Below are 115,343 nucleotides of genomic sequence, written 5' to 3'. Positions count from 1 at the left end.
GCTTTTGGCAAGCCCTAGCGCAAACTTTTTGAAGTCTTTGTTTTAAAACTGTTTATTCGTCGAATGGAACAAGGAGTTCATGGCCGATGACTTCGTCTATTAAGCCATATGGCACTTTGTATTTTTTGTCTTTAAAGCGAACAAGGGCGTAGTCGTAGCACATTTCGATCACGGTGCAGTTGACGATGACGCCCTTGTCGATGACTCGGACGATATTATAGTTTCTTAGCGTAATGGCCATGTTTGTTTCCCGCCGTTAGGACTCACCAACGTCTTTGAGTTTTTTCTGCAATTGACGTATCTGATCTCGATAACCCGCTGCCAATTCGAATTTAAGCTCTTCCGAGGCTTGCATCATTTCCTTTTGCAGTTGGATCATAGCTTTACGCACTTGCGCCACGTCTTCCATGCTTTCCACTTGATAATCTTTTGCCGTCTCGGCTACTTTCTTGGTTTTGCTACCACGCTTGCCTGCACCTGGGTTGTAAGCCCCTTCCATAATGTCTTCAACCGATTTGGTGATGCCTTTTGGTGTAATACCATGCTCTTCGTTATGGGCTTTTTGCTTTTCACGACGACGATCGGTTTCACTGATTGCGCGCTCCATAGAGCCTGTAATACGATCGGCGTACAAAATAGCTTTACCATTGACGTTACGGGCTGCACGACCGATCGTTTGGATGAGCGACTTGTCTGAGCGCAAAAAGCCTTCTTTATCAGCATCAAGAATCGCCACCAGGCTCACTTCCGGAATGTCCAAGCCCTCTCGCAACAAGTTAATACCCACTAGGACATCAAATTCCCCCAGACGTAAATCACGAATGATCTCAACACGTTCAACGGTGTCGATGTCAGAATGCAAATAACGCACACGAATTCCATGATCACTCAAGTAATCGCTTAAATCTTCTGCCATACGCTTTGTCAGAGTGGTTACCAAAACACGCTCGCCAAGAGGGAGTCGTAAGTTTATTTCTGACAATAAGTCGTCCACCTGAGTTGCCACAGGGCGCACTTCTAAAATAGGGTCGATCAAGCCAGTCGGACGAACAATTTGCTCAACCACCCAGTCTTGATGCTCTGCTTCGTATTTCCCCGGTGTGGCTGAAACAAAGATAGTTTGCGGTTTAATCTGCTCCCATTCTTCAAATCGCATAGGACGATTATCCAGCGCCGAAGGTAAACGGAAGCCATACTCAACAAGGTTCTCTTTACGAGATCGGTCGCCTTTGTACATGGCACCAATCTGTGACACGGTAACGTGGGACTCATCGATCACCAACAAGGCATTAGCGGGTAAATAATCAAATAACGTCGGCGGCGGTGAACCTTCTTCTCGACCAGACAAATACCGCGAGTAGTTTTCTATGCCATTGCAATAACCCAACTCTTGCATCATTTCTAGATCGTATCGTGTACGTTGATCAAGGCGTTGCATTTCCACGAGTTTGTTCATTGACTTCAACTGCTCTAGGCGTTGATCCAGCTCGACCTTAATACGCTCAATCGCGGCTTGCACAGTTTCTTTGGGCGTCACGTAGTGCGTTTTCGGATAAATGGTGACACGAGGCACTTTACGAAGTGTTTTATTGGTTAACGGGTCGATCATTGATAAGGTTTCGACTTCATCGTCAAACAATTCAATACGAATCGCGGTGTCTTCCGAGTCTGCTGGAAAAACTTCGATTACATCGCCACGCACTCGAAAGTTACCCCGCTCTAATACCAAATCATTACGGCTGTATTGCAGCTCAGCCAAGCGTCGCAATACGTCACGCTGATCAATACGATCACCGCGGTCAAGGTGCAACATCATTTTCAAATAAGACTGCGGGTCACCCAAGCCATAAATCGCCGATACTGTTGCAACAATAATAACGTCTTCACGCTCCAACAAAGCTTTGGTTGCCGAGAGACGCATTTGCTCTATGTGTTCATTGACGGAGGCATCTTTTTCGATAAAGGTATCCGATGCAGCCACATAAGCTTCGGGTTGGTAATAATCGTAGTAGGAAACAAAATATTCTACGGCGTTATTGGGAAAGAATTCTTTGAATTCGCCGTAAAGCTGCGCCGCCAAGGTTTTGTTGTGTGCCATGACGATCGTCGGGCGTTTTACCTGTGAGATAACATTCGCAATGGTATACGTTTTACCTGAACCCGTTACCCCAAGTAAGGTTTGATGGGCCAAGCCCGCTTCGACACCACGCACGAGTTTTTCTATGGCTTTTGGCTGATCGCCCGCAGGTGAATAAGGTGAGACAACTTGAAACTCTTGTGACACGGATTTTTCCCTAAGCTATACAATCGACACAATAGGTTAGCAAATTTTGCAGAAAACGTCCGATATAATTTCTAACCTAAAACAACAGCTTTTAAGCACCATAATTATAAAAAACACCGCGTTAGACTTTATTAATGGTTGCGTCATATATAACATAAAGAAATATACTTATGAATAAAAACACCATCCCCGTGATCTAAGTGAGCAACATGACTAAATTGGGAAAACTCTTTCCAGCACTGGCTTGGCTAAAAGGCTATTCGCGAGAAGATATGAAAACGGATGCCATGGCCAGTTTTATTGCCACCATCCTGCTGATTCCACAAAGTATGGGATACGCTTTGCTTGCTGGTCTACCCGCCGTAGTGGGCCTCTATGCGGGCATCATTCCTGCGATTTTATACGCTCTGTTTGGTACAAGCCGAACACTGGCCGTTGGCCCTGTCGCTATTACCTCCATGATGACAGCAACCATTGTCGCTCCCTTCGCGTTACCAGGAAGTGAACAGTATGCTGCGATGGCCATGATGCTGGCGTTTTTATCTAGTGTGTTCTTGATATTGATGAGCCTTTTACGAATGGGTTTCTTATCTAACTTGCTGAGCCACCCTGTCATTTCTGGCTTTATTAGTGCGTCTGCCATATTAATCGCAGTGGGACAATTCAAGCATTTAATTGGCGTTCAAGCTCATGGTGATAATCTTATCGAGCTAACACGAAGCATGATGCTTCATATCCATGACATCAATTTACCAACAGTGATTTTGAGCACGATTTCTATTCTTCTTTTAATACTTTTGAAGCGCTATTTAACCCCGATTCTTAGCAAACTTGGGTTAGCTGAACAAACTGCTCAAATGCTCGGAAAAGCGGGACCTGTCGTGGTCGTTGTTGTCACCACAGGTTGCGTGGCTTTATTTTCTCTAGACACTGTTGGCATAAAAATCGTTGGTGACATAAGCACTCGCTTACCCACTATTCCTTTCCAACAATTTACTCTAGATGCCATGATAGACCTGCTGCCCGGTGCTTTTTTAATCAGCATTGTGGGTTTTGTTGGTTCTGTCTCTGTGGCCCAATCTTTTGCGGCAAAACGCAAACAAGATATCAACCCAAATCAGGAATTGGTTGGCTTAGGGTTAGCAAACTTAGGGGCCGCCTTGAGCGCGTCTTTTCCGGTAACAGGCGGTTTCTCTCGTTCTGTCGTCAACGCCAGTGCAGGGGCGAAAACACCAATGACAGGCATCTTAACCGGTTTATTGATGTTAGTAACCTTACTGTTTTTCACCCCACTTTTTTACTACCTTCCAACCGCAGTATTAGCAAGCAGCATCATCATCTCGATTTTACAGCTTATTGAAGTGAAGAATTTTTTAAGGCTGTATCGTTTTTCTAAACAAGAAGCGCTTGGCTTATTAGCCACCTTTTTTGTTGTACTGTTTGTCAGCATGGAAAGCGGAATCATAGTGGGGGTCTCGTTGTCTCTGTTGTTCTTTCTTTGGCACACCAGTCATCCACACATTGCCGTGGTTGGCAGACTGCCTGGAACAGAGCATTTTCGTAACGTGAAGCGTTTTGACGTGGAAACAGACCCAGAAATCATCACGATTCGCATTGATGAGAATCTTTTCTTTGCCAACGCTAGAGTCCTAGAAGATTACGTCTTAACACTGGTTTCTCTGCATAAAGACATGAAGCATCTGATCCTTATGTGTAACGCAGTCAACATGATAGACGCAAGCGCATTAGACAGCTTAGAAACCATTGATGACCGATTAAAATCCGCGGGGGTTCTGTTGCATTTTTCTGAGATTAAAGGACCTGTGATGGACAAATTAAAAGATTCAAGCTTGGTCCGCAACCTGAGCGGTGACATCTTTTTAACCCAGCATCAGGCCATGAAGATATTAACTCAGCAGCAAGCAGCAATATAACCAGCTTGCTGCTGAGGCGTTACCACACTCGGCTAATTAACGGAAGAATCGTCACCAGCCGACACCCGCAACAAGTCTTTATTGCGGGACAATAACGCATCTCCAATGCCCTTAACTTGGGATAACTGCTCGATAGACTTGAAGCCGCCATTGGCCTCTCGGTAAGCAATGATTGCTTCCGCTTTTTTCGTGCCAACACCAGACATCACAGCGGCAAGCTCTGCGGCCGTGGCAGTATTAATATCCAAAGGCGTCACCGCAAAAAGCGAGAAAGGCATCAGTGCCAGAGAGACAATAAGCAGTGAACGGGAAATACCAGTACGGAAAACACGAGAGAGGTTTGTCATAAAAAGTCCTTTTAGCATATTAAAAAACAGTGGCATCTTGCCAATAAAAAACCACTTAATACATTGATGTGAAGATCAACGCTGATTAAGTGGTTTTAGAGTAAAAGCTTTTTAAGCAGACTTCAAGAGCCTTTTTTATACAATCTCAAAATGTCACAGACGATAAATTACGCCATCACACCCAAATCACGATTTGCTTGAGTCAACACAGCAATAGGGTCATTGGCCTGTGTTATTGGACGTCCCATAACGAGATAATGACTTCCAGCCGCCATTGCTTCTGTTGGTGTCATGATACGCTTCTGGTCACCCTGATCAGAGCCGACGGGACGAATCCCTGGCGTGACTAACACGAAGTCTTTGCCAAGCGTCGTCGACAACATACTGGATTCTTGCGCAGAGCACACCACACCGTCCATGCCTGATGATTTTGCTAAAGCAGCAAGGCGCTTCACGTGTTGTTCTGGCGTCGCATCGATTCCGATTTCCAACAGGTCCGCTTGATCCATGCTGGTCAGAACCGTAACGGCGATCAACAAGGTCTTGTTATCTGGCAATTGCTGCAATGCATTCGCAGACGCTTCCATCATACGACGGCCACCAGTGGCGTGAACGTTTACCATCCAAACACCCGCTTTGGCCGCCACGCTCACCGCGTTCGCCACAGTATTTGGAATATCATGAAATTTAAGGTCGAGAAAAATTTCAAAACCCAATTTGTGTAATTCATCTAAAATAACAGGACCCGCCGTTGTAAACAGCTCTTTGCCGACTTTGACTCGACACTGTTTAGGGTCTAGTCGTTTCGCCATCTCAACGGATTGCGCCATGGTTGGATAATCTAGGGCAACCACTATAGGGGATTGGCAGCTCATTCAGTGTCCTCTTTTCTTTCGGTTTCTATCGTTTAATAAATGTCATTAGGTGCGCGTTGTTTTATTCACCTTCCAAACCATGAATTGGTTTTACAACGCCCCAGTTTTTACAACTAGGGCATTGCCAATGCAATTGATGACCCGGAAAGCCACATTGGCGACACTGATACTTGTGTTTTGCCTGCACGAGTTGATCAATAAGCTCATATAACACCACCAAGTGTTGCTGATTGTAGCCCTGAGAATCAGCGAGCTGCAGACTAATCAACTCTTTAAAGCCTTTAATAGTTGGATGCAATCTCAATTGCTCCACCAAAAACATCTCTGCGTAATCTTTATCGGTTTCCATGTAATGCTGAACCAGACCCATAATCAACGCGGCGGAAGGCTTTTTCTGATTCTGTTCTTGCAAAAATTTAATATAGCCACCACTGCCCCACACCTTTTGATAACACTCTTTCAGTTTGGGAAGAATGATAGAAATAAATTCTGGGTCCTGTTCTGCCGCATGCTTCAACTCTTTGATCGCATCGCGATAACGCCCTTGACTGTTTAATACATCGGCCGCACCAATGCTCGCCCGTACACAGCTGGAGTCAACGTCGAGGGCTTCTTTGTAATATTGAAAGGCGTGTTTCCATTGCTCTTTTTTCTGTGATTCCTGCGCCATTTCACAATGAAAATGCGCCAAACGCTTAATCTCTTTTTTGGTTGGGGCTTCTTTGATCAACTCAGAGCCAATTTGTATGGCTTTGTCCCAGCTCTGCTCAAATTCATAAAGATCAACCAGCAGAGTGAGTATTTTAGGCTGAAATTCGGTTTTTCGTGAGGTCGAAGCCATGTTCAATAAGAGTCGTCCCGCCCTATCCAACAAACCTGCCGACATAAAATCACTGGCAAGCTCGAGTTGCACCATGCGCATTTCACGCTGGGATATCTCAGGACGAGCAAGCAAATTTTGATGAATATTAATGGCTTTTTGTATTTCGCCTTTTTTACGAAATAAATTGCCCAACGTCAGGTGGATATCGAAAGTATCAGAGTTGACTTCGAGAGAATCAACAAAAGCGTCAATGGCTTCAGAGTGCTGATCGTTCAGTAGGTGATTAAGACCGCGAAAGTAATCGGTCGGAATGCTTTTTTTGGTTTGCTTATTTTTCTTGGTCGGATTTTTACGCCCCATTGCCCAGCCAACAAAGAGCGCGACAAACAGAACCAAAAACAACCCAATTTCGGTCAACTCAATCACTCCTTCCCAACAGAAAGCTCTTTCGCAATAGAGGCCTTACGCAAAGCATCCACTTCATCACGTGCTTTTTCGTATTTACGAGTTAACACCTTAATCTGGCGTTCACTTCGCAAATAGGCAACTGAGCTAACCAACAAAGCCACACAGGCACCAACGGTAAAAGACAAAATCACATAGAGAGCGACACTTAACTCTGGGCCTTGCCAAAAAACGAGATCAAGCGGGATCAACTGAGGGTTGCGGATGGCAAAGAACACACCCACGGCAAGAAAAAAAACAATGAGTACTGTGTAAGTAACTCTTTTCAGCCATTTAAGCATAAAACAACCTACCAAAAATAGAATGGCGTTATTATGCCGTGGTAGCTCATAAATTTCGAGGCATAAGACGTAAATTAGTTAAGTTCGTTAATCTCACTGTCTTCAGGCAAATTGACTAACTCTCTCAATTCTTTACCCGGTTTAAAGTGAGGCACATATTTTGCGCCCAACTCAACCGACTCTCCTGTTTTAGGATTACGGCCAACTCTGGGGGCTCGATAATGCAGAGAAAAACTACCGAAGCCTCTGATCTCTATGCGCTCACCATTCGCTAAGGAATCAGACATATGATCGAGCATTGCTTTGATTGCTTGCTCTACATCTTTAACCGGCAAATGGGATTGCTGATCGATTAGCAGCTCTATCAGCTCAGATTTTGTCATTACTGTCCTCGCGACTATAATTTGATCACTGTCTAAGACTAGCTAAATTTAGAAAGAAAGCAATAAGTTAACGCTATTTAGGATGCTTTTTACATGTTTTATTCTAGTGAAATAGAGAATATTACGAATGGATGCATTACACAACTAGCATAGATGCTGTCTAGCTTTTATAATATTGCCCATATTTAACACATTGGAAGAGATTATAATGAGCTATAGCAAAATCCCAGCTGGCAAAGATGCACCGAATGATATCAACGTGATCATCGAGATCCCAGCACAAGCCAACCCAGTAAAATACGAAGTCGATAAAGACATGGATGCGCTTGTCGTTGACCGCTTCATGACAGCACCTATGTTTTATCCAGCAAACTACGGTTATGTTAATAACACTTTAGCTGACGATGGCGACCCAGTTGACGTATTAGTGATCACACCTTACCCAGTCGTTCCAGGCTCCGTTATTCGCTGCCGTCCAGTTGGCGTACTAAACATGTCTGATGAAGCAGGTATGGACGCTAAATTGGTTGCGGTTCCTCATGAGAAACTCAGCAAAGAATACGGTCATATCCAAGACGTGAATGACATTCCACAATTGCTACGCGATCAAATCGAACATTTCTTCGAAAACTACAAAACCCTTGAAAAAGGCAAGTGGGTAAAAGTAGAAGGTTGGGCGAACGCAGAAGAAGCGAAAAAAGCCATCGTTGAAGGCATCGAAGCTTACAACGCTCAGTAATTCGTTTCACTCGAATGACTTTCAGACATAAAAAAACCGATCCTAGGATCGGTTTTTTTGTTTAACACTTTAACTCAGTAAAGCTTGATACCTATGGGCATCTTTTACTCTAAAGAATCCAAGTAACGCTCTGCGTCTAACGCCGCCATGCAGCCTGTGCCCGCTGATGTGATCGCTTGACGATAAATATGATCAGATACATCACCCGCAGCAAAAACCCCTTCAATGCTGGTCTGAGTCGCATTACCATGCGTACCAGATTGAACTTTTAGGTAACCATCATGCATTTCAAGCTGACCTTGGAAAATATCTGTGTTTGGCTTGTGACCGATGGCCACGAACAGACCAGCAACCGCGATGTCTTTTTTCTCGCCAGTCTCATTGTTTTTAATGCGAATCCCAGTTACACCAGCATCATCACCCAACACTTCTTCTAGCTCGGAATGCCATTCAATTTTTACGTTGCCGTTTTTCGCTTTTTCCATCAATTTATCCGCTAGGATTTTTTCAGAACGGAATTTATCGCGACGGTGAATAACGGTAACCGTTTTGGCAATATTAGAAAGATAAAGGGCCTCTTCAACCGCCGTATTGCCCCCACCGATCACCGCAACATCTTGATTACGGTAAAAGAAACCATCACAAGTGGCACAAGCAGACACGCCTTGCCCCATGAATTTCGTTTCACTTTCTAGGCCCAAGTACTGAGCGCTGGCACCAGTGGAAATAATCAACGCATCGCAAGTATAAACGCCACTGTCACCTTCCAAACGGAATGGACGATTTTTTAAATCCACTTTGTTAACATGATCAAAAATGATTTCCGTTTCAAAACGCTCAGCGTGTTTACGCATACGCTCCATTAGCTCTGGACCTTGCACGCCTTGATCATCACCTGGCCAGTTATCAACCTCGGTCGTCGTGGTCAACTGACCACCCATTTGCATACCGGTAATCATCACAGGATTCAGGTTCGCGCGGGCAGCATAAACCGCTGCGGTATAACCAGCCGGACCAGAACCTAAAATCATTAGTTTAGCGTGTCTCACATCGCTCATGTCATTGCTCCTGTAAATGAATGTTTGCCAGACCCCAAAATACGACTGGCTTAAAACTGTGGTGAATTCTAACGAAAATCGACTGAAATTCTTAGAGAAAAATATTAATAACTAAAATAGGGACTTTCTATGGGTTTTCAAGTGAACAAGCCGAGCATTGCGGATCTGGCGTTAAACGCATTTCACGCCAGCATCCATCGAAACCATCAAACAACCGCAATACACCGTGCTTAACGACCCCGCAACCGCTTGCTAACTTCACGGCCTCAAGCGCCTGATAAACCCCTAACAAACCAACAACGGGGGCAATAATACCACTTTCATTGCAGCTTAATTGCTGATCCGACAGTGCGGGATACAAACATTCGTAACAAGGCAGGGCTTGTTGATGGTATAGAAAACTCACCAACTGCCCTTCCCAGCGAATCGCAGCAGCACTGACCAATGGTTTTTTAAGCAACAAACAAGCTCGGTTAATGTCTTGTCTGGCGGTGAAATTATCCGTACAGTCCAGCACCACATCCGCTTGTTCTACGGCATGCAATAAAGCATCGCCTGCCAGTTTTTTGGCTATGACTTCAACCTGAACGGCTGAGTTTTTCAACGCGATTTGCTCGGCAGCAGCGGCAACTTTACTCAAGCCTAGCTGATGTTCATCGTAGAGTACTTGGCGAGGTAGATTACTGTTTTCTAGTTGATCACCATCCGCTAACACCAATGTTCCCACTCCTGACGTCGCTAAATAAGTGGCCGCAATATTGCCAAGTCCGCCTAACCCAATGACTAAGACTTTTGCTTGGGCAAGATTGAGTTGCCCCTGTATATCAAAATTGGGCAATAATAACTGTCGACTGTAGCGATCTAACTCTGATTCGTTCATTTTCACCTTACTTTCTTGCTGCTCATCCTGCCCGACTGGTCAATTCTTTGCTAAACTCGCTTAATTACCTTATCAACGAGCACCAATATGAAGTTTCCAGGCAGACGCAAACTTAAACACTACTTTCCCGTTTCTCAACCCAAACCCGTTTTGCCTACCTCGGAAGTTCGGCCCGATAAAGACACTTACATTGTTGGTTTGGACGAAACCATTGTCGATGTGGTCGCTAACGTTTCTGATCAATTCCTAGAAACATTCCATATCCAAAAAGGGTTATCTAATCTTGTCGACGCCGACACAGCTACCGCTATTTTTCGCGAATTAACCGTACAAAATAGCATTTCGGATCATTTTGCTGGCGGCACTATCGGCAACACTATACACAACTATTCCGTGCTAGCCGATGACAAATCTGTGTTGCTTGGCGTTATGTCAGCCAACATCGCTCTGGGCTCACCAGCTTACCATTATATCTGCCATACCAGCAGTAAAGTCGACATGAATCACTTGCAAGGGGTTCCTGGAGACATTGGTCGAGGCATTACCTTGATCACACCTGATGGTGAGCGCACTTTCGCCATCGCTCCTGGTGACATGGATGAACTGGATGCCGATCATATACCAGAACACATTATTGCTGGCGCAGCCGCATTGGTCACCTGCGCGTATCCATTGCGTCACCAAGGCAAGCCCATTAAGCACGCCATGCTGACCGCCCTAAAATACGCACATCAACATCAAGTGCCAACGGCGCTCACATTGGGCACTAAACATCTTGTGGAAGACAATCGTGAAGAACTGCTCGACCTGATCAAAAACTACGTCAACATACTCGCCATGAATGAGTTAGAGGCCGAGGCGTTAACAGGATTCTCTGATCCACTGCAGGCTGCAAGCGCTATTTTAGATCATGTTGATATTGTGCTGCTTACTGCCGGTCCTGATGGTATGTATTTGTGCGGTCACACAGACGATGAATTAAAACGCGAGACGACTAATCCCATCAAGTCAGGCAGTTTGGCCGACTTCAACCGTTGGGAATTCAGCCGCCCTATGCTACGTAAGGCTTGCAAGCAGCCTGTAAAAGTCTTTTCTCACATTGACCCCTACATGGGCGGCCCTGAAAAGATTCGCAATACCAATGGTGCAGGTGATGGTGCGCTTTCGGCTTTACTGCATGACATTTCGGCAAACCACTTCCACAAAGAGGCCATTCCAAACTCCAGTAAACACTTAGCGCCTTTTTTAGCCTATTCATCATTTGCCCAGATCTGCAAATATTCGAATCGCGTGAGTTATGAAATACTCGCTCAAAACGCCTCACGTTTATCGAAAGGGCTACCAGAACGAGAAGACAGCTTAGAAGAAGCTTACTGGGAAAGATAACCAAGGTATCGTTATTGAAGACATAAAAAAACCATGCACTGGCATGGTTTTTTATTCATTCTGTTAAGAAGCAATTCGATTAATTCATCGCCTCAATGCCCAGAGCCGTATTACGCTCAAACATGCGATTGAGTTCCAACAAAATAACCAACTCATCTTCTTTTTGGTAAACGCCTTGAATGAAACGTAAGGCTTCGTCATTTCCGACGCTTGGACTTTGCTCAATTTCACCTTGATACAAATAGAATACTTCTTGTACCGCATCCACCAACAGGCCAACTTGTTCACCATCATGCTCGATAATGATAATGCGCGTGTCATCGGTAATAGTGCACTCAGGCAAACTAAAACGCACCCGTGTATCAACCACAGTCACGACGTTACCACGTAAGTTCACAATACCGAGAACATAAGAAGGCGCACCTGGAACGGGAGCTATTTCGCTATAGCGCAGCACTTCTTTAATCTGCATGACGTTAATACCATAGGTTTCGTCAATCAGCTTAAACGTTAGATACTGCAACAACTCGCCTTTCTTATTTTCAGATAAGGCTTTCCCTTTTTCTTTAATAGGTGCTAATTCAGACATGGCTCACATCCATATTCAATTTGATTAAAGTACTGTAGAACTCGTTACTGCTTTTGTCTAGTGTAAACAAAGAGTAACGAGTCTACGAGCAAAGTTAAGTAACAATTAGTTGTCTTGTTGTATCCCAACTATTGTCCAATTTCCATTTGCATCTGCCATGTTCTTTTCCAAGTGCCAAATTTCAGATGTTTCAGACGTTTCGTCGCCTTCTTTGATCCAGCCTGAGAACTGCAAAGAAATAGACGCAGTTGAACCAATAAACTCACCACGAACCAAATCCACCATCAAAGAGATCACTTCAGTACGAGGCTTGTTGTCACCATGCTTAGCACGCTCTTCAACCAACAAGTTGTAAAGCTCAGGGCTAACATAATCCAGAATTTCATTGAAATTATTGTCATCCCACGCTTTTTGCAAAGTGATGTAGTGATTTTTTGCTTCCGCTACAAAAGCCTGCTCATTGAAACCCGGTGGCAATTGAATCTCTGGTTTAGCACCAAAGCCGCTCATACCCGCCATAGGCGAAGGCTGAACGCTGTCACGAGTTGATTCAGGCATTTCACGGAACATACCATTTGTACCAGCTTGTTGAGCAGCGGCTGCAGCACGACGTTTTGGCGCGATGAAGAACTTGTAAATCAAGAAGCCAATCACGGCAAATAACAGGATATCGCCAAATGAGATACCGTCAAACGCACCACTGCCTAGCAAAGCTGCAAAAATACCGCCCGCTAACAAACCACCCAGCAGACCACCACCTAAACCACCCAAGAAACCAGGTTTTTTAGCGCCAGCCGCCGCAGCCGTAGAATTGGTCGCACTTGCTGGCGCCGCCTTAGGCTTAGACACAGAAAAGCTTTTACCAAAACTCTTACCACCACCTAGCTTCTTGGCATGGACATCGGCACTATAGCCACCCGCCCCAATTGCCAACACAAACGCCAACAGCATGGCATATACAGATGTTTTCACTGATTTTCTCCTATTATTTAAAATTCACTAGACCAACGGCATTTCGTAGATCTGAAATCATTTGCCTTGCTCGCGCTCGCGCTTTTTCTGCACCTGATTGTAGTATTTCCTCAACATGAACAGGATTTGCCATCAATTCTAGATACTTTTCACGCGGCTCACTCAGTTGACCATTGATCAGGGTAAAAAGTTCCTTCTTCGCTTCACCCCATGCAATGCCCTCTGCAAAATTCTGACGCATTTGCGCCGTCTGCTCAGGCGTTGCAAACGCTTTATAAATATCAAACACCGTAGAATCATCAGGATCTTTCGCTTCTCCCGGTTCTAGCAGGTTGGTTTTGATTTTATTAATGCCTTTTTGTAGCTTTTTCTCAGTATCAAATAATGGAATCGTATTGTTGTAACTCTTACTCATCTTGCGGCCATCTAAGCCTTTAAGAATAGAGCCTTCTTCGCCAACAACGGCTTCAGGCAAGACGAAATGCTCACCAAATAAATGGTTGAAACGGCCGGCAATGTCTCGCGCCATTTCGATATGCTGAATTTGATCACGACCCACCGGCACTTTATGCGCGTTAAACGCCAAAATATCGGCTGCCATTAAGACAGGGTAACAGAACAAGCCCATGGTGATACCAAAGTCTGGATCTTGACCATTCGCAAGATTGTCATCCACAGCACCTTTATAAGCATGAGCGCGGTTCATCAGACCTTTTGCAGTGACACAAGTCAGTAGCCAATTCAATTCCGCAATTTCAGGAATATCAGATTGACGGTAGAAAGTTGCTTTATCAGTATCTAAGCCACACGCTAGCCAAGTCGCTGCAATTTCTAAACGAGACTGTTTCACACGTTCTGGATCCTGACACTTGATCAACGCATGATAGTCCGCAAGAAAGAAGTAAGATTCCGTATTTTCTTGACGGCTCGCTTCGATCGCAGGACGAATAGCTCCCACATAGTTACCTAAGTGTGGAGTGCCCGTGGTGGTCACACCGGTTAAAACAATTTCTTTTGCCATTGTTGTACTCTTTCCTACTTTACACAGAGTTGAATTTTCATTGTTTTGAAACTATAAATACCGCTTACCCTATCACAAAAAAACGACCGCAAGAATCACACGTGACGATTATTTAGTTCGATGTTTTTTAAGCCTTTTACATCGTCTTTTGATAATGGAGCCGAATACACCAATATCAATGCCAAAGCTCAGCGATAAGACCAGAGTAACGCTGAATGCGTGTGCTGGCAGCCGCTCGAATCAATCCACTCGCCCCCCACAAACAAAAAGACCGCTTCGCCCGAGTAATACCAGTATAAAGTAGCTCCTTGGTTAACACTGGCGAGGGCGTCATAGGCAATAACAAAGCCACCTGATCAAACTCTGATCCTTGAGATTTATGCACTGTCATTGCAAATACCACTTCAAACTCGCTTAAACGGCTCGGCAATAACCCCGTAAAAGTCCCATCTGGCTGCATAAACCAGACTCGAAGGCGCTGAAACACATCCGGCATGCAAAGACCGATATCCCCGTTAAACAAACCCAGTGCTGCGTCATTACGAGTGAGCATTACCGCTTTGCCGGGATACCAAACATGAGGGTCTTTCACTCTTCCCCGTTGATAGAAATACTGTTCGAGTTGAGCGTTCACTTTCTCGACACCAAATTCGCCTTGGCGAACCGCGGTCAAAATCTGGTAGCGCGAAAACACCTCATACAGTTTAGCGATGTCAAGGTTCTGACGTACTGCGTCCCAATAGTCATCATAGCCTTTTGCCAAGGTCGCAATATCCGCTTTACTCTGTCCCTCTTCCGGTACTCGCCACTCGATGTCGGCGTAATTTGATTGCAAACAACGCAACACAGCTTGACTGTCGCCAGCGTTCATCGCTTTTGCCAAGTGCCCAATGCCGCTATTGGCATCAAAGCGGTAACTGGTGCGCAACAAAGTTAGCGCGCGACTGATTGGCGGAGCCGATGGATTACCAAACGGGGCTAGATTTTCACCAGTAAGGTGAGTAAGACGAGCCGCCCAATCTGGTTGAAAGTAAACCGCTTCAATACCGTAGGATAAATCCCCCAGCACACTGCCCGCTTCTACCGACGCCAACTGATCCTTATCGCCTAACAAAATAAGTCGAGCATGGGGTGGCATGGCATCAATCAACTTGGCCATCATAGGCAAGTCCACCATGGACACTTCATCCACCAGCAACACATCCAGATGCAAAGGATTGTCTTTATTGTGCTTAAAGCGACTCCGCCCAAAATCACTGCCCAGTAAACGATGCAAGGTACTGGCTTGTTCTGGAATGGCGAGTTTAACGTCATCACTCAATGGCAAATCCGCTTTGGCTTTTGAAATAGACTCTGTTAATCGAGCCGCCGCTTTGCCCGTTGGGGCAGCCAGTTCAATACGCAGCACCTTACCTTCCGCCATTGACTGAGCCACCAGCAAAGCTAGCAAGCGAGTCACAGTGGTTGTCTTACCCGTACCTGGGCCGCCACTGATCACCGAAAAAGGTAAGCTCGCCGCATTGGCGACCGCGACTTTTTGCCAATCCACCACATCGGCTTTCTTAGGAAACAGCGTCGCCAATAAACCTGCGTCTACACCAAAAGGCGCAACAGAGAATTGACCTTTGAGATATTTCAGCACCTGCTGCTCATATTGAAAATAGCGATACAAATACAAACGCGTGCCCGCCAACACCATAGGACGTTCAACGACGTTTTCGACCTGAGACACCAAACAGCTCCTTCGCAAAGCGTCACACCAAGCCGACACACTGTTTACGCCACTGCCTTCTAGCACCGCTCGCCATTCGGCGAGATCAATACCTTCCGGTGGCTTTTGCCAAAAGTTCGCCAGATCGATACAAATATGCCCCGCGCCAAGATACGCACTGCACAAAGCGCCAGCGATATGAACCGCGCTATTCTCTCCATCAGACGTGCTTTCTTTTGCGTGTTGCGCCAGCTGTTCAATCCATTGGCAATCAATCGCTCTTAACACGCCTTTGGCTTGCCAAGCAGACAAACTGAACGGCGTTGCGACAGGAGAATTCTCCTCAAGCGTTTTTTCATCAAGAGAGTCGAGCAAACCTAGCTGATTAGAAAAGTCCATATTGCACCGCCTCGTTATTTTCTGGCTGATCGCTTTCACCACTAAACAGCTTGTCTAAAGCGTTAACATGCTTAAGGGTTAAACGGCTTTGAAAAATGCCAGTTTGCTGCTGGGGCTGCATGCCTCGCAGGAATAAATACACAACGCCACCCACCTGTTTTTCATAATCATAATTCGGCAAACGCTGCTTCAACAAACGATGCAAAGCCAAAGTATAAAGCTGATATTGCAAATCGTATCTGTGCTCAGCAATCGCATGAACCAGCTTCTCAGGCTCGTAATCGGCAAAATCGTCACCCAAGTAATTAGACTTATAATCCAACACGTAATAACGACCTTGATATTCGAACAACAAATCGATAAAGCCTTTTAACATGCCTTTTAGCGGACGATCCTGAATCATAGGCGCGACCCGAGACACCGCATCGTGCTCACGGGAAATACGGTCTAACTGCAAGGCATTCATGCCAGTCACCGGAATAAAAAACTCCATCTCCTTACGACAAGCCGAGGGCGTCAAACTCCCCAAACTCATTCCCGTCATTAGCTCAGTGTTCACTATGTCTGGCAGCCATTCGCTCAATACATCCTGCCATTCATCGAAACCTTGTCTTTTATAAAAATCGGCCATTAACTTATGGTGACTGGTTTTTAATAAGTCCTTAAAGCTAGGATTGCTCGACACGTCATGCAGCGCTTTGCCTTCCAAAGTGTCATGCAAAAAAGTGCCCGGTTTTGCGCCTTTGGGAAAAGTGAAACGACTCTTTTTTGGCTCAAGCGAAAGCTCAGACACCTCTATTTCATCTAATAGAGGATCAACTAAACGCGTCATTTCATCCAAGCCCGGCATACTTTCATCATGGTGTTCTTTGTCTTCCACCACCAGCGAGGAATAACTTCCCACCCACCAATCTCGCTCCACTCGTCCGGTAAAATCTCGGACATGAGGCTCGATCAAGTCAGCTTGTGCCATTTTGAAACGCGGTAGTTGCGGCGGGTCATCGGGCAACGCCAATAGCTGCATTTGCCCAGCTTGATAACGTCCACAGAGGCGCTCAATACTAGGATATAAATCTCCGGCTTCTAGCGGCTCGCCTTCGCCAATCAAAGCACCCACACCGCTAAGATGCACCTCTGATACAGCACCACGAGACTTATTGGCGCCTTTGCCAACGTCCATGGTGCCAATAAAACACGCTTCTTTGGAGCGGGTTAACGCCACATAAGCCAAACGAATTTCCGCCGCGTACAACTCTTCTTTATGCTGTTCGGTTTGTACTTCATCAGGATCAATAGCGATCCACAATTGCTGTTGTGCATCGTGATACAAAGCCGAACTGTCTTGGTCTCGATAGGGTGTAAAAGCAAAAGGCAAATAGACGATTGGGTATTCCAAGCCCTTACTTTTGTGAATGGTGACAATTCGAACCAATTCTGCATCGGTTTCAAGGCGAATCTTTTGCTCGTCACTGTTGCCATTCGGGTTTTGTATCGCCAACCTGAGGTAACGCAAAACCCCTTCTTTAGAGTCCAATTCAAGAGACTTCTGCTGTAACTTTTCGGTTAAATGCAAGAAATCGGTTAGACGCCGTTCGCCACCAATATGGCTCAACATATTGGCTGCCAAAGCGACATCCTGCATAAATTCACGCAGCATGGGCAACAGACCTTGCTTATCCCAAAGCGCCAGATAATCGCGGAAGGCTTGCGCCCATTTTTCATAGACCACATCGTCGTGATTGAGCGTATCCAAGTCTTCTAATGACCAATCGACCAAGCTGGTCGCCAAGGCTGAGCGCAGCTTGCTTTCTTGTCCATTGGATAAGATCGCCGTCAGCACGATCAACAATTCTCGCGCTTCGACGGTTTCAAACACAGAGCCTTTGTCACTGAGATACACACTGGCGATGCCACGCTGACGCAGGGCATCTTTCAAGGCATTGGCTTGGCTAAAATTGGTTACCAACAAGGCAACGTCTTTTGGTCGTACGCCTTTGCCATCAATGAGTGCCGCTCCTTGCTGCCCCTCCAGTAACAACGCATGAAGGTGCGCTGCACAGGATTCCGCCATCGTTTGACGATACTCTTTGGCAGAAACGGGCTCCTCACTGCGCTGATACAAGAATTGCAACGCGGCTTGCGTATGACCGTGGCGAGAAAAACCACTGGCAACGCCACGATCTTGCACTTCAACAAAAGGAATCCCGGTAACGCGAAAGGGTTCTGCTTGCGTGGTAAAAAGTCCATTCACCGACTGAATCATCGCCGCCGAAGAACGATAATTGGTCGTCAAAGAATACACACTATCGACGCGTCTCTTAGCCGCCAAATAGGTGTAAATATCCGCGCCACGAAAAGCGTAAATGGCTTGTTTAGGATCGCCAATCATGATCAAACCAAGTGAATTTTGATCCACCGTCGCTGGCGCATAAATGGTGGAAAAAATCCGATATTGCACCGCATCCGTGTCTTGGAATTCATCGATCAGAGCAATGGGATAAAGATGACGAATCCGTTCCGCCAACTTGCCCGCTTCGTCTTGCGTCAGCGCCACATCAAGAGAGGTTAGCAAATCGGTAAAAGTGAGCGATTGAGTACTGCGCTTCCAGCGTTTCATGCGTTCTTGAGTTTGTTGCCAAAGCTGAGTCAACAAGACCGCTTTTAATCGCCCCGCATCAGGGAAGCTTTCACGCAAGGTTTGCACCAAACCAAAAAATGCGTGCACAGGCAAATCGCCGCCTTTGCTCAGTCGACTGGCATGCTCTTGGGTATCAAATTTTTCAAGGCTCTTGTCTAACTCAAAACGCGTTGAATTCGCCCACTGCGTGATGGCCTCGATGTCTTTCGACGGATCTTTGCGCCAAAAAGTACGCTTAATGCCGCTACGCTCAAGGGCATCAATAATATCTTGCGATTGATCCAGCCACATGGCGCGCACCGCCACCATGGTTTCTTGCGCCTGATGTAAGGCATTTTCCCAATCGTAATCAGGCACAACGATTTTAGCGTCGGGCTGATTGTTCAGTAAATATAAGTCTTTCAGCAGAGCCTCTGGATTCGACCAAAGCGGCTGAATCAAGGCGGCTTTGGTGTCGTCCATCGGATAAAACACACTGCGCCACACGTCTTTCACCGCCATGGACAAGGGCGCGAGTTCGTCGGTCTCAATGGTTTGCTGGAACAACATGCGACTTTCAAAAGCGTTCTGGCTCAACATACGCTGACAAAAACCATGAATGGTAAACACCGCGGCTTCGTCCATTTGCTTTTCCGCATACAGCAGCTTTTCAATGGCGCCAGCGCGTTGCTCGGCTGACATTTTTGCCAGCCACTCCGCCAGAAAGGCATCGCGGCTTTCGCCTTGCAATAAGGCTTTTCGCGCCGCTCGTATGCGTCCACGAATACGGGCTTTTAGCTCGGCGGTGGCGGCTTCGGTAAAGGTCACCACCAAGATTTGGTCAACTGTCAGAGGTTTATCTAAATCACCGCTATTTCCAGATAAAGACGGTCCCGTTGGCACCAACAAGCGCAAATACAAGTTGGCAATGGTGTAGGTTTTTCCTGTGCCCGCGCTGGCTTCGATTAAACGTTTACCAAACAAGGGAAAAGTTAACGCGTTTAGTGGTTCGGGAATCATGTTCAGGGCTTCTGCATTCGCAGAAACAGACTCAGAAGAAAGACTCATTCCATTCCCTCCAAATGACGATGCATGGGCAACCAAATTTGCTCACACAAGGCGACAAATTGTTCCTTTTGGCGATTTAAGTCGGGGAAATAACGCTGCCAATAAGCATCATCTACCTCGCTACGCGTGAAAGCACTGCTGTTATCTTGATAGAGTTTCAATGCTTGCTCCCAAGCCACATCGGCGTCTTCTGCCGCTTTATTGGAACAATAACTTTTACACCATGCATCTGCGCTTTTGGCCGGCAAAGCAATTGGCTGACACAAGCCTTGCTGCAATAACGCCAACATAGTGTTGAGATAGTCTTGAGCATCCTTCGGCGGGATAACGATAAAACTGTGTTGCAACAGTTTGCCCGTTTTCGACAAATTAATAAGATGATGCTGCTTTGGCGTACCCTGGGCACACAAGGCCAAATGCTCAATCCACGCCTGCATTTTTTGATGGGCAGATAAGTCACCAATGCGATAAGACAAACGCATTGTGGCTGTTGGTAAATCCAACCACGCTTGCAGCACAATACTACCAAGGGTTAAATTCACCTCAATTGGCTCACACTCTTCCAATGCATAACCTTGCAACACAGACAACAACTGCCGGCATTGATTTCGGCTTTGCTGCAAAGACAACCGACCGAGCGCACCATAGGGCAAAGCCCCCATCAAGGACAAACGCTCAACGAACTGATCTTCATCGCCTTTTAGCATGGCCTGCAACAAACCTTCGCGCAGCTGATAACCCGCCAAGCCATCCAGTGCGAACGGCTCGTCTTCTTGTTCTTCCTCTTCTTGCATACTCAAATAGGCTTTTAATCGGCGCTGAGTAAAGTAACGTGTCGGATGCCCAATAAAACGCGACAACTCATCAAGCGCCAGCTCCAATCTTGGCTGCTCTAAACCATCCAGTGGTGAAAACTCGAAATGCGTATCGTCCACAGGAACGCTAAGCAAGGCCGGCAACCATTGTTCATCATAACTGTATAAGCGATTATCAAATGCCTGAGAATCGGTTACTAAAGACGGCTTAGACGAATAATATGCCGCATTAAATGGCTGCAAAGGATGTTCAAGAATCAGCTTTTCTAACAAGGCTTTCTGTGCGTCGTCTGGCGCTAATGCTTGATCGCCTTCAAACACACAACTTTGCGCAATGTATTCCAGCAACTCACTCACTAAAATCGACGGATTCTTCTCACTATTGTCCTGAATACTGCGACCAACGTAACTGATATAGAAACAATCTCGGGCCGACATAAGCGCTTCAAGGAACAAGTATTTATCGTCTTCCCGTCGGCTTCGGTCGCCGCTGCGATATTGCCCAACCATTAGGTCAAAGCCCATCGGCGCCACGCTGCGCGGATAATCCCCTTCGTTTAACCCTAATACACAGATGACTTTAAAAGGCACCGAACGCATGGGCATCAAGGTACAAAAATTCACTCGTCCTGCTAAGAAGCGCTGACCACCTTGGGATTCTTGCAACAAAGGCGACAGCAACTGGCGAATCACTTGCTGGTCCAATGGCGCATCAAAATGGGCTTGCTGCCATTGCAAGGTCAGCACGTCGAGCTGCTTGCTTAACAAGACCTGAAAGGCATCGTCTTCATCCACCAAGAAAAAGCGATCCGCCAAATAATACAAAGTAGAAATCCACTCTTTAGGAGCAAGCGATTCCATCAGCTTGGCTTGAGCATCATTGATGGCCACCAAGAACTCAGCCAATTTACCCGCCACAGACGCTTCCAAACCTTCCACGTCACCATAGCTTAAGGTGCCTTGCCAAATATAGTCGTGCCCCATGGCGTAACCCAACAACATTCGACGCACGCCATTCAGCCAAGTGTGCGATTCCTGTATCGGCAGATCATGCTGCTGAGCGGTTTTGCCATCCAATCCCCAACGAATACCGACTTCTGTCGACCATTGGCGAATTCGCTCTAACTCGTCGGCGGTCAATTCAAAGCGCGCCAACACAGCTGGAACTTCTAACACGCTGATCAATTCAGACAAGGTGAAACGACTTTCGCCTAAGCCGAGCAAATACAAATAGGCATCCACAATGGGGTTTTCCATGCCACCAGATTGGTCGATCAAAGCAAAGGGAATGTGTTTTCTACCCTGCATTTGCCCGCTCTTTTTCTGTCCACCAAAAACGGCCTTAACAAATGGGCTATAAGTATTGACGTCGGGCAACATGACGATGATATCTTTTGGCGTTAGTGTTGGATCACTTTCGAACATCTGCAACAGCTGATCATGCAAAACCTCCACTTCCCGCAATGGACTGTGACAGCGATGCACACGAATACTTTGATCATGGGTTGAGATCGTATGGCGATAATCTGCGCATACGATGGTAGCGTCTCTTTCTTGTTTCGCTCCATGGTTTTCTAGGGTCAATACATCTTGCTGAACCCATTGCAGCAAACCGCTCGACTGCTCGCTCAGATAGTCTTCAAAAACTTCTAATTCGTTGTCGGCCATTTCTTGCAGCTGAGCAATGTAGTCTCGACCCAAACGCCCCCAACTGGCCAGCAAAGGATTGGCATCCAAATGTAAGGTATCAGTACTCAGCCCAGGCTTGAGGGTTTGGCGTTTTATTGCTCGACCTAAATAATGTTTATCAACCACATCGCCCCAGTAAAAACGACAAGGGTTCTGCAAAAACAAGTGCACATCGATCCAACCCGAAGCGGCCAGTACACGCAACGACTCAAGCGTATTCGGCGGTAAAGAAGACACACCAAAAATAAAGATTCGTTCTGGAACACCAGCCGGTCGTGCAGAGGATTGAGTTTTGTCATGCAAGGCTTCAATCAGATTGCCACGATGATAAAGCGAGTTTCCTTGCTGACTGATATCAGCCACCAGATCTCGCCACAAAATCGCTTGCCATGGTTGCTGTTCAAAAATAGCTTTCAGCGTGGGATCTTGTGTCTCGCCACCTTCCCAAGATTTGATCCAATCCGGTCGATAAACCAGATATTGATCGTAAATATCAGCAATGCTGCTGCATAACTGAAAGCGCCGGATTTGCGTATCATCTTCTTCAAGATACCAACTGAGCGCTTGAAATGCTGGTTCACCAAGACGAGAGTCCAGCAAGCGCATCAAGCGCCACACCAAAAAAGGTTTGTTAAACTCACTTTGCGCCGGAATATCGTCCAACGTGTGTGCAAAAGTTTGCCAAACAAAGGTAGAAGGCAGAGGAAACACCAAACCCGCCGCAATAGAGTGAGATTCAGCCAAAAACATCTTCAGCCACTGCGCCATACCGGGGTTTTGCACCAAGATAGCTTCGTCATCAAACGGATTTTCTGGCGGAGAAATCGCCAAAATCTTCGCAAGCAACACGGCCAAATCCTCTAGACGGTTACTTGTGTAAAGTTGAAACATGCACGAATCCTAGACCCTAGAAAGGAACTTAATAAAAATACTGATAAGCCTAACCTTGGATGCCGCAAAAAAGAAGGACTGAATAGGAGAAATAATAAGTGAAACTGGTGGAGCTAAGCGGGATCGAACCGCTGACCTCTTGCATGCCATGCAAGCGCTCTCCCAGCTGAGCTATAGCCCCACAAAACGCGTAGCGTAAGTGGACAGAATGTCCTGGGTGATGTTTTTATTGATCACTTATTTAGCAATAAGTGGTGGAGCTAAGCGGGATCGAACCGCTGACCTCTTGCATGCCATGCAAGCGCTCTCCCAGCTGAGCTATAGCCCCTAAAAACTGGCGAGGATTTTATGGGCGCTTTTCAATGCTGTCAACCTTTTTACAAGCCCACCTGTGGATATTTTTACCTCAACCACACAAAATCGAACACTTTATACGTTGTGATAGCCAAGCTGTTTATGTTTTTATAAGTGCTTGTTCTAACAGTGTGAGAACACTCGTTTTAAAACCCAACATTAATAATAAGAGAAGCGCAATGATCGAATTCCCAACGGTCTTAGATGATTTAATGATGGCTCAACAACCGATACTCAAAAAAACAAAAGAAATTTTTGGGTATGAGCTTTTGTTTCGTGGAAAGGACTCCCTAAGCGCCAACATCTCTGACGGTGAAGCGGCAACCAGCCAAGTATTGGTCAACCTATGCATTGGCATCACCAAACTGGAATCTCAGCTCAGAAAACCTTTTTTTATTAATATGACAACCGAACTTATGTTGTCTGACGCTTTTTTTCCTATCGATCCAGACACCGTTTACATTGAAATCCTTGAGAGCCAAAAACTGACCCCTGAATTTTTTACTGCCTTAAAAAATTGGCGAGCTGCAGGCTATCGATTCGCGCTAGACGACTATCAGTTCGACACTAATTACCAAGCATTACTGCCTTGGGTCTCTATCGTAAAAATAGACGTACTTCTCACGCCGCCAGCTCAGTTCGCTACTCAAATTGCAGAACTAAAGTCTCGGGGGCTTATCTTGCTTGCAGAAAAAGTAGAGGATGCTGCCATGTTTGAGCTTTGCAAGCAGTTGGGATTCGATTTGTTTCAAGGTTATTTTTTACAACGCCCTGAACTCATCAAAGGCAAAAGAATCGATTCAGCCACACACGGTGCAATCGAGTTAGTTAACGCCTTGCAGAACAAAGACATCAGCATTGAAGCATTGACCGACCTAGTCGCTAAAAATCCCAAACTGTCATATCAATTGCTGCGGATTCTTAACAGCCCGGTTTGCGGCGTATCTAAAACCGTGACGTCTATCAAAGAAGCCATTATCTTTTTAGGCTTAGTACAGTTAAAAAAATGGGCTCTACTTATCACCATTACGTCCTCAACAAAACAGCCGCAATCCTTGCTTAAAGTCTTATTAACTCGTGGACGTTGCTGTCAGTTATTAGCAGAGAGCAAAAAGTCACCCCTTGCGGACTCTGCCTTTATGGTTGGCATGATGTCAGGCATTGATGCCGTCTTCAACTTAGAAAAGTCCGTCGTGCTTGAACAAATTGCTTTGGATAAAAGTTTACTGGCGGCCATTCTCAAACAATCAGGGGAGCTAGGCTCCTATTTAAAACAAACGTTGAGCTGTGAAGATCAAGACTGGAACAAAATCCAATCAATGACACCGGCCGAAAGAACAACACTCAACAGAGCCTTTTTAGACGCCATGCTATGGGCTGATGACGTCGTCCGATCAATAAATTAATTAAATACAAAATAAATGTATTTTTTTACGTTAAATGATTGACACCCCAATAAAAAACCATAGAATACTCTTCACCTTTTTCAAGGCCAGTGTGGTGGAATTGGTAGACACGACGGATTCAAAATCCGTTGCCTTCGGGTGTGGCGGTTCGAGTCCGCCTACTGGTACCAACATGAAAAAAGCGCTTACTTCGGTAAGCGCTTTTTTTTGCTTGTAACTTTTCAGCTGGTCACTTTGAGCCAGCAACATAACTTTCAGCCATTAGAATCGCTCACCCCAACCCCGTGCTTACTAAAAAGTCTTTTTTAATAAGCACGATAAGTCGAGCACTGGAATGACGATCAATGATCGTCAAAACCATGCAGTACGTAATCAGGCAAATCCTCTTCTTTGGGAATAGGGGTAGATCGCCCCGTATCGTCTATCGCCACAAACTTAAACATCCCTTCTGTCACTTTTTCGCGTCGCCCAATACGACCACGACGAACCCAAGCTTCCACAAGAATATTCATAGAGGTACGACCAACCGACTCAACGCGAGTATACACACCCAAAATATCGCCCACTTTGACCGGCCGAATAAAACTCATCCCATCAAGCGCCACCGTCACAACACGTGACTGCGCCCTCTGCCCAGCGCAAATCCCTGCCGCGATATCCATTTGCGATACCACCCAACCACCAAAGATATCACCCGCAGGATTCGTATCTCCAGGCATAGCCACGGTTCTTGTCGTAAGACGACCCTTTGCCTTTTCTTCAGACTCTGACATAACACTCTCTCAATCAATTTACCATGCTCACTAAGAGCAAGTGTATCCGTTTATATGGACCAAGAGTAACAACAAAATACCGTCTCGAGCATTTAAAAAAACATCACCAGAGCGCCAGATAGCGAACTTATTTAACCGACTCCGTTTCATAATATATGGCTGTTCCTTTAGCTTCTGTTGTCGGGAAGGAAAAACTCGAACCAATCGACGTTCCTAAACCACCGCCGCTGCCTGCACTAATACCAACACCAGTCCCCAAACGTCTAAATGACAACTGTGTCACTTCATCTAAAATAACACCATTCGCACCAATTTTGGCAGCCTGCTCTCTCAGCTCAAGCGTCGCCTTCTCTTTTCGAGAGTCCTCTGTAAAACCATTGTCGCTTGACGCATAAACAGTCCCAACCACCTCGTAGGCAAACGCAGGTGCTTGCTCAAACACCGTTACCTGATCCACTTCAAGCTCTGGCATCTGCTGCCCTGTCACCACATGGGAACCAGAAGCACAACCAAACAACAATACAGGCAACACTAAAACCGATAAGTATTTAATAGCATTCATCACCACACCTCTCTTTTGAAGCTTAAATCATAACAGTGTTGCACAAAGACAACGAAAGCAGATCGATAAAAGTGTGGATTTTCCTAAAAAATCGATACAAACATAGGAGAAAACGGCAAGCTAGCAAAACAATCATCATCTATGATTAGATAGATGAACGTTTTTATACGCTTAAAATACGTTAAGAGGTGCATATGAGCGAACTACTAGAAACAAATATTTCATGCCCTTACTGCGGCGAAAGCATCGACGTCGTGATAGAAGTGCTAGATGAAAGCCAAGAATACATAGAAGACCGCCAAGTCTGTTGCCGCCCTATCGTCTTCAACATAGACACCGCCTTCGATGGATCAACCTCGGTTTCCGTGCATTCAGAAAATGAGACGTATTGAGAAGAAACACCAACTGGCGCTGGATCGCAAGCGAAGTCATGTCATGGGCACTCGCCCAAAGCATCACCACCAAACACTAAACTAAATTACAGACACAAAAAAACCGCCAACGGGCGGTTTTTTTATTGATATTAGATTGACGGTCTAACATCGTGTGCGCAATGCACCATCTAACTGATGTTGGCGTATGGAAGGCCAGATAAACATATGACCAAGCGGCCTCAGGATAATGGGGGCCATATGCTAGAAGTAGCTGTCCTTGTGATTAGCTTAATCGTTAACATTGTAAAACTGTTAACGCTTATCTTCCGCAAGTAAAAGAACAAACCGCCCTACCTCAGGTAGGGCGGTTTTTATCTTATTACACTGTTATTCTTATGGTCTTATCGTTTACAAGCGAATCGTATATGATAGAACGTCCATCGACTAATAACCCAATCATTTTCCAGTATCTATCCTTTCTATCTTTCAAAATTCGATCAAGAATTTCTTTTAAGGTCACATCTAAATTTCCTTTTTGATAAAATGAACTAACGATTAACGCATAATCTTCTTTAGAAATTTTTTCTGATTTTAACTTCCCAGAAATAAAATACTTTATTGAAACTCTATCTTCGTGACGGTTATTAAAAGCACCATGCACTAGTTGATTTCTCATATCAGTAAGAAATATCTGCTCTTCTCTTGTTAATTTTTCAAACAGCTCAGTCGATAACTTACACAAATTCATAATATTCTTAGTATTTTCAGCCAGTTTAGTCCAACCATTAGATTCAGCTTCTTTAATATATTTTGGCAAATCCCATGCATCAGCCATCGCTGTATCAAATAGAGAACAAAACCATATTACACCAATTTTGTTTCGCAGCTCAGGCTCACCCTTAAAGTCGTCATTAACCAGATAAACACCCCAATTTCTGATACACATGTAGTTACCATTAACAACTTCATATATCTTGTTTATCAGCTTCTGCTTATCACCCATAACAATCCTTTCCTTCACATTGGTTATATTCGACTTTGAGTTCAAACTAAATAAACTGGCTCCACTGCCGCTCTGTCAAAATAATAAGTGGATGGCCGTATAATAAATAGGGTCAGAGTCTGAGGCCCCCCACGAATTTTATATAAATAACAATTAGTTAACGCAAGAAGGGAACGTTCATGACCCTTGGTGATCAATAATTTCGCCAAAAACAACCAAACACGAGAGCCATGAACGCGACGACTATTCTGAACAAAACCCTTCCATTTGTCAGCCCAAATATGCACAAAGTTCGACGCAATGCTGTAGCGGCCTGCGTTCAAAGTCTTGCACAAGGTAATCTCAGTACGGTGACTAGTATTGGAAGAGGTATTCAATCCAAAGCCTTTGAAAAACACTGCATCAAACGTGCTGATCGAGTGCTTTCTAACGCTCATTTACAACAAGAATCACTCTCTATTTATGCTCATATGTGTCACCTTTTTGCGAGCAAAGGTCGACCCATTATCAGTGTCGATTGGTCGGATCTTGATGCGCGAAAACAACACTTTCTCATCAGGGCGGTAGTGGCCTTTCAAGGTCGGCCATTTACTCTATACGAAGAAGTGCATGACATTAAAACCAAGGAGAAACCGAAAACACACAAGTACTTTCTTGCCACGCTAAAATTACTTCTTCCAAAAGAGACCAAACCAATCATTGTCACGGATGCTGGTTTTAAACTGCCTTGGATAGAGTTAGTAAAAAGCTTAGGTTGGGATTATGTCGGACGTGTCCGTCGACCACGTAAGTTTTTTGATGAAAAAAGCGAATCGTGGCGTTGTATCTCACATTTATTTCCTACAGCCAGTAGCACGCCAAAGTCACTTTCGTTGAATCTAGATCAATCAACGCCTCACTTTTGTCATCTAGCGCTCTACAAAAGAAAGCCAAAAGGTCGGCACTCTTTAAACCAAGATGGATCAACGAAAGCATCAAAGACATCGTTAACCGCGGCTCGTGGCGCAAAAGAGCCATGGTTGTTGATTTCATCATTGTCAAAGAACAGCTCGTTTGCCAAGAAAAGCGTGAAGGTTTATCAGACACGAATGCAAATAGAAGAAAGTTTTAGAGACATGAAAAGCACAAAATTCGGCTTAGGTTTCGAGCATAACTACACTAAAATTTTAGCCAGAATGAAGCTGCTGGTTTTACTGACAACGCTGACCGCTATGGTGCTTATCTTGTTAGGAAAAGTGGTTGAACAGGCTGGATTAGCGTATCGTTTTCAATCTTCTAGCACTCGCAAACGCAGAGTACTCTCGCACTTTTTTCTTGGTAAAAAAGCACTATCAACGAACCTCAAAATCCCCCTCAAACAATGGCGAGAAGGAGTTCGGCAATTCGCCGAACAGCTGTTTAAGGGTGAAGGTTTTATGGTTTAAATTCGCGGGGATACCTCAGAGTCAGAGTGAAATTAAAATCTTCACCCTACTCCTTACACCTGAATCAAAAAAATTTGTGGCAATTTAATTTTTTAACCATTGATAATAGGCTAAATAAACCTAACCCACTCTTGTTCCGTTAGGATGATAAGCGGATGTTCGCCATCCCTTAGTTCTATCGCCTTTTGTATCTTGCGGCCAAAGCTAGTGTGCTTCAAATCCGACGATACTTGCGAGCCGATAACAACATAATAAATCGATTTGCTCGGGTCTTTACGAGGCGTAGCGCCCAGCTTGATAGCAATCACTTCTACTTCTTTGCGGGTACCTGTGTTGAATACACCAGTAAAATAAATGACCGCACCCTCGTGGTTCATGGATTCGATGCTGCCTACGATGTGGTCCATAGGGTGTGCATCGGCGGCGCCCGTTTCTAGGAAGCGATACCAGCTTGCATGTAGCTTAATATTGTCGTAGATAGATAATCAGAGGGATATGCTAAATAGTTGTTAGCCATAACTTCCCTTTCGCTATCGCTGTAAGCATTTATGCACATTTGTATTGATAAAGACCAATAGCACAGTTACTGACTAATCCTTTACAGTAAATCGTTTTAGCCTTTTACGCTAGTCGAACCAAACGGCAGGCACAAAAAACCGCCTAGTGGGCGGTTCTTTTAGAAAATTTTTCTTTAATTTGCCAAAGTTTGGCGTGACATAAAAGAAGCATTACGTTTCAGACTGGCTTTCAGCGATTCTTTCTCTGATTGACTCAATGTCTGGCGCTTTTTTAAGATGTCCTGCTTCACCTTGAGTGAGTTTGTCCAAACCAAACCCAACGAAGGATTTCCACCATTCATCCAATCTCTCCCCGTGCTTATCTAGTAAAGCACTGTACATTTTCATACTGACATTAATACTAGTTTGTTCTTGGAAGCAGGTCAAGACAACAGCACCTATCACTATACCGCCATTATTTTCTATAAACCCCCTTAGCGAAGCAATAGTACCTCCCATAGTAAGCGTATCATCAACAATTAAATATTTTTTATTCGGTACTACATCCCCATAAAACTCGGGAAAATTTACTAAGCGATAAAAAGCCGTTTTATTCGTTCTAAACGCTCTACTAGACTGGATGATATCAACACAAAGCTCTACCCCAATCCTTGATGAGATAGTATGAGCCAAGGCCAACGGAATTTGATTAACCCCTCCTTCTTCTACTGCATAAACTGGCACCACCTCAAAATCCCTCGATCCTCCCATCCATTCTAAAAATCTTTCAAAAGCCACACTGCTTATTACATCATCCACCAATGGAATAGCTGCACTGACATCTAAACCATTTTTTGATGCTTCATAATTTGGATGGTTTGATGCAGATTTAAGCGTAGCGAAAGAAAATACAGGAGGAAAATCATTCCAAGGAGTCCTAGTTTCAATAAAAGGCTGCTTATAGTCACTAATGGATACTACTTTCTTAGTCATCCAAGCAGTCCTGAACTATCGCTTATATTTGGTACGCAATATTCACAGCACAAAACTCTTAGGCTGATTTTCTCTAAGTTAGGCAAAATCAGATGAGAAGAACGGCACGAAGCCTTTGAAAAAGCACTTTCTTTTGTTAGACGCTCTTCATTTACAGCCCATGCCATGACATCCCGCTTAGTGGAGAAACCAGCTTTGCTTTTTCTTTTTCCGTTAACCCGAGCTTGCGCCCGTAATCCACTTCCATGTTTGTAAGCTGTTACCAATGTGAAACTCCAATTCGTATTGTTAAGGTGTGTGAAGAATTTCAGAAAAGATAGCATATAAGCGGAAAAGCGCACAATTTGGAGTAACGCGATTAAGATATCGAAAGAAAGACATTAAGAAGACTTGGACGAGCTAAGAACTTTCAGAAGTGATTTTACGCTCTGATAAATTTCAGGCATAAAAAAAGGCACCATAAATGGTGCCCGGGACCGGAATCGAACCGGTACGATATTTCTATCGCAAGATTTTAAGTCTTGTGTGTCTACCTATTTCACCACCCGGGCATATCTGATTTGGAGGCCGAAGTCGGAATCGAACCGGCGTACACGGAGTTGCAGTCCGCTGCATGACCACTCTGCCATCCGGCCTCATATCAGATACATCTTTTGATTGGAGCGGGAAACGAGGCTCGAACTCGCGACCCCAACCTTGGCAAGGTTGTGCTCTACCACTGAGCTATTCCCGCGTCTCAAAAGACGGTGCCTATTCTATGTATTTGAGCTTTCACGTCAAGGAAAAAATCCAAATAAATAACTAACTTAGGCACTTTTTTTTAAATCTGTTTAATTTTTGTGCGACTCTTTGGACATTAGCTCAGGCCAAGCCGCTTTTAAATATATATACATAGACCAAAGGGTTAATAACGCCGCCGCAATCAAGACAGCCTCGCCCACATGAGCCTCTTGCGTGTCTGGTCGGCTGCCTAATAAAATGAAAATCGCCAACATTTGCATGGTAGTTTTCAACTTACCAATATACGACACGGCAACACTTGCACGCTTACCCATTTCCGCCATCCATTCACGCAGCGCCGAGATCACAATCTCGCGACCAACAATAACAGCGCTGGCTAACGTTAGGAGCGGATTGGAGTAGCTAGCCACTAGCAGGACTAAAGCAATCGACACCATGAGCTTATCGGCGACCGGATCGAAAAACGCACCAAATGCGGTAGATTGATCCAGCTTTCTTGCTAAAAAGCCATCTAGCCAATCTGTGATCGCTGCCAGTGCAAAAATAATCGCACAGGTGTAGTAGCGACCTTCCCACGGCAAATAGTAAATCACCACAAGAATCGGAATCATAAAGATCCGCACGGACGTTAAAATATTCGGTATGTTCATTTTATTCCTAATTATTACGCTAGATGCACCAACACCTAGCAAACCCTAGCTTTTATGGAGGTGGAGATACACTTCTTCTGCTTTTTTGGCACTAATCCCTTTCACCTTGGCAATATCATCCTGACTAGCCGATAGTAATTCTTGATAGCCACCAAACGCCGTCAGCAGCTCTTTACGGCGATTCGGCCCAATACCAGGAATGTCTTCCAATACCGAGTGTCGACGTTTCTTATCGCGTCTACGGCGATGGCTCTTTACCGCAAACCGATGCGCCTCATCACGTATGTGCTGAATCAGATGCAATGCCGCAGAATCAGGCGGCAACACCACCTCATCCTCTTTGGAACCAATGTACAAGGTTTCAAGGCCAGGTTTGCGGGTATCACCTTTGGCAACGCCTAACAAAAATATATTCACCAGCCCCAATTCTTTCAGCACACTTTCCGCTTGTGTCAGTTGTCCTTTACCACCATCAATAAGCAAAACATCTGGTGCTTCTAATTCACCACTTTTCACGCGCTTATAACGACGAGTCAACGCTTGTTTCATAGCACCGTAATCATCACCAGGCTCAACACCTTCAACGTTAAAGGAACGATAACGCTTTTTGTCGGGACCATCCGGTCCGAACACGACGCAAGAGGCGACCGTTGCCTCACCACTAGAATGACTAATATCAAAGCACTCCATGTGTTTTGGCGGTTCGGAAAACCCCAATAACTTTTGCAACGCGGTAATGCGGCTAAAATGATTGCGCTTATCTGACAAACGAGCTTGTAGGCCTTGCTCTGCATTGAGCTTTGCCAAATCCAACCAGCGGGCACGCTGCCCTCTAACACTGCTAACCACTTCGATTTTTTTCTGCGTGGTTTCAAATATTCCTTCCACCAAGGCATCAACATCGTCTAGTTCGTGGCTAATGATAAGCGTCTTCGGTAACTCTTGAATACCACCTAGGTAAAATTGAGCGATAAAAGACGATAATAATTCACCTTCCGTGATTTCGATCGGCATTTTTGGGTAATGACTTTTACTGCCCACCACCTTGCCTTTGCGCACCATCATTACATGAACACACAAACCACCGGGTTGAATAATCGTAGCAATAACATCAGCTTCGCCCGTTTGCCCATAGACATGCTGCTGCTCTTGAATATGCTTGAGCTGAATGATTTGGTCGCGTAATTCCGCCGCACGCTCAAACTCCATGTCGGCGGCTGCAGCACTCATTTGTGTGGTAATTTCTGCCGTAAGCTCTTGATCCTTACCCTGCAAAAACATGCGTGCGTGACGAACATCTAGTTCATACTCTTCATCGCTAATTAAGTTCACACAAGGCCCAGAGCAACGCTTAATTTGATATTGCAAGCAAGGCCTAGAGCGATTGGAGTAAGTACTGTCCTCGCATTGACGCACCTTGAAGACCTTCTGCATGGTAATCAAACTTTCCTTTACCGCGCTACCACTTGGAAACGGGCCAAACAAAGTGCCTTTATCGGCTTTATCACCGCGACGGAATAGTAAAGCGGGATGGTGGTGGTTAGACAACAAAATATAAGGATAAGACTTGTCGTCTCGTAACAGGATATTATACGGTGGGCGATGCTGTTTGATCAGCGTCTGCTCAAGCAATAGCGCTTCGGTTTCGCTCTTTGTCACCGCAATTTCAATGCTGTGGATACGACTCACCAGTGCCATGGTCTTGGTCGTTAACCCTGTGACACGAAAATAACTCGCCACACGGTTTTTTAGATTTTTCGCTTTCCCAACATACAGCAATTCACCGTGCACATCGTACATGCGATAAACGCCTGGCCGAGTGGTTAAATGGCTAACAAAATGTTTAGGGTCAAATTCTGAATGGCTCAAACATACCTCGTTTTATGCCTAGCCCATACCAAGCACATTGTAGCGTACCGCAAGACGAATAAGCTCAACGTCGCTGTCAATATTTAACTTAGTAAAAATACGCGTACGGTAAGTGCTCACGGTTTTAGGACTGACATTAAGTTGCTCTGCGATTTCATTGGATTTTTTACAATCCACTATCATCTGAGCCACTTGCAACTCTCTGTCTGATAATTGCCCCAATGGTGATCCTTGACCATCAATAGAAAACTTAGACAAAGCCATTTTCTGAGCCACACCCTTAGAAATGTAATGCTCACCTTTAAATACCACTTGAATGGCTTCAAGCAATTCAGAGGTATTGGTGCCTTTGGTTAAATAACCAGAAGCCCCCGCCTCAAGCAGTTTGACTGGGTATAGGTTGTCATCTAATGCCGACAAAGCAATGATTTTAGTCTTAGGCAGAATGCGCTTTATTTCTTTGGTCGCCCCTAAACCACCGATTCCAGGCATATGCACGTCCATTAACACAATATCCGGCAACAATATTTTAGCCTGAATAATGGCTTCCTCGCCACAATGTACCACGCCCACGACCTGAACACCTTTTACATCCTGTAATACGCGACTAATGCCTTGGCTTACCACATCATGATCGTCAACAATTAATACTTTTAACATAACCGCCTCACCAAATTTTCTCACACCTCGTGTCGATTTCCACCTTACCTAGAATGAAACCGCCTATAGCATCCTGCTAATAAAAAATTATGTTATATAAGAAATAGAGAAAACGCACCGTTAATCTGGCAACTTTTTCGTATAGCCCATTTCTAAAAGCTTTTTCTGACTGATTTCGCGATAACGATTACGCACACCGGATCCATAAGTTTTTTGCGTGTAATACAACAATGGTGCGATTTGCGCCTCATCAACAGACAAGTCGTTAGCGATTTTACTGGCCAAATCTTTCACGGCAAGCGGCTGCTGATTTTCGATCATAATGACTTTCGGAATCACCAATCGCTCTCCAGCAATCACTCGGTCAACCGCTTTTAAATAACTTTGCTCGAAAAGCGGCCAGCTAACGCGCTCCTCTTCAGATTTGATTTTGTACCAGCCCACCTCCGAGCCGGCAAAAAAAACCGCTGGATGGCTCCATTTATACTGCAAAGGATCTGAACGACAAGCACACGCTTCAAGGTACGCAGAACGGGGATCAACTAAACCATAAGCTTTATAGGCCGTATTAATCAACTTTAAAAAATCAGCAATCGTCGGTGGCCAAGCATGAACCTCTTTAGTCCGTTCTACCGCATAAGCCAATAAGGGCTCTTGAAACCCTTTTAATGCAATCGCCCACTCACGCTTGGCTAATTTCACTTCATCAGTGGTGCTGTAAGCGGAGGCAAATTTATGGGTATAAATGGCCTTAAAACGCGCAAACAACATGTTCACTAAGACTCGTGTTTGCTGTTCTGCCTCTGTAGGACCTGATTCGCGAGCGGTTTGACCGCTGTTAGCGTAACCGCCAGAAGCAAACTCACCAGTCTGTGTCGTGGATGTTGTTGAGGGCGTCACTAACCTGTTCTCTAGAGGTTTTAGTAAATTTTGTACTGTCTGAGGTTCCTTCATATGAAGACCGATCCGATTGTTTGTATTGCCACTGACGTTTCACGTATTTGAAAAATTCGCTGTTCCAAGTTCGAACGTTTTTGCGTTGTTCTTTAATTCTTAACAAGAATTCTGTCTGTAGCGACAAGGCAAATTCTCGAGCGATGCCAGCTTGACCTATTTGTTCCAACGTTGCCTCTTCAGGCTGCCATTGATCGGGCTGTCGAGCACGTTCTTTCTGCTCCAAATACAAGTCAAAATCCGTGACACCTCGACGATCATTCACCACAGGCGGTGACGATGGCACATCATATTGCCGAACTGGCTGCTTCGCAGGATAACTTTTAGGCTGCGGCGTGAACTCTTCGTTTTTCTCTCGAGCAGCCCTGTGCAAACGATCCATTTTATTCATTAATGAGTCGTCTTTGTCTATCATTTGTGCTGCAGGCTTGACCGCTTGAGCCACCTTCTGAGGTGAAGACAAATGAATTTCTAATATTTCTTCTTGGCGCTGAAAACTTAATAGCTGACTGATTTGCAAGTTCGCCAATAAACGCATCAGCATTGGCACAGTCCAAAATGGTAACTGTGCACTGAGCCGATTCATTTCGACACGTAATACATGAGAGTTGACCAGATACGCTTGCTGCTTCAAAAAAGTCAGCAACACCGTTTCTTCTAAGCCAATCTGGGCTGCCATTGAAAATGATATCGGTAATGAATAGTCGTTATCCAACATAAATCTCGCTTTGCGCTTTGCTTTACATACCTAACACAACCGTTAGCCTAACAGTCTATCAAAAGCCGCCCCTATAAGCACGAGAACCTTCAATCAACTCGGTTCAAATACCACTCACAACCACTCGATTTTACTCTAATGCTTTACCCGTCATTCCTCATTAAAAAGCTTTGACAGCAGCCAAAGCCAGGCCTATGCTCAGAATAACAGTATGGCGATTAAAACACGTTAGATCTGTGCTAAATCCTATCTGTTGTTTGTTTGGCAAATGTTACTCAGGAGGAATGTAGTATGCACACTACCAAAATTTCTGGTCACCACGTCGACGTTACCCCAGCAATAAAAGAACACATTCATGACAAGCTCAGCAAAATAGCAAAACTAACGGACCAAATCACCTCGGTGAGCGTCACTTTACTCAAAGACAGCAAAAGTCAGAAAGCCGAAGCGAGAGTACATATTCCAGGCAAAGAAATATTTGCCGCGGCATCCTCTGAAGACAGACTATTTCATGCCATAGACGAAATGATTGAGAAGCTAGCAAAACAAATCGATAAACACAAAACCAAACAGTCTAGCGTGACACACAAAGCACTAACAACACACTAATAGAGAAAACCTTGTTTCGGTATCGTTAACACTTGTTATTACCATTCATCTAGGAAAAACACCGCCATGTTTGCGGTGTTTTTTTGTATTTGCCAGCGCAAAAAAACATTCAAGCTTGAAGTTTGGAACTTTCGGCTGCATATTAAGTCTATTGATAGTCTTAAACCCTAAAGGAGTAATCCCATGCGTTACACTGAAGCCCTTTCGACACACTCGTCACAAGCGGCCAACAAAACGCTCCGCAATACTTACGGACTGTTGTCGCTTACCCTTTTGTTCAGCGCCTTCACTGCGGGCATGAGCATGGCTTTCAACTTACCCCATCCTGGCCTTATTATCACGCTAGTAGGCTTTTATGGTTTGCTTTTCTTAACACATAAATTTAAAAACAGCTCTGCTGGTATTCTTTGTGTGTTTGCCTTGACTGGTTTTATGGGCCTTACCCTTGGACCTATCTTAAGTGCTTACTTAAGTTTGTCGAATGGTGCCAGCCTAATCATGAGCGCACTGGGCATCACAGGCCTGTCGTTTCTTGGCTTGTCGGCTTACGCCCTAGTATCAAAGAAAGACTTTAGCTTCCTGAATGGATTTATTACGGTCGGTTTCTTTGTCCTATTGTTTGCTGTTATCGCCGGTATCTTTGTAAAAATGCCAGCTCTGCAAATCTTTATCTCTGCTGGTTTTGCACTCTTCTCAGCGGCGGTGATTTTACTGCAAACTAGCCAAATCGTTCGTGGTGGTGAAACCAACTACATTATGGCAACAGTGAACTTGTATGTGTCTTTATACAACATGTTCCTAAGCGTTTTATCATTGCTTGGTATGGCTCGCGACGAGTAATTCCAAACAGCAATACGAAAAGGCCGCTGACTGCGGCCTTTTTTGTGTGTAAAATCAAGTCATTCGCGTATAAAGCTTATTTTAAAGGTCATTTTTTAATGCAATACACCCTGCTTATCACAGGCTCTCCCTATCAAACCAAGGCCTGCCATAGCGGTCTGCGCTTTATTAAAGCCGCCCTGTCAAAATACCCTGACAGCATAAAAGGTGTGTTTTTTTACGAAGATGCCGTGTTGATTGGCAGCCAGATAGCACAACCACCAAGAGATGAAATCAATCTCATGAAAGCGTGGCAAGACATAGCGCAGCAACATAACGTTCCGTTGTATTTATGCATCGCTGCCGCAGTAAGACGCGGCATTATTAACGACACTGAAAGTCGTCGTTATGAACTAGAGCAACACACCCTTGCGGAGCACTTCCAACTAGAAGGATTAGGCACGCTTGTTGATCTAATGAACACCACGAACAAAATCATTCAGTTTAGGTAACCCAATGAAACACACATTAATCCACCTAAACACCAGCCCATATGCCAATTTAGCCTGCAAAGAGGGTCTGGATCTGGCCTTGGTTTTAGCAACGTTTGAACAAGCTGTCGACTTATGCATTTCTGGCGCCGCTCTCGCACTTTTGACAGACAATCAGCAACCCACTGCTGAGCACGGTAAAAATCTTCACAAGCTACTAGCAGGGCTAGAATTTTATGACATTGAAAACCTCTATATAGAAAAAGCCAACACGTGGCTTAAAGACAGCAACATATGGCCAGGCGCCAAGCCACTTGAAGAGACCGAATGGCAGGCGCTGTTTTCACAATACCAACAGGTTTTCCGGTTTTAATCATGCGACTTCACCAAATAAATCAACTCGATTACTCTGTTACGTTAGAAAAAACGTGGCAAAACAGTTTACAAGCAGGCGACCAAATATTACTGATTGAAGACGGTTTTTTAAGAATTATTCAACAGACCAATGCCATGCAGACATTGCTCGAAAAAACAGGCACCGAACTTTATTATTTGCAAAGCGACGCACAGGCTTATGGTTTAACACCAAAATTAGGCATCGCGTTGTCAGATGATGAGTGGGTGGATCTCACCTTTGCGGCTGACGCAAACATTAGCTGGTAATCAATATGACCAATAGAAACCTAGCGCTTGATGAAGAAGGTTATTTGCTTAATTTACAAGACTGGACACCAGAGCTTGCCAATCAATTAGCCCAAGACGTTGACATTGAACTCACAGATGCGCACTGGGAAATCATCCACCTATTACGGGACTTCTACCAAGAATTCGAAGTGTCTCCCGCCATGCGCCCACTGGTCAAAGCGGTCAGTAAGAAACTAGGAGCGGAAAAAGGCAGAAGCATTTACCTAATGACTTTATTTCCCGGAAGCCCGCCAAAGTTAGCGGCAAAAATAGCCGGCCTTCCCAAACCTGCGAACTGCTTATAGACCGACAAGAAACCATGTAGGTCGGCCTTTAGGCCGTCAAAAGCCGATAACACCAAACCAACAGCCTTAACGCGCTAAAATTCGACCTACACAACCCCATAAAAAAACACCCACTATTAGTATTTACCGTACCATTCTAACTTCTTCTGTAAGGTCACAACCTCACCGATAATCAACAACGCTGGTGATTTCGCTTCATTCACAACGGACACGTCATAAACATCTTGGATGGTGGAAGTGAATACACGCTGCTCACTCGTCGTGCCTTTCTCAACAATCGCCACCGGCATGGACGGACTCATACCAAAACGAATCAATGACTGACTGATGTCTTTAAGCCCTGTCAGCCCCATATAAATAACCAAGGTTTGCGCAGGGTGAACCAACTCTTCCCAAGGCAAATCTGTCGTGCCGTCCTTTAAATGCCCCGTTAAGAAACGCACCGACTGCGCATAATCACGATGAGTCAAAGGAATACCAGCGTAAGCCGCACAACCTGCAGCAGCAGTCACACCAGGAACCACTTCAAAAGGCACGCCTTCATCAATCAACTCTTCAAGCTCTTCACCACCGCGCCCAAATATAAAAGGATCACCGCCCTTAAGACGCACCACCATGTGGCCTTCTTTCGCTTTGGCGGCCAGTAGGCTGTTAATTTCTTCTTGTGGTAGGCTGTGCAATGATTTGGCTTTTCCTACATACATTTTCTCTGCAGATTCAGGAATAAGTTCAATAATTTCTTTCCCAACCAAACGATCGTATAACACCACGTCCGCTTGTTTAAGCAGTCGATGCGCCTTTAACGTCAATAACTCTGGGTCACCTGGACCCGCACCAATCAAATAGACCTTGCCCGTCATAGTTTTCTGTTTTCCACTTCCTATAAAAAAAGCCTCTAAGAGGCTTTTTCATTTAAAACCGATCGCACTGGCGCAACAAAACACTCTAAAACAAAAGCCCTAGGCTTTTTTTAGCAATGTTTTTCCGCCCATATAAGGTACCAACACATCAGGAACACGCACGCTACCATCAGAATTTTGGTAATTTTCAAGCACCGCCACTAACGTACGACCTACTGCCAAACCAGAACCATTCAAGGTGTGTGCCAATTCTGGACGACCTGTCTCTGGATTACGCCAGCGCGCCTGCATACGACGAGCCTGAAAATCCCACATATTAGAACAAGAAGAAATTTCGCGATATTTGCCTTGACCTGGCAACCAAACTTCAATGTCGTAGGTTTTATGTGCTGAGAAACCTAGATCACCACCACACAGAATAACGGTACGGTAAGGCAACTCTAGCTTCTGCAAAATGACTTCTGCATGACCAACCAGCTCTTCAAGTACGGCTTCAGAACGATCCGGACGGCAAACATGCACCAGCTCAACTTTTTCAAACTGATGCTGACGAATCATGCCACGAGTGTCACGACCGTAGCTGCCCGCTTCACTGCGAAAACAAGGCGTATGGGCAACAAATTTTTTGTGTAAATCTGCGTCATTAAGTATCTCATCACGCACCAAATTGGTGACTGGTACTTCTGCCGTTGGAATCAAATAAAAATCGTTATTTCCGCTATCTTTATCTACTGGCACTTTAAACAAATCGGCTTCGAACTTAGGCAGCTGCCCTGTTCCTTTCAATGACGCCGCATTTACCAAATAAGGCACATAAACTTCTGTATAACCGTGCAAATCGACATGGGTGTTAATCATAAACTGTGTAAGTGCACGGTGTAAGCGCGCCAAGTCAGAATGCATGACGGCAAAACGAGAACCCGTGATTTTTACCGCCGCCGCAAAATCCAACATTTCCATGGCCTCACCAAGATCAACGTGATCTTTGACTTCAAAATCAAATTGCTTAGGCTCACCCCAACGACGAATCTCTACGTTGTCATCTTCAGACTTACCTTCCGGCACAGAGTCATGAGGAATATTGGGAATGCCTTCCAAGAAGATTTCAAAATCTTCTTGAGTTTGCGTCAGCTGCGCTTTCGCTGCTTCAAGATCATCACCCAAATTTGCTGTTTGTGCTTTTAGCTCGGCGGCTTTATCTTTATCGCCAGACTTCATCGCCTGACCAATTTCTTTGGATACTGAGTTGCGAGCTTGCTGCAGCTGTTCCGTTTCTACTTGAATGGCTTTACGACGTTCTTCTAAGGAAGAAAAGGTCGCCACATCCAACTCGTAGCCTTTCTTTTTAAGTTGAGCCGCAATGGCTTCTGGGTCGGCGCGCAAGGCTTTAATGTCTAACATCTCGGCAACAATATCCTTCAAACAGTGTATAAAAATAAATTAGGGGGCCTTCATTCAACCACAGAGATCAAAATGCGCGAGTTACCGTCATTCCGATCGCCAAACCAGCCACCCCTAAAATGCAGCTTAATAATAAATAGCTTACGGCACTTAGCCAAGCCTGCATATTAATAAGTGACACAATTTCCAATGAAAAAGTCGAAAAAGTCGTAAACGCCCCTAAAAATCCGACCATAATAAGTGGTCGATATGGCTCTAATGAAGGCATCCGCTCGCTTATCAAAACAAACGCCACCCCCATCAGCACGCTGCCGAGTACATTAATCAGCATGGTGGCAAAAGGAAAATGATGATGCCAATAAGTATTCACCCATTTGGTCATTCCATAACGACTCAGAGCACCAAAGGCCCCGCCAAAGGCAATCATAAAATACATCATGCAAATCTCTCTCACGTCTCTTTTTTTAAAACGGATACATCACAAAGAAGCCATTACACTAAGTATCATAGCGACGTTGTGTGCTTTGATCGTCCAAATCGGCTAACCAAGCCAGTTTGTCATTGATTTTTTTCTCTAATCCGCGATCTGTAGGATGGTAATATCGTAGGTTGGCTAATTCTTCTGGCATATAATTTTCACCCGCCGCATAGGCATGCTCTTCATTATGGGCGTAGCGATATTCATCGCCATGCCCCATGCTTTTTGCTAACGATGTTGGCGCATTACGCAAGTGAACTGGCACGTCATAACTGGGTTGTGCCGCGACATCAGACATTGCCTGATTAAAGGCTTGATATACAGCGTTGCTCTTAGGCGCACACGCCATATAGACGGCGGCTTGAGCAATCGCCCTATTACCTTCACCCGGTCCGACACGCTCAAAAACATCCCACGCATTTAAGCCAATTTGTAAGGCTCGCGGATCTGCGTTGCCAATATCCTCTGACGCTATTGCTAGCAAACGACGTGCAATGTACAAAGGATCACAACCGCCATCCAGCATTCGTGCCATCCAATACAAAGCACCGTCTGGGGAAGAACCACGAACAGATTTGTGGAACGCTGAAATTTGGTCGTAAAACACATCGCCTTTACGGTCAAAACGACGCACACTCCCGCCTAGCACGTCTTCCAACTGCTCTTGAGTCACCTTACTTCCAGGCTCGACAAGATCAGACAATATTTCTAAAAAATTCAGACCACGGCGGATATCCCCATCCGCTGCCTGCGCCAATACAGACAAAAAATAATCGTCTATTTGAAAGCCACTGTCTGGAGAGTACGCAGCAATCCCTTTTTCATGATCTTGTAACGCTCGCTCAAGCACTCGCTTCACATCTTCCACGCTTGGCGTTTTTAAGCGATAAACCCGCGCCCTAGACAACAAGGCTGAATTTAACTCAAACGCGGGATTTTCTGTGGTCGCACCGATAAACAAAAAGGTGCCGTCTTCAATGAAAGGCAAAAAAGCATCTTGTTGAGATTTGTTAAAGCGGTGCACCTCGTCAACAAACAATACGGTCTGAGTACCGCGCATTTGACGCAAATTTTTTGCCTGATCCACCGCCGCACGAATCTCTTTCACCCCAGACATCACAGCCGAAATTTCAATAAACTGCGCATCAAGGGCGTAAGATAGCAACTGAGCAAAAGTGGTTTTACCCACCCCAGGCGGCCCCCAGAGAATAAAGGAATGGCAATGACCTGTTTCAACCATTCGACGCAATGGTTTTCCCGGACCCACCAAATGCGACTGCCCGATGTAATCATCTAAACTGACCGGCCGCATTCTCGCTGCCAAAGGCTGATACGCCTTGGAAGGCATGTCCGAAAAAAGATCTTTCATTACTGACCTTCTACAATCACATCCACATTATCAGGCAAGTTTAAGATAAAGTTTTCTTTCGCGACACCTTCGTGTGTCTCAACGTTTTTAAACTCAATCACCGTCGTCTGGCCTAACGTATCCAAAATACTCATCGCACTGATCACTTGATTTCGGAAGGATAGAGTCAGCGTCTGAAATAGATCTTGGTTCTGTTTCGGCGTTAAGCGGAACTTTTCATCGCCCAGTGTCGCTACATTATAATGTGGCAACACATCAGCAGCGGGTTGACCCAACAAGGCTGCAGGAGAGTTTCCAACCGTACCCGACAACGGCTTTTTCGTGGCCTGCTCTAAGTCCACATCCCAAACCGTGATGTTTTTGCCATCAGAAATAATGCGTTGCGCAAAAGGCGTTACACTGTCCCAAACAAATTGATTCGGTTTAGCAAGGAGAAAAACACCTTCACTTACTTGTAATTGTTTGCCTTTTTCATCGTAAGTAACCTGTCGAAACTCACCTTCGATGTTTCGATTTAGCTCTAACAGATTTTCTATTGAGCCCGCCGCAACCTCTTCCGCTTGAGCACTGCCCATTTGCGCTGTAATCGCGATAACAAACATAATCACAGTGACGACTTTATTTAACAAAATTTTTCTCCACTAACACATTAAAAAGGCAGTGTTCCATAAAACAGAACCCAAAACCGACACATTTACTCTGGAATCAATATATCGCGCTGACCATTTGTCCCCATTGGTCCAACCAAGCCCGCCGCCTCCATTGACTCAACCAAATTAGCCGCCCTGTTGTACCCTATTTTGAGACGACGTTGAATAGACGAAATAGAAGCTTTACGCGTTTCAATGACAATTTTCACCGCTTCGTCATAAAGTGCATCTTTGTCTTCACCACCGCCGTCAGTCATTAAGTCTTCAGGATTCACAACGACATCCTGAATGTACTCTGGCTCCCCGCGCAGCTTCCACTCTTCCACCACCGCATGCACTTCTTCATCAGACACAAACGCACCATGCACTCGAATGGGTGTTGGCAATCCAGCAGGAAGGTATAACATATCCCCCATACCCAATAGCTGGTCTGCTCCCCCCTGATCAAGAATGGTTCGTGAGTCTATTTTTGAAGACACCTGAAATGCCATACGAGTGGGTATATTGGCTTTAATCAACCCCGTGATAACGTCAACCGATGGGCGTTGTGTTGCCAAAATTAAATGAATACCCGCAGCACGGGCTTTTTGAGCAATACGTGCAATCAACTCTTCCACTTTTTTACCAACAATCATCATCATGTCAGCAAATTCATCAACGATAATGACAATATAAGGCAAAGGCTCCAAATGCGGCACGGTACGCGCTACGCCATCCTCTGAAAACATAGCCATCTCAGGCTGCCATAATGGATCTTGAATGGGTTTACCCGCTTCAATCGCATCACGCACCTTTTTATTATAACCCGCAATATTTCTCACCCCTAACTTAGACATGAGCTTATAACGACGCTCCATTTCATCGACTGACCAACGCAAGCCATTAGCAGCGTCTTTCATGTCCGTAATCACAGGCGTCAAAAGATGTGGAATGCCTTCATAAATGGATAACTCCAACATTTTGGGGTCAACCATGATCATACGCACTTCATCAGGCGTCGATTTAAGCAGCATACTAAGAATCATGGCGTTTACACCAACCGACTTACCTGAACCAGTCGTACCGGCAACCAGCACATGCGGCATTTTGGCAAGATCGACCACCACTGGTTCACCGGAAATATCATGACCTAATGACAAGGTCAGGGGCGACGAGGATCTGTCATACGCATCACAATTAATCACTTCGGAAAAATACACGGTATCGCGAACCTGATTCGGAATCTCAATCCCGATAGTCGATTTACCCGCAATAACCTCTACCACTCGCACACTCATTACACTCAAAGAGCGTGCAAGGTCTTTTGCTAAATTGGTAATACGAGACACTTTCACACCAGGCGCAGGTTGAATTTCAAAACGCGTAATCACCGGACCTGGGTTCACTTCAACCACATCCGCCTTCACCCCAAAGTCTTGAAGACGTTGCTCCAATAATTCAGACAGTGCCAACAATTCGTCTTCTGAATAACCACCTTGCTTCGGTTTAGGTGTGGTCAATACCGAACGATCTGGCAAAGAATAGGTCTCTACTTTTCTTTTATTCTCCACCTCATCCGCATAGGGACCACTGAGCGAATCTAGCTGCTTTGCTTCAGACAAGGTACGAAACGCAGGTTTGTGCGCTGGCGGAATCATGTCTGCACTATCGTGCTGAAACAACTTGGCATCCGCTTGCTCTTTCGAGATGTCAAAAGACATATCGTCTTCGTCTTCCCATTCAACCGCCTGGGTCATAGTAGGCGGTTTAGGAGCCATCGTCTTATTTTGCTCTGTGTTATCAGGCTGATCAGACCAAGAATCCTCGATGTACAAAGTATCGCCAAAATGGATGTCATCGTCCTGTATGGACAAGTCATCTAGACCGCTAAATTCTGGCTCTGCGTGAGTGATAGCCACATCATTCAGTGTGTCGTCTGTCTTTATAGGTTTTGAACGTGAAAACAAGGAAGGCAAACGCAACTTGAATTTTTTATCCCCCTCATTATCACCATCACCTTCACGGTCGACTCGAGCGTCTTCAAATAACACGTTATCGTTGGATTGCGCAGTAGACGTCGCCGCATGTTTTGGCGTCTCAATAGCAGCCTTCCTTCTTTTACGAACAATCGCAGGCTCTTCCGCCTCATCCGCAAACGCTTCCACGATGTCTTTACGCGCATTAGATTTCATCTCTTTGCGATCAGCCCATTTATGGCGAACAAAGATCACAAAATTATAAGCTCTCTCACCAAGGCGATCCATCAGGTTTAGCCAATGTAACTGTGACAATAGGGTAAAAGATAAAATGACCAAGGCCAAACTGACCAGCGTGGCACCATCATAACCAATGAAGCCATAAAGCAGCTTTCCTAGACCGTGGCCCAGTATGCCGCCGGGGCCGTATTGCAAAGAATATTCGCCTACTGTGTGCAAAAAACACAGCACTGAGCCAAAGGACAAATACAGAATACTGCCTATCGTGCAAAGCAAAGCATTATTAAGCGGTAACAAAGAATGAGGGTTGCGCCATAAAATAATAGCCACCCAAATAAACAGCGGAGGTAAAGAATAAAACAAAGAACCAAAAAAACCCGACGCCAAATCCGCAATAACCGCGCCAATGGGCCCCATCGAATTTTGGATAGCACCACCACTACCGGAATAAAACCAGCCCGCATCTTGAGGGCTATAAGAATACGTTGCCAACGCGAAAAAAAACAATATTAGCAAAGCCGCAATAAACGCTGCTTGTTTGGCAAACAATTCCCAAATTGGTGATCGTACCGACTCACTCATTTCTTCTGACAAAACGCGCCTTCCTATCTTATGCTAATCAAAACAAACCACACTCCAAACAGCGGAGCCACAAGTTGGCTAAGCTTACCATAAAAAAAGCCAACCCAAAGGGCTGGCTTTCGCTTTTACTAAGAAAGGCTTTCTCTGATTGAAAAAGCCTTGTAAAGAAAAGTCTTAGAAAACTGTTTTAACACCTACGATAGTACGCTCACCATCGTTACCAGCATCAACCTTGGTGTCTAACAGATCACCAGCGTAGTTTTCAACATAATAAGTTAGATCACCAGCTTTGTAAGCTGCGATGAAGTAAGTACCATCTACTTCATTCTCTAGATCGTTAGAGTACTCTAGCGTCAAAGTCAAAGCGTCAGTTGCTGCAAAAGCAACAGAAGATGTCATCTGCTCAACATCAGTTTGACCTGTCGCGCCTTTCTCACCCACACCGTAGTTCAAAGACACAGTGAAAGGACCAGATACTGTCTGCATACCAACGTTTACTGCGTTAGCATCACCTACCGCACCACCAGAGATACCTGCTTTAATAAAACCAAAATCTTTAACGAAAGACGCTGCAACACCCACTTCAGAATCTTCAGTTCCGTTTGGACGAGTTGCTTCTAATGCAACAGTAAACTCAGGAGTTACTTTGTAACGAACGCCAGTGTTGTCTGTATCATTAGATGTAACAAGATCAACACCATCGTAAATCTCATCCATACCCATGAAAGAACCAGTCGCTACTGTACCGTCAAAGCGACCGAAAGACACGGCACCTTGCTTCACGTAAATTTTTTCTAGACCAATATCTACGTCTTCGTCAGTGCCAGTACCTGCGATTTCAAGCTCAGCGTAAACAACACCAGTATCTACGTGTAGCTCTAATTCACTTAGGTTAGTACCATCAGCAGCGTCTAATTTATTTTGATCGCTACCGTAACTAACATACTCAACACCAGCTTCACCCGTAATGATGGCATCAGCAGCGAAAGTGGCAGTAGAAACAGCAGCCGCAACAGCAGTTACTGCAAACACAGAAGCAAGTTTAATCGCTTTCATTCAAGATTCCCCTTTATATTATATTGTGTGGCCTTGTAGACCTATTGATCGATTTTCGTCAAATCAAGAAACGCTGTTAAATCAACGACTCATGTATCTTAAAACCGATCGATTTCACTTTTGTGACAATTGCCAAAAAAGCCAGTTATCTTAATTCCCAATACAGCATTCGATTATGCTTTCGAATTACCGTTATGGAATGCATTGATTAAAACCAAGTTTTCTATTATCGGTCAAGCATTCCTTGCACTTTTTTTCTTTTTTTTTTCATCTTGAAGCCTTTTTTGGACAAAAAACATCCAATAAAGACAACGAAGAACATTTTTTTTCGTTTATTCATGCACAGTTAAATCAATTGAGCACGAGATTGTGTCAGTAAGTCGCAAGTCTAATATTTTTTTTTACTTAATTCGACCCACTTATCCTATTTAACGGATCGAAAATCTATTTCTTTAATTTTTTTATGCGCTTTTAAGGTTTTTTTCATAGACATTTTTTTCCTCGCTCGTTTTAATAAATCCCAATCACACCATGCCGTAAAACGAGATCCTTCAGGATAGTGCTTACCCTATGCAAACCGCGACCACTGACTCAAATACCGATGACACACAAGAGCTCGTTTTACTAACAGAGTCACCTTACGACACACCTGATCCAAGCAAAGCATTACATGACCCAGAAGGACTCTCCGCCATCGGTGGGGACCTATCTACCACGCGTTTGCTCCATCTTTACAGCAAGGGTTTTTTTCCTTGGTTCAGCGACCCTGACCCGATTTTATGGTGGCACCCAAAACAACGCTGTGTACTCAGACCTGCCGATTTCCATTTGTCGAGATCTCTCCAAAAAGCCTTTAAAAAAATAGGTCAAGCGGCCCCTAAAAACGAGCAATGGTCGTTTTCCATTAACCATGACTTTCCTGCTGTGATCCACCATTGCGCTGAATTAAGGGTCAATAAAGAAGGAACTTGGATATCAAAAGACATCAAACAGGCTTATCAAAAATTGCATAAATTGGGCTACGCCCATTCCATTGAAATATGGCAAAATGAGACACTTATCGGGGGATTTTATGGCATTGCAATGGGAAATATGTTCTTTGGTGAGTCGATGTTTTCACTCGTTCCCAACGCATCAAAAGTGGCACTAAAACTCTTTTGTGAGCTCGCACAAGAATGCCACATCGAACTCATTGATTGCCAAGTAGAATCCAAGCATCTGCTGTCGTTAGGCGCCAAGCTAATACAGAGAGACGTTTTTTCAACTCAATTAGAGCAACTCATCCCAAGTATAGAAAAAAACACCATTCTCATAAGCATTGGCAAGAGACCTGAAAAACACCCCATATAACAGGATATCGTTGGGGGAACCTTTAATTACCACCAACGCTTTGCGATTAAGATGAAAATAGACGCCATGAAAACACAACTAGGTTTGCCTTACGCTGCGTTTTTAGGCAAAATACGCTCGATCAAAATTCAGACGTTGCTAAATGCACGTAGTAATTAGTGCCTAACCGACAAATAACAGCACTAAACTGACAAAAGTAGCGCACCATTCCTTAACGCTGGCGCCTACTAAAATGAGAGCTTTGCAGGACGTTAAGTCGTGCAAAGCTCTCTAAATGTAAGTATTAACACCATAGGACACTCATTGTGGCAAAAGAAGAAGGCTTAGAAATGGAGGGCACTATCATTGATACGTTGCCTAATACCATGTTCCGTGTCGAATTAGAAAACGGACACGTAGTAATTGCTCATATCTCTGGAAAAATGCGTAAAAACTACATTCGTATTTTGACTGGCGATAAGGTAAAAGTTGAGTTAACACCATACGATCTTTCAAAAGGCCGTATTGTTTACCGCGCTCGTTAATGTAAATTGTTTAAAAACAATTTAACAAAGACATAAAAAAACCGGACTTGATGTCCGGTTTTTTTATGTCGCTAATACCTGTAGGTCGCCTTTAGGCCGTCAAAGCCTGATAACACCAAACCAACCCCATGTAGGTCGGCCTTTAGGCCGTCAAAGCCTGATAACACTAAACTAACCCAATGTAGGTCGGTCTTTAGGCCGTCAAAGCCCGATAACACCAAACCAACCCCATGTAGGTCGGCCTTTAGGCCGTCAAAGCCTGATAACACCAAACCAACCCCATGTAGGTCGGCCTTTAGGCCGTCAAAGCCTGATAACACTAAACCAAAAACCTTGACGCGCTAAAGCACGACCCACAAGATCGACGGAGTTCGTTTTGTGACAGTTTAATGCACGACCTCTTCTTTGATCACTTCGAATTTCAACTCATCACTCTTCTCATCCAGCGCCACTTTGACATGGCCACCATCATGAAGATCACCGAACAATATCTTATCGGCCAATGGTTTCTTCAAATGCTCTTGAATCACCCTAGCCATTGGACGCGCGCCCATTTGACGATCGTAGCCTTTATTGGCCAACCATCCTCTAGCGGTATCGGACACCTCCAACAAGACACCTTTAGGATCAAGCTGAGCCTGAAGCTCTACCAAGAACTTATCCACGACGTTGAAGATGATGCGTTCATCCAGTTGCTGAAATTGAATCACAGCGTCAAGACGGTTTCTAAATTCTGGCGTAAAGGTTCGATTAATTACCTCCATGCCGTCAGTCGAATTGTCCTGATTGGAGAAGCCGATCGAACGACGCGCCAGCTCTTCTGCTCCCGCGTTTGATGTCATCACCAAAATCACATTACGGAAATCCGCTTTGCGACCATTGTTATCCGTTAAAGTACCATGATCCATTACCTGCAATAGCAAGTTAAACACTTCAGGATGGGCTTTTTCAATCTCATCCAACAACACAACACTGTGTGGATTTTTCGTCACAGCTTCGGTCAATAAACCACCTTGATCAAACCCAACATAACCCGGCGGCGCACCGATCAAACGAGACACGGCATGACGCTCCATATATTCAGACATATCAAAGCGAATCAATTCTAAGCCTAGCTGCTTGGCCAACTGCTTGGTCACTTCGGTCTTACCAACCCCTGTCGGTCCCGCCATCAAAAACGAACCTATGGGTTTTTGCTCTGCTTTTAAACCTGCGCGTGATAACTTAATCGCCGAAGACAAGGAATCAATGGCTTTATCCTGTCCAAACACCACCATTTTCAAATTACGCTCTAGATTAGACAACACTTGTCTATCATCAGAGTTCACCGCTCTCACGGGCACTCTCGCAATTTTAGAAACGATATCTTCGATGTCAGCCACAGTGATTACTGCCTTGCGCTTACCTTCTGGTTGCAGACGCTGGTACGCACCCGCTTCATCAATAACATCAATCGCCTTGTCTGGCATATGACGATCTGTCACGTAACGTTGTGCAAGCTCTGCGGCAGCCAATAAAGCTGGTTCTTCATATTTGACTTTATGGTGTTCTTCAAACGCACCAATGATGCCTTTCAAAATTTGATAAGTATCATCTACGCTTGGCTCATTGACATCGATTTTCTGAAAACGACGAGCCAGAGCGTGGTCTTTTTCAAACACTCCGCGAAATTCTTGGAAAGTGGTTGAACCGATACAACGTAAGCCACCAGAACTCAATACTGGCTTGAGCAAATTGGAGGCATCCATTACTCCGCCGGAAGCAGCGCCCGCACCAATGATGGTGTGAATTTCATCGATAAACAAAATAGCATTAGGCAGCTTTTTCAAATCGCCTAACAACTGCTTGAGGCGTTTTTCAAAATCCCCACGATATTTTGTACCAGCAAGCAAAGCGCCCAAATCAAGCGAATAAACAATACCATCCGCAATCACATCGGGCACTTGTCCGTCTACGATACGCTTTGCCAGACCTTCTGCAATGGCCGTTTTACCTACACCAGATTCACCGACCAACAAAGGGTTGTTTTTACGACGACGAGAAAGCGTCTGAATGACGCGTTCGACTTCGTATTCACGTCCAATGAGCTTATCAATTTTGCCCGCTTTCGCTTCTTCGTTTAGGTTGGTTGCGAATTTTTGTAATGGCGCAGCGACGGAATCTTCCGCTTCGTCATCATGTTCCGCCTCTTGAGAGGAAGAATCCCCCAATTTAGAAATACCATGAGCAACGTAATTCACTACGTCTATACGCGCCACACCGTGGCGTTTTAGCAAATAAACCGTTTGACTTTCTTGCTCACTAAAAATAGCCACAAGCACGTTAGCGCCGGTAACTTCTCGTTTACCGGAGGATTGAACATGAAAAACCGCACGCTGTAACACGCGCTGAAAACCTAAGGTAGGTTGCACCTCACGTTCTTCATCGTTTTCTGGAATCAGCGGTGTTGTGCTGTTTACAAACTCCTCAAGCTCCCGACTCAAGACTTCTAAATTAACACCGCATGCTTTTAAGACGCTTGATGCAGCGCCATTTTCAATAAGAGCGAGTAGTAGATGCTCCACCGTCATGAATTCATGGCGTTTGTCACGCGCCGCTTTAAAAGCCATATTCAGGGTTTGTTCTAGTTCTTTATCTAACATTGCTATTCCCTCACTCTGAATCAGTCGACCTTTTGTAGGTCACACATTAAGGGGTGCTCATTTTGTTCCACGAACTGTTGTACCATTGCGACTTTGGTTTCGGCAATATCAAAAGGGTAAATACCGCAAACACCCTTCCCTTTTGTATGCACTTCTAACATTACCTGCTTGGCCTTCTCCCCATCCATAGAAAAAAAACGCTGTAACACAAATACGACAAAATCCATCGGCGTATAGTCATCATTAAATAACACCACCTGATACATGGAAGGCGGCTTTAATTCTGTTTCTTCAGGAGCAATCGCGATGTTGGAATGTCCGTGTTGCTCGTCTTCTGATACTAGTCTAATTTGTTGATCTACAATCATCCCATGCCTCTGAGGCTACAATTTTTTACGTAATTTGCCAAATTTGACTCATTACGACTTATATACGCAACACTTAGTCACTTGGATTTTACAAATCCCAAAAGGGCTTCTACGCTCTTAATGGGGGCAACTAAATGTGCAATCAATGTTTATGACTAAAATTCTAGCATTGATTCAGCCTAAACAAGTTGCACCTATTTCGCAATCTACGCTATTCGAGTGATGTTTTTAAGGTGCCAAGCAACATCATTATGCATTTTTGATGGTGCAGGCATATAAATGGTTAGACGGTTTACAGCGATCAGAGTCGTAAGGAGTAACTCATGTATCACGGATCAGTGAAGTGGTTTAACAACGCAAAAGGCTACGGATTCATTGTCTCAGAGGATTTTAATGAAGATTTATTTATTCATTATTCAGCCATTAATGTCGAAGGCTACAAAACCCTCAAAGCAGGACAGGCAGTAACATTTAATGTCGAACCTGGCGAAAGAGGACTGCACGCCATTGAGATTAATCCTACAACAACGAAACGAGAGGAAGCCCATTCCGTCGACAAAAAAACGCAGCCTGCGTAAAACAGAAACATCGTCGCTATCCTTGTACAGATTTGCTATCTTACTCCTCAATACGAGGAGTAAGATAAGTGCTTTTTTACGCCTTTTTTACGTTTTCCGCTTTCCCTAGACACGTACTGAATCCATGCCTTCCCATTTAATTGTATTTAATAAACCATTTCGAGTTCTCAGTCAGTTTTCTGCCGAAGGTGATAAATCGACACTGGCCGACTACATTGAGATACCAGAATTTTATCCTGCTGGACGATTAGATTTTGACTCCGAAGGATTATTGCTGCTAACAAACCAAGGAGCGCTGCAGCATGTAATAGCCTCCCCGGATTTCAAACTGCCCAAGACGTATTGGGTGCAAGTAGAAGGAGAGATTACGGACGACGCGCTCATAAAACTGAGACAAGGTGTTGAATTAAAAGATGGTTTAACAAAGCCAGCTCAAGCGGAACGTATGACAGAGCCAAACATTTGGGAAAGAATACCTGCGGTTAGATACAGAGAAAACATACCCACCAGTTGGTTAACACTGCAAATTCGTGAAGGTAAGAATCGACAAGTCCGTCGAATGACAGCCGCTGTCGGCTTCCCAACACTTAGATTAATTCGTTATGCCATTGGCCCTTATACTCTAGAAAATACCACTGTAGGCCAATGGAACTATATAGAGCCAACCGATAACTTACTAAAAGAGGTCACTCAGTTTGAAGAACAAAGAAAGAGAAAGGCTGCCTCACCTAACCGTCGCCGCCCTAGTGAGAAAGGTCAACAAAGACACCAAGGAAACAAAGTATCTCATGGTGAAGGAATGGCAAGACGGCCAAACAGTACTAAATCAACCCGCCGGCCACGTTGAAAATAATGAAAGCGTCATCGAAGCCGTCATTCGCGAAGCAAAAGAAGAATCTGGCTGGATCGTAAAACCCATCGGCCTACTTGGCATGTATGCGCTTACGCCCTTTGAAGGCGCAGACACCTATCACCGTCTGTGCTTTTTATGCGAGGTAATAAGTGACACCCATGAACCACTCGATAAGGACATCATTTCCAGTCATTGGTTGACCTATGAAGAGATAATGGCCTTACCCCATCGTAGTCCATTAATTAAAGCGTGCATTGAAGATTCATTTAATAACCCCATTATCTCCTTATCCTTCGTATCGGATCAATTTCTTCAACCAAAGAAAGTGATACAATAACGAACATTAAATCCCTTTGAGGCCACGCCTCTTTGCTTTACCCAAATAACCGTCGAGAAATCACAGCACATGAAAGAAAGCCCTATTGCGAATAGCGCAAACCACTCTAAAAAAGTCATTGTCGGCATGTCCGGTGGTGTCGACTCCTCTGTGTCAGCACTGATTTTGATGCAGCAGGGTTACCAGGTTGAAGGCCTCTTCATGAAAAACTGGGACGAAGACGATGGCACAGAGTACTGCACCGCCAAAGACGATCTTGCTGACGCCCAAGCGGTATCCGACAAACTAGGCATTAAACTGCATACCGCCAATTTTGCTGCAGAATATTGGGACAATGTGTTCGAGCATTTTTTAGCTGAGTACAAAGCTGGGCGCACCCCTAACCCTGATATTCTATGCAACAAAGAAATTAAGTTTAAAGCCTTTTTAGAATACGCCATGGCGCTAAACGCAGACTATATAGCAACCGGTCACTATGTTCGTCGTGGCGAGCAAGACGGCGAGCCATTACTGCTAAAAGGCTTGGATGCGAATAAAGACCAGAGCTATTTTTTGTATGCTGTGGGCAAAGACGAAATTGCCAAAACCCTCTTTCCAGTGGGAGAGCTAGAAAAACCTGAAGTGCGTCGTTTGGCGGAAGAATTTGGCTTAGTGACGCACAACAAAAAAGACAGTACCGGTATTTGTTTCATTGGGGAGCGCCGCTTCAAAGATTTTTTAGAGCAATATTTGCCTGCTCAACCCGGTGATATTGAAACCCTTGAAGGCGATAAAATTGGTCGTCACCACGGATTGATGTACCACACCATTGGTCAACGCCAAGGCTTAGGTATTGGTGGTCTGGCCAAATATTCTGATGATCCATGGTATGTGGTGGAAAAAGATCTCGAACGCAACGTGTTAATTGTCACCCAAGGCGGCCAACATGAATCGCTCTTTAAAACCCATTTAATTGCCGATAATTTTGATTGGGTTGCCAGAACAAAACCCTCTTTACCACTGACTTGCAAAGCAAAATGCCGCTACCGTCAAGCTGACCAAGACTGCACCATCAGTGAATTGGCTGATGGACGTATTGAAGTGTCTTTTGTCGAACCGCAACGCGCAGTCACACCTGGGCAATCTGTGGTATTTTATCTAGACGATGTGTGTCTTGGTGGCGGCATTATCAACGTCGCTTTTAACAAATAATCATTGAGAGAAAAAACGTGAGTAGTAGAGAAAAAGAGCAAACTATCGCCCTATCTGCGGTCTTTCAAGCGGCAGAATTGGTTTCCATTCTAGCCAAAACGGGTCAAGTCGATAATGCCAGTCTCCGCCCCCTATTAGAAAGCATCTTAATGGTTAACGCCGACTCTACCGAAGATATTTACGGTGGCCAATGGGATTGCTCTAGCAATCTCGCCCTGGGCAGAAAAATCTCTCGACAGGCATTAGGCAAAGAGCGCAGCAGCGTCAATCCAGACACTCTGCGCTATGCGCTTAGCCTAATACACCTTGAAAACAAACTCTCAAAAACCCCTGAGATGCTCACGGTCATTGGCCAAAAAATCACCCAGATCGAACAGAAAAAAGCCCATTACGACAGTGTTTTGCATGAAAACATGCTCGCCTCTATTTCGGGCTTATATCAAGACACTTTAAGCAAACTCACCTTTCGCATTCAAGTTCATGGTGACAGTCGATTTTTACAACAGCCGCACGTCGCCAATCAAGTTCGAGCTATCTTGATGGCGGGTATCCGCGCCGCCATGTTATGGCGACAACTCGGCGGTAAGCGCTGGCATTTAATCTTTAAGCGAAAAGCCTTATTAAACGCCTTAGATGCGCGTAATTGATAAAACCCGATTGAGTAATGACGCCTTTTCGCGACAATGAAAAGGCAATAGGATAACTGAAATCAATTCTGAGTATATCCAATAGCCAATATCTAAAAAGTGTTTTTTTAAGTTACTATACGGCACAATTTTTTAAATCTATTAATCAGATTACTGTACAGAAGATTTAAATAAGGGAATGGCGGCGAAAAGTCATCTTCGATTCACATAGGCAACTAGCCTTAAATGTTAGGGGAATTATATGTCGAAACAAACCATCTATTACACGTTGACCGATGAAGCACCAGCACTTGCTACCGCGTCTTTGCTTCCAATCTTTGGCGCTTTTGCAAAAGAAGCCGATATTGAGTTAAAACTTACAGATATTTCTTTAGCGAGCCGTATTATTGCTGCTTTTTCCGATCTGTTGCCTGCTGATAAACAAGCAGAAGATGGCCTAAAATTCTTGGGTGATCTTACCGCCGACCCTCAAGCCAACATTGTTAAACTGCCTAACATCAGCGCGTCACTACCACAACTTAACGCCGCGATTAAAGAGCTTAATGCCGAAGGTTACGGTCTTCCTGAATACCCAGAAAACCCACAAACAGACGAAGAGAAAGACGTTCAAGCTCGCTATTCTAAAGTGCTTGGCAGTGCGGTAAACCCGGTTCTACGTCAAGGCAACTCTGACCGTCGTGCACCTGCTGCGGTTAAAGGTTATGCTCGCAAAAACCCTCACTCAATGGGTAAATGGAAAAAAACCTCTATTTCCCATGTTGATTACATGCGCGAAGGCGATTTTTACTCTTCTGAGCAATCTGTCACTATGGATTCCGCTCAAACAGTTAAAATCGAATTTGTGGCACAAGATGGTTCTGTTGAAGTGAAAAAATCACTTCCTCTTCTAGCTGGCGAAATCATCGACAGCATGAACATCAGCACTAAAAAACTTCGTGCTTTCTTTGAAGCGACCTTACAAGAAGCGAAAGAAGATAACATCATGTGGTCTGTGCATTTAAAAGCCACCATGATGAAGGTCTCTCACCCTATCGTTTTTGGTCATGCAGTAACTGTTTTCTACAAAGACGTTTTTGAAAAATACGGTGAGCTTTTCAAAGAAATTGGTGTTAACCCAAACAACGGCCTAGGCAGTGTTTACGACAAAATCAAAACACTTCCAGAAGCGAAACAAGAAGAGATCAAACAAGCCATCCAAGACGTTTATAAAACTCGTCCTGAATTAGCTATGGTTGATTCAGATAAAGGTATCACTAACCTACACGTACCAAGTGACGTGATCGTAGATGCTTCTATGCCAGCTATGATTCGTAACTCTGGTAAAATGTGGGGCCGTGATGGCAAAGCGCACGATGCGAAAGCCGTCATTCCTGACAGTACTTACGCTCGTATCTACCAAGAAACGATTAACTTCTGTAAAACCAATGGTGCATTCAACCCAGTTACTATGGGCACAGTGCCAAACGTTGGCCTAATGGCACAAAAAGCAGAAGAATACGGCTCTCATGATAAAACGTATGAAATGAAAGCCGATGGCGTTATGCGCGTTGTGGATGCAAACGGCAATGTCCTAATGCAACACAATGTAGAAAAAGGTGACATCTGGCGCGCTTGCCAAACCAAAGATGCCGCGATTCGCGACTGGGTGAAACTAGGCGTAACTCGTGCTCGTCAATCTGATACGCCAGCGGTATTCTGGTTGGAAGATGCTCGCGCACATGACAATGAGCTTCGTAAGAAAGTTGAAACTTACCTACAAGAACATGACACGAACGGCCTAGACATTCGCATTATGCCTTACAACGAAGCAATCCGTTTCTCTATGGAACGTATTATTCGTGGTAAAGACACTATTTCAGTAACAGGTAACATTCTACGTGACTACTTGACTGACTTGTTCCCAATTTTGGAACTAGGCACCTCTGCTAAAATGTTGTCTATCGTACCCATGCTAAATGGCGGTGGTATGTATGAAACGGGTGCGGGCGGCTCTGCTCCTAAACACGTTCAACAGCTTATGGAAGAAAACTACCTTCGCTGGGACTCTCTAGGTGAATTCCTTGCTGTAGCTGTCTCTTTCGAAGAGCTTGGCATCAAGCAAAATAACGAAAAAGCGAAAATTTTGGCTAAGTGCCTAGATAAAGCAACGGGCAAATTGTTAGATACTAACAAGTCTCCTTCTCGTAAAGTTGGCGAAATTGATAACCGTGGCAGTCACTTCTACCTAGCGATGTACTGGGCTCAAGAACTTGCCGCACAAACAGACAATGCTGAAATGGCGGCTAAATTTGCACCATTGGCGAAAGAACTGACTGAGAAAGAAGCGACAATCGTTGCGGAACTTACAGCGGTTCAAGGTAAGCCTGCAGGTCTAACGGGTTATTACCATATTAACCTTGAAGAAGTCGCGAAAATCATGCGTCCTAGTGCGACCTTCAACCAAGCATTAGCAACGCTTTAAGCGAAAGCTTAATCGTGCTGTCCGAAAGCCCCGATGCGACTTAAGCCGCATCGGGGCTTTTTTATGTCAATCCCTCCGGTGAATCTCTGTATTACCTGCGCCCTTTTGCCTATAATAGCGGCTCCCTGAAAACCATGTCCGAGGCGTTATCTCAATGGAATTAACTAGCTTAAATGCAATTTCCCCTATCGACGGTCGTTACGGATCGAAAACAAACGTACTACGTCGCTCTGTGAGCGAGTATGGTTTGCTGCGTATGCGAGTCATAGTCGAAGTTCGCTGGCTACAGGCGCTTGCCAAACACCCACAAATTATCGAAGTGCCAGCCTTGAGCCGTGAAGCCAGTGCTTTATTGGATCAACTTGCCGACAACTTCAGTGAAGCCGATGCACAAGCCATTAAAGACATTGAGAAAACCACGAACCACGATGTCAAAGCGGTTGAGTACTTCATCAAGAACAAAATGGCTGGAAACACTGAATTAGCGGCCATCTCTGAATTTGTTCACTTCGCCTGTACATCAGAAGACATCAACAACTTATCGCATGCATTGATGTTGCGTGAAGCATTGGAAGAAGGCATTACTCCAGAGCTTAAAAACGTCATTACGGCCATCCAAGACCTAGCAATCGAACACGCAGAACAATCTATGTTGTCTCGTACGCATGGCCAAACCGCATCACCAACCACGGTTGGTAAAGAAATGGCGAACGTAGCTGCTCGTCTTAGCCGCCAGCTTAAGCAAATCGAAAGCGTTGAATTTTTAGGCAAAATCAACGGCGCTGTCGGTAACTATAACGCTCACCTTTCGGCTTACCCAGATGTAGATTGGCAAGCACACGCGGAACAGTTTGTTACCTCTTTAGGTTTGACTTGGAACCCGTACACGACTCAAATCGAGCCACATGATTACATCGCTGAACTATACGATGCCATTTGCCGTTTCAACACCATCCTGATCGATTTCGACCGTGATGTGTGGGGCTACATTTCCATGGGCTTCTTTAAGCAAAAAACCATTGCTGGCGAAATTGGCTCCTCTACTATGCCACACAAAGTGAACCCAATTGACTTCGAAAACTCCGAAGGTAACTTGGGCATTGCGAACGCCATCATGGGTCACTTGAGCGCTAAATTACCGATTTCTCGCTGGCAGCGTGACCTAACGGACTCTACGGTTCTGCGTAACCTTGGCGTTGGTTTGGCTCACAGTTTGATCGCTTACCAAGCAACCCTAAAAGGCATCAGCAAATTGGAAATCAATGCCCCTCGCCTTGAAGCTGACCTTAACAATGCCTGGGAAGTTTTGGCTGAGCCAATCCAAACCGTCATGCGTCGCTACGGCATCGAATCTCCATATGAAAAGCTAAAAGAGCTCACTCGTGGCCGCACTATCGACCAAGCGACGATTGAAGCTTTTGTTGATACGCTAGACATGCCTGAACAAGCAAAAGCAGACCTTAAAAAGCTGACCCCTGCAACTTACATCGGCAACGCTGTAGCGCAGGCAAAAGCGATTCGTAACTGATTTTCTCTGTAAAACGTCTCAATCCATCATTGAGGCGTTTCATGAGCAAATTTAAAAGAGCCGATTTATCGGCTCTTTTTGCCTTTTAAGCCATTAGCTTCTAAGATTCATCACCACTTCCTTTGTTCTATTAATGAGCGATTTATGACAGATTTAAACACCCCATTGACTATTCTTGGTGGCATGACAGGCCAACACTTTATCGACGAATATTGGCAGAAAAAGCCGTTGTTAATTCGCGGTGGTCTGGTCAACTTTACTCTACCTCTGGAAGCGGATGAGCTTGCAGGCATGGCAATGGAAGAGGAGATAGAATCCCGTATTGTGATCGAAAACGGACTGATACCCTGGGAAATGCGCCAAGGCCCTTTTGGCGAAGATACTTTTGCCACCTTGCCGGAAAAAGAGTGGACCTTACTGGTCCAAGCCGTTGATCACTGGGTACCAGAGGTTCAAACACTTAAAGAGCAATTTGAATTTTTGCCCAGTTGGCGCTTGGACGATGTCATGGTCAGCTACGCCACAGAAGGCGGCAGTGTTGGACCCCATTACGACCAATATGACGTGTTCCTAGTTCAAGTCTCTGGCAAACGTCGCTGGCAAGTGCTAGCACCTCATGAGTACCAGGATTCTGCCATCCCCAATATTAAATTGCATATTTTAGATAACTTCCCGGTGAACCCCGATATGGACTGGGAACTGGAAGCGGGTGATATTCTTTATTTACCGCCCAACTTTGCCCACAATGGCCGAGCATTGGATGACGACTGCATGACCTACTCTGTTGGCTTTCGTGCGCCAAGCATGCAAGACGTGCTGACAGGTATCCGCGACAAGCTGTGCGAAACTGACAACGTGAAAGACCGCTTTGCCGCACCAGAAACCGCTGGGCGTCAACACAGTGCGCATATTAGCCAAGATGATATTCAATACTTACAAACACAACTGGCTCGCCTTATTAATCAACCCGATCTACTGGCTGAATGGTTAGGGGAGACAATGAGCGAGAGCAAATACCCTGAATATCTTGAGCCCTTAAATCAAAAAGAGCTAAACGCAGCCTTTAACAGCGCAACACAAGGCCAAACCTTCTTACGCCCTGGTGATGCGCGCATTTGTTACTATATTCAACAAAACGCAGCAGACAAAGGCAAAATTCGTGTGTTTTGCAATGGTGAGCATCTGCTTGTTGATGAAACACTGACCGGTTTTGTTGAGGCTGTTTGTCACCAAGTCGAGTTCGATTTTTCTGGACTGGATCTAACACAACATGCAGATCTAGAACCGCTTGTACGCTTTCTCATTCGTCAGCAAGGATTAATCGAATTGGCTGCGGCAGAAGAATAAAAGAACATTTATTAAGAGAATAACATGAAGGTATTAACGTCAGACTGGAACAGCAGCAAAGATCAACTCACTTTTGTTCGCAAACAAGTCTTTATCATTGAACAAGGTATCGACCCAAAAGACGAATGGGATGAGTTAGATGAAGACGCAGTGCATTTTGTCTCATTTGGCACAACCGCAGTGCCGACGGGCACCTGCCGTTTAACCGAAAATGGTCAAATTAGTCGGCTGGCTGTATTGCCGGCATACAGACATCAAGGTTATGGCGAAATGCTGTTAACTCGTGCAGTAAAAGTGGCCAGAGAAATGGGCATTCGCACCGTATTTCTGCACGCCCAAGTTGATGTACAAACCTTCTATGAAAAACAAAACTTCCACAGTGACGGCAAAGTATTTTTAGAAGCCGGAAAAATGCACATTCGTATGGAAAGAGAGATTTAACCAAAGCCTCTGACGACAAAGTTAACTAGTCATCAGAGGCTGCTGTCAATCTTTTCAATAAAACCTCTTTGGCGTGGGCCACTCTTGCTTGTCGTAAGGCGCTTGATGCCCAAATCAAATAATACTGCATAGTATAAGTCCCCACTGGCGCGGGGATTTCCTGCAATTCCCCTTTTACTATTTGCTCACGACATAAAAATTCCGGCATCACAGACCAACCAACACCTTTTGTCAGCAAATTACGCAATGCTCGTAAATCTTGGCTCACCACGGTCGGAATAATGTGCTCGGTTTTAATATTATTTTTTATCAGCCATTTATCAATCAATGACAATTCAAGGTTATAAGCCAACAAAGGCGTATGATAGATTGCTTGATTAAAGTCCTCTGAGGTAATCAAAGAGTCAACAACCGCTGGCGAAGCCACAGCTACCACACCACACGTCAACAGAGTTTCACTGTGCAATCGACTGTCTATAACTGGGTGAGCAGAAATCCCTAGGTCACAATGACCTTCTAAGAGCATACTGGTAATCATTGGCCCATCGCCAGTATGCATTCTGATACGAATCCCATCCTCTATCAGAGGCAGCAACTCGCCCGTTAGCACCTCTGCCATAAAATCCGCATGACCAATAATTTGCAAAGCACCAGCAACACCGACGGAACGAAATCGAGCAGAAGACAATGCGGCCTCAGCGGCATCAAGCTTATCTCCTACATCAGCTGCTAATTCGTCCGCGGCAGAGGTCGGAACCACGCCAGCAGGCTGACGCTCAAACAAAGGACGACCAACAGCCACTTCAAGACCCGCAATATGCTGAGACACAGCAGGCTGGGTCAAATTAAGAGCCCGTGCCGCACCACTAATCGATCGTTGGCGATAAACTTCGACAAAAGTACGTAAGCGAGAAAGCGACATACAACCCCATAAATTATTTTATACCCCTACAAAAATAGCATTGTTGGCACCCAATCACTAGCAACGATTACTATATGGACATAATGAGCAAAAACGTCAGGTCGGCTTGAAAACACCCTAAGCCACCTAAATAGACCTTATCTGAAGGAGGATAGTATTATGACACCGACAAACGCACATTCAGATCTACTCGCCACATTAAATCAAATGAAACAGCACAATATGGCAGCAGGTCCAGCCAGTGCTAAGTTACGCAAAGATCGATTACAACGCGCTATTAAACTCATCAAAGAAAACCACCGTGAACTCAGTGATGCCATGAGCAAAGACTTTGGTCACCGCAGTGTTTATCAGTCTTCTACCGCAGACATCGCGACAACCATTAAATTATTAAAAGACGCTATTGAAAACTTATCGACTTAGATGCAAGACCAACTAGTGGAAGCACCTGAGCCAGGCATGAAAACTTGGATTCAACAGCAACCGTTAGGTGTTATTGGCATTATCAGTCCGTGGAACTTCCCTATTAACCTGTCTTTTGGGCCATTGGCGAGTGTATTTTCGGCTGGTAACACAGCCATGCTAAAACCGTCTGAGCTAACCCCCAAAACATCCGCGCTATTGGCAGAGCTGGTTGCACGCTATTTTGCACCAGAAGAACTAACCGTCGTGCTCGGTGACGCCGAAGTCGGCAAAGCATTTAGTGCGTTACCCTTCGACCATTTGGTCTTTACTGGTAGTACCGCAGTAGGTAAACACATCATGCGCGCGGCGGCTGAAAACCTTGTTCCTGTGACACTAGAGCTTGGTGGTAAATCACCAGCAGTGGTGGATGAAAAGGCGGATATCGTTCAAGCGGCAGAGCGAATCATGACTGTAAAAACCTTTAATGTTGGTCAAATCTGTATTTCACCTGACTACATGATTGTTCCAGAACACCAAGTAGAACACTTTGTCGCTGCCGCTAAGATCTTTGTACAAAGCAGCTTTCCAACCATGCAAGGCAACCCTGATTACACCTCCATCATCAGTGACAATCACTTCAAACGTCTTATTGGCTTACTTGACGATGCCAAGAAAAAGGGAGCGAACGTCATTAGTTTAGCGGCGGAAGGCGAGCCAGATTATGATGTAAATAGTCGCAAAATAGCCCCATTTTTGGTGCTTGATGTCACGGATGATATGAACATTATGCAAGAGGAAATCTTCGGTCCTCTCCTGCCCATAAAAACCTACGCGAAACCAGAAGAAGCCGTGGCTTACATCAACCATAATCCACGTCCATTGGCGGCGTATTACTTTGGGGACAACCCCGAACGTCAGCAGGCATTTGCACGTAATACCATCTCTGGCGGATTGGTCATCAATGATGCCATGACACATGTCTCGGTTGAAACACTCCCATTTGGCGGTGTTGGCCCATCTGGAATGGGGGCATACCATGGCATTCATGGCTTCAAGCGCTTTACTCACGAGAAAGCGGTTGTACTACAAAGTAAAGATGGGGCATCAGGTAAACGCCTACGTGCGCCGTACCAAGATAAACAGGCTGCGCTAGAGGAAATGCTAGATAGTTAAGCGCAAGGACTGAACTTAAAGCAACAAAAAAGCGAGTCATTCAGTGCAATGACTCGCTTTTTTATAAACACTATCGCGTTGCTTAATTAAACAACGGCAATTAGCTCAACATCAAATTGCAAAACAGAGAAAGGTTGAATCATTGCGCCAGCGCCTTGAGCACCGTAAGCCAATTCCGCAGGAATAGTAAGACGGTATTTAGCACCTTCTTTCATCAACTGAAGGCCTTCTGTCCAACCAGCAATAACGCCAGTTAGAGGAAATTCAATCGGCTCACCACGGGCAATAGAGCTATCAAATACTTGTCCGTCAATGAGACGGCCTTCGTAATGAACACGCACGGTATTTTCACGAACTGGAGTCGCACCCGTACCTTCTTCAAGTACTTCAAACTGCAGACCACTTTCAGTTGTTTGAACGCCTTCTTTTGTTTTGTTTGCCGCTAAAAAGTCTTCGCCCGCTTTTACATTTTCTTCAGACGCCGCACGGCTTTTTTCTTCCATTTTTTGCTGTAGCTCAGCAAAAGCCGCTTCTAACTCAGCACCAGGAACACGCATTTCAGTACCGTTAAGGGAATCTTCAATTGCAGCAAAAAGATGCGTTAGAGACAATTCACCAAGATCGCTACCACTAAGTTGATCACCAATTTGACGACCAATACCGTAGGCTATTTTTGCTTCGTTAGAGTCGAACGACAATTCTGACATGTTTACACTCTCTTATTCGTTTACTGAAAATTGGGCGAGCATTATAACATAGGCAAATCTCATGAGCTTGTTTTTCAACCGCTCTACTCTCTAAAACGCTCTCTAGAAAAATATATTAATTACAGCTATAGATTTATTAAATGATATTCATTATCATTTAATAAATCACTATTAACTAGGAGCACATTATGAAATCTAAAAGCTTTGTTCCGGCCCCTAAACGCTATCAAGACGATAAAAAGCCAAAGGATTACTGGGGAATGCTTTTTATTAGCTTTATCTTTTTGTCATCCATGAGCTGCTTCTTATTTGCAAACCACGGTGACAGACAAACATCCAACCGCTTATCCGATTCGATCCAAGACATAAGCACCAAGATGATTGACACAGATCAGCGCAGCAAAAGTTAAAAAGATTAAGCTTGTAGGTACATCAAAAGAGGATCTTGCCATGTTACCCACAATAAAGACGATTGTTTACGCTTGCGATTTAGAAGGCAAAACACAAGCCGCTATGGAGCTAGTACTGAGTTTAGCCAATTCTCATGGCGCAAAAGTCATATTAATGCACGCAATTGAACCACTGAATGCTCAAGCGTCGAATATGATAAACAACTACATTAGCGAAGATATTAGAAATGCGATGCGTAAGGATGCCTTAAAAGACATCGAAGCTCGTATGGAAACATTACTGTCCGAGTTTATGGAACAATACGCAGAAGCGTTAACTGGCTTAGAAACCGCTCCTGAAACATTGATTGTCAGCGGTGTGCCTGCCGAATCGATCCAACGCATCGCCAAAGAAAAAAATGCCGATTTAATTGTCATGAATAGCCGAACACATAGCCGATTAAGCCAAATGATCATTGGCTCAACCGCCAACAAAGTCATTCATAGCAGCGCCATTCCTGTGCTTGTGGTGCCAATAAAGTAACGGTTCAACGACAAAATAACGTCTCTATCTAGCCACGCTTACCACAGTTAGATACACTTACTGTATATATAAACAGTAAGTGTATTTATGATTCTCTATATTGCTGAAAAACCCAGTCTTGCACGCGCGATTGCCGCTGCACTTCCCTCACCTCAGAAAAAAGAAGAAGGCTGTATTTGGCTGCCAAATGGCGACTGTATCAGCTGGTGTATCGGGCACTTACTGGAACAAGCAGAACCTCATCAATACAATCCGGCTTATAAAGCGTGGAATTTGGATCACTTACCTATTATCCCAACCGACTGGCAGTGGCAAGAAAAAGCCAATACTAAAAAGCAACTTGGTGTATTAAAAAAGCTCATTAAAAAAGCCACGCTATTGGTTCATGCCGGTGACCCGGACAGAGAAGGCCAGCTATTAGTCGACGAAGTGCTGCATTACACCCAAGTACCAGCGCAGAAGCTAAAAAATACGCAGCGACTTTTAGTGAATGATTTAACACCCTCGGCCATCAAAAAAGCCCTTAATAATCTACGCTCAAATAATGAATTCGCTGCGCTGTCCCGTTCGGCCTTGGGGCGCGCTCGGGCAGACTGGTTATTTGGTCTAAACCTAACTCGCGCTTACACTATTAAAGGTAGGCAGGCAGGCTATCAAGGCGTTCTATCTATTGGACGAGTGCAAACGCCGGTGTTGGGGCTTGTTGTCGCAAGAGACAAAGAAAGAGATGTGTTTGTCCCTAAAGATTTTTACCAAGTGTGGGCGAACATACAAACACCACAAGGCGCACAATTTCAGGCTAAATGGCTACCCAGTGAAGCTTGCCAACCCTATATGGACGAAGAAAATCGTGTACTAAGCTTGCCGCTTGCACAAAACGTCGCCCATCGTATTACGAACAAACCCGCTATAGTGGTGGAAGCAAGTTACACAAAAAAGAAGCAAACCGCACCACTTCCTTACAGCTTGTCAGCCCTTCAAATCGATGCGGCTAAGGCTTTTTCCTTATCAGCACAACAAGTGTTAGACACCTGCCAAACACTGTATGAACGCCACCAAATGATCACCTACCCAAGATCCGATTGTCGTTACTTACCGACACAACAACATAAAGATGCGCCAGCCATTATTGCGGCTCTGGCACGATCCGGAGGGGAAATCCAACAAGGTGCTCAGAACGCCGATGCCTCACAAAAAAGCAAAGCCTGGAATGATAAACAGGTCACAGCTCACCACGCCATTATTCCAACCATTCAGGCCCATAAAGCCGCCTCGCTTTCAAAAACAGAAGCCTTAGTCTTCCAGTTAATCGCTCGTCAATACCTCATGCAATTTTATCCAGCATACGATTATCTGGCGTCATACATTAAATTGGACATTGCGGGCGGACAATTTGAGGCCAAAGGCAATACCCCCATTGCGCTTGGTTGGAAAGTGCTTTTGCCAACTAATACTAAAAACAAAGACTCAGAAGATGAAAACCAAAACGAATTACCCAAACTTAACAAAGGCGATGAGCTATGGTGTACACACGGTCAGGTGCATGAAAAAGTCACCACACCCCCTGCCGCCTTTACTGATGCTACCTTGCTTGCTGCAATGACAGGGATTAGTCGCTTTGTCACAGACAAAGATATCCGAGCCATATTAAAAGAAACCGATGGATTAGGAACAGAAGCCACCCGTGCAAGTATTATCGAATTACTTTTTAAGCGCGGTTTTCTGACAAGACAAGGCAAACAAATTCACGCCAGCCAAACAGGACGCGCCTTTATTGATTGCTTGCCCACACAGCTAGTGACGCCAGACATGACAGCGCAATGGGAGTCAGCACTAAACCGTATCAGTCTTGGAGAGGCCAGCTACCAAACCTTTATGGAAAACCTAGAAGGCAATCTGCATCAGCTACTCAGCGTCTCTCGGAATATGCCAACATCGGCTTTGCAAAATCTACCGGCACCCACAAAAAATCCTTTTGCCAAACGAAGAGCACCAAGTAATAAAAAAACACCTGTAAGAAAATCAGCCAGCACGAAAAGCAAAGGCACGACAACAAAAAGACGCCCAAAGGCGCCTTCTTAACGTTTTTTAAGTGGCGCTTTTTTGACCATCAACCAACCGCTAACCAAACCCCCACGCCAATCATCAAAGAGCCTGCGATACGATTCATAATTCGTACATTTCCGCTTTGCATCAATATGGCTTTCAATGTTCTGCCACCTGCGGCATAAATGAGTAGACAAATCAGTTCAAGTGTCAAAATGATGGCAATCAACACGGTAAGCTGACTGGCTAAAGGGCGACTGGCATCTAAAAAAGGAGGCAACAAAGCAACAAAAAATGCCCAGCCTTTTGGATTCGCAATGGCGGTCACAAAGCCTTGCGAGATTAAATCAAACCGTGACGCAGGCTTACTTCCCGCGGCATCCATTTTGATGGCCATTTTTCCTTTAGACAACCACATTTGCAGACCAATAAAAGCCAAATAAGCACCGCCAATATACTTCAAGACCATAAAGACACTGGGATAATTCAATAGCAAGGCAGCCACACCAATGGCCGATAAAATTGCCACTGTCGCCACACCGACCAGCTCACCTAACATCATCCAAAGCGCACGCTTCACACCAATAGTCATTCCCAATGTCATGGCCAACGTCATGCACATACCTGGAGTGATGGAAACAAAAAAGAAAGTCGGCACAAACGCCGAAAGAAGCGCTAAATTCACAGAAAGTCCTTATCAAAAACACAATGGAGAGAATGGAAAAATCGCATTATTTTCTATAACTAGCAAGAGAATATGATAAAAAACCCAGCCTACCAAAAGGAGCGATGACATTAAGAGGCATAAAATGAAACGCAAACAGCACTGGATAGGAAAAGCGAGCTAAAAGCGCTTTTTCGTTTTAAAAGTGGAGTCTTCTATAAACTTACTCCACTCGTCATCTAACTCTTCCTCAGCTTCGTTAGACATACTCTTGTTCACTTCTTCCTCTGCTTGCTGTAATGCCATGTCATCTTCAATCTCTTTCAACAGCTCTTGATATTTTTGCACAGTGGGCTGAGCTTCTATCACATCCTTAATGGGCGTTAATTGCGCTAAAGCTTCCTTGTACATTTCAATCGCTGACTGCATCTGCCCACTCAAAAACGCTTTACGCGCAAGGTAACCATGGTAATCCGCATTTACTCTGTAGTGATAGACATTCAATAATTTGCTATAGCGATGGGCATTGTCCTGGTCGATCGTTTTTTCTTTCTGAGACAAAATCAGAAAGGATTTCAGAGACTCAAACAAGCGCTTTACTTCAATAATCAGCAGCTCATCATTCATTGGTTTAGCACGTCTTTTCTGCTTACTGGTTTGAAATTCTAACATTTCTTCAGCTAAATGATTTCTTCGACGCGTCAAGGTGGGATCTGGTTGTAGTGACAACAACTGATCATAAATGGCTACTAGGCGAGAAAATAGCCACAATCGCATGTCTTTGGGTTGATATTGTGGTGGCATGTCATCTAGGTAGCGGCGCACTTGGCGTAATTGATTGTTGAGATTCGCCACTTTACGTAGTTTCTCAAGGCGAGCCTGCTCCTTCAACTGTAGAAAAATAGCGAACGCGATGAAGCCACCGATAACAAGCAAAAGTACAGTGATGGTAACAGCTGTCATATAATAGGTTATTTACCTTAGTCGTGTTATAGCTGAGTAACGATCATCCTTATAAAGCATCAATTTACTTTATCGCGGATTCAGCTTTATTGCTTTTAGCAAATAAAACTTTTTCAACATCCTGTATCATATTTTGTAAACGAATGGCTTCTTTTTTCGCACCACTAACAGAGTCGTTTTTTTCAATGACCGACAGTGCAACACGATACTTCTCCAGTGCTCGATTTTTTTTATCATTGTCTAAGTCTTGCCTAGCTTGACGCACCAGTAAATCTCGATGAGCTAACGCATGAGCATAGCGTATTAAAACAATATGATGCCGAATGATCGTCCCACTAGCACCATAATGTTCTCTCAAATACCTCAGCTCTCTGAGCATAACCTGAAGAGCATTCTGGATCTGTTCAAGCTGCTGCTGGGTAGCCACCCTATCTTTTATAATAACATTCTTTCCAAGCTTTACTTCTGTCAGCAAACGTACCAAATAGGTTTTCTTAGTAACAAAGCTTGATTGATAGTTGGCTTTTACAAGTTGATCAATAGCCGATAATAAATACTCGATGATAAATACTTTCGTTTCTTTTGCTAAATAACGATCAGAAACGGTCTCTAATGCATAAAGTAAACGGTCACTTCGATTGGATAAAGAAGAAAGCTGCTTTTCTCTTAATGCTCGTTGCTGCTTTCGCCAGCGCAACAAAGCAGGCAAAGAACAGCACACAACAAGCACGGTAACAGCCACTAAGACCAATATACTTGATTTCATTTATTGATAGTTACCCAAGACAGTAAAACAAGTATGAAGACACACGACACACATAATCTATCTATATAACACAGACAGTTCGATAAAAACAAAAAAAGACCAGATAAACTGATCTTTTTTGTTCCATTCACACATTAATTATCGTGAGACAGAAAAACCAAGCAACATATAAAAAATCAATGCTGAAAGTAAAGCGGAAGCAGGCACTGTAATCACCCATGCCGCCGCAATGCGTAACAAGGCAGAACGCTTAACCAATTCTTTCTTCGTCGCTTTTTTCAATCCTTTACGCTCTTGCGAAGAAATCGGGGACGACGCCTGTGCTGCTTTCAACTCTTTCAGAATAACGCGTTTTTCTTCCACATCCGCTAATTTAAAACGTTTTACAAACTCTTTTGTTTGTTCACCGTTGTGACCTGCTGATGCAGAATGAGAAATAATAGAGGCCAATTTTTTCTCATAAGATTGTTTCAAATATTCACGTAAAAAGCCTACGCCAAAAATACCACCTACCGCAATGTGGGTAGAGCTGACAGGCAAACCAAGCTGAGAGGCAACAATTACCGTAATAGCGGCGGCCATCGCGACGCAAAATGCTCTGGTTTTATCCAATTCGGTAATTTCAGACCCCACCGTTTTGATCAATTTTGGACCAAATAATGCTAAACCAACCGCAATACCAATACCACCCACCATCATAATCCATAGAGGTATAGCAGCTGAACCGGACACAGCGCCAGTCAACAAGGCATCATTAATAGCAGCCAAAGGCCCTATCGCATTGGCAACATCGTTGGCCCCATGAGCAAAGCTCAATAAAGCTGCAGACACAATTAACGGAATAGTAAATAGGCTATTTACAGCATCTTTATCATTAGCCAATGACGCTGCAGCCTTATCAACGATGGGACGAACAATAAAGTAAACAGTCAATGCGATAGCAAAAGCAACAATGGCCGCAGTGGTAAAGTCCATTTTCCATAGCTTACTTAATCCTTTTAAAATCAAGTAAGTAGAAAAAGACCACACCATAATACCAACCAATAGAGGAACGACTTTTCTCGCCGCATCAATCATATCGCTTTTGTAGGTAATAGAGCGTTTTATGTACATAAGGAACAGCGCCGCAATGATGCCGCCCATAAGAGGCGAAATCACCCAACTGGCTACAATCGCAATCATTTTATCCCAGTTCGCAATATCCCAACCGCCTGCGGCAATGCCACCGCCTAATACGCCACCCACAATCGAATGCGTTGTCGACACTGGTGCGCCAAGATACGTTGCTAAATTGAGCCAAATCGCGCCGGCAAGCAAAGCCGCCATCATCACCCAAATAAAGGTTTCCGCATTACCAATTGAATTAGGATTGATGATGCCATTTTTAATCGTACCAACCACTGTACCACCAGCGATCAAAGCACCAGCGGCTTCAAATACCGCCGCGATCAAAATCGCGCCAGTCATCGATAGGGCTTTTGAGCCTACAGCAGGCCCGACGTTGTTTGCTACATCATTGGCACCAATGTTGACGGCCATGTAGGCACCAATTGCAGCTGCAATGGCTAATATAGACAGGTTAGAAACACCTATACCATTGTTGGTAGCATAAAAACCAGACGCTAAGACAAACGCTAAAGCGATCAATACTCGAATAAACTCATGGCCACTCAGTAAAGTGGATTCTTCTTTCGGGTTATTTGTAAGATCCATATGGGCTCTTCATTTGTGATTAATCTATGCCAAACTCTTGATAAACTAGGATAAAACCTAGATTATTCAACAAGGTGCCTTCCGGGCACAGTTATAAATTTGGCTCTCAATTCATCCTATCGAACATCTTGCTTATGACAGCAAATACAATATGTCTGTCATATATCTGTAAACTATCAATTCGGCGTCATTCTACACTGGGTTCGTGCAGATAAAAACCCCTATACCTTTTGCTTAGACAAGTCTAAAAAGGACAAAAAAAAGTGCCTCGAAAGGCACTGATGACAAAAATACTACACAAATATGACCGTTTTATTACAAGGCCTTTTTTAAACACAATGCCAGTGTATTAGCACTCGATAACATTAACTGCTAACCCTCCACGTGAGGTTTCTTTGTACTTATCGTTCATATCTCTCCCTGTATCTCGCATGGTACGAATCACCTTGTCGAGAGAAACGTAATGAGTACCGTCGCCACGAAGTGCCATACTCGCGGAGTTAATTGCTTTGATCGATGCCATCGCGTTACGTTCAATACAAGGCACTTGCACTAAACCACCAATAGGGTCGCACGTTAAGCCTAAATTATGCTCCATGCCTATTTCCGCAGCATTTTCAATCTGCTCTGGAGAACCGCCAGTTGCTGCAGCCAATCCTGCCGCGGCCATCGCACATGCCGATCCCACTTCGCCCTGACAACCAACCTCTGCCCCAGAGATAGAAGCATTTTCTTTAAACAATAAACCAATCGCAGCAGCCGTTAGAAAAAAGTCAACCACACCCGCTTCACTAGAACGAGGGCAAAACTCCCAGTAATAATGCAACACCGCCGGAATGATCCCTGCTGCGCCATTCGTTGGTGCCGTGACGACTCGTCCGCCTGCCGCGTTTTCTTCGTTCACGGCAAGGGCGTACAGATTCACCCAATCCATTGCGCCTAGAGACGGTGTAATCATGTCCATACGTGTCTTACTGGTGAGATCTCGATACAGGCTGGCGGCTCTACGCTTCACTTTTAAGCCACCCGGCAAAATACCTTCGTTACGAATGCCTTGCTGTACGCACTCCCTCATTACCGCCCAAATCGAAAGAATACCCTGTCTAATCTCTTCTTCCGTACGCCATGTTTTCTCATTTTCCATCATGATTTGCGCAATACTTTTGTCTTGTGCTCGACAAAGTGTAATTAAGGTCTCTGCATCGTGAAACACATGGGGTAACTCCGTTGTATCTTCGACAATTGACACCTTGCCTTGTTCATCTTCTTGTACAATAAAGCCACCACCAACCGAATAAAAAGTGGCTTGATTAATCACTTGGTTATCTGCATCAAAGGCGACCAAAACCATGCCATTGGCATGAAAGTCCAAACGATCAATGCGGTGATAAATTAAATCGGTCGCGACATCAATGTGAATACTCTGCTGCGACAATACCTTCAGTTGTGAGGACGCTTCTATTTGGGCAACACGCTCATTGACTCGACTTGGATCAATTCGATCTGGTAGCTCCCCCTCTAGGCCCATAAGAACGGCCGTACCCGTACCATGGCCTTTTCCCGTGGCACCGAGGGACCCATATAAATCCACTTTCAAACGTCGAACTTGTGACAGCAAATGGCGATCTTTTAATTGATGAGCAAACTGATTCGCCGCGATCATGGGCCCAACCGTGTGCGAACTTGAAGGACCAATGCCCACTTTAAAAAGATCGAATAAACTGATTGCCATAGCCGTTTCCTCTGTCGACACATACCGATAAAATCATTAAGGTTCACTGTACAAAATACCTGATCACTATAAAGCGAAATTATCACTTATGATACAAAGTTTCCAATAGGAAACAGAGGTGCCGCCGTATATTGGTGTGTCTATTCGGAAAAAGGCAATTTTTTGGCGCTTCGAGAGTCGTAAGAGTCTGCAAACGTAAAGAATGGATATTCAGTAAAAAGCCAAAAGACCGATCTGATCTTCTGGCTTTTCGTTTTGTCATAAACTTTTTATGTTAAATCAAAAGAACCCAAGCGGATTAATATCATAGCTTACCAGCATGTTTTTTGTTTGCTGATAATGCTCTAAGGCAATCTTGTGGGTTTCACGACCAACACCAGATTTTTTATACCCCCCAAATGCGGCATGAGCAGGATACTGATGGTAACAGTTCATCCAGACACGACCGGCTTCGAGGTTACGCCCCATACGATAGGCTAAATTAGTGTCTCTGGTCCAAACACCAGCCCCCAAGCCAAACTCGCTGTCGTTGGCGATCGCCAGCGCTTCCGCCTCATCTTTAAAGGTCGTTACACTCACGACTGGCCCAAAAATTTCTTCTTGGAAAATACGCATGGCATTGGAACCTTTGAACAAGGTCGGTTGAACATAAAAACCTTTATCCAATCCATCAACCGATTCGATACCACCGCCGATCAGCAGTTCTGCACCTTCTTTTTTACCAATATCGATGTAGCTCATGATTTTATCGAACTGCTGCTTAGATGCCTGAGCGCCCACTTGCACATCGGTATCCAGAGGATTGCCACGTTTGATGGTTTTCGTACGCTCAATCACCAATGCCATGAAATCATCGTAAATAGACTCATGAATTAAAGCACGAGACGGACAAGTACACACTTCACCTTGGTTAAAGAAAGCCAAGACCAGACCTTCAACGCATTTACTGATAAAAGCGTCTTCTTGCTTCATCACATCAGCAAAGTAGATATTGGGGGATTTACCACCTAACTCAACAGTAGAAGGAATAATATTCTCAGCTGCACATTTCAAAATATGTGAACCAACTGGAGTCGATCCGGTAAACGCAATTTTGGCAATGCGTTTGCTGGTTGCCAGCGCTTCCCCAGCTTCTTTGCCGTAGCCATTGACAATATTCAGCACGCCTGGGGGTAATAAGTCTTGAATGACTTTGACCAGCTCCAGAATAGACGCTGGCGTTTGTTCTGCGGGTTTTAATACGACACAGTTTCCTGCAGCAAGCGCTGGAGCCAATTTCCATGCAGCCATCAAGATTGGAAAGTTCCAAGGAATAATTTGACCCACGACCCCTAATGGCTCATGGAAATGATACGCCACAGTATGCTCATCTAATTCTGCGGTGCTGCCTTCTTGTGCGCGCAAGCAACCAGCAAAATAACGGAAATGATCGGCAGCCAAAGGAATATCTGCGTTTAAGGTTTCGCGAACCGCTTTACCATTGTCCCATGTTTCCGCCACCGCCAGGGCTTCTAGATTTTGTTCAATACGGTCGGCAATTTTCAGCAATATATTAGAACGATTGGTAACAGACGTTTTTCCCCAAGCCGCACGGGCCGCATGCGCTGCATCTAAAGCAAGGTTAATATCTTCTTCAGTAGAACGAGGAATACGGCAAAAAACTTCGCCATTTACTGGGCTAATATTATCAAAGTATTGTCCCTTTACCGGAGCAACCCATTGACCACCAATGAAATTGCCATACTGAGCCTCAAAGGTAATAAGGCTGCCGTTCGTGCCAGGTTGAGCGTAGATCATAAAAGCTTCTCCATTCTTGTTGTTTTTATGTCAGGTTTTAACATTGATATAAAGAGTAGAAAGAAAGTGAGAAGAAAACTTGCCTGTGAGTCCATGAAACTTGTCTCGCGATCCATTTCTGTTTTGCTTTTGTATTGACCCATGGGAAAGCAAGAGCGATGATGAGAGACAGAAAATTCACCACGCCACGCGATTAAAATAAAAATATTAAGACAAAAGAGGTGTGTTAATGAGTCGCTCAATCTCGACAGAAAAAGCGTTATTAAAACACAAGCGCGCGCCCATTCAGCTGGTCGAAAATCGCGTTTGTTTCGCTGGCCCACACTCTGAGCTCAGCATTTACGATACCTATGAACAAGCCCAAAAAGTCAGCTTAAAGGCCGATTCGCTGCTGTATTGTGGCATGGTCACGGGCGCCAAAGTCATGCACACCAAGCACGGTGACAATATCCCTTTTCTGCCTCATGAATCTTTTATATTGGCTCCTAAAGAAGAAGTGTTTATTGACTTTCCCGAAGCCCAATATCACAACCCAACCACTTGCCTTACCATTGCCATTTCACAAGAAAGAGTCGCACAAATTTGTGATCGTATGAATGATATCATGGTGGAGTCCTTACCCTCTGGTATTGCATTAGATCCAAATCAACACCTGCATACCTTGCACACTCAAGCGACACAACAAGTCATCGACAGGCTCAGCAGTGATTTTCTTCGCAATGACCCAGATCGAGATTTACTGGTTGACTTTGGTGTCAGTGAATTAGTCACGCGAATTCTAAGACATCACGGTAGAGACGCCCTATTGCGCTTTACAAGACATGCACCCGATGCAAATGGCCTAACCTGTGTCATTCAATGGATAGAACAACACCTCGCCCACCCCTTAGACATCAATCAATTGGCTAAAATGGCCTGCATGAGTCGCAGCCGCTTCTTTGACAGCTTCAAACGTCAGCTAGGCTGCAGCCCTGTCGAGTATCAGCATCAACGACGTATGAGCCGAGCTTACCAACGCTTGCAAGAGAAGCGCTCTGTCACCGAAGTCAGCTATGAGTTAGGTTACGCCAGCTTAAGTCACTTTAGTCGGCGCTTTCATCAACACTTTGGCCTATCGCCTCGCCAAGTAGCCCAAAACAAGCTTCATTCGTAACATAAACCGGAGTCATCTATGCTAAAAAATCGGCTTTAATTTCGCGCGACAGTAAATAAAAGCGCCCAACATAAAGATCAAACTAAACATCAAGGCGAAAAACGGAACCAATTGCCCTAATTGATACAAAGACGCCAGAATAACAGGACCTAATGCGGCACCAAGTCCCTGCATTGACGCATTGATACTTGCTAAACGGCTTTGCTGACTGTCTTTTACCAACAAAGTTTGCGCTGTCACAATACCTGGGAACAAGAAACCAAAACCAGCACCAAACAAGCCCATCGCAAACAATATACCCACGTAAGAATCTAAGAAAATAAACGCCAGCTGAGCAAGCACACCGACGCTAACACCAAAAAACATGAGCGCCACAACGCCCAACTGAAATCGTGGTACTAAAATCATTTGAACGAGGATACTAAAACAAGACATGGTCATCATCGCAAATCCAAGCTGATGAGTCGTATCGGCAACATTGAGCTGGAACCTATCCTGGATTAAAAAGCCCATAATCTGCTGCACCCCCGTCATGGATAAAATAGACAACGACGACATACATAAAAATGGCATAACTGGCTGAGTTAACCAATTGATTACTGGCGGTTTTTTAAATTGACGAACATGCTTAGCATCTTTCACAAAAAACACTACCCCAAACGCCGCGCAACCCGCTAATAACGCGATAATGTAAAAAGGCGCCGTCAGTCCCAAACTGCTTAATAAAGAAGCAAACGCAGGGCCTAATATCATCCCAATACTAAAAGAGGCACCAATCATCGCGATAGTTGAACTGCGATGCTTAATATCCGTATGGGCAATCAAGTAGGTTTGAATAGAAGGCAATACACCCGCAATCCCCAGAGAAAAGACAATCCGTAGTACAAATACACAATAATACGTTTGTTCAGCTGATAGCTGACGAGCCAGTGCTTCTTGTAACACAAACCCTGTCAAGGCAATGGTAATGGCATAACTCCCCATCCCAATAATCACCGAGCGAATACGGCCAATGCGATTAATAATACCGCCCCATAAAAACGCAGCCACCACAAACGTCGCAGCCCCCGCTGTAATCAGTGTACTAATTCGTACATCCGCCAATCCGATCTCACGGCCAATCGGCGGTAATGAGGTAAATATAAAAGATTGTCCAATGCCAACCGCCACTAAACAAGACAGTAACAACACGCGAGACAAACGTTCCTGCAAAGAAAAAGGAGCATCAGAATGTGTCAATGTAAATCCTTATGATCAAATGAGTTTTCAGTCTAAAAACAAAACAAGCGAACAGACAAACATCGGTGAACGATGTGGTAATGAGGGCATTATCGTCCTGATAAAAATAGCCTCATAATCTAACACACTTTTCTCGATAGGCTTTCAAGGATGAGAATAAAGAGATAAAAAAGAGAGAAATAATGACTATCAAGTCGCTTTTAAAAATGGTTAAATTTTTCTTCATAAAAAAATCAAAGAACAACATGCAACCACTTTTTAAACACCCTAATTTTGTCCACTTCTGGATTGGTCAAATCGCGTCTTCTTTCGCTTTTCAAATGCTCAGTGTCGGCATTGGCTGGCAGATGTATGATTTAACCAATAGCCCGATGGCCTTAGGCCTTGTCGGACTGTGTCAATTTTTGCCGCAGCTTCTATTAACCCTAGTCGTAGGCCATGTTGCTGACCGATATAATCGCCGGCTCATCTGTGTTTGCACGCGTTTTACCATGGCAATGACCGTTGCTATTCTGGCTTACGGCAACATGACTGAGACCATTTCAGCTGAAATGATTTATCTGTGCGCCGCCTTACTTGGCACCGCAAGAGCCTTTGAAATGCCAGCCAACCAAGCGATTCTGCCAAACCTTATCCCCAACGAGCTACTGTCTCGCGCCATCAGTGCCATGGCCTCAGCGCGAGAAATATCGGTTATCGCAGGCCCTGCGCTTGGAGGGCTTATATATCTGTTAGGACCAACAACACTGTATTTGTCTAGCATGAGCTGCTTTTTAATCTCCTGCGTCATTATGTTCTTTTTACACTATAACTTTACGGTAAAAAGTAAGTCCCCTATCACCATAGATCATCTATTCGGAGGCCTACGCTTTATTCGTGGCAATAAAGTGATTTTAGGATCTGTTTCCCTCGATATGTTCGCTGTTCTATTGGGGGGAGCGACCGCTCTTCTTCCAATTGTCGCAAAAGATATTCTTCAGACTGGGCCATGGGGATTGGGATTATTACGTTGTTCGCCCGCCCTTGGTGCATTGCTGATGTCAGTATATTTGGCGCGTCGTCCTTTGACCCACAGCGTTGGCAAAATTATGTTCGCTGCTGTGGCTATTTTTGGCGTCGCCACCATCTTATTTGGTTTATCTGAGAACCTGATTCTTTCCATGCTGGCACTGATTCTTTTGGGCTCTTCCGATATGATCAGCGTCGTGATCCGCTCAACACTTGTGCAATTAGAAACACCCGATGACATGCGTGGTCGAGTCAGTGCAGCCAACTCAGTGTTTATTGGCAGCTCCAACCAGTTAGGAGAATTTGAATCCGGTGTAACTGCGGCTTGGTTCGGCGTAGTTCCTGCCATTGTGATTGGCGGAGTCGGCACCATTGCCGTTGTTGGCTTATGGATGTATTTGTTTCCCGACTTACTAAAACGACACACTCTCGACAAAGCAAACGATTAACAGCAACTATAAAGCTCGTCTTAAAATAAGATGAAAGAGAACGAATAGAGCCAGTGCATACGTTAAAAAACTCATACTAAGGAAGGTCAGCCCAAACTGACCACCTATCAAACCACTTAAAAATGGCAGTGTCATTGCCCCCATCACGGCCGCACTCATCTGAAAGCCAATGGCGTGTACAGAGTAACTTTTACCCACCCGTATGGCAGTTTGAGAAATCATACAGGGAAAAATAGGGGCGGCACAAAACCCCATTAACGCCAAACCAAAGTAACTAGTGTAAGGTGTTATGCTGACCGTAAAGAAAAGCGCCCCCAGTGACACACCAGCCAGACAAAGCCGCAATAGCTGGTCTACGGAAAAACGTTCTACTAAGAATCCAAAAATAGCTCGACCAAATGCCAATGCCCCCCAATACACCGCAACCCAGGTTCCAGCACTGGCAATAGAAATACCACGAGACTCTGTCATCACAGTAAAAGCCCACTGCCCTACGCCAACCTCAACCCCTGAGTACAAAAAGAAAAATACAATCTGAAAACGAATAACAGGGTGTTTTAAAGCCTGAAGTTGCGTTACGGGGCCAGTATTTCCTAAAGTGACATCGACTTTTTTAGGAGCGTGTTTTTCACTTTCCCACAAATGGCGACTGAATAAAAACACCAGCGCCATGACAAACAAGATGATGGCCAAAACAGCATAACCCAAACGCCAATTTTGCGAAAAACTCACCAACACACTGGTGACTATGATAGGCCCTGCCGTCGCACCAACACCAAACGCCGCATGCAACCAATTCATATGCTTGGTAGAAAAATGCTCTGCCGCATAGGCATTTAACCCTGCATCGATTGCACCAGAACCCATGCCAATCACCACAGAAAATAACGTAAAAACAATAAAGGAGGTGCTGAAATAAAAACCAAATAAACCACTACTAACCAACAAACAGCTGGTCACTAACAACCAACCCACGCCAAAGCGGTTGATCCAATATCCCACCGAAAAGCTCGACATCAGATAACCAATACCACCAGCGGCGATCACTAAGCCAAGCCATCCTATTGGTACAGAAAAGTCCATTCGCACAAATGGCCAATTAATGCCATGAGCCGCATCCGGCAAACCTAAACTAATGAACCCTAAGTAAGCAACAAACAACAACACGCCAGATGTGCGCACTAACTTATCCTTAAATGAATTTTTTGCCTATTTGAACCGATTAAGGTTTTCAATAAAATCTTTAAATTCACTTAAATCGACTTAAGAAAAAGACGCGCTACTTGTACCATTTTCGTTTATCTTTTTCGATTGGCTTCCACTTCCAATTTGGCGCCTCCCCCTTCCATAAGTACACCAACAATAAAATCAAAGTACTGATCGTGACGAGTATCGCCCATGTCAAAAGCGTTTCCTTAGGATCAATAGCCACACTAATGATGGCCACACTGACAATATACACAACCAATACCAGCCAACCTTGCCATGTATTAGGCTTACCCCATCCCCAACCATTGTCTTTTGCCGGAAACCACACTGTTTTCTTATCTGTCATGCCAAACGCCTCAAATACAAAAGGTTTATCCTATATCGCTGCGTCACTTTGCCTGAATTTATGGCATAAAAAAAGAGCCTATGTCGATAGGCTCTTTTTGTTTGCGTAGCAATCACGCGTTTTTATGTGCAAGATGACTAAACGAGTCTTGCCAACTTATCTAGCAAGAAACTCCCCACGAGTCTTATCACTACGCTTAAACAATCCACCTAGCGCGGTGGTTTGCGTTGAGGAACTGGCATCCATTACACCACGCGCTTTTACACAATAGTGTACGGCACTTATGCTGACAGCGACATTGTCGGTTTCCAATAATGTTTGCAGTGTCACCAAAATTTGCTGAGTCAAACGTTCTTGAACCTGTGGACGCTGAGCAAAAAACCGCACAATACGATTGATTTTAGACAAGCCAATAATTTTGGTTTTCGGCAAATAAGCAACTTTAGCCAAGCCATCAATGGTCACAAAATGGTGCTCACAGGTACTGGTAAAACTAATGTCACTTACCTTCACCATTTCGTCCACTTGCATCTTGTTTTCAATGACAGTGATCTTAGGAAACAAGGCATAGTCCAGACCTGAAAAAATCTCTTTCACGTACATTTTAGCAATTCGGTGTGGTGTTTCTGCCAAGCTATCATCACTTAGATCTAGGCCAAGCGTTGTCACAATGTCTTCGAACGAATGTTTAATACGCTGATATTTTTCTTCGTTGGTTAGACCATTATCAATCATCGGGGTTTCTAAACCGCTTTTGATAAGAGCATCACGTACTTTTATCGCCGCATCAGACAAGACGGGACGAATTAAATTGGTTTGTTCAGCTGTGTTAGCTTTCATATGTTTGTCCTAAGTTGCTTAACCCTGTCTCATGACATGGAGGCGTTCAAAAAAGAGGCTATTTAGTTGGTTAAACCAAATGACGGCCCCCATCAAGTGACAAGGTTCGACCTGTCATATAGCGACTGCCTAATATGTACTGCACAGCCATTACGCCTTCTTGTTCTCCTGGCGCTTTGCGTAGCAGCGACTTATTCAATGCTTTATTACGGTATTCATCATCATCGCTTTCGTTAAACATCAACAATGACGGTGCAATCGCATTCACTTTTACCTTGGGGGCAAAGCGTTTAGCAAAAGAGCTGGTTAGATTGGCTAAACCCGCTTTACTTGCCGCATAGGCAATATGTTTATCACTGCCTTTTTCGACCACATAATCTGTCATATGAATGATGTCCGCTTGCCCATCCTGCTCAGAACCTGCACATAATAATGCTTCAAAGGCGAGATTTATACGATAAGGCGCAAATACATGCACTTGCCACATTTTTTCCATTAATAACCCTGTATCGGCACAACCTTCCTCCGCCGCCCATTCAGACGCATTATGAATGATGCCGCCTAATGCTGAATAACGACTTTTAATTGTCGCAATAAACGTATCAACACCCGTTGACGTTGAAAAGTCAGCTTGAAGACACGTTATTCCTTGTTCCTCTAAAGCAGCAATATCTTCGCGTGTTTTTCGATAAGTAATAACGACGTCATACCCCTGTGCAACTAATGCCTTTGCACAAGCTAAACCCAGGCGTTGCCCTCCACCTGTAATAATAATTGGCATTTTACGCACCATAAGTGTCCGTTCCTACTGAGTTATCTTCATTAAGAAGATTGATAAATACTATTTTCTAAGTACTGAACTGTATTTCTGCTAGATTTATATACGCATACCTTTAAAAAAAAGATCAATTATCTCATCCGATACTTTTTTTTGTACGTATGTCTATTGAACCATGTTTGGTTGTTACCTTTCAAAAGAGACATCGTTCCCTGTCTATGCTTATATTATAGCTCAGCAGTGGTCTCTAACCATGTTCTGCTTAGTTTCATCAATAACATAAAGGAAGACATTGCAATGACATCATTATCAACAAAAAAGACACCCTCTAAACATTTATCAAGTAGTAATATTCCTCAAGAAGCATTCGACTGGTATGACGAGTACGCTCATGGTGATATAGACAGACGTACTTTTTTATCTCGCCTAGGCACATTAAGTATCGCGGGACTCACCCTATCCGTGGTTGCAGGCGCGCTAACCCCTAACTATGCACTTGCAGAACAAGTCTCTTTTAACGATCCCGATATCATCGCCAGTTACCTTGAATTTGATACACCCAATGGGCATGGCAAAGGGCGTGGTTACCTAGTGATTCCAAAAAATGTAAATGCTGATAATAAAGCTCCTACCGTGTTAGTTGCACATGAAAATCGCGGCCTCAACCCTTACATTGAAGACGTTGCTAGACGCCTAGCAAAGGCGGGGTTCATCGCGTTTGCGCCTGATGCACTCTTTCCTCTGGGTGGCTATCCGGGTAATGACGATGCTGGCCGCGAAATGCAAAAAAGCCTTGATGGGAACAAAATCGAAGGGGATTTTATGGACGCTGCGACACTGCTGCAACAACACGCATTCAGTACAGGTAAAGTCGGCATGGTCGGGTTCTGTTATGGCGGTTATTTAACCAACACCTTGGCGGCAGCAATGCCCGATACAATTCAAGCAGGAGCCCCCTATTACGGCACCCCAGCCAAAGCCAATATAGAGAAAATCAAAGCCTCTTTGCAAATCCACTTTGCCGAAATAGATCAACGCGTCAATGACACTTGGCCCGATTATGAAAAAGCATTAAAGGCCAACAAGGTAGACTACACTGCGTACATCTACCCTAAAACAAACCATGGTTTTCATAACGATTCCACCGCTCGCTATGATGAAAAAAATGCTGAACTGGCATGGCAACGTACTGTTAGCTTTTTTGACAAAACCTTACGAGCTTAACGACGGACCGTTTCATTAGTCCAATCATGAAGCTAAGTGTTTAAGAAAGTGTTACTGCCTGGTATTAATGACAGGCAGTAACCTTATTGACATCCCAAAGCGGTGCGTCTTTATCGTACTGGAAGTTAATTCCTCGTACGTTGGGAGTCTGCTCCCATAACGATTCACATAAATCCATAACGTTGGAATCATCATTAGATTGCAACCAAGCCACCACAGCTTTGGCAACATTAGGATAGGAAATTTGCACCACTCGACTTGTTTCTAACCAATCTTGAATCGTGGCTGAATTCAAAACATCACAGGTCTTAGCTAAGCCCAATAAATCCAAGGCAATTGCATTAGAATGCTGCTCTATCTGTCCCTTTAACGGTTTTGCTAAAATACGACGGCCTAACTGTAAAGCCTCTGAATTTAACTCAAATCCAGCATTACAGAGTACAGACTCACATTCACTTAAATTCCGTTGAAAGACATCACGACTAAATCCAAAGACTTCAACATTGCCGTACACGCCTGGATCGATATCCTTACAATGTAAACGAAATTGATAAGCTGGTACGCCTTCAAGCCACTCCAGCACGGCCTCGCTATTTTCGAAGGGCAAATAAACAAGAACCTGATTAGCATTGGCTGAATTGACCAAAGTTTGGCCATGAATCAAAGGAGGCAAAATAGGATGACCAAAATGGTGCCAATGCGCCCCTAATTGTGTTGCTGCGGGGGCAAAATTTGACATAATCCACTGCGCAATCACATTCTTTTTATAGCGTGGAATATCGTATTTAAAGGCATATTGATGCCCAAACCCAATGCAAGGTACGCCTTGACGTTTCGCCGCCCAAGCCACAATAGGCTCAAAGTCTGTAATCACCAAGTCATATCCATGGGTATTCAACGCCCGAATATCCTTATATAAACGAATAAAATTCGCTTTACGGTAGGTCGCTACTAAATCTAGTTGACCATTACGCGCCACAAAACTTAATCCCTCAAAGGTTCGATAATTACCAAATACACTCATATCAAAATAGTCTTCTGGTGCGCGACCAGAAAAAACAAAATCCACCTCAAGTCCAGCGGCCTGCATTTCCACCGCCATGGCTCTCGCCCGAGTAATGTGTCCGTTTCCTGTTCCCTGTACACCATACAGTATCTTCACACCAATACTCCTATCGCCAATGCGGCACAAGCACTGCCCAATAAAGCGCCAATAACCGTATCCGTTGGAAAATGCACCCCCAGAAAAATACGAGACAAGCCCACATTTGCCGCCCAAAAATACAACATCATGTTTACACTAGGAAACCATTCACTTAGACAGAAAGCGATAAAAAATGCGCCAGAGGTATGGCCTGAAGGAAATGAAAATTGGTCTGACGGAATAATAAAACTGCTGAAATTATCCAATGCGTCGGCAGGACGATTACGCTTAAACCCTCGTTTTAAAACGAAATAGACCCCACGCTCAAGCACGAAACCAAACACTAAAACGGCCACTAAGGTTTCATACCCAAGCCACCATAACCATAAAGCACCTAAGCCATACAAAGGGCCGTCTGCCGAAAACGAAATAGCCCGCCCAATGCTCGTTAACTTGGCTCTATGCTTTCGCGCCATACACCAATAAAAAGTCTGCACATCAAATGCGTGGATGTTTTGAAGGATATTCATATTCATCACCTCACTGGTTTGTCTTACTTTCAACATAGACCAGTAAAATGTCCTTTCTGTGACACTGAGATGACAACTTCGTGACAGCGCGCGTTGGCCTCCCGTAGATAAAAAAATACCCCGTCAAAGCGAGGTATCTTTCATCACGATTGCCTTCATCACTATCAGTAACGAAAACACTACAACCAATTCGTTAACATGATCCCCACGCCAATCGATTGGGTTTGATGGTTGTAATCCAGTAACGATTGTCCATATCCATTAAAGTATTGAATATAACCTCTGGATTTACCCCACAAAGGAAAAGTAAAACCAACCTGTAATGCTCCTCTGTTATCAGAGGACTTAAGGTTGTTTCTCAACATAACATCAATACTGTAATCATCAATCACATGTATGATATTAAGCTCACCGTAACCATAGTAGTTTTCTATATTGGGATTATCATCAATGTCTTCGCTTTCCGGGATTCGATACCAAGGCTTAATAGAAAAGGCGGTATCCGCCGTTTCAAATAAGAAATCCACATAAAAACGGTTCCAAGAACGAGAAAGATCACCGGACTGACCATTCGACTGATGATTAAAACCGTACGTAATATAACTCGGCTTAACACCTAAAAGACCATGTTTTGGTTTGGTAACAATAAACACTTCAGGTTCATGATTAGTATCGCGAAAAGGCGCTGAAATATGGCTATTGTAGGCTTGCCAATAAGCTTGTTGAGTATAGGCAAACCACAAACTCGTATTGCGGCCCACCACATCATACACGACTGGAAATTTCACACTCAGCTGAAACTTAAACTCCACGCTCTCCAGGCTTTCATCTGTTTCATCCCCCAAAAAAGAGCGATCATTGGGGTTGGACGTGTAGGCAAAAGGCAAAAAATAATTGGGCCTGTGGGGCGTTAAGACAAACGGATTGTTCAGTGTGGCTGTTTCTCTATTCTCTCGCTGCTGAAAAAGACCATTCGCTTTTATTGCGCGCTGTGAAATAGATTCTGGTACAGCCGGTTCTTCCGGAGAATAAGGCACCTCTTCTTCCGACAATACCTCAGAAACACTGTCGTTGGACGGAAGAGAGAAGGTATCGTCCGAGGGCTGGGATTCAACTTGAGCCCACAACAAACTCGGCAGAAGCATCATTGAGCACACAATGGCTTTCATTATATTTAAAACCTTTTTTAGCGATCAGACCCGCTATCGTTATTGGGACAGAACGACCTTTTTGGCATAGGTATCGCGTTCCATTTCGCACACTTCCACGGAGAAACTAACATCTTTTAATGAAAATTGTGTTAACGCTTCAAGAACTAAGTGAGAAAGTTGTTTGCGTTGTTCCAACGTCCGACCAGACAGCATTCTCAATATGACATGAATGAAGGCATCCTCCTGCCCTGCGGTCAAAAAACTCTTGTATGGAAAACTGCGCAATTTAATGTCTTCAGCGGTAAAAAGTGACGATGCGATACAGGCAGCTTTCACCGCTTCAAGTAAATCAACGGGGGGGACTTCTTGTTCTAAATTTTGACTGTACTCAAGAATACAATGTGGCATAAAGGCTCCTATTTGGACTTATTTTAACACCCTGCAAACTAATATCCACGTATTGGGTCCACCACGGTGGGAGTAAGACCAGTTAAACGGTAATGATGAATATTGGAAGCCACTATCTGACTAGCACTGACTGGATGCGTAGGGGCTGAAATATGTGGTAAAACAGTAACGGATTTGTGCGACCAGTAAGCATGTCCAGTAGACAATGGTTCTTGCATAAAAACATCCAAAACCGCATGAGACAAATGCTTTTGATCAAGCTGAGCAAGCAAGGCATGATCGTCAACAATAGCGCCCCGAGCAAAATTGATCAGACTCGCCCCATTAGGCAAGTAAGACAAATTTTGTTGATTCAGTAGATTTCTTGTTTCCGACGTCAGAGGCAGAAGACAAACCAGTATGTCACTCTGGCGTAATAAAGCAGTCAAGCCATCCTTACCATGAAAACATTGAATGCCTTCTATGTGCTTTTCACTGCGACTCCAACCTGCTACTGAAAAACCATTGTTAACCAAACGTTGAGCACTTACTCGCCCCAGCGCACCTAATCCAAGCACGCCAATCCGACGATCTTGAGCTTGCACCATAGGACGTGGACACCAAAGCTGATCTGCCTGTTGCTTAGCATAGGCCGGCATATCACGATGCAAAAAGAGCGTCCAAGCTAACACGGCTTCCGACATGGTATTGGCTAAATTAGCATCGACCAAACGCACAATAGAAAACGTTGGAGATTCAAGCTCATTGATCATGCGCTCAACACCAGCCCACACACTATGAACCCACTTTAAGGCTGGCAACGCCATCAGATCTTCCGGACTCGGATTAGCCACAATCGCCACGTCACACTGCAGCCGTTGCTCTAAGGTTAATGCTGAAAACGGCAGAATAATCTCATCCGGCATCGCCGCTGAAAGTTGTTTAATCCAGACTGCCTGCTCAGATGGACCAACACGACTGACAAATGGAATCATTTCTCGTATACCTGAGCCAAGTCTTTAAAGCCTTTCAACTCAATAGCATTACCACTTGGGTCTTTAAAAAACAGCGTCCATTGCTCACCGGGCTGCCCCTCAAAACGAACACTCGGAGCCAGATCAAATGCTACATTCGCCTCAGTTAAACGTGTCGCCAGCTTTTGCCATTCATCCAAGGGTAAAATCAACCCAAAATGCGGCATAGGAACAAGATGGTTTCCTACTTTCCCCGTATTGGTCGTCGGGCTAGGCTCACCAAGATGAAGAGATAATTGATGCCCATGAAAGTCAAAATCAACCCAGGTCTCTGTACTACGCCCTTCGAGACAACCTAACACTTGTGTATAAAAGATGCGCGTTTCTTCTAATGATGTAACATGGTAAGCGTAATGAAACAAAGCAGACATAGGCACTCCTAACAACAAAATATGAGGTTAGAAAATACAGCACACTGAGCAAAAGTAAACACGAAGCGTAGCTGCCGCTTAATATATTTAGCATTAAGACGAAAAATGCCTCTCTCTTGCCATTGTCATGATAGAGGAAATTTGGGCAAATCAGGAACAAATGCCGCAATAAATTCGCTTGGCGGCAAAGGATGGCCAAAATAGTACCCTTGATAGAAAAAGCAATGAATCTCACGTAGCCTATCGTAATGAGGCAAGGTTTCCACGCCTTCAGCAAGAACACTGATATTGAGTGCTTTTGCCATGGCAATCACCGCGTGAACAATGGCCTCATCACTTTTATCCGTTAGCAAATCACGCACAAAGGATTGGTCTATTTTTAATCGATCAATGGGCAAAGATTTTAGGTACTTAAGAGAAGAGTAGCCGGTACCAAAATCATCAATCGAAAGATGAACGCCAAGCGCCTTGATCGCGTTCATTTTCTCCAAACAAGACGACAAATCGTTCAGTAGCATGTTCTCGGTAATCTCAAGATCCACACAGCTGGCAGGCACATCGTGTTTTTCTAGCTGGGCTTTTAACATCGGTAAGAAACCCACTTGCTGAAACTGTATTGGACTCACATTAATCGACATTCGCCACGATAACTGCCATTTACCCTCTTTCAACCAAGCCGCGACTTGAGACAGTGCTTCATTCAGCACCCAATGACCGATTTCCACAATGAGCCCTATTTCTTCAGCCACAGGAATAAACTCAGCAGGAGAAATAAAACCTTTTTTCTCATCCTTCCAACGAATCAAAGCTTCAGCACCGATGAGCTCATTTTTATCGTTCGTTTGAGGCTGGTAATACAAATTAAACAGCTTAAATTCTGTGGCATGATGGAGCGCTTTCTCCATTTCAAGACGCGCATCCGAAACAGCCTGCATTTCAGACTTGTACAAAGCGAAGGTATTACGGCCCGATTCTTTTGCTCGATAAAGCGCCGTATCCGCTTGCTTTAAAATCACTTCAGCAGAGCCTTCATTACCGTCAAAAATAGTCGCACCAAGACTGGCGGTAATATGCACCTCATGATGGCCCGCTTTTTTAACCTGCTGGCACGCATACATCACACTATCAGCAAAACCGTTTATGGCTTTTTCTACCTGCTCTTTATCATTACCGACATGAGTGAGTAAAAAAGCAAATTCATCGCCCCCCATCCGTGAAAAGACCATATTATCTTCTACCAGAAAAGCCAGTTGTGCAGCCACACAACGGAGCAACTGATCACCAACATTGTGCCCTAAAGAATCATTGATTGTTTTGAATCGATCAAGATCCATAAAAACCACAGCAGAATAGCTTAGGCGTTGCGGATGACGCTGAATTGCCTCATGGAGTTTATCCGCCAAATACTGACGATTTGGTAAATTCGTGACAGGATCATAGTAAGCAAGATGATGGATGTGTGCTTCTGTTTCTTTACGCTCAGACACATCGCGGATAAGCAGTAAGGTTTCCACCTTGTTTTGTATTGTATACTTGGCTAAGCGTATCTCTACCGGCAATTCAATATGTTGTATTCGATAAAGGGTTTCGACCGTAAGAGGCTCGTTGATTTGTAGCGAATTTAACGTCTGTAGAAAAGGCTGCCAAGAGGACGGAACGTGTAAACTTTCTAATGACGCAGAATGAAGATCCTTTTCTTTTCTCTTCAACATGTATTCTGCGGCCGTATTAACCAAGGTAATATTATTATTTTCATCCAATAACAAAATACCATCAGCGGCATGCTCTATCATCGCCTTGGTATGGCTATTACTTCGCTCTAAATCGCTTAATGCCGCGCTCAATTTATTCCATAAACGTGAGAAAGTCGCTTGTAAATGACCTAGTTCATCTGATCTATGGTGACGATAAAATGCTCTCGATAGTGGTAGTGAATGATTGTGCTCAAGGGCCGTTAACGACTCGGTCAAACGCATTAGAGGGTGAGTCACCAAGAAGTAAAAAACTAAAGAAATCAGAGAAGCAAGCAGCAGATCTTTAAATAAGTTGTACGTTAAACTGGAAAAGTGTTCTTTGAGTATTTTATCAAGCAAATAGCGCTTTTCCGGCAAGACAATTAAATGACCTGCTTGAAATACAGGCTTCTCTAAACGCAAGCTACGGTCATAGACCTGCAAATCGGATAAAAAATAATCTGCTAATGAATGAGAAATGGAAAAATTACGTTCCTTTGCAGTGGCGCCAACAAACAGCTCACCCAATTCATCTCGAACCTCCACATGCGCAATAGAAGGCGTTGACAGCAAACTATTAATCTGTTGTTGCGCAAAGGCCGTGTCTAAGCGAAAGATGGCCTCAGCCAACGGTTTTTCAACCACAGCAAGTAACTCATCAAAGTTCTGGTCAATCTGTTCTTTTTGGTACCGAACCCCTTCAAAAAATTGAATGGTACTACTGGCTAAACTCAGAACAACAGCCAAGGCTAACGTTAAAATAGCCTGCTTGATAAATAATGATCTAGAAAGAACAACACCCATTATGACTCACTTAGCTTTCTATGCGTCATGACCACCACATAACAACCATACGAAGACACTTGCACTTAGTATGCACATTACCAAGATTGGCCAATTATTCCTAACGAAAAAGCAGGGTATAAGAAAAATTTATTCACTGTCTGACGTGAATCACGATTTCTTACAAATAAATAAAAAAACCAGTATGCGTTCACATACTGGTTTTTTTATAAAAGAGCAATGTCTCAGTGCGTCACTGAAAAAGACTAGCCAATCACAGCGCCATCTTCACGGGAAATAGCAACCACACTGGAACGAGGAACCGATTGTCCGCCATTTGGCCAATGCGAATTGCCATCTTCACCAGGATGTTGAACACTGATAAACATGGCTGTTTTATTTGCATTCCACGCAAGACCAGTGATTTCACATTCCTTTGGTCCCACTAAGAAACGACGAATCTCGCCCGTTTCAGGGTCGCCAACCAACATCTGGTTATTCCCTTGACCTTGGAAATCCTTTTCATTGGAATAGTTACCGTCAGTTTGAATCCATAACAAACCTTTGGAATCAAACTTCAAACCATCTGGTGAGTTAAACATGTTGTCTTGGTTAATATTTTTAGAACCCGCATTGGCATCACTGTAAACCGCTGGGTTACCTGCTAACACAAATAAATCCCATTTAAATTCGGCACTGGTATGATCTTCGTTCATTGGCATCCAACGTACGATCTGACCAAAATTATTTTTAACGCGTGGGTTGGGTCCAGTAGCAGGTGTCTCATCGCCACCCGCATTGGGTTTCACTCCACGGTTAGAATTGTTGGTTAATGCACAATAGACTTCTACCTTATGGGGATGAGAAGCGACCCATTCTGGACGATCCATCGTCGTAGCACCCACTTTAGAGGCCGCCATACGAGTGTGAATCGCAATTTCCGCTTCCGTCATGCCAGTAGATTTTGGTGTCAATGCAATCCACTCACCACGATTGTTATCATGAAATTTGGCCGCATAAAGAGTGCCTTCTTCCAACAGATCGCGATTGTTACCACCCGCTAAATATTTGTGTTTGGACACAAAACGGTACAAAAACTCGCCACGCTCATCATCACCAAGGTAGACGACAACATGACCATTTCCAGCAATGGCTAACTCTGCATTTTCATGCTTAAAACGACCAAGAGCTGTGCGCTTTTTAGGACGAGAAGTTGGATCTAAAGGATCAATTTCCACCACGTAGCCAAAACGATTCGGCTCATTCGGCTCTTTATCTAGATTAAAACGATCATCGGCTAATGCCCAATCATAACGTCCTTCGGTACTGACGCCATAACGTTTGTAATCATCAGGCATTTTAAAATCTTTGCTTGCTGTGAAGTAGCCATTGAAATTTTCTTCACAAGTTAGATAAGTGCCCCATGGTGTCTGGCCATTACCACAGTTATTCCAAGTACCTTTCGCCACAACACCTTTAGGATCCGCAGAAGTTTGCATCCATTTATGACCACGAGCAGGGCCAGTGATATCCATTTCCGTGTCAGCAGTAATACGACGGTTATAAGGCGAATCTTGAACAATCCCCCACTTTCCGCCACGCTGATCCACTTCAATGATAGAGACACCATGAGCGGCTTTGTTTTTACGCACATCGTCAGCATTGATTGGCATACCGTCGGTGCGATTGGCATGCAATGTTTTTTCATTCGTGTATTCGTTATTGATGGCTAGAATCTGTTTACCATCTTTCGAAAAGAAAGCCATGCCATCGTTGTGATCACCAAAAGCCAATTCTTGAGAAGCGCCTGTACCACCTGTCGCTGGGTCAAATGCTGGCGCATTACTGAACAATGGATCTCCCCAAGACGCCACCACTTCCCACTTATAACCTTCAGGTACGGTAATGGTATCAAGTGTGTTGGCTTTCACCATACTGAATGCTAAGCGAGACTCTGCAGAATCCGCTGCAGCAAACGCTTTGCCTGCGGCCAGTGTTGTGGATCCCATCACAAATGCACTTGCGCCGACTGCAGCACCACCGCTTAGGAAACCACGGCGAGACACCATTTTATGAGCGACTTCTTCAAACTCAACCACTTCAGGTGCTGGACGCACTAACTCATCTAATTCATCAAAACTCAAATTCTGCTTCTGTTCAATAATCATCATACTGCCCTATATTGTCTAATAGATTGACACAAAAAAAGCCTTCTCCCCTGCAAGAGAAGTTATCCTTAATCTATAAACAAAACATGACATTAGGATGACAGTTAAACGACATTATGATGATAAAGTCGTTTTAACAGCTTAGCCTTCTGCCGGTTAAATAGGGCGTTGACAGTACAAAACATCTGCTCCATGGCGCACCTCTAAACCCTCTCTGATGGATTTTTTTAAGCCTTTCACGACCAAAGCATAAGAATGATCAATCTGCCGCTGAATTTCTCCAATGGGTAAATTCCCATCCAATACGATGGAATTCCAATGGCGTTTGTTCATATGATATGCAGGAATAACCTCAGGAAAAATATCGCGCAGCTCAATAGCATGATCTGGCGAGCATTTTAGATTGAGCAACCACTGACCTTGTTTCTTGATCAGCAAGGCAAACATCTTCCCTTGCACTTTGTATACTGCAGTGTGGTCATCAAATGGGAAATATTCTTCGGCCTCGGGTTTCGCAAGCAGATACTTTTTATGTATGGTTGAGTTCAAAATAGCGCCCTTTCAAGGTTCTAAACAATCACCAGTATAAAACAAAAAAACCGCTTACTGACATCCAGAAAGCGGCTTTAAATAGGTATTATGTGTAGGCAAGACGAGAACAACGTCTAAACAAAATCAACCTTGGTGAGCTAGATACTCATCATATGTACCTTGGAAATCAATGACCTTTCGTCCTTTAATTTCGATCACTCGGTTCGCCAACGACGACACAAACGCCCTATCGTGGCTGACAAAAATCAAGGTACCATCAAAGTCGAGCAACGCATTGTTTAACGCTTCAATAGCCTCCATGTCCATATGGTTTGTTGGCTCATCCATGACCAAGACGTTTAAGTCCATCATCATCAACTTACCAAACAACAAACGGTTTTTCTCTCCACCTGAACAGACGCGTACTTTTTTATTGAAGTCATCCGCGGTAAACAGCAAACGTCCCAACATAGCGCGCACTTTTAAATCATCATGCTTGGCCGTACGCCACTTAGACATCCAGTCAAACAAGGTTAAATCGCAATCGAAATCTTCCGTACTGTCTTGCGGACAGTAACCAATCACCGCGTTTTCAGCCCATTTGACCTCACCCTGTTTGGCATCCAGCTCTCTCATCAAACAACGTAAAAAAGTCGTTTTACCGGCACCATTTTCACCGATAATCGCCAATCGCGAACCCGCCTCTAAGATCATATTGCCGCCAGAAAACAACAACTCATCGTAGCCATGCCCAAGGTCTTCTAGAATCAATGCATGACGATGAAGTTTCTTATCTTGCTTAAAGGTCAACGACGGCGTCATTCGGCTAGATTGCTTCACTTCCGCTAATTCAATTTTTTCCAGCTTCTTAGCACGAGAACTGGCTTGCTTGGCTTTCGATGCGTTTGCAGAAAAACGATTCACGAAGGCCTGCAGATCATCCATTTCGGCACTTTTCTTCGCATTCTCTGTTAATAGCTGTTCGCGAATCAATGACGAGGCTTCCATGAAGTATTCATAGTTCCCTGGATAAATACGCAACTCACCAAAGTCAATGTCGGCCATATGAGTGCAGACAGAATTCAAGAAGTGACGGTCGTGAGAAATGATAATCATGGTGCATTTACGTTGATTCAACACACCGGCCAACCAATTAATGGTATGGATATCCAAGTTGTTCGTCGGCTCATCTAATAACAAGATATCGGGATTAGCAAACAAGGCTTGCGCTAACAAAACACGCAGTTTCCAGCCAGGTGCCACTTGGCTCATCAAGCCAAAATGAAACTCTTCAGCGATACCGGCTTCCAACAAAATGTCACCCGCACGACTTTCGGCACTGTAGCCATCCATTTCAGCGAATTCTGCTTCTAATTCACCGGCACGCATGCCATCTTCTTCGCTCATTTCAGGCTTAGAATAAATCGCATCACGCTCTTGTTTGACTTTCCACAGCGCTACATCCCCCATAATAACGGCATCAACCACCGTATACTCTTCGAACGCAAACTGATCTTGACTCAAAGTGCCCACTTTTTCACCCGGTGTGATAGACACATTGCCTGATGTTGGTGTCAGTGCCCCACTGAGAATTTTCATGAAAGTAGACTTGCCGCAACCATTTGCGCCAATTAAGCCATAACGATTACCGTTACCGAATTTTGCAGAGATGTTTTCAAACAATGGCGTTGCGCCAAATTGCATGGTGATATTAGCCGTGGAGATCAAAGGAAAAAGCCCTAAACAAAGAGATAAGAAAAACGTTCATATAGACCCCAAAATCAGGGTCAAAAGACAAACACAAAGATGGGCGAATATAGAGATTTAGAGCACTAAAGTCGAGAAATAAGTGCCGTTTTTTTGAACAAATTCGTAGATAGACCAAATTTATATCTGGTTATCATTTGGATTATTGGTTGAGTGGATGGCGTGAGTTGAATTCTCTTCACTATTTAGAAGGCGGTTCGTCTGGCTCGGAGACTGTATTTGCAGCAGAAGTCTCATTTTGTTCTGCACTGACGGCCATATAAGCAGAAACTTGCGACATTAAGAAACTCAATACATCTCGGCTAGCGCCATTAAGCAAATTTTTTCTCGCCTTTCTTGTTATATCAAGCTGTGTCGTTGCTCCCAAAACAAAACTCGCGAGTAAACCTGATGGGCTTGTGGCTTTATCTAATAGGTTATCAACCGCCTTTTCACGGGATTGTTTAGCACGCTTCTCCAATAGCTGAGTGCGCATATATAAACGATCTCGTTGTTGATTCATTCGCTTAATGCCAAACATAGACTAATCCTCATCCGTTGGAATAACTGCATCTAAAGTACGAGCAAAGTTCATGTTTTTTAGCGTTCGTTTCACCCAGTAAAGCAGCGCAAAAGAGCTGAAAAAAGTCGCTAACGTGGCGGTAGACAAAATACCAACAAGGGAAAAACCATAACTCCACGCCACAACGGCAATGGTCGCTATCAATAACAACCAAGTGGTCAGTAATAAAAAAATCACACCGCACATTAAGGCAAGAAGCTGAGCACTGGATGCAACCCACAATTTCGCCTCTAAAGCCCCCAGCCCTAATACGCTCTTCAGCCAACTTTTATGAGTGTTAATAACCTCATCAAAATCAGATTGTTCTTGCTCTGAAGCACCGTGCGGTGGTGTTTCCATGGATGGTTTTCCTCAGCTTATTTACGTTTGCAAAGGAAACTTGCGGCTAAGGCACCCGCTAGAAAGGCGATACCAATGGTTTTAACAGGGTGTTCTTTGGCATATTCGCCTACGGCTGAAGAGATTTTTTCCGATTGATTTTTCGCAGTGTCTGCAATTTTATGGGCTTGTTCACTGATTTGCTGAGCCACTTCTTCAATACGCTCTTGGCTCTGTTCTTTCATTTCGGCTGCACTGTCCACCCCTTTGTGGGCCGCTTCGGCAACACTATCTACTTTTTCATGGGCCTTTGATTGGGTCGTGCTTTTGGTTGTTGTAGCCATTCTTCATTCTCCTTACTCGAATTAAAATTAACTTTTCAACGCCAATATAGCGACAAAAAACGTACATCACCCTTTTAACCCTACGTGGTTCGTTTAGAATGGTCAAATTTACCCAGCGAAACGCATATTCTTTCCTTTTTTTATGAGTCTTCTTTAAAGAATTTCCGCAATAAAAAGCCGTTATACTCACAATAAAACACGTACAACAGTCTACAAATGAAAAAGGACAAAAATAAAGCTTAGCTTTATTCCTGCCCTTTTAGGATTGAGCCATAATAACCCCTTTTGGCTTATTGCATCTTTAATAAATGTTTAAACGATGACCCATAAAAGCGTTATTTTTTAATATCCACCCATGCGTCCCAGCCTTTCCATTCGTCCATATCAGAATTGCTCCCAGTTTCAACCTCTGCAACGGGAGCAGCTTGCTTATTAAACATTTGAACATTCATTAATTTTTTAATTAAGCGAGACATTTTAGTTTTCCTTATCTTTGATGATGTTGGAAATATCATGCTAGCACTGAAAAACGAAAGGATACGTCAGCAACCTCTAAAGAAAGTCTCTTTCCCCATTACACAAATAACCATCCTCTTTCTTGACGTATAGTGGCTATAACATAAAAAAGCGGATCGTTTTATCGAAGAAAGGACACAATTTGAACACGTTTAAATTATGTCAAACAGCCCATTGACGAGCCTCTGACACTGCATTTTTTAATAAAGGCCACTCCAACAAACTGCGCTGATATTCTCCTGCTTTACCACCCAAAACAACACCATAGGCATTCAAACGAAACGCCAAAATTGAGAAAAAAGCGTCTACAGCTCCAGCTTGTTCAAACATAAATGGCCCTTTGGCTTGAGTAAAAATCACCTCAATGCGTTCGACTTCTTTTTTCAAGGAATCAGTCAAATGTTCTAATGGTGCCACACTTGCTAACGTAAACGGGCATTGGCTACGCAGAGCCGTGAAGCCTGAATGCATTTCCATGCATAAACTTCTAGCTTGTGCTCTTTCTGATTGAGCTTTTGGATACAAAGCGCCATTGGAGCATTCATTAAAATACTCTGCAATTGCTAAAGAGTCATGTACGATAAAACCGTCCACCAACAAAGCTGGCATCAGTCCTGTCGGAGAATATTTTCGCACTTCCGTTGTATGACCCATTTTACTTAGATCTATCGGTACAAGGTCTAACGGAATATTTGCTAATGCCCCACATATTCGAGCACGTAGAGACCAAGTGGATAAAGTACCTACCACTAATTGCATAAATCCTTACCTCACTATTGATTAGACAAAGATACCATTTACTTCAGCTTGGTGACCAAGAGTTGCTCCACCCTAACGCCTTCCAAATCCAACACCTCAAATTTATAACCTTCATGGACAAAAAAATCAGTACGTTTTGGCAAACGTTTAAGACTATAGGTAATAAAGCCCCCTAACGTCTCATACTGCGTCCGATCAGGAAACTCTTCAATTCCCAAACTGCGCATCACATCATTAATAGGAGTAAGTCCCTCTATTAGCCAAGAATTCGCATCACGCTGTACGATTTGCTCTTCATCATGAGGGGTTAGTAATCCCCCCATAAAACCGCCTAACAAATCTTTTACTGTCACAATCCCTACTATGGTTGCATATTCATTTACAATTACAGCAAAAGCTTGTGGCGCGACTTTAAAAGCATTGAGTGCTTCGGACAGAGTCAGTGTTTCAGGTAAATAAAAGACATCTTTGTCAATTTTTTCTGGTTTAATGTGCGCAGGTTCGCCTTTTAATACCAAACGTAAAATTTCTTTTGATTCAATAATACCGTGAATTTTATCCAAGCTTCCATCGCACACTAGAAAATCATTATGAGGATGTTCGATAATTTTCTGGCTAATCTCTTCACTGCTATCATCAATATCAAAATAAATAATTTGGTCCCTTGGCGTCATCGTACTGGAAATACTGCGTGTTTCTAATTCAAACACATTACCAATCAATTGATATTCTTGTCGCTGTAGACTGCCGTCCTCAGCGCCCGCGTCCATCATGGCAACAATATCCTCTGTTGTTACAACCTCATCACGATCAATCGGCACGTTAAAAATACGCAGCATAGTATTGGTCAAACCGTTAAATAGAAAAACGACCGGCGTAAGTATAAACGTCACCCATAACATGGGTGTCACCATTCGAATAGCGACCGCTTCGGGCATGATAATCGCCAAACGTTTCGGTAATAAATCCGCAAATAAAATAAAGAGAGAGGTTAAACACAAAAACGAGACAACAAAACTAATCTGATCAAGCAGAGGTCCAGAATAAAGTAAGCCGACAAATTGCTTGATATAAGGTGTTAATGCTTGCTCACCAATAATACCGCCTAAAATAGCAATCGCATTTAAAGCAATCTGAATCATTGCAAAAAATGCACCCGGCTTCTGCTGCAGTTTCATCACGGCTTGAGCTTTTATGCTGCCCTCCTCCGCCAGTACTCTCAATTTTATTTTTCTCGCGGCGGCCATGCTAATCTCAGACATAGCAAACAAGGCACTGGCTATAATCAGCAAGCCAATACTTAACATATCACTCATTTTTATCTCTCTTGTTACCAGGTAAGGTAGGGTCTAGACTCACATTGAGACGCGATAACATTCCAACGCAATATAACCAGCATTATAGAAGCTCATTCTGTCGATACAACGCTTATTTTCTATACTTTCAGAAGGGGAGCGAGCAATACTAAATGCTAAGAGAGCGTCGTAGAATACAAACACCAAATCCTTTTTTAACTTATCTGAGAAGCATTATGATTATCACCTTAACAACGCCCGCCATGCTGTTCCCCGCCGTCTCTTTACTGCTTTTGGCTTACACCAACCGATTTGTCACTCTGGCTTCCATCATCCGTAATTTTGACCCTAAATTAGAAGACGAAAATATCAAAGAACAGATTGCCAACCTGCGCAAACGCATTTATTTGATACGTCGTATGCAGGAAGCGGGAGTGATCAGTTTTTTTCTTTGTGTCTTATCCATGATGGCGATTTATCTAGAATATCAACAGGCGGGAAGCTATATCTTCGGTGCCAGCTTAGTGTGCCTAATGTACTCCCTGTATTTATCCGTTCGAGAGATCACCATTTCTTGTGATGCATTAGAGTTACACTTGCGGTATTTCAGTGCCAATGTGAAATCCAAAAATGGTAAGAAGCCCTCTCAATAACGAAGTATCTGTACGTTAAAGCCTTTTAAAGACGACTCAGGAGAATATTGAGAAAAATAGTCGACGAAGCTTTCATCAATGACTTTTTTGTAGGTCAAACTGGCATGACGAAGATAGAGCACGCCATCTTTTCGAATAACGATCCCCTGATGAGAAACATTCATATTGGTGCCAATCCACTGCTTTAATGGCCAATCGGGCCGCACCATACTGATGACACTGCCTGATGGAATACGATCAAGTAAAGCCTGATTGACCGCTCTTTCAGTACCTGTAAACAACGCGGTTAAGGGCACATAGGGCAAATAAGCGGGCTCTGGTGTAAAATCACGGCCCTCTTCTTTTAATTGCCCTAACAGCCTTTGGCAATCGTTAGAAGTCGTCGCATCGCACCCTAACACATCACCGCTAAGGTGCTGATACCAAGCGGCTTTATCAATAAGAGTTTGCGCTACTTGAGCCGTACCTCCCGCCACATCTGGCGTTATATCCTGTAGTTTATCTTGGTTGTTATGAAACCAGTCTAAACTGGGAAAATGATTACGTGACACAAAAGAAACGTTTCCATCCTGATAACGCAGTGCTATTAGGTTGGCTTCAAACTCAGCGGAAGATGTCGACATAACGCCTGCCAACAGTGTTTCAACATAGGTGGTGCAGTCAAACACATCAAAACGAACAAGAGGATCCTTGTCATATTTGCTAAGAGGTCCTTCGCCAACGCTACCACCAACATATTCAGCCCCTAAAAACACCTGACTCAAAACAAGCATTTTTTCAGCATAAGACGAGGCATTAAACACGTCTCGCTGAACAGAATAATGATCTATAGCCTGATAAAAAAGCGCTCTATTCGCGGCATCAACGGCATTCACTGGTGACCTATTGTCGACCTCTGTTTGCGCTGCGGTTGACAATAGGCAATAACAAAGCACGCTAGTAGCAACAAACACTCTTCCTACATGATGTTTCATAGAAACTTCCCAATAACGACGAATATCAAACAGAAACATAAAAAAACAAACGCTGATTAAAAAATGTTCTCTTCGTATGCTACTATGTGTCTGCGTTATGTAAAACAAAAGCAATATTGTTAGAAGGCCGTTTTATGCAAATCAACAACACCTCATTCCCGTATGGTCAGCAGGGTCTGCAGCGTAGCCAAGACAGACTAGACCAAGCCAGTCAAAAGGTCGCCAGTGCGTCTACCCAAACGCTTGGCCAAAATAACACACAGACTAACACCAGATACGGCTCGGCCATTCAAGATGGTCTAATTGAAGCGAAAAGCAGCGAACTAGAAGCCAAAGCCAATGCAAACGTCATAAATGCGTCTGATAAAACCATTGGCCGACTGATTGACATCACGGTTTAACCTTTATACGTCAAAGCGCCATTAATTCACGCACTTCCTCATTTGAGGTAAAGCGCACAATGCGCCTAATCTCTTGACCATCCTGCAATAAAATCAATGTTGGCCAAAGCTTAACACCAAACTGTCGCCCAAGTCGTTTACCTTTACCATCAAACACCTTGATATGAACGATTTTTGAGTCTGTTTTGATACTGCTTTCCACAGCATCGCGAGCTGCCTGGCAATGCCCACACCAAGGCGCACCAAACTCCAATAAAGCCCGTCCCTCTAGAGCATGAATGTCTTCAAGACTGGGGGCCTCTTCCGAGTATTCAGAGTTAAAACCGATTGTCATTGCTTGCATCCAAAAATCCTCTTTTTAGTATTTGAATAAGGCCAGACGCTGTGAGATAAAACAGCGTCAAACAATAATCACAAGTTAAGGATAAAACACCATGTTTAGTCACATTATGTTAGGCGCCAATGATGTACAAGCCTCAAAAGCATTTTATGATGCAACGTTTAAAACACTTGGCTATGGCGAGGGCTTTGTTGACCCAAAAGGAAGATGTTTTTATCGCACTGATACCGGTACCTTTGCGATAACCAAACCAATAAACGGCGACGCGGCCACTCACGGCAATGGCAGTACGATTGGTTTTGCAGCCACATCTGAAGAAGCGGTAAATGCTTGGCATGCGGCAGGAGTAGCCAATGGCGGAATAAGCTGTGAAGACGCGCCAGGAATTCGCGCATTAGGAAAAACACAACTGTATTTGGCGTATTTAAGAGACCCATCAGGTAATAAGCTTTGCGCCATGTATAGACTGTAGACACACAATCATTATTAGGTAGTGACCATGAATCACTACCTAATAACGTTAAACTCTTCTCGACATTCATCGGATCCCATTTCGAACTCGCGACAAATCCAAGGACGATTCTCATAAATAGTACAGAGAAAAGTATCTCTATCGACCGCAGAGCACCAGCCATCGTCGAGTCTAAGCATGGTCTCACCACCCCACTCATCCACTGAAACGTGCTTATCCGGTACGCCAGTGTCACTGATGATCATCACCTCCATACGACAGCAGCATGCTTGACACTGAGCGCACGTCACATCGGAATCGGTTATGTTTTTAAGGGCAATGGTCATAAGTGGCTGCAAATTGGTCAAAAACGTCAATATACACCGGATCTTAACGAGAAGATATTAACCTAACGACGATCAAGAAACGCGAAATAGTCATCTGCACAGACAATACAAGCCCTCACAAACGAGAACCTATATTGTCACATTCAAGGCTTATACCTTGAATTTCACCACCAACTCATTAAGCTCTATCGCCAATCGAGTCAGTTCGGCCGTACTCGCGCTTGTTTGATTTGCACCAACCACCGTTTGCGCAGCTAAGTCACTAATTGTAGTGATATTCCCATCTATTTCTTTCGCCACATTCGATTGCTCTTCTGCCGCACTGGCAATCACGTGGTTGCTGTCACTTATGGCGATAATACGCGCTGTGATTTGCTCTAATGCCTTAGACGCTTCCGCTGCAACCATTTGTGCCTGATTGGTTTTTTGACTTGTGCTGTCCATAGACGTCACCGCTTCATTAGCCGAAAGCTGAACCTGACGCACCATGGTCTCTATTTCACCGGTGGACTCTTGGGTGCGATGAGCAAGATTTCGGACTTCATCGGCGACAACCGCGAAACCTCGACCTGTTTCACCAGCACGAGCGGCCTCGATGGCCGCATTTAAGGCCAATAGGTTTGTCTGCTCTGCCACGGCTCGAATGACATCCAAAATCTGGCCTATTGATGCCACTTGCTCAGCCAGTTGGTTAATCACTCGAGTACTGTTTGTCATCTCTTTATTCATGTCAAGAATCACAGCCGTTGTCTCACCTACTCGCGCCTTGCCTTCCGCCGCCAATGTAGCAGAATCCGCGGACGCTTCTGAGGTTTGCTGTGCAGTACGAGCCACTTCATCCACGGCAGAACTCATCTGAGTGATGGCTGATGCAGCGGATTGAATTTCATTGTTTTGCAACATCAAGCTATTTGACGAGCTTTCTGTCACAGAACTTAACTCTTCCGCTGCCGATGCCAATTGACTAGAAGAATCACCAATGTGGACAATGGCCTCACGTAAATTCCCCTGCATCGCTTTGAGCGCATTGGTTAAACGAGCCAATTCATCCTTACCTTCAGGAACAATAGCTTGCGTCAAATCCCCCTTAGCAATGATTTCGGCAGAATTGACAGCCTCTAAAAGCGGCTTGTTAATGCTCTTTGACAGTACCATGGCAATCGCGACCCCCAACGCCACAGAGATGGCTATCACGATATTGATCAAAACAAAGCCTTCGTCATAGGATTTTACCGAGTCTTCACTCGCTTCATCCGCTTCCTTTTGATTTGCTGCCACCATGGCTCGCAACATTCTAGCCATATCATCCGCAGCGTCGTTCATTTCCGGTATAAGTGTCTCAATTGCAGACAGATCACCAGTCATGACCAAAGCAGTGACTTGATTTTGCAGTCTGTAGTAATTACTTTCTTGTTTAATAAACTGCTCGAATAAACGTTTTTCACTTTCTGTATCAATAATCGCTTCATAGTCGGAGCGAGCCCCAGCAACCCCCTTTTTGATACTCTCAAGCGCAGATAAAGTTTCTTTCTTACTGTCTTCACTCGTTGCACTTAACAACCTCAGTGTAAAGATCCTGACTCGCATCAGATCTGTACTCATATCACCTAAGCTGGTAATGGCTGGCAAAACTCTTGTTTCAATCAATTCTGAATTCGATCGAATCTTATTCATCGTAGAGATACCGACACCACCTAAAATGATCATCAGAATGATGGCCGATGAAAACCCTATTAACAGTCGAGATCGAATATTTATATTCCGTAACATAACCTTATCCTCTTATGAATTTAACACTTAAAACAATCAGATGACGCAACAGCCACCTAAAAAACAACAAAAACTGTAAATGAATATAATCTAAAAAATTTTGGTATCAGAATTCTGAAAAACATTTTGATTATTCGTTCGATCTTGAGATGGTATTTAAAAACCAGCTTTCAAAATCTTGTGAGCTTAACGGTGGGGAAAATAAATACCCTTGAATGACTTCGTAACCAATTGCTTTTAAATAAGCTAACTGCTCTAAGGTCTCCACACCTTCTGCAATGGATACCGCATCAATTTTTTTTCCAATTGACAAGACAACGTCACTCAGTTCTTTCGATAATGGACTCGGAAGATGACTGACAAATGCTCTATCCAACTTTAGTTGAGATACAGGAAACTTCAATAATCGTTTTAAATTTGAATAGCCTGTACCAAAATCATCTAAAGAGATCGTGATCCCCATGGAATCAAGAGCGCCAATCACATCAATAAAAGAATTGGATAAAATAATTTTCTTACTTTCAGTGATTTCTAAAACAAGGTCCGCTGAAATAAGACCGTTTCTTTGCAGAATAAGTTGAACCGTTTCAATAAGGTTAGCTGAGTGAAAAGTATAGGGCGAGAAATTAACGGCAATCAGAGGAACAGGTATATTTTTGTCGCGCCATACAGCCAACTGACGACATGCTTCTCGAAGCACCCACAAGTCCAGCTCAGCGATGAATCCGAACTCTTCTGCCAAATCAATAAAATCATCAGGGGCAACATAACCAAACTCCGTGTCGTGCCATCTTGCCAACACCTCAACCCCGTAAAGCTGATCGTTCAAAATATTAATCTGAGGTTGATAATGCAGCGTCAATTTGTTCTGTTGCAAATCCGCTTTTAACCGCTGAGCCATTTTTAATGAGGGATGGCTGCTACTAAGATAAGCACCGACATTGTCATCATAAACAACATCATTGTCTTGAATGAGTAGGCTATAATAGTGCCTCCCTAGCAACTGAAATGCTTCTACCTGAACGTGAATCTTATAAGGCTCGCTGTGGACAGGTGTAAAGGTAAGAGTGATGCTTTTTCCTGCAATACGCTTAAATTCAGTAACAGGATAAACACGTTGTTCCGCTTCAAACCAAAAGCAGTTTGACGGCAATAAAGCATCGATTTCAGGATAAAGACTTGAAGAGGTTAGCATTTTTTGTGCTTTATCATTACAAGAAACGATACAATCGTTACTGTCTAACACAATAAAGCCATGATTCGTTTCTTGTAACTCCTGCCAATCATGCCCAGTATTCATTCCTTCTGTTTTCACAAGTCAATCCTTCTACTGCATGCTTCGATTAACACAAGATACCGTCTTTTATTTGTCTTTAAGACACAAACAACCCTCAATATTGCCTATATGGCAAAAAGTGTCAAGCAAATTGCCTGTCAGGTTTTGTCATATAGGCAAAATTAAACGGATAATCTTGCCATGAATATTGGCCAAGTTATCAAGATCTTACGCATACAGCGCAAGATGACCCAAGAACAAGTCGCACTGGAAGCTGACATGGCCACCAGCAATCTGTCACGAATTGAAAAAGGTCAAAGGCAACCTTCACAAAAAGTCTTACAGAAGCTTGCTATGGCGTTAGATACCAAACCTTCGATCTTGTATGCTGCCAGCGAACATCCACCAGAAGACATTGCCGACTTTTTAAGGCAGGAAAATAACAAAGGAAAACTCGCAGAAACCCCAATTGACGTTCAATTCACTTACGAGGCAAAAATGGTGTTGAGCTTATTCAGCGAATTAACACCAAACAATAAATCGTTATTATTAGAACAACTAAAAGCCATACACAAATGGCAAACAAAAACGGACCAGTAAACATTCGGTGCGATTAGTTCAGGGCTCTGCACTTTCACGTCACTAAGCCCCGTAGTAAAAAATAGAAAAATAATGACAAACGGTTCCAGCCACCACAAACAAATGCCAAACCAAATGGCCGTAACGCAGCTTAGAGTCGATCACAAAAAACACCACACCCAAAGTATAAAGCACACCGCCTAGTACCAACAGCAGCAAACCATTGGGCGCCATAAGTGAAATAAGCGGTTTGATCGCAATAAGAATAAGCCAGCCCAAAATAACATAGAGCGTCGTAGAAACAGCAGGATGAGAAGCCTTACCAAAGGCTTTGAGAGCAACCCCGATCAAAGCTAATGTCCATACGGCGACGAGTAAAGACCAGCCCCAAACGCCCTCTAACACTCCCAAGGTAAAAGGGGTATATGTGCCCGCAATCAACAAATAGACAGCAGAGTGGTCAATGACTCGAAAAACATATTTCGCCTTGCCTCTAGGCATCGCATGATAAAGTGTCGATGCCAAATACAATAAAATCATGGTAGCGGAGAAAATACTGACCCCGACCACAAAACTGACATCAGCGTAGTCAATCGCGCTTAGAATGAGAAACGGTGTGCCAACAATTGCAGCAACCAGCCCCACTCCGTGGCTGATACTATTCGCCACCTCTTCTCCGAGTGACTGACCTCGACCTGAGGACGCTGTAATATATTTGCCCATGCCTTAACGCTCCTCAATGAACTCTTAAAAGCATGGAACAAGTGGTGCTGTTTGACAATGAAAGACAACGAATAAACTATGCAAATAAAAATAGTCCTCTTACAAAGCGCTATCTGTGTCGCTCACTGACTAAAAAAGTTAAATGTCCCTTGAGAAGAAAAGACTAATTTTGACATATTTGTGGCGCCTGATAATCCAAACCTAACAAAGTAAAGTAATTTTCTCCCAAGGCAATATTACGAAACGCATCGTCATCTAGGTATTGAAGTATCCGGCTCGTAACCTCCAATTCCTGCTGGTACACCTTAAAATTATTGCCTCGAAAAGCAACAAAATCAGAGCCAGGCAAAATACGTTCAGAATAACGATTAAGGAATGCCACATACAAAGGCTGATTCGCGGCTTTACTAAAATAATAGTCGTCCAAAACTCGCCAAGATATATCAATCATCAAGTTCGGATATTGATCTAACAGACGAGACAAGATAGCAATATGCTCAGAGGCATCCATTTTCGTTTGCTCATAAGACAACCCCATGTGCGCCCAGACTATTTTATTATCTGGATACAAGGCCAAGGCCCGTTCCATTAAAGGCAAATACAAGGTAGGCGAGGTATTATTCCCTATATCGGAATGAATCGTTATGGGGTAGTTCCGTACTCTTAACTCCGTCATAAAACCTGCCCATTGCGTAATGTCTTTTGGGGTTGCTGGTTTATGACGGTTATTAAACTGCGCCTGCTTCACCAGATTCACTTCCCCCATCCAGTGAAACAGTCCTGGGTATTCCTTTTCGTAAAGCTTCATGAGGGCAACGGTCGGTTCAGGATCAGACAAATCCGTAAAGGTCATCGACAACGTCAGGTGAAGATCATCTGGTTTGTATTCCAGCATATTGGCGGCATTCACAAAATCATTTCGCGTGGTAGGCGATACTGGCGTGCCTGGGCATTTTAAATAATTAGAGCAAAGAGAATCAGACGGCAGCATTTGTCCAATGCCATACACATTGGCAAAACGCACACTGGTTTGAGATAAATAGTCATTCACTTCATTAAAGGGAATCGCTCGACCATCGAAAGGCCGATAATGTAGATGCGTATCCACCACAGCCGTGTATGGTTCTGTCTCTCTGTCGTAACAAGCAGACCGACCTTTAAACGAATCCAGCGAACGCAACGCTGGTGTGTTATCAGAGGCGGCACAACCACCGAGCAACACAGAAACCAACACAGCAAAAGACATACAAGGGCGCATCACAAACATTCCCACAAAATAAGAGACTCAGAACTTTGCCCGACACGAGAAAAGAAGTAAAGAAATGCTAAAACAAGCCTTCCTTTTCCTCCTCATAAAACGACACCTAAAATCCACACCTTTTGCTTTGACCTATTCTCGTCAAAACGCTATTTTGTACGGCGTTTTTTTAAACTGCTTGCTGTACAAAGCGGGTTTCTAATAGGAAGGACTCATGTCTACCCACCACTACTATCAACTACAAGGCTACTTTCGTGAACTGATTGAGCAGAAAACACTTAAATCGGGCAGTAAGTTACCCTCGGAAAGAGAAATAGGGGAACAGTTTAAACTGACCCGCGTCACGGTTCGACAAGCGCTGCAAAATCTAGAAGCGGAAGGTCTGATTTATCGACAAAACCGCAAAGGCTGGTTTGTCACACCGCCAGCGGTAATCTACAACCCATCGAGCCATCTTAGTTTTAATTTGTACGTCACCGAGCAAGGTTTTCTTCCGCACACGGAAAAATTAATGCAACAAATTGAGCCAGCAAATGCGTACATTGCCCAATTAATGAACATCGCAGAAAACGCCCCTGTTCTGTACCTTCATCGCCGACGCTCCATTAATCAACGGCCCGTGTTGATCGAAAAAATGTACATCAATCTTAATTTATTACCCGGCATTGAAAAAGAAGACCTTACCCAATCCTTGAGTCAGTTACTGAAAAACAACTATCAGCGGGAATACCGAGACATGGACCTCGTCTTTAAATCTACCTCGCTGCCCAGTAGCGCGGCTAATGAATTAGGCATTTCAGCAGGACAGCCTGGATTGCACATTGAGCGTATTAACTACACGGATGACAAACAGGTATTGGAAGTAGATTACGAATTTTGGCGCCATGACGCGGTCAATATTAACATCGCTATCCGAGACTAGCCCTTCTTTTACACATATACATCCCCAGCCTTTTCTTTGTAAAAGGCCTCCCATCAGACCGCTCAAACCAATAAATTCCGCCCTCATGTCATCGATTTGACATATTTGGCTGATATCTTGCTTATTAAATCTGGTCTATACCAGATTAAGTCTACCCAAACGATGATAAAGATGGAGAAGTGAAGATGACAATCAAGCCCTTGATCAAAAGCCTAAGTGCTATCGCCGGTATCGGCATGGTTTCCATGGCTGCTCACGCTGCAACAACAGAACTCACTGTCTATTCTGCCGTAGAAGCAGAAGATCTGAAAAAATACGCAGCCCGCTTTAATCAGGATCATCCCGACATCAAGATCAATTGGGTACGCGACTCAACGGGCATTGTCACGGCAAAACTCTTAGCAGAAAAAGCCAATCCTCAAGCCGATGTGGTATGGGGCTTAGCGGCTACCAGCCTAATGTTGCTCAAAAACGAAAACATGCTAGAAAGCTACAAGCCAAAAAACTACGATCAACTCTCCCCTAAATTCAAAGACACGTCAGAAAATCCTGTCTGGACAGGCATGGACGCATGGATGGCTGCTATCTGCTACAACACAGTGGAAGCAGAAAAACTCGGCTTACCCAAACCTACTTCATGGCAAGATCTAACGAACCCTGTTTACCAAGGCCATATCGTTATGCCAAACCCAAGCTCATCGGGCACGGGCTATTTAGATGTCAGCAGTTGGCTGCAATTGTTTGGTGAAGACAAAGGCTGGGAATACATGGACGCGCTACACAACAACATTGGCAGCTATACACACTCAGGGTCTAAACCTTGTAAATTAGCGGCATCAGGGGAAACCGTTATCGGTATTTCGTTTGCCTTTCGTGCTGCCAAATCTAAAAAAGAAGGCGCACCACTGGACATCGTTTTTCCAACCGAAGGCTTAGGTTGGGACATGGAAGCCACAGCCATCATCAAAGGCACCGATAAGTTAGAAGCAGCCAAAACCCTAGCGGATTGGGCAGCGTCACAAAAAGCCAATGAAATGTACAACGAAGGCTACGCTGTGGTTGCCATGCCAGGCATTGCACAACCCGTTGAATATTTCCCCGCTAACGCAGAATCACTGATGATCGAGAACGACTTTGCTTGGTCAGCGGCCAACCGTGATGCGATTTTGACCCAGTGGCAACAACGCTATGACAACAAAAGCGAGCCAAAATAACACTCACACTCCAATCATAGAGCAAAAAAGTGAGATCAAAAAACACGCGTCAGGCACACACGGTCGTGTGAGTCTGACGAACCTTTGATCATCGGCATCTTTACATGGATCATAATAGAGGGCGACTTATGTCTAGCAAAGTGTCTAGTAGCGCATATTTAGAACTTCACAACATTCACCAATCCTTTGGCTCACATCACGCGCTAAAAGACGTGTCATTACAGATTGCTGAAGGGGAATTTGTCTGTTTCTTAGGGCCATCTGGATGTGGTAAAACCAGCCTATTACGCATTATTGCAGGTTTAGACACTCCGACGTCAGGCACGCTGTTACAAGGCGGTATAGACATTACTCACGCCCCCATCAAACACCGTGATTTTGGCATCGTCTTTCAATCTTACGCGCTCTTTCCCAATTTGACCGTCGCCGACAACATCGCCTATGGTCTAGTGTCACAAAAAGTTTCTGCCAATGATCGTCGTGCCCGCGTCAAAGAATTACTGACAACGGTCGGCTTATCGGGCAGTGATGATAAATACCCCGCACAACTGTCTGGTGGTCAACAACAACGCGTCGCCCTTGCAAGAGCATTAGCCACGTCCCCTGGCCTATTACTTTTGGACGAACCCTTGTCCGCCTTAGACGCCAGAGTCCGCGCTCATTTACGTCAAGAAATAAAACAGCTGCAAGAAAAACTGGGCGTCACCACCATTATGGTCACCCATGACCAAGAAGAAGCGCTCACCATGGCCGATCAAATCGTGGTGATGAATCAAGGCGTCATTGAGCAAATTGGCTCACCACAAACAATATATGCCCACCCACACTCCCCTTTTGTCGCCGAGTTTGTCGGTGAGATGAATTTCCTAAATGCCGAAGTCACAGGCACAGGACAAATGCAATCTGGTCAACTCACACTGCACTGCGCTCCATCGAATACGCTTATGCTTGGAGACCATGCCCAACTGGCGATTCGTCCTGAAGACGTGCGTTTTTCGGCCAATCAAGATAACCTCCTAGATCACAACAATACACTGCGTGCAGAAGTCATTCATCTGGAATTTTTGGGCTCGCGGGTTCGCTCGTTATTAAAACTGGACAACCACAAGCGTCCAATATTGGCAGATATCTCTATGAACGAAATGGCGCACTTACAACTAAAACAAGGCCAAATGGTTCACTGTCAACTGCCACAGGATCGTCTACATGTGTTTGGAGGCGCAGCATGAACCAAGCACTCACTCAAACAGAAACCACTAACATCGCCGCCACACCAAGCAAGCGCCCATGGTTTGGACGCCGTAGTCTAGATGAATGGTCCCTTGGTGGTGTGCTGATTATTGGCGTACTGGGGTTATTTATTTGTGTGGTATTGCCGCTTTATACGCTGCTATCAAAAAGTGTGCAAAACAGTGACGGACAATTTATTGGCTTAGCCAATTTTGCCAAATTTGTTACCACTCCTAGCTTATTTAATTCCGTCAGTAACTCTTTATGGATCGCCTTCATCTCAACGATCATTGTTACCAGTCTGTCTTTTTTGACTGCATACGCCATCAGTCGCACTCGTATACCACTGAAAAACACGTTTCGAACCTTGTTGGTCTTACCAATATTAGCGCCGTCTTTGCTGCCTGCGATTAGCTTGGTGTATTTATTTGGCAACCAAGGGATTCTCAAAGAATTACTGCTGGGAGAAAGTATCTATGGTCCCATCGGTATTGTCATTGGTTCGTGTTTCTGGACCTTTCCCCACGCTCTGATGATCATGCTAACGGCGTTAGCCAATACCGACGCGAGGTTATACGAATCCGCCGAAGCATTAGGCGCATCACCCATGCGCACCTTTTTTACCGTCACACTGCCCGCCGCTAAATACGGCATCATCAGTGTGGCCTTTGTGATTTTCACGCTGGTGATTACCGATTTTGGAGTGCCCAAAGTCATTGGTGGTCAATTCAATGTGCTTGCCACCGACATTTATAAACAAGTCATTGGACAGCAAAACTTTGAAATGGGCGCCGCCGTCAGTGTCATACTGCTGTTGCCGGCACTGTTAACCTTTGCTACGGATCGCTGGCTGCAACGCCGTCAATCGGCACTGCTCACATCCAAAGCCGTACCTTGGACACCGCCCGTTCGTCCTCTGATTGACAAGATTTTTTTGGCCCTTATGTGTCTTGTGTCTGCTTTTATTGTCAGCATTATCGCCATGGCCGTTTACGCCTCCCTAGTGACTTTTTGGCCTTATAATTTAAGCTTGTCACTAAAGAACTATAATTTTGACCTGATGGACGGTGGCGGCTGGAGTGCCTATTGGAACTCCATCCAAATGGCCTCTTACACGGCGATAATCGGTACGGTTTTTATTTTTTTCCAATCCTACCTAGTGGCAAAACTGTCTGGATTTGCCGTGCTTAAATGGTTTTTCCATCTGTTTGCGATTTTGCCTTTGGCAGTACCTGGCTTGGTATTGGGTTTGGCGTATATCTTCTTTTTTAATGCTCCCAACAACCCTCTCAATGGTATTTATGGCACCATGACGATCTTAGTGATATGCACCATCAGCCACTTTTACACCGTCTGTCATTTAACCGCGACCACCGCGCTGAAACAAATCGATGCGGAATTTGAAGCGGTTTCCGCGTCTTTAAAAGTGCCGCAAATCCTTACCTTTTGGCGAGTATCCTTGCCCGTGTGTATGCCTGCGGTACTCGACATAGCCAGTTACCTTTTTGTAAATGCCATGACAACTGTGTCTGCGCTGGTGTTTTTATACTCCTACAATACCAATTTGGCATCGGTGGCGGTATTAAACATGGACGAAGCGGGTGACATTGCTCCAGCCGCAGCCATGGCTGTGATGATCATGCTAACCTGTATGGTGGCACGTTTGGTTCATTGGCTACTGGGCAGTGTCCTGCTCAAACACACACAACATTGGCGTCGACGTTAGGAGCCGCTATAAATGACAATCACCGCCATTATTTTGGTGCTTATTTCGACTTTTATGCACGCGGGCTGGAATTTTTTTGGCAAAAAAACCAGCCCCACGCTAGGTTTCTTTTTCCTCACCATGGTGGCTGGAAGCCTGATTTTTTCCCCCGTGGTTTTTTACCATTGGTCACTGATAATGGCGCTCAATGTCGATATTGTGGTCTTACTGTTTTTAACCGGGCTGTTTCAGTCTTTCTATTTATGGGGATTAGCAGAAGCGTACAAATCTGGCGATATGTCGATTGCTTATCCCATTGCCCGCTCTTCTCCATTAATTGTCGTGTGTATTTCCAGCTTCTTTCTCGGCCAACAACAAAATGTTTCCGCGCAAGCTGTGGTAGGAATTGTGCTGATTGTGCTGGGCTGCTTGTTTATTCCCTTACCAAGTTTTCGTGATTTAAAACTGTCTAACTACCAAAACCGTACCACTGCTTTTGCTCTGGTAGCGGCGTTTGCAACGGCTGGATATTCCTTAGTGGACAACCGTGCGACACAACTGATGCGAGGCTTAACCAATGATGTAGGAGATACCCTCGCCAGCGCCAGTGAAGTGGCTTTGGTTTATGTCACCTTGCAAAGTGCTTTTTCTGTCATTTGGATGATTGGCATTGTATTAAGCACACAAAAACAACGCAGCGAATTGTGTATTTTAAGCAAAACCCAATGGCGTGCAGCGCTGCTAACTGGCGCACTGATGTTAGGAACCTACTCATTGGTAATTTTAAGTATGGCGTTTGTCGATAACGTCAGCTATGTGGTGGCCTTTCGGCAGTTAAGCATTCCGCTGGGCGTGTTATTCGCAGTGATTGGTTTTAAAGAGTCGTTGAAACGCCCCAAAATAATCGGCGTAATAATCACATTCATTGGCTTAATCGCCGTCGCGTTGGGCTAGCTCACACCAGCCTTACCATTATCACTATTCTATTTATCTGATTAAGGAGCCTATATGGCACTGGCATTTTTTGACCTAGATAACACGCTGGTCGCAGGCGATACCGCCCAAGCATTTGCGGAATACATGGCCGCCAATGAACTTCCCACCCCGATCGATTTTTTAGACATCAATCGTGCTTACATGGAAGACTACGATGCAGGTACCTTACACCTCGCTGACTACATGCGTTATACCCTGTCTCCCTTGTGTGGCTTAGACTCAGACACAGTGGCGGCTTTTATTGAGCGCTTCATCCAAGAAGTGGTCGTGTCTATGACGCTGCCCAAAGCACACGAACTCATTCAAAAACACAAAAACGCCGGCGATGAAGTGGTGATTATTTCAGCAACAGGTATACACCTTGTCGCTCCTATTGCCCGTTATCTTGGTGTAAAACACGCACTTGGCGTCGATATTGAAATTAAAAATGGCCGCATTACCGGTGAACTGACGGGCGTTCCTACCTTTCGAGAAGGCAAGGTCACACGCGCATTACAATGGGCACAAGAACAGGGCTATGAAATGACAGACACCTACTTCTATAGCGATTCACATAATGACATTCCTCTGCTAGAGAAAGCGCTTTATCCTGTTGCCGTAGACCCAGACCCTATTTTGACCACCATGGCAAACGCCAAAAACTGGCCCATTATTAGTTTAAGATAATAAGCCTAAAGACCAACCTACAGGTATTTGGTTTGTGTAGGTCGTGCTTTAGCGCGTCAAGGGGGTTGGTTTGGTGTTGTCCGTTTTTGTCGGCCTGAAGGCGCGACCTACAGGTGATTTGGTTTGTGTAGGTCGTGCTTTAGCGCGTCAATAGGGTTGGTTTGGTGCTGTCCGTTTTTGTCGGCCTGAAGGCACGACCTACAGGTGATTTGGTTTGTGTAGGTCGTGCTTTAGCGCGTCAAGGGGGTTGGTTTGGTGTTGTCCGTTTTTGTCGGCCTGAAGGCGCGACCTACAGGTGATTTGGTTTGTGTAGGTCGTGCTTTAGCGCGTCAATAGGGTTGGTTTGGTGCTGTCCGTTTTTGTCGGCCTGAAGGCACGACCTACAGGTGATTTGGTTTGTGTAGGTC

112 protein-coding genes and 6 tRNA genes are annotated in these 115,343 nt (G+C 44.3%); 42 read left to right on the top strand and 76 right to left on the bottom strand.

The genetic code is table 11. The annotated features are described in order from the left end of the window. Positions 1 to 52: 52 nt before the first annotated feature. Both DKT73_RS10240 and uvrB read right to left on the bottom strand, forming a co-directional pair. The gene (locus DKT73_RS10240; RefSeq protein WP_111638453.1) at positions 53 to 241 is read right to left on the bottom strand and encodes a hypothetical protein; all 189 of its coding nucleotides are present in this window, start codon (positions 239 to 241) and stop codon (positions 53 to 55) included. Between the two features lie 15 nt (positions 242 to 256). Continuing rightward, positions 257 to 2,284, bottom strand: coding sequence for an excinuclease ABC subunit UvrB (gene uvrB / locus DKT73_RS10235; protein WP_111638452.1), 2,028 nt, complete (start codon positions 2,282 to 2,284; stop codon positions 257 to 259). 209 nt (positions 2,285 to 2,493) lie between these two features. Between uvrB and DKT73_RS10230 the strand changes: the two genes are divergently transcribed. After that, on the top strand, positions 2,494 to 4,218 hold the full coding sequence (locus DKT73_RS10230; RefSeq protein ID WP_111638451.1) for a SulP family inorganic anion transporter: 1,725 nt from the start codon (positions 2,494 to 2,496) through the stop codon (positions 4,216 to 4,218). Positions 4,219 to 4,250: 32 nt separating this feature from the next. Here the strand turns inward: DKT73_RS10230 and DKT73_RS20290 are convergent, their stop codons facing one another. The 5 genes from DKT73_RS20290 to ihfB all read right to left on the bottom strand — a co-directional run bounded on the left by DKT73_RS20290 (position 4,251) and on the right by ihfB (position 7,392). After that, positions 4,251 to 4,565: a ComEA family DNA-binding protein gene (locus DKT73_RS20290; protein WP_111638450.1), complete on the bottom strand. Its 315-nt coding sequence runs from the start codon at positions 4,563 to 4,565 to the stop codon at positions 4,251 to 4,253. Between the two features lie 167 nt (positions 4,566 to 4,732). Continuing rightward, entirely contained in the window at positions 4,733 to 5,440 is a 708-nt protein-coding gene (gene pyrF, locus DKT73_RS10220; protein ID WP_111638449.1) for an orotidine-5'-phosphate decarboxylase, read from the bottom strand. Positions 5,441 to 5,501: 61 nt separating this feature from the next. Further along, positions 5,502 to 6,689, bottom strand: coding sequence for a lipopolysaccharide assembly protein LapB (gene lapB / locus DKT73_RS10215; RefSeq protein WP_232827839.1), 1,188 nt, complete (start codon positions 6,687 to 6,689; stop codon positions 5,502 to 5,504). Then, positions 6,686 to 7,009, bottom strand: a complete 324-nt coding sequence (locus DKT73_RS10210; RefSeq protein ID WP_111638448.1) for a LapA family protein — start codon at positions 7,007 to 7,009, stop codon at positions 6,686 to 6,688. The genes lapB and DKT73_RS10210 overlap by 4 nt, the downstream gene beginning before the upstream one ends. 74 nt (positions 7,010 to 7,083) lie before the next feature. Further along, positions 7,084 to 7,392 (bottom strand): integration host factor subunit beta, encoded by a 309-nt coding sequence (gene ihfB / locus DKT73_RS10205; RefSeq protein WP_111638447.1) that lies wholly within the window; start codon positions 7,390 to 7,392, stop codon positions 7,084 to 7,086. A 208-nt stretch (positions 7,393 to 7,600) separates the two neighbouring features. Between ihfB and ppa the strand changes: the two genes are divergently transcribed. Further along, positions 7,601 to 8,131, top strand: a complete 531-nt coding sequence (gene ppa, locus DKT73_RS10200) for an inorganic diphosphatase (RefSeq protein WP_072841202.1) — start codon at positions 7,601 to 7,603, stop codon at positions 8,129 to 8,131. Positions 8,132 to 8,235: 104 nt separating this feature from the next. Here ppa and trxB read toward each other — a convergent pair whose 3' ends face one another. Next, positions 8,236 to 9,189, bottom strand: a complete 954-nt coding sequence (gene trxB, locus DKT73_RS10195; RefSeq protein WP_111638446.1) for a thioredoxin-disulfide reductase — start codon at positions 9,187 to 9,189, stop codon at positions 8,236 to 8,238. Positions 9,190 to 9,316: 127 nt separating this feature from the next. Beyond that, positions 9,317 to 10,069 carry a HesA/MoeB/ThiF family protein gene (locus DKT73_RS10190; RefSeq protein ID WP_111638445.1) on the bottom strand — a complete coding sequence of 251 codons (753 nt, stop codon included), beginning with the start codon at positions 10,067 to 10,069 and terminating at the stop codon, positions 9,317 to 9,319. A gap of 87 nt (positions 10,070 to 10,156) precedes the next feature. On the opposite strand from DKT73_RS10190, the gene DKT73_RS10185 reads away from it, so the two are divergent. After that, the gene (locus DKT73_RS10185; protein ID WP_111638444.1) at positions 10,157 to 11,455 is read left to right on the top strand and encodes an inosine/guanosine kinase; all 1,299 of its coding nucleotides are present in this window, start codon (positions 10,157 to 10,159) and stop codon (positions 11,453 to 11,455) included. Between the two features lie 79 nt (positions 11,456 to 11,534). Here DKT73_RS10185 and DKT73_RS10180 read toward each other — a convergent pair whose 3' ends face one another. The 8 genes from DKT73_RS10180 to DKT73_RS10145 form a co-directional block, all read right to left on the bottom strand. Continuing rightward, on the bottom strand, positions 11,535 to 12,044 hold the full coding sequence (locus DKT73_RS10180; RefSeq protein ID WP_232827838.1) for a chemotaxis protein CheW: 510 nt from the start codon (positions 12,042 to 12,044) through the stop codon (positions 11,535 to 11,537). 105 nt (positions 12,045 to 12,149) lie between these two features. Then, on the bottom strand, positions 12,150 to 13,016 hold the full coding sequence (locus DKT73_RS10175) for a Tim44 domain-containing protein (RefSeq protein WP_111638443.1): 867 nt from the start codon (positions 13,014 to 13,016) through the stop codon (positions 12,150 to 12,152). Positions 13,017 to 13,029: 13 nt separating this feature from the next. Further along, entirely contained in the window at positions 13,030 to 14,037 is a 1,008-nt protein-coding gene (locus DKT73_RS10170) for a tryptophan--tRNA ligase (protein WP_111638442.1), read from the bottom strand. A gap of 175 nt (positions 14,038 to 14,212) precedes the next feature. Then, positions 14,213 to 16,147 (bottom strand): exodeoxyribonuclease V subunit alpha, encoded by a 1,935-nt coding sequence (gene recD, locus DKT73_RS10165; protein WP_111638441.1) that lies wholly within the window; start codon positions 16,145 to 16,147, stop codon positions 14,213 to 14,215. Beyond that, entirely contained in the window at positions 16,134 to 19,832 is a 3,699-nt protein-coding gene (gene recB / locus DKT73_RS10160; protein WP_111638440.1) for an exodeoxyribonuclease V subunit beta, read from the bottom strand. Before recB ends, recD begins: the two co-directional genes overlap by 14 nt. Beyond that, a complete protein-coding gene (gene recC / locus DKT73_RS10155) occupies positions 19,829 to 23,227 on the bottom strand; it encodes an exodeoxyribonuclease V subunit gamma (protein WP_111638439.1) in 3,399 nt (1,132 codons plus the stop codon). Before recC ends, recB begins: the two co-directional genes overlap by 4 nt. Positions 23,228 to 23,332: 105 nt before the next feature. Then, a tRNA-Ala gene (locus DKT73_RS10150) sits at positions 23,333 to 23,408 on the bottom strand. 71 nt (positions 23,409 to 23,479) lie between these two features. Further along, positions 23,480 to 23,555, bottom strand: a tRNA-Ala gene (locus DKT73_RS10145). Between the two features lie 205 nt (positions 23,556 to 23,760). Here DKT73_RS10145 and DKT73_RS10140 point away from each other — a divergent pair. Together DKT73_RS10140 and DKT73_RS10135 are read left to right on the top strand one after the other, a co-directional pair. Further along, positions 23,761 to 24,987, top strand: coding sequence for an EAL and HDOD domain-containing protein (locus DKT73_RS10140; protein WP_111638438.1), 1,227 nt, complete (start codon positions 23,761 to 23,763; stop codon positions 24,985 to 24,987). Positions 24,988 to 25,072: 85 nt separating this feature from the next. Then, positions 25,073 to 25,157: transfer RNA gene (locus DKT73_RS10135), tRNA-Leu, on the top strand. Positions 25,158 to 25,328: 171 nt separating this feature from the next. Here DKT73_RS10135 and DKT73_RS10130 read toward each other — a convergent pair. Then, entirely contained in the window at positions 25,329 to 25,760 is a 432-nt protein-coding gene (locus tag DKT73_RS10130) for an acyl-CoA thioesterase (RefSeq protein ID WP_111638437.1), read from the bottom strand. A 127-nt stretch (positions 25,761 to 25,887) separates the two neighbouring features. Further along, entirely contained in the window at positions 25,888 to 26,322 is a 435-nt protein-coding gene (locus DKT73_RS10125; RefSeq protein WP_111638436.1) for a hypothetical protein, read from the bottom strand. Between the two features lie 194 nt (positions 26,323 to 26,516). Here DKT73_RS10125 and DKT73_RS10120 point away from each other — a divergent pair, with 194 nt between their 5' ends. Continuing rightward, the gene (locus tag DKT73_RS10120) at positions 26,517 to 26,714 is read left to right on the top strand and encodes a CPXCG motif-containing cysteine-rich protein (protein ID WP_111638435.1); all 198 of its coding nucleotides are present in this window, start codon (positions 26,517 to 26,519) and stop codon (positions 26,712 to 26,714) included. 361 nt (positions 26,715 to 27,075) lie between these two features. On the opposite strand, the gene DKT73_RS10115 is transcribed toward DKT73_RS10120, so the two are convergent. Continuing rightward, the gene (locus DKT73_RS10115; RefSeq protein WP_111638434.1) at positions 27,076 to 27,699 is read right to left on the bottom strand and encodes a hypothetical protein; all 624 of its coding nucleotides are present in this window, start codon (positions 27,697 to 27,699) and stop codon (positions 27,076 to 27,078) included. 230 nt (positions 27,700 to 27,929) lie between these two features. On the opposite strand from DKT73_RS10115, the gene DKT73_RS10110 reads away from it, so the two are divergent. Continuing rightward, the gene (locus DKT73_RS10110) at positions 27,930 to 29,123 is read left to right on the top strand and encodes an IS4 family transposase (protein WP_111638433.1); all 1,194 of its coding nucleotides are present in this window, start codon (positions 27,930 to 27,932) and stop codon (positions 29,121 to 29,123) included. Between the two features lie 110 nt (positions 29,124 to 29,233). Here the strand turns inward: DKT73_RS10110 and DKT73_RS10105 are convergent, their stop codons facing one another. The 10 genes from DKT73_RS10105 to DKT73_RS10060 form a co-directional block, all read right to left on the bottom strand. Then, a complete protein-coding gene (locus DKT73_RS10105; protein ID WP_111638432.1) occupies positions 29,234 to 29,530 on the bottom strand; it encodes a BRCT domain-containing protein in 297 nt (98 codons plus the stop codon). Positions 29,531 to 29,851: 321 nt separating this feature from the next. Then, the gene (locus DKT73_RS10100; protein WP_111638431.1) at positions 29,852 to 30,613 is read right to left on the bottom strand and encodes a phosphoribosyltransferase; all 762 of its coding nucleotides are present in this window, start codon (positions 30,611 to 30,613) and stop codon (positions 29,852 to 29,854) included. A gap of 464 nt (positions 30,614 to 31,077) precedes the next feature. Beyond that, positions 31,078 to 31,164, bottom strand: a tRNA-Leu gene (locus tag DKT73_RS10095). A 10-nt stretch (positions 31,165 to 31,174) separates the two neighbouring features. Further along, positions 31,175 to 31,248, bottom strand: a tRNA-Cys gene (locus DKT73_RS10090). A 23-nt stretch (positions 31,249 to 31,271) separates the two neighbouring features. Then, positions 31,272 to 31,346, bottom strand: a tRNA-Gly gene (locus DKT73_RS10085). Positions 31,347 to 31,443: 97 nt separating this feature from the next. After that, entirely contained in the window at positions 31,444 to 32,004 is a 561-nt protein-coding gene (gene pgsA, locus DKT73_RS10080; protein ID WP_111638430.1) for a CDP-diacylglycerol--glycerol-3-phosphate 3-phosphatidyltransferase, read from the bottom strand. Between the two features lie 45 nt (positions 32,005 to 32,049). Further along, positions 32,050 to 33,873, bottom strand: coding sequence for an excinuclease ABC subunit UvrC (gene uvrC, locus DKT73_RS10075; RefSeq protein ID WP_111638429.1), 1,824 nt, complete (start codon positions 33,871 to 33,873; stop codon positions 32,050 to 32,052). An 18-nt stretch (positions 33,874 to 33,891) separates the two neighbouring features. Then, positions 33,892 to 34,533 carry a response regulator gene (locus DKT73_RS10070; RefSeq protein WP_111638428.1) on the bottom strand — a complete coding sequence of 214 codons (642 nt, stop codon included), beginning with the start codon at positions 34,531 to 34,533 and terminating at the stop codon, positions 33,892 to 33,894. Between the two features lie 120 nt (positions 34,534 to 34,653). After that, positions 34,654 to 35,433: a replication protein P gene (locus DKT73_RS10065; RefSeq protein WP_232827837.1), complete on the bottom strand. Its 780-nt coding sequence runs from the start codon at positions 35,431 to 35,433 to the stop codon at positions 34,654 to 34,656. Next, complete coding sequence (locus tag DKT73_RS10060; RefSeq protein WP_111638427.1) at positions 35,396 to 36,205, bottom strand: DnaT-like ssDNA-binding domain-containing protein; 810 nt, start codon at positions 36,203 to 36,205, stop codon at positions 35,396 to 35,398. Before DKT73_RS10060 ends, DKT73_RS10065 begins: the two co-directional genes overlap by 38 nt. Before the next feature lie 291 nt (positions 36,206 to 36,496). Between DKT73_RS10060 and hpf the strand changes: the two genes are divergently transcribed. The 6 genes from hpf to DKT73_RS10030 all read left to right on the top strand — a co-directional run bounded on the left by hpf (position 36,497) and on the right by DKT73_RS10030 (position 39,113). Beyond that, entirely contained in the window at positions 36,497 to 36,814 is a 318-nt protein-coding gene (gene hpf / locus DKT73_RS10055; protein ID WP_111638426.1) for a ribosome hibernation-promoting factor, HPF/YfiA family, read from the top strand. Positions 36,815 to 36,997: 183 nt separating this feature from the next. Further along, positions 36,998 to 37,654 (top strand): Bax inhibitor-1/YccA family protein, encoded by a 657-nt coding sequence (locus DKT73_RS10050; protein WP_111638425.1) that lies wholly within the window; start codon positions 36,998 to 37,000, stop codon positions 37,652 to 37,654. 98 nt (positions 37,655 to 37,752) lie between these two features. After that, a complete protein-coding gene (tusD, locus tag DKT73_RS10045) occupies positions 37,753 to 38,145 on the top strand; it encodes a sulfurtransferase complex subunit TusD (protein WP_111638424.1) in 393 nt (130 codons plus the stop codon). A 4-nt stretch (positions 38,146 to 38,149) separates the two neighbouring features. Beyond that, positions 38,150 to 38,497, top strand: a complete 348-nt coding sequence (locus tag DKT73_RS10040; protein ID WP_111638423.1) for a DsrE family protein — start codon at positions 38,150 to 38,152, stop codon at positions 38,495 to 38,497. Continuing rightward, the gene (locus DKT73_RS10035; protein ID WP_232827836.1) at positions 38,452 to 38,787 is read left to right on the top strand and encodes a DsrH/TusB family sulfur metabolism protein; all 336 of its coding nucleotides are present in this window, start codon (positions 38,452 to 38,454) and stop codon (positions 38,785 to 38,787) included. The genes DKT73_RS10040 and DKT73_RS10035 overlap by 46 nt, the downstream gene beginning before the upstream one ends. A gap of 5 nt (positions 38,788 to 38,792) precedes the next feature. Next, positions 38,793 to 39,113, top strand: coding sequence for a TusE/DsrC/DsvC family sulfur relay protein (locus DKT73_RS10030; RefSeq protein WP_111638421.1), 321 nt, complete (start codon positions 38,793 to 38,795; stop codon positions 39,111 to 39,113). A gap of 116 nt (positions 39,114 to 39,229) precedes the next feature. Here the strand turns inward: DKT73_RS10030 and cobA are convergent, their stop codons facing one another. The 7 genes from cobA to DKT73_RS09995 all read right to left on the bottom strand — a co-directional run bounded on the left by cobA (position 39,230) and on the right by DKT73_RS09995 (position 47,704). Then, entirely contained in the window at positions 39,230 to 39,973 is a 744-nt protein-coding gene (gene cobA / locus DKT73_RS10025) for a uroporphyrinogen-III C-methyltransferase (protein WP_111638420.1), read from the bottom strand. A gap of 99 nt (positions 39,974 to 40,072) precedes the next feature. After that, positions 40,073 to 41,374, bottom strand: coding sequence for a serine--tRNA ligase (gene serS / locus DKT73_RS10020; protein WP_111638419.1), 1,302 nt, complete (start codon positions 41,372 to 41,374; stop codon positions 40,073 to 40,075). Between the two features lie 67 nt (positions 41,375 to 41,441). Continuing rightward, positions 41,442 to 41,813 carry a fluoride efflux transporter CrcB gene (gene crcB, locus DKT73_RS10015; protein ID WP_111638418.1) on the bottom strand — a complete coding sequence of 124 codons (372 nt, stop codon included), beginning with the start codon at positions 41,811 to 41,813 and terminating at the stop codon, positions 41,442 to 41,444. A gap of 58 nt (positions 41,814 to 41,871) precedes the next feature. After that, positions 41,872 to 43,221, bottom strand: coding sequence for a replication-associated recombination protein A (locus DKT73_RS10010; RefSeq protein WP_111638417.1), 1,350 nt, complete (start codon positions 43,219 to 43,221; stop codon positions 41,872 to 41,874). Beyond that, entirely contained in the window at positions 43,221 to 43,850 is a 630-nt protein-coding gene (gene lolA / locus DKT73_RS10005; protein ID WP_232827835.1) for an outer membrane lipoprotein periplasmic chaperone LolA, read from the bottom strand. Before lolA ends, DKT73_RS10010 begins: the two co-directional genes overlap by 1 nt. Positions 43,851 to 43,915: 65 nt before the next feature. Beyond that, positions 43,916 to 46,660, bottom strand: coding sequence for a DNA translocase FtsK 4TM domain-containing protein (locus DKT73_RS10000; protein WP_408631192.1), 2,745 nt, complete (start codon positions 46,658 to 46,660; stop codon positions 43,916 to 43,918). A 162-nt stretch (positions 46,661 to 46,822) separates the two neighbouring features. Beyond that, entirely contained in the window at positions 46,823 to 47,704 is an 882-nt protein-coding gene (locus DKT73_RS09995; RefSeq protein WP_111638416.1) for a hypothetical protein, read from the bottom strand. 570 nt (positions 47,705 to 48,274) lie between these two features. Here DKT73_RS09995 and aat point away from each other — a divergent pair. Both aat and infA read left to right on the top strand, forming a co-directional pair. Further along, positions 48,275 to 49,054 (top strand): leucyl/phenylalanyl-tRNA--protein transferase, encoded by a 780-nt coding sequence (gene aat / locus DKT73_RS09990; protein ID WP_111638415.1) that lies wholly within the window; start codon positions 48,275 to 48,277, stop codon positions 49,052 to 49,054. 305 nt (positions 49,055 to 49,359) lie between these two features. Then, positions 49,360 to 49,578, top strand: coding sequence for a translation initiation factor IF-1 (gene infA / locus DKT73_RS09985; protein WP_012070936.1), 219 nt, complete (start codon positions 49,360 to 49,362; stop codon positions 49,576 to 49,578). 71 nt (positions 49,579 to 49,649) lie between these two features. Here infA and DKT73_RS09980 read toward each other — a convergent pair whose 3' ends face one another. The 3 genes from DKT73_RS09980 to clpS form a co-directional block, all read right to left on the bottom strand. Continuing rightward, complete coding sequence (locus DKT73_RS09980) at positions 49,650 to 49,898, bottom strand: hypothetical protein (protein WP_111638414.1); 249 nt, start codon at positions 49,896 to 49,898, stop codon at positions 49,650 to 49,652. A 66-nt stretch (positions 49,899 to 49,964) separates the two neighbouring features. After that, complete coding sequence (gene clpA, locus DKT73_RS09975; RefSeq protein ID WP_111638413.1) at positions 49,965 to 52,220, bottom strand: ATP-dependent Clp protease ATP-binding subunit ClpA; 2,256 nt, start codon at positions 52,218 to 52,220, stop codon at positions 49,965 to 49,967. Between the two features lie 20 nt (positions 52,221 to 52,240). Next, a complete protein-coding gene (clpS, locus tag DKT73_RS09970) occupies positions 52,241 to 52,588 on the bottom strand; it encodes an ATP-dependent Clp protease adapter ClpS (RefSeq protein ID WP_111606860.1) in 348 nt (115 codons plus the stop codon). A gap of 323 nt (positions 52,589 to 52,911) precedes the next feature. Between clpS and DKT73_RS09965 the strand changes: the two genes are divergently transcribed. The 9 genes from DKT73_RS09965 (at position 52,912) to DKT73_RS09925 (ending at position 61,971) form a co-directional block, all read left to right on the top strand. Next, positions 52,912 to 53,166, top strand: coding sequence for a cold shock domain-containing protein (locus DKT73_RS09965; protein WP_111638412.1), 255 nt, complete (start codon positions 52,912 to 52,914; stop codon positions 53,164 to 53,166). Between the two features lie 124 nt (positions 53,167 to 53,290). After that, the gene (locus DKT73_RS09960; protein WP_111638411.1) at positions 53,291 to 54,013 is read left to right on the top strand and encodes a pseudouridine synthase; all 723 of its coding nucleotides are present in this window, start codon (positions 53,291 to 53,293) and stop codon (positions 54,011 to 54,013) included. Continuing rightward, positions 53,955 to 54,356, top strand: a complete 402-nt coding sequence (locus tag DKT73_RS09955; protein WP_232827834.1) for an NUDIX domain-containing protein — start codon at positions 53,955 to 53,957, stop codon at positions 54,354 to 54,356. Before DKT73_RS09960 ends, DKT73_RS09955 begins: the two co-directional genes overlap by 59 nt. A gap of 69 nt (positions 54,357 to 54,425) precedes the next feature. Next, on the top strand, positions 54,426 to 55,547 hold the full coding sequence (mnmA, locus tag DKT73_RS09950; protein WP_111638409.1) for a tRNA 2-thiouridine(34) synthase MnmA: 1,122 nt from the start codon (positions 54,426 to 54,428) through the stop codon (positions 55,545 to 55,547). A 17-nt stretch (positions 55,548 to 55,564) separates the two neighbouring features. After that, a complete protein-coding gene (hflD, locus tag DKT73_RS09945; protein ID WP_111638408.1) occupies positions 55,565 to 56,194 on the top strand; it encodes a high frequency lysogenization protein HflD in 630 nt (209 codons plus the stop codon). Between the two features lie 241 nt (positions 56,195 to 56,435). After that, complete coding sequence (locus tag DKT73_RS09940; protein WP_111638407.1) at positions 56,436 to 58,655, top strand: NADP-dependent isocitrate dehydrogenase; 2,220 nt, start codon at positions 56,436 to 56,438, stop codon at positions 58,653 to 58,655. 154 nt (positions 58,656 to 58,809) lie between these two features. Beyond that, positions 58,810 to 60,183 carry an adenylosuccinate lyase gene (gene purB / locus DKT73_RS09935; RefSeq protein WP_111638406.1) on the top strand — a complete coding sequence of 458 codons (1,374 nt, stop codon included), beginning with the start codon at positions 58,810 to 58,812 and terminating at the stop codon, positions 60,181 to 60,183. Between the two features lie 144 nt (positions 60,184 to 60,327). Further along, positions 60,328 to 61,530 carry a cupin domain-containing protein gene (locus DKT73_RS09930; RefSeq protein WP_111638405.1) on the top strand — a complete coding sequence of 401 codons (1,203 nt, stop codon included), beginning with the start codon at positions 60,328 to 60,330 and terminating at the stop codon, positions 61,528 to 61,530. A 24-nt stretch (positions 61,531 to 61,554) separates the two neighbouring features. Further along, complete coding sequence (locus DKT73_RS09925) at positions 61,555 to 61,971, top strand: GNAT family N-acetyltransferase (RefSeq protein ID WP_111638404.1); 417 nt, start codon at positions 61,555 to 61,557, stop codon at positions 61,969 to 61,971. A gap of 25 nt (positions 61,972 to 61,996) precedes the next feature. Here the strand turns inward: DKT73_RS09925 and DKT73_RS09920 are convergent, their stop codons facing one another. Then, entirely contained in the window at positions 61,997 to 62,893 is an 897-nt protein-coding gene (locus DKT73_RS09920; RefSeq protein ID WP_111638403.1) for a LysR family transcriptional regulator, read from the bottom strand. Between the two features lie 159 nt (positions 62,894 to 63,052). Here DKT73_RS09920 and DKT73_RS20285 point away from each other — a divergent pair, with 159 nt between their 5' ends. Further along, entirely contained in the window at positions 63,053 to 63,316 is a 264-nt protein-coding gene (locus DKT73_RS20285) for a hypothetical protein (RefSeq protein ID WP_232827833.1), read from the top strand. Then, positions 63,317 to 64,471 (top strand): coniferyl aldehyde dehydrogenase, encoded by a 1,155-nt coding sequence (locus DKT73_RS09915; protein WP_232827832.1) that lies wholly within the window; start codon positions 63,317 to 63,319, stop codon positions 64,469 to 64,471. 86 nt (positions 64,472 to 64,557) lie between these two features. Here the strand turns inward: DKT73_RS09915 and DKT73_RS09910 are convergent, their stop codons facing one another. Next, complete coding sequence (locus DKT73_RS09910) at positions 64,558 to 65,178, bottom strand: FKBP-type peptidyl-prolyl cis-trans isomerase (protein WP_111638402.1); 621 nt, start codon at positions 65,176 to 65,178, stop codon at positions 64,558 to 64,560. 188 nt (positions 65,179 to 65,366) lie between these two features. Between DKT73_RS09910 and DKT73_RS09905 the strand changes: the two genes are divergently transcribed. The 3 genes from DKT73_RS09905 to DKT73_RS09895 all read left to right on the top strand — a co-directional run bounded on the left by DKT73_RS09905 (position 65,367) and on the right by DKT73_RS09895 (position 68,193). After that, a complete protein-coding gene (locus tag DKT73_RS09905; protein ID WP_111638401.1) occupies positions 65,367 to 65,588 on the top strand; it encodes a hypothetical protein in 222 nt (73 codons plus the stop codon). A 40-nt stretch (positions 65,589 to 65,628) separates the two neighbouring features. Then, positions 65,629 to 66,111, top strand: a complete 483-nt coding sequence (locus tag DKT73_RS09900; RefSeq protein WP_111638400.1) for a universal stress protein — start codon at positions 65,629 to 65,631, stop codon at positions 66,109 to 66,111. 87 nt (positions 66,112 to 66,198) lie between these two features. Next, positions 66,199 to 68,193, top strand: coding sequence for a DNA topoisomerase III (locus DKT73_RS09895; RefSeq protein ID WP_111638399.1), 1,995 nt, complete (start codon positions 66,199 to 66,201; stop codon positions 68,191 to 68,193). A 28-nt stretch (positions 68,194 to 68,221) separates the two neighbouring features. Here DKT73_RS09895 and DKT73_RS09890 read toward each other — a convergent pair whose 3' ends face one another. The 6 genes from DKT73_RS09890 to exaC all read right to left on the bottom strand — a co-directional run bounded on the left by DKT73_RS09890 (position 68,222) and on the right by exaC (position 75,792). Beyond that, the gene (locus DKT73_RS09890) at positions 68,222 to 68,842 is read right to left on the bottom strand and encodes a LysE family translocator (RefSeq protein ID WP_111638398.1); all 621 of its coding nucleotides are present in this window, start codon (positions 68,840 to 68,842) and stop codon (positions 68,222 to 68,224) included. 159 nt (positions 68,843 to 69,001) lie between these two features. Then, on the bottom strand, positions 69,002 to 69,784 hold the full coding sequence (locus tag DKT73_RS09885; RefSeq protein ID WP_111638397.1) for a hypothetical protein: 783 nt from the start codon (positions 69,782 to 69,784) through the stop codon (positions 69,002 to 69,004). A 64-nt stretch (positions 69,785 to 69,848) separates the two neighbouring features. Continuing rightward, complete coding sequence (locus DKT73_RS09880; RefSeq protein WP_111638396.1) at positions 69,849 to 70,550, bottom strand: hypothetical protein; 702 nt, start codon at positions 70,548 to 70,550, stop codon at positions 69,849 to 69,851. A 138-nt stretch (positions 70,551 to 70,688) separates the two neighbouring features. Next, complete coding sequence (locus tag DKT73_RS09875) at positions 70,689 to 72,263, bottom strand: inorganic phosphate transporter (protein ID WP_111638395.1); 1,575 nt, start codon at positions 72,261 to 72,263, stop codon at positions 70,689 to 70,691. A gap of 349 nt (positions 72,264 to 72,612) precedes the next feature. Continuing rightward, complete coding sequence (locus tag DKT73_RS09870; RefSeq protein WP_111638394.1) at positions 72,613 to 73,995, bottom strand: L-serine ammonia-lyase; 1,383 nt, start codon at positions 73,993 to 73,995, stop codon at positions 72,613 to 72,615. A gap of 279 nt (positions 73,996 to 74,274) precedes the next feature. Continuing rightward, positions 74,275 to 75,792 (bottom strand): acetaldehyde dehydrogenase ExaC, encoded by a 1,518-nt coding sequence (gene exaC / locus DKT73_RS09865; RefSeq protein ID WP_111638393.1) that lies wholly within the window; start codon positions 75,790 to 75,792, stop codon positions 74,275 to 74,277. Between the two features lie 229 nt (positions 75,793 to 76,021). Here exaC and DKT73_RS09860 point away from each other — a divergent pair, with 229 nt between their 5' ends. Further along, complete coding sequence (locus DKT73_RS09860; RefSeq protein ID WP_111638392.1) at positions 76,022 to 76,945, top strand: helix-turn-helix domain-containing protein; 924 nt, start codon at positions 76,022 to 76,024, stop codon at positions 76,943 to 76,945. A 21-nt stretch (positions 76,946 to 76,966) separates the two neighbouring features. On the opposite strand, the gene DKT73_RS09855 is transcribed toward DKT73_RS09860, so the two are convergent. Then, the gene (locus tag DKT73_RS09855; RefSeq protein ID WP_111638391.1) at positions 76,967 to 78,184 is read right to left on the bottom strand and encodes an MFS transporter; all 1,218 of its coding nucleotides are present in this window, start codon (positions 78,182 to 78,184) and stop codon (positions 76,967 to 76,969) included. A gap of 245 nt (positions 78,185 to 78,429) precedes the next feature. Between DKT73_RS09855 and DKT73_RS09850 the strand changes: the two genes are divergently transcribed. After that, positions 78,430 to 79,641 (top strand): MFS transporter, encoded by a 1,212-nt coding sequence (locus DKT73_RS09850; RefSeq protein WP_111638488.1) that lies wholly within the window; start codon positions 78,430 to 78,432, stop codon positions 79,639 to 79,641. A gap of 6 nt (positions 79,642 to 79,647) precedes the next feature. On the opposite strand, the gene DKT73_RS09845 is transcribed toward DKT73_RS09850, so the two are convergent. From DKT73_RS09845 to folM, 4 genes are all read right to left on the bottom strand, one after another. Beyond that, positions 79,648 to 80,823 (bottom strand): MFS transporter, encoded by a 1,176-nt coding sequence (locus tag DKT73_RS09845; protein WP_111638390.1) that lies wholly within the window; start codon positions 80,821 to 80,823, stop codon positions 79,648 to 79,650. A gap of 97 nt (positions 80,824 to 80,920) precedes the next feature. Further along, on the bottom strand, positions 80,921 to 81,196 hold the full coding sequence (locus tag DKT73_RS09840; RefSeq protein WP_111638389.1) for a hypothetical protein: 276 nt from the start codon (positions 81,194 to 81,196) through the stop codon (positions 80,921 to 80,923). Positions 81,197 to 81,352: 156 nt separating this feature from the next. Next, positions 81,353 to 82,036 (bottom strand): GTP cyclohydrolase I FolE, encoded by a 684-nt coding sequence (folE, locus tag DKT73_RS09835; RefSeq protein ID WP_111638388.1) that lies wholly within the window; start codon positions 82,034 to 82,036, stop codon positions 81,353 to 81,355. A 70-nt stretch (positions 82,037 to 82,106) separates the two neighbouring features. After that, entirely contained in the window at positions 82,107 to 82,817 is a 711-nt protein-coding gene (folM, locus tag DKT73_RS09830; RefSeq protein ID WP_332871646.1) for a dihydromonapterin reductase, read from the bottom strand. A gap of 294 nt (positions 82,818 to 83,111) precedes the next feature. On the opposite strand from folM, the gene DKT73_RS09825 reads away from it, so the two are divergent. Further along, positions 83,112 to 84,038: a dienelactone hydrolase family protein gene (locus DKT73_RS09825; RefSeq protein ID WP_111638386.1), complete on the top strand. Its 927-nt coding sequence runs from the start codon at positions 83,112 to 83,114 to the stop codon at positions 84,036 to 84,038. A 64-nt stretch (positions 84,039 to 84,102) separates the two neighbouring features. Here DKT73_RS09825 and DKT73_RS09820 read toward each other — a convergent pair whose 3' ends face one another. The 16 genes from DKT73_RS09820 to DKT73_RS09750 all read right to left on the bottom strand — a co-directional run bounded on the left by DKT73_RS09820 (position 84,103) and on the right by DKT73_RS09750 (position 99,452). Next, on the bottom strand, positions 84,103 to 85,200 hold the full coding sequence (locus DKT73_RS09820; protein ID WP_111638385.1) for an MJ1255/VC2487 family glycosyltransferase: 1,098 nt from the start codon (positions 85,198 to 85,200) through the stop codon (positions 84,103 to 84,105). Then, positions 85,197 to 85,712 (bottom strand): phosphatase PAP2 family protein, encoded by a 516-nt coding sequence (locus DKT73_RS09815; protein WP_111638487.1) that lies wholly within the window; start codon positions 85,710 to 85,712, stop codon positions 85,197 to 85,199. Before DKT73_RS09815 ends, DKT73_RS09820 begins: the two co-directional genes overlap by 4 nt. A 179-nt stretch (positions 85,713 to 85,891) precedes the next feature. Further along, entirely contained in the window at positions 85,892 to 86,881 is a 990-nt protein-coding gene (locus DKT73_RS09810; RefSeq protein ID WP_111638384.1) for a phospholipase A, read from the bottom strand. Between the two features lie 39 nt (positions 86,882 to 86,920). After that, entirely contained in the window at positions 86,921 to 87,271 is a 351-nt protein-coding gene (locus DKT73_RS09805; protein WP_111638383.1) for a 5-carboxymethyl-2-hydroxymuconate Delta-isomerase, read from the bottom strand. 38 nt (positions 87,272 to 87,309) lie between these two features. Beyond that, positions 87,310 to 88,245, bottom strand: a complete 936-nt coding sequence (locus DKT73_RS09800) for a 2-hydroxyacid dehydrogenase (RefSeq protein WP_111638382.1) — start codon at positions 88,243 to 88,245, stop codon at positions 87,310 to 87,312. Then, positions 88,242 to 88,655, bottom strand: coding sequence for a VOC family protein (locus DKT73_RS09795; protein WP_111638381.1), 414 nt, complete (start codon positions 88,653 to 88,655; stop codon positions 88,242 to 88,244). Before DKT73_RS09795 ends, DKT73_RS09800 begins: the two co-directional genes overlap by 4 nt. A gap of 125 nt (positions 88,656 to 88,780) precedes the next feature. Beyond that, the gene (locus tag DKT73_RS09790) at positions 88,781 to 91,192 is read right to left on the bottom strand and encodes a putative bifunctional diguanylate cyclase/phosphodiesterase (RefSeq protein ID WP_111638380.1); all 2,412 of its coding nucleotides are present in this window, start codon (positions 91,190 to 91,192) and stop codon (positions 88,781 to 88,783) included. A gap of 245 nt (positions 91,193 to 91,437) precedes the next feature. Next, a complete protein-coding gene (locus tag DKT73_RS09785) occupies positions 91,438 to 93,342 on the bottom strand; it encodes a PhoX family protein (RefSeq protein WP_332871645.1) in 1,905 nt (634 codons plus the stop codon). Positions 93,343 to 93,495: 153 nt separating this feature from the next. Further along, on the bottom strand, positions 93,496 to 93,888 hold the full coding sequence (locus DKT73_RS09780; RefSeq protein ID WP_111638378.1) for an MmcQ/YjbR family DNA-binding protein: 393 nt from the start codon (positions 93,886 to 93,888) through the stop codon (positions 93,496 to 93,498). Between the two features lie 126 nt (positions 93,889 to 94,014). Next, on the bottom strand, positions 94,015 to 95,598 hold the full coding sequence (locus tag DKT73_RS09775) for an ABC-F family ATPase (protein WP_111638377.1): 1,584 nt from the start codon (positions 95,596 to 95,598) through the stop codon (positions 94,015 to 94,017). A gap of 220 nt (positions 95,599 to 95,818) precedes the next feature. Then, positions 95,819 to 96,157 carry a hypothetical protein gene (locus DKT73_RS09770; RefSeq protein ID WP_111638376.1) on the bottom strand — a complete coding sequence of 113 codons (339 nt, stop codon included), beginning with the start codon at positions 96,155 to 96,157 and terminating at the stop codon, positions 95,819 to 95,821. Positions 96,158 to 96,160: 3 nt separating this feature from the next. Then, complete coding sequence (locus DKT73_RS09765) at positions 96,161 to 96,538, bottom strand: hypothetical protein (protein WP_111638375.1); 378 nt, start codon at positions 96,536 to 96,538, stop codon at positions 96,161 to 96,163. Positions 96,539 to 96,555: 17 nt separating this feature from the next. After that, positions 96,556 to 96,861: a DUF883 C-terminal domain-containing protein gene (locus DKT73_RS09760; RefSeq protein WP_111638374.1), complete on the bottom strand. Its 306-nt coding sequence runs from the start codon at positions 96,859 to 96,861 to the stop codon at positions 96,556 to 96,558. A gap of 335 nt (positions 96,862 to 97,196) precedes the next feature. Then, entirely contained in the window at positions 97,197 to 97,337 is a 141-nt protein-coding gene (locus DKT73_RS20035; RefSeq protein ID WP_157959168.1) for a hypothetical protein, read from the bottom strand. Between the two features lie 202 nt (positions 97,338 to 97,539). Further along, positions 97,540 to 98,136, bottom strand: a complete 597-nt coding sequence (locus tag DKT73_RS09755) for a glutathione S-transferase N-terminal domain-containing protein (RefSeq protein ID WP_111638373.1) — start codon at positions 98,134 to 98,136, stop codon at positions 97,540 to 97,542. Positions 98,137 to 98,174: 38 nt separating this feature from the next. Continuing rightward, positions 98,175 to 99,452: a polyamine export protein PaeA gene (locus DKT73_RS09750; protein WP_111638372.1), complete on the bottom strand. Its 1,278-nt coding sequence runs from the start codon at positions 99,450 to 99,452 to the stop codon at positions 98,175 to 98,177. A 215-nt stretch (positions 99,453 to 99,667) separates the two neighbouring features. Between DKT73_RS09750 and DKT73_RS09745 the strand changes: the two genes are divergently transcribed. Continuing rightward, positions 99,668 to 100,084, top strand: coding sequence for a DUF2721 domain-containing protein (locus tag DKT73_RS09745; RefSeq protein WP_111638371.1), 417 nt, complete (start codon positions 99,668 to 99,670; stop codon positions 100,082 to 100,084). On the opposite strand, the gene DKT73_RS09740 is transcribed toward DKT73_RS09745, so the two are convergent. Next, positions 100,078 to 101,058, bottom strand: coding sequence for an N-acetylmuramoyl-L-alanine amidase-like domain-containing protein (locus tag DKT73_RS09740; protein WP_111638486.1), 981 nt, complete (start codon positions 101,056 to 101,058; stop codon positions 100,078 to 100,080). The two genes, DKT73_RS09745 and DKT73_RS09740, sit on opposite strands and share 7 nt — an antisense overlap. Before the next feature lie 134 nt (positions 101,059 to 101,192). Between DKT73_RS09740 and DKT73_RS09735 the strand changes: the two genes are divergently transcribed. Further along, positions 101,193 to 101,459, top strand: a complete 267-nt coding sequence (locus tag DKT73_RS09735; protein ID WP_111638370.1) for a hypothetical protein — start codon at positions 101,193 to 101,195, stop codon at positions 101,457 to 101,459. 10 nt (positions 101,460 to 101,469) lie between these two features. On the opposite strand, the gene DKT73_RS09730 is transcribed toward DKT73_RS09735, so the two are convergent. Further along, the gene (locus tag DKT73_RS09730) at positions 101,470 to 101,802 is read right to left on the bottom strand and encodes a thioredoxin family protein (RefSeq protein WP_111638369.1); all 333 of its coding nucleotides are present in this window, start codon (positions 101,800 to 101,802) and stop codon (positions 101,470 to 101,472) included. A gap of 91 nt (positions 101,803 to 101,893) precedes the next feature. Here DKT73_RS09730 and DKT73_RS09725 point away from each other — a divergent pair, with 91 nt between their 5' ends. Continuing rightward, positions 101,894 to 102,271 (top strand): VOC family protein, encoded by a 378-nt coding sequence (locus tag DKT73_RS09725; protein WP_111638368.1) that lies wholly within the window; start codon positions 101,894 to 101,896, stop codon positions 102,269 to 102,271. 35 nt (positions 102,272 to 102,306) lie between these two features. Here the strand turns inward: DKT73_RS09725 and DKT73_RS09720 are convergent, their stop codons facing one another. The 3 genes from DKT73_RS09720 to DKT73_RS09710 form a co-directional block, all read right to left on the bottom strand. Beyond that, the gene (locus DKT73_RS09720) at positions 102,307 to 102,597 is read right to left on the bottom strand and encodes a YkgJ family cysteine cluster protein (protein WP_111638367.1); all 291 of its coding nucleotides are present in this window, start codon (positions 102,595 to 102,597) and stop codon (positions 102,307 to 102,309) included. A 150-nt stretch (positions 102,598 to 102,747) separates the two neighbouring features. Beyond that, entirely contained in the window at positions 102,748 to 104,367 is a 1,620-nt protein-coding gene (locus tag DKT73_RS09715; RefSeq protein ID WP_111638366.1) for a methyl-accepting chemotaxis protein, read from the bottom strand. Positions 104,368 to 104,497: 130 nt separating this feature from the next. Continuing rightward, complete coding sequence (locus tag DKT73_RS09710) at positions 104,498 to 105,682, bottom strand: EAL domain-containing protein (RefSeq protein ID WP_111638365.1); 1,185 nt, start codon at positions 105,680 to 105,682, stop codon at positions 104,498 to 104,500. A gap of 162 nt (positions 105,683 to 105,844) precedes the next feature. On the opposite strand from DKT73_RS09710, the gene DKT73_RS09705 reads away from it, so the two are divergent. Then, positions 105,845 to 106,243, top strand: coding sequence for a helix-turn-helix domain-containing protein (locus tag DKT73_RS09705; protein WP_111638364.1), 399 nt, complete (start codon positions 105,845 to 105,847; stop codon positions 106,241 to 106,243). A 42-nt stretch (positions 106,244 to 106,285) separates the two neighbouring features. Here the strand turns inward: DKT73_RS09705 and trhA are convergent, their stop codons facing one another. Both trhA and DKT73_RS09695 read right to left on the bottom strand, forming a co-directional pair. Continuing rightward, positions 106,286 to 106,945: a PAQR family membrane homeostasis protein TrhA gene (gene trhA, locus DKT73_RS09700; RefSeq protein ID WP_111638363.1), complete on the bottom strand. Its 660-nt coding sequence runs from the start codon at positions 106,943 to 106,945 to the stop codon at positions 106,286 to 106,288. A 163-nt stretch (positions 106,946 to 107,108) separates the two neighbouring features. Further along, complete coding sequence (locus DKT73_RS09695; RefSeq protein WP_111638362.1) at positions 107,109 to 108,203, bottom strand: amidohydrolase family protein; 1,095 nt, start codon at positions 108,201 to 108,203, stop codon at positions 107,109 to 107,111. Positions 108,204 to 108,417: 214 nt separating this feature from the next. Here DKT73_RS09695 and DKT73_RS09690 point away from each other — a divergent pair, with 214 nt between their 5' ends. The 6 genes from DKT73_RS09690 to DKT73_RS09665 all read left to right on the top strand — a co-directional run bounded on the left by DKT73_RS09690 (position 108,418) and on the right by DKT73_RS09665 (position 114,936). Beyond that, a complete protein-coding gene (locus DKT73_RS09690) occupies positions 108,418 to 109,125 on the top strand; it encodes a UTRA domain-containing protein (RefSeq protein ID WP_111638361.1) in 708 nt (235 codons plus the stop codon). 185 nt (positions 109,126 to 109,310) lie between these two features. After that, the gene (locus tag DKT73_RS09685; RefSeq protein ID WP_111638360.1) at positions 109,311 to 110,339 is read left to right on the top strand and encodes a putative 2-aminoethylphosphonate ABC transporter substrate-binding protein; all 1,029 of its coding nucleotides are present in this window, start codon (positions 109,311 to 109,313) and stop codon (positions 110,337 to 110,339) included. 128 nt (positions 110,340 to 110,467) lie between these two features. Then, positions 110,468 to 111,568, top strand: coding sequence for a putative 2-aminoethylphosphonate ABC transporter ATP-binding protein (locus DKT73_RS09680; protein ID WP_198666583.1), 1,101 nt, complete (start codon positions 110,468 to 110,470; stop codon positions 111,566 to 111,568). Continuing rightward, on the top strand, positions 111,565 to 113,295 hold the full coding sequence (locus DKT73_RS09675; RefSeq protein ID WP_111638358.1) for a putative 2-aminoethylphosphonate ABC transporter permease subunit: 1,731 nt from the start codon (positions 111,565 to 111,567) through the stop codon (positions 113,293 to 113,295). The genes DKT73_RS09680 and DKT73_RS09675 overlap by 4 nt, the downstream gene beginning before the upstream one ends. A 12-nt stretch (positions 113,296 to 113,307) precedes the next feature. After that, positions 113,308 to 114,228, top strand: coding sequence for an EamA family transporter (locus tag DKT73_RS09670; RefSeq protein WP_111638357.1), 921 nt, complete (start codon positions 113,308 to 113,310; stop codon positions 114,226 to 114,228). Between the two features lie 54 nt (positions 114,229 to 114,282). Then, complete coding sequence (locus DKT73_RS09665; protein ID WP_111638356.1) at positions 114,283 to 114,936, top strand: HAD family hydrolase; 654 nt, start codon at positions 114,283 to 114,285, stop codon at positions 114,934 to 114,936. Positions 114,937 to 115,343 lie beyond the last annotated feature (407 nt).

The sequence above is a fragment of the Marinomonas shanghaiensis genome (assembly GCF_003259175.1).
Lineage (GTDB): Bacteria > Pseudomonadota > Gammaproteobacteria > Pseudomonadales > Marinomonadaceae > Marinomonas > Marinomonas shanghaiensis.
This window is presented reverse-complemented; position numbering and strand designations above follow the sequence as displayed.

Excerpts from the sequence above, each read along its gene's own strand:
- DKT73_RS10120 (WP_111638435.1), top strand. The coding sequence starts at position 26,517 with ATGAGCGAACTACTAGAAACAAATATTTCATGCCCTTACTGCGGCGAA.
- DKT73_RS09960 (WP_111638411.1), top strand. The coding sequence starts at position 53,291 with ATGCCTTCCCATTTAATTGTATTTAATAAACCATTTCGAGTTCTCAGT.
- DKT73_RS09940 (WP_111638407.1), top strand. The coding sequence starts at position 56,436 with ATGTCGAAACAAACCATCTATTACACGTTGACCGATGAAGCACCAGCA.
- DKT73_RS09735 (WP_111638370.1), top strand. The coding sequence starts at position 101,193 with ATGCAAATCAACAACACCTCATTCCCGTATGGTCAGCAGGGTCTGCAG.
- DKT73_RS09720 (WP_111638367.1), bottom strand. The coding sequence starts at position 102,597 with ATGACCATTGCCCTTAAAAACATAACCGATTCCGATGTGACGTGCGCT.
- clpA (WP_111638413.1), bottom strand. The coding sequence starts at position 52,220 with ATGTTAGATAAAGAACTAGAACAAACCCTGAATATGGCTTTTAAAGCG.
- DKT73_RS09840 (WP_111638389.1), bottom strand. The coding sequence starts at position 81,196 with ATGACAGATAAGAAAACAGTGTGGTTTCCGGCAAAAGACAATGGTTGG.
- trxB (WP_111638446.1), bottom strand. The coding sequence starts at position 9,189 with ATGAGCGATGTGAGACACGCTAAACTAATGATTTTAGGTTCTGGTCCG.
- crcB (WP_111638418.1), bottom strand. The coding sequence starts at position 41,813 with ATGATGTATTTTATGATTGCCTTTGGCGGGGCCTTTGGTGCTCTGAGT.
- folE (WP_111638388.1), bottom strand. The coding sequence starts at position 82,036 with ATGAAAGCTAACACAGCTGAACAAACCAATTTAATTCGTCCCGTCTTG.
- DKT73_RS09860 (WP_111638392.1), top strand. The coding sequence starts at position 76,022 with ATGAGTCGCTCAATCTCGACAGAAAAAGCGTTATTAAAACACAAGCGC.
- DKT73_RS10185 (WP_111638444.1), top strand. The coding sequence starts at position 10,157 with ATGAAGTTTCCAGGCAGACGCAAACTTAAACACTACTTTCCCGTTTCT.
- DKT73_RS09965 (WP_111638412.1), top strand. The coding sequence starts at position 52,912 with ATGTATCACGGATCAGTGAAGTGGTTTAACAACGCAAAAGGCTACGGA.
- trhA (WP_111638363.1), bottom strand. The coding sequence starts at position 106,945 with ATGGGCAAATATATTACAGCGTCCTCAGGTCGAGGTCAGTCACTCGGA.
- DKT73_RS10100 (WP_111638431.1), bottom strand. The coding sequence starts at position 30,613 with ATGACTAAGAAAGTAGTATCCATTAGTGACTATAAGCAGCCTTTTATT.
- DKT73_RS09930 (WP_111638405.1), top strand. The coding sequence starts at position 60,328 with ATGACAGATTTAAACACCCCATTGACTATTCTTGGTGGCATGACAGGC.
- DKT73_RS09745 (WP_111638371.1), top strand. The coding sequence starts at position 99,668 with ATGATTATCACCTTAACAACGCCCGCCATGCTGTTCCCCGCCGTCTCT.
- DKT73_RS09785 (WP_332871645.1), bottom strand. The coding sequence starts at position 93,342 with ATGATGATTATTGAACAGAAGCAGAATTTGAGTTTTGATGAATTAGAT.
- DKT73_RS09715 (WP_111638366.1), bottom strand. The coding sequence starts at position 104,367 with ATGTTACGGAATATAAATATTCGATCTCGACTGTTAATAGGGTTTTCA.
- DKT73_RS09675 (WP_111638358.1), top strand. The coding sequence starts at position 111,565 with ATGAACCAAGCACTCACTCAAACAGAAACCACTAACATCGCCGCCACA.
- DKT73_RS09750 (WP_111638372.1), bottom strand. The coding sequence starts at position 99,452 with ATGAGTGATATGTTAAGTATTGGCTTGCTGATTATAGCCAGTGCCTTG.
- ppa (WP_072841202.1), top strand. The coding sequence starts at position 7,601 with ATGAGCTATAGCAAAATCCCAGCTGGCAAAGATGCACCGAATGATATC.
- DKT73_RS10060 (WP_111638427.1), bottom strand. The coding sequence starts at position 36,205 with ATGTTGGATAACGACTATTCATTACCGATATCATTTTCAATGGCAGCC.
- DKT73_RS10070 (WP_111638428.1), bottom strand. The coding sequence starts at position 34,533 with ATGTTAAAAGTATTAATTGTTGACGATCATGATGTGGTAAGCCAAGGC.
- DKT73_RS09685 (WP_111638360.1), top strand. The coding sequence starts at position 109,311 with ATGACAATCAAGCCCTTGATCAAAAGCCTAAGTGCTATCGCCGGTATC.
- DKT73_RS09815 (WP_111638487.1), bottom strand. The coding sequence starts at position 85,712 with ATGAATATCCTTCAAAACATCCACGCATTTGATGTGCAGACTTTTTAT.
- DKT73_RS10230 (WP_111638451.1), top strand. The coding sequence starts at position 2,494 with ATGACTAAATTGGGAAAACTCTTTCCAGCACTGGCTTGGCTAAAAGGC.
- DKT73_RS10130 (WP_111638437.1), bottom strand. The coding sequence starts at position 25,760 with ATGTCAGAGTCTGAAGAAAAGGCAAAGGGTCGTCTTACGACAAGAACC.
- ihfB (WP_111638447.1), bottom strand. The coding sequence starts at position 7,392 with ATGACAAAATCTGAGCTGATAGAGCTGCTAATCGATCAGCAATCCCAT.
- recD (WP_111638441.1), bottom strand. The coding sequence starts at position 16,147 with ATGGACTTTTCTAATCAGCTAGGTTTGCTCGACTCTCTTGATGAAAAA.
- DKT73_RS20035 (WP_157959168.1), bottom strand. The coding sequence starts at position 97,337 with ATGTCTCGCTTAATTAAAAAATTAATGAATGTTCAAATGTTTAATAAG.
- DKT73_RS10180 (WP_232827838.1), bottom strand. The coding sequence starts at position 12,044 with ATGTCTGAATTAGCACCTATTAAAGAAAAAGGGAAAGCCTTATCTGAA.
- DKT73_RS09910 (WP_111638402.1), bottom strand. The coding sequence starts at position 65,178 with ATGTCAGAATTGTCGTTCGACTCTAACGAAGCAAAAATAGCCTACGGT.
- DKT73_RS09795 (WP_111638381.1), bottom strand. The coding sequence starts at position 88,655 with ATGTCTGCTTTGTTTCATTACGCTTACCATGTTACATCATTAGAAGAA.
- DKT73_RS10140 (WP_111638438.1), top strand. The coding sequence starts at position 23,761 with ATGATCGAATTCCCAACGGTCTTAGATGATTTAATGATGGCTCAACAA.
- DKT73_RS10110 (WP_111638433.1), top strand. The coding sequence starts at position 27,930 with ATGAACGCGACGACTATTCTGAACAAAACCCTTCCATTTGTCAGCCCA.
- DKT73_RS09760 (WP_111638374.1), bottom strand. The coding sequence starts at position 96,861 with ATGGCTACAACAACCAAAAGCACGACCCAATCAAAGGCCCATGAAAAA.
- DKT73_RS09915 (WP_232827832.1), top strand. The coding sequence starts at position 63,317 with ATGCAAGACCAACTAGTGGAAGCACCTGAGCCAGGCATGAAAACTTGG.
- aat (WP_111638415.1), top strand. The coding sequence starts at position 48,275 with ATGCAAACCGCGACCACTGACTCAAATACCGATGACACACAAGAGCTC.
- DKT73_RS09690 (WP_111638361.1), top strand. The coding sequence starts at position 108,418 with ATGTCTACCCACCACTACTATCAACTACAAGGCTACTTTCGTGAACTG.
- purB (WP_111638406.1), top strand. The coding sequence starts at position 58,810 with ATGGAATTAACTAGCTTAAATGCAATTTCCCCTATCGACGGTCGTTAC.
- mnmA (WP_111638409.1), top strand. The coding sequence starts at position 54,426 with ATGAAAGAAAGCCCTATTGCGAATAGCGCAAACCACTCTAAAAAAGTC.
- DKT73_RS10240 (WP_111638453.1), bottom strand. The coding sequence starts at position 241 with ATGGCCATTACGCTAAGAAACTATAATATCGTCCGAGTCATCGACAAG.
- clpS (WP_111606860.1), bottom strand. The coding sequence starts at position 52,588 with ATGATTGTAGATCAACAAATTAGACTAGTATCAGAAGACGAGCAACAC.
- DKT73_RS09680 (WP_198666583.1), top strand. The coding sequence starts at position 110,468 with ATGTCTAGCAAAGTGTCTAGTAGCGCATATTTAGAACTTCACAACATT.
- DKT73_RS09880 (WP_111638396.1), bottom strand. The coding sequence starts at position 70,550 with ATGAAATCAAGTATATTGGTCTTAGTGGCTGTTACCGTGCTTGTTGTG.
- DKT73_RS09995 (WP_111638416.1), bottom strand. The coding sequence starts at position 47,704 with ATGAAAGCGATTAAACTTGCTTCTGTGTTTGCAGTAACTGCTGTTGCG.
- serS (WP_111638419.1), bottom strand. The coding sequence starts at position 41,374 with ATGTTAGACATTAAAGCCTTGCGCGCCGACCCAGAAGCCATTGCGGCT.
- DKT73_RS09885 (WP_111638397.1), bottom strand. The coding sequence starts at position 69,784 with ATGACAGCTGTTACCATCACTGTACTTTTGCTTGTTATCGGTGGCTTC.
- DKT73_RS10210 (WP_111638448.1), bottom strand. The coding sequence starts at position 7,009 with ATGCTTAAATGGCTGAAAAGAGTTACTTACACAGTACTCATTGTTTTT.
- DKT73_RS10105 (WP_111638432.1), bottom strand. The coding sequence starts at position 29,530 with ATGGACCACATCGTAGGCAGCATCGAATCCATGAACCACGAGGGTGCG.
- DKT73_RS09705 (WP_111638364.1), top strand. The coding sequence starts at position 105,845 with ATGAATATTGGCCAAGTTATCAAGATCTTACGCATACAGCGCAAGATG.
- DKT73_RS09790 (WP_111638380.1), bottom strand. The coding sequence starts at position 91,192 with ATGGGTGTTGTTCTTTCTAGATCATTATTTATCAAGCAGGCTATTTTA.
- pgsA (WP_111638430.1), bottom strand. The coding sequence starts at position 32,004 with ATGAACATACCGAATATTTTAACGTCCGTGCGGATCTTTATGATTCCG.
- DKT73_RS09695 (WP_111638362.1), bottom strand. The coding sequence starts at position 108,203 with ATGCGCCCTTGTATGTCTTTTGCTGTGTTGGTTTCTGTGTTGCTCGGT.
- DKT73_RS09805 (WP_111638383.1), bottom strand. The coding sequence starts at position 87,271 with ATGCCACATTGTATTCTTGAGTACAGTCAAAATTTAGAACAAGAAGTC.
- DKT73_RS20290 (WP_111638450.1), bottom strand. The coding sequence starts at position 4,565 with ATGACAAACCTCTCTCGTGTTTTCCGTACTGGTATTTCCCGTTCACTG.
- recB (WP_111638440.1), bottom strand. The coding sequence starts at position 19,832 with ATGAGTCTTTCTTCTGAGTCTGTTTCTGCGAATGCAGAAGCCCTGAAC.
- DKT73_RS20285 (WP_232827833.1), top strand. The coding sequence starts at position 63,053 with ATGACACCGACAAACGCACATTCAGATCTACTCGCCACATTAAATCAA.
- DKT73_RS09875 (WP_111638395.1), bottom strand. The coding sequence starts at position 72,263 with ATGGATCTTACAAATAACCCGAAAGAAGAATCCACTTTACTGAGTGGC.
- DKT73_RS09670 (WP_111638357.1), top strand. The coding sequence starts at position 113,308 with ATGACAATCACCGCCATTATTTTGGTGCTTATTTCGACTTTTATGCAC.
- DKT73_RS09900 (WP_111638400.1), top strand. The coding sequence starts at position 65,629 with ATGTTACCCACAATAAAGACGATTGTTTACGCTTGCGATTTAGAAGGC.
- recC (WP_111638439.1), bottom strand. The coding sequence starts at position 23,227 with ATGTTTCAACTTTACACAAGTAACCGTCTAGAGGATTTGGCCGTGTTG.
- DKT73_RS09770 (WP_111638376.1), bottom strand. The coding sequence starts at position 96,157 with ATGTTTGGCATTAAGCGAATGAATCAACAACGAGATCGTTTATATATG.
- DKT73_RS10170 (WP_111638442.1), bottom strand. The coding sequence starts at position 14,037 with ATGGCAAAAGAAATTGTTTTAACCGGTGTGACCACCACGGGCACTCCA.
- DKT73_RS09895 (WP_111638399.1), top strand. The coding sequence starts at position 66,199 with ATGATTCTCTATATTGCTGAAAAACCCAGTCTTGCACGCGCGATTGCC.
- DKT73_RS09955 (WP_232827834.1), top strand. The coding sequence starts at position 53,955 with ATGGTGAAGGAATGGCAAGACGGCCAAACAGTACTAAATCAACCCGCC.
- DKT73_RS09905 (WP_111638401.1), top strand. The coding sequence starts at position 65,367 with ATGAAATCTAAAAGCTTTGTTCCGGCCCCTAAACGCTATCAAGACGAT.
- pyrF (WP_111638449.1), bottom strand. The coding sequence starts at position 5,440 with ATGAGCTGCCAATCCCCTATAGTGGTTGCCCTAGATTATCCAACCATG.
- DKT73_RS10035 (WP_232827836.1), top strand. The coding sequence starts at position 38,452 with ATGGCAGGCGCTGTTTTCACAATACCAACAGGTTTTCCGGTTTTAATC.
- DKT73_RS10010 (WP_111638417.1), bottom strand. The coding sequence starts at position 43,221 with ATGAAAGATCTTTTTTCGGACATGCCTTCCAAGGCGTATCAGCCTTTG.
- DKT73_RS09850 (WP_111638488.1), top strand. The coding sequence starts at position 78,430 with ATGCAACCACTTTTTAAACACCCTAATTTTGTCCACTTCTGGATTGGT.
- DKT73_RS09920 (WP_111638403.1), bottom strand. The coding sequence starts at position 62,893 with ATGTCGCTTTCTCGCTTACGTACTTTTGTCGAAGTTTATCGCCAACGA.
- DKT73_RS09925 (WP_111638404.1), top strand. The coding sequence starts at position 61,555 with ATGAAGGTATTAACGTCAGACTGGAACAGCAGCAAAGATCAACTCACT.
- DKT73_RS09765 (WP_111638375.1), bottom strand. The coding sequence starts at position 96,538 with ATGGAAACACCACCGCACGGTGCTTCAGAGCAAGAACAATCTGATTTT.
- DKT73_RS09740 (WP_111638486.1), bottom strand. The coding sequence starts at position 101,058 with ATGAAACATCATGTAGGAAGAGTGTTTGTTGCTACTAGCGTGCTTTGT.
- exaC (WP_111638393.1), bottom strand. The coding sequence starts at position 75,792 with ATGATCTACGCTCAACCTGGCACGAACGGCAGCCTTATTACCTTTGAG.
- DKT73_RS10190 (WP_111638445.1), bottom strand. The coding sequence starts at position 10,069 with ATGAACGAATCAGAGTTAGATCGCTACAGTCGACAGTTATTATTGCCC.
- DKT73_RS09730 (WP_111638369.1), bottom strand. The coding sequence starts at position 101,802 with ATGCAAGCAATGACAATCGGTTTTAACTCTGAATACTCGGAAGAGGCC.
- DKT73_RS10040 (WP_111638423.1), top strand. The coding sequence starts at position 38,150 with ATGAAACACACATTAATCCACCTAAACACCAGCCCATATGCCAATTTA.
- tusD (WP_111638424.1), top strand. The coding sequence starts at position 37,753 with ATGCAATACACCCTGCTTATCACAGGCTCTCCCTATCAAACCAAGGCC.
- DKT73_RS09725 (WP_111638368.1), top strand. The coding sequence starts at position 101,894 with ATGTTTAGTCACATTATGTTAGGCGCCAATGATGTACAAGCCTCAAAA.
- DKT73_RS10030 (WP_111638421.1), top strand. The coding sequence starts at position 38,793 with ATGACCAATAGAAACCTAGCGCTTGATGAAGAAGGTTATTTGCTTAAT.
- DKT73_RS09665 (WP_111638356.1), top strand. The coding sequence starts at position 114,283 with ATGGCACTGGCATTTTTTGACCTAGATAACACGCTGGTCGCAGGCGAT.
- DKT73_RS09810 (WP_111638384.1), bottom strand. The coding sequence starts at position 86,881 with ATGAAAGCCATTGTGTGCTCAATGATGCTTCTGCCGAGTTTGTTGTGG.
- DKT73_RS10115 (WP_111638434.1), bottom strand. The coding sequence starts at position 27,699 with ATGGGTGATAAGCAGAAGCTGATAAACAAGATATATGAAGTTGTTAAT.
- DKT73_RS10125 (WP_111638436.1), bottom strand. The coding sequence starts at position 26,322 with ATGAATGCTATTAAATACTTATCGGTTTTAGTGTTGCCTGTATTGTTG.
- DKT73_RS10050 (WP_111638425.1), top strand. The coding sequence starts at position 36,998 with ATGCGTTACACTGAAGCCCTTTCGACACACTCGTCACAAGCGGCCAAC.
- hpf (WP_111638426.1), top strand. The coding sequence starts at position 36,497 with ATGCACACTACCAAAATTTCTGGTCACCACGTCGACGTTACCCCAGCA.
- cobA (WP_111638420.1), bottom strand. The coding sequence starts at position 39,973 with ATGACGGGCAAGGTCTATTTGATTGGTGCGGGTCCAGGTGACCCAGAG.
- DKT73_RS09870 (WP_111638394.1), bottom strand. The coding sequence starts at position 73,995 with ATGGCAATCAGTTTATTCGATCTTTTTAAAGTGGGCATTGGTCCTTCA.
- DKT73_RS09800 (WP_111638382.1), bottom strand. The coding sequence starts at position 88,245 with ATGATTCCATTTGTCAGTCGTGTTGGTCCATCTGAGCAGGCAGTCTGG.
- DKT73_RS09825 (WP_111638386.1), top strand. The coding sequence starts at position 83,112 with ATGACATCATTATCAACAAAAAAGACACCCTCTAAACATTTATCAAGT.
- DKT73_RS09755 (WP_111638373.1), bottom strand. The coding sequence starts at position 98,136 with ATGCAATTAGTGGTAGGTACTTTATCCACTTGGTCTCTACGTGCTCGA.
- folM (WP_332871646.1), bottom strand. The coding sequence starts at position 82,817 with ATGCCAATTATTATTACAGGTGGAGGGCAACGCCTGGGTTTAGCTTGT.